The sequence below is a fragment of the Streptomyces sp. NPDC054834 genome (assembly GCF_053611185.1).
Genome location: NZ_JBSGZV010000039.1, coordinates 1 through 94,385 on the forward strand (window position 1 = coordinate 1; position 94,385 = coordinate 94,385).

A 94,385-nucleotide genomic window follows, 5' to 3' on the forward strand; every position below is an offset into this window, starting at 1 on the left:
GGACGACGTCCCGGCCCCAGGCGTTGACGACTACTGCTGCTAGTCGCGGTGGGTCAGTGCTGGCCGTGGCCGCCGTCACTACGACGGCGTTGGAGCATGAACTTCTCGAAGACCGACAGCTCACCTGTGGGCGTGATGATGTTGTAGTAGGTGACGTGGATGCGGGTCATGTCACCGGGGTGACGGCCCGGGTCGACGGCGAACTCGGCGAAGCCGTACGGATGCTCCGCGTCGCGGACGCCGATCCAGACCGCCGTCTCCTTCTCCTTGACCGAGTTGAACTTGCCGACGTGCTCCATCTGGACGTATGCCGAGTGATGCCCGTGACCGTCGGTGTCGTCGGTGGTGAAGCTGTTGTTGGTGATGCCGGACACGCCGCCACCGCCGAGGACCATGTGCGTCGTGCCGTGCGCACTGTCGATCACGTCGAGTGCGGTCTGACTCGGGTTGGGTGTGAGGGTGACGCTGCCGGGGACGACGCCACGCACCGCCAACGAGCGCTCGTAGTCGTGCTCGTGGCCACAGACCACCAGGTCGACGCCGTACTTGTCGAACAGCGGGCCGTACGCCGCGCGCAGCGCGACATCGGGGCCGTTCGCGGCGGTTGCCGAGCTGATCATCACCTGGTGCATGCAGACCACGATCCAGTCGATGGCCTTCGAAGCCCGTGCCGACTTGAGCTCCTGCTCCAGCCAGGCGAGCTGCCGACCGCCGGAGTAGCCGTTGATGTAGATGTCGCCGCCCTCCTGCAGGGCGATGTCGTCGTTCTGCAGGGAGATCACCTTCACCGAGCCGACCGTGAAGGAGTACCAGAGGTTGTCGAGCTCGGGCTGGGTCTCGGTCGAGGGGAGCTCGAAGTAGGTCTGGTACGCGTCGAGACCGAGCTTGCCGTTGCCCAGCTCGATCTCATGGTTGCCAGCGCACGGCATCCACGGACGGAATCGCGCTGAGCGGCTGTTGTTGGTGAGGAAGTCGTGCCAGACGCGAATGCGGTCGGGCCCGGTGTTGGCGTAGCAGAGGTCACCGTTGAGGAGGTGGAACAGCGGGCCGACCTTCTCAACGCCGGTGACGATGTCGGCAGAGGCGGGCGTGGCGTTGGGCTCGAAGTCCCGGCCCGAGGCGTCGGCCGGGTTCGCTCCGGTCTTCCACGTCACACTGGGCGCACCCTGGTCGCCGAAGCTGGTGAAGGTGAACGGAGCTCGGCCGGACGGCGCCGTGTGGAAGGTGCCGGCGTCGGGGGTGGCGCCGTCGTGCTGGGCCGCGTACAGGTAGTCGGTGTCGGCCTTGAGCTTGCTGATCAGCGCGTGATGGACCCAGACGGTCCGCCCGGAGGTGCCGTCCACGTAGGTCTTCGTCGTCGCGTGCACTGTTGAGCCGAAGCCGCCACTCAGCGTGCCGTAAACGACCCGGGGGTTCTTGACGGCCGCGTCGGTGACCCACGAGACGACCATCTGGCTGCGTGGGTCGGCGCCGAAGGTCAGGTGCAGGCCCTGGACGGGGGTGGTGGCCGAGCCGGTGGTGAGACCGGTGACCTCCGACTTCGCCGGGACAGCCTCGGCGGTTCCGGCGCCGAGGACCAGTGGCCCGGCGGCGGCGCCGGATACTGTCGCGCCGAACAGGCCGAGCGCGTTGCGACGAGAGATTCTGGTTTGCTTGGGTTCTTCGGACATTCCAGGGGCCTTTCGCGTCGTCGGGTGCAGTCGCACACCGACCGGACAGCAGCGCTCCGAACCTGACAGCGGGCTGCGGCAGGTCAGCGGTGCGCGCACTCACGGACGCTAGGAAGCACGGTCGACCGGAGCGGTGAGACAGGTATGAACGCCAGATGGCGGTCACCGCAACGGACGGCAATTCCCGGCGGCCTGGCCCTGTCTTGGCTAATACCTTGGAGCGGTTGGGGTGTTCGGGCGCGCTCCCGTCAATCGTGATGAAGTCGACGCCGCGAGGCCCGCGCGCCATCTCGTCGGCACAGGGTCTCCGCGACGGTTCGATGTCCCGGTGCGGGACGTCACGTCGGATGGCAGGTAAATCTCAACCCGCGATCGCTGCGGCGGCATCGGTACGAAAGATCATGCGAGGCCGGGCGCGAGTGCCAGCAACTGTTGCGCAACCACGACCTGCAGTCCCTCTCCAGGCGCAGCTGGCTGCGCAAGCGAGGCATCCCGCACCGCATCGCCCGCAAGGCTCGAGTCCTCCACCCGGCTCGGCCGGCACCGCTGGACGATCGAGCGCACGATGTCCCGGCTGGGCGGCTGCCGCCGTCTGCACCGCCGCTACGAACGCAAGGCCGAGCACTTCCTGGCCTTCATCGCTATCGCCTGCAGCCTCATCTGCTACCGCAGACTCACCAAATGAGACGACGTTTAAGCCTTGATTGGTGCGGCCGACCTGGCGGCCTGCTCGATCTTCGCGCAGTAGGCTGCACGGGCTTCCTCGTCGATCTGCTTCTCGTGTTCGGCCCGCAACCCGGTCCGGCCGTCGAGGCCCTCGCGCAGGATATCGGCGTGCCCGGCATGCCGGATGGACTCGCCGAGGACATGGACCATGATGGCGAACAGGTTCGTGTCGGCATAAGGCTCCGGCCACCACGGCACGTGGCCGGGGGCGTCGAGGGGAAGCTCGTTGATCGTCGCGTCCGAGTGTTCCCACGTGCGCCGGTAGAACCCGATGATCTGATCGCGGGTCTCGTCCTCGGTCGCCCACAGATCGCTGCCGTTGGAGTCCTGCCACCGGGGCAGCGGTTCCGGGGAAGGGCGGTCGAAGACCTCGCCGAAGTACCTGGCCTCGACGGTGGCCACGTGTTTGACCAGGCCGAGGAGGTTGGTCCCGGTCGCTGTCAAAGGTCGGCGGGCGTCGTATTCGGACAAGCCGTCGAGTTTCCAGAGCAGCGCCTTGCGGTCCCGCCGCAGTCTCCCGTGCAGGTTGTCTTTCGCGAATTCATCGATCATGCGGCATGAGCCTGCCATGGGCTGCTCGTGGTCTCAAGATCCCTTACGTGGTCCGCAACGACTGGCAGAGCCGAGACCTGGCCATGGCCGCCGCCCTGACCTGATACGAGAAGCTCGCGAAACTTGCCACGTGAGACCACCTCTGAGTGTGCTCCCCGCGCGTGCGGGGATGGCTCCCGCATCTGCAACGCCTACGACCGACACCTCTAGACTAGGACTTCGATATCGACGTGCTGGTGCCCAAAACGGTCCACCATGTTTAGAGTGATACGTGCCGTAATGCGTTTTCCGACCGGCTCCTGCTCGATGAAGAGGTTCTCGGTGACGGCCTTGACGATCTCTAGGCCGTGCTGGCCAATCCTGCCGGGATCAGTGGCAAGGGCCGCGGGCACCGTGGGATCGCTGTCCCACACGACGACGTCCACGCTGTCGGTGTTGATGCGCAGTTCCATCGGGATGGGGCCGGGGGCGTACTTGCGGGCGTTGGTGACCAGCTCGCTGACCACCAGCTGGGTGAGGTCCCTCGCGCGTGCGGGCATGGGCAGGTGATGGTGGGCGTGGGCCTGGTCGAGGAAGGCGATGGCGTGGTGGCGGGCTTCGGCGATGAAGCCGTCGTCTCCGCCCAGGGCGTAGCCGACGCGCATCAGGTACTCATCCGGCGCCGTACAGCCGCCGCCGTCGGTATGGGATCCCACTGCCTCGCCCTCACTCCCCCTTCATGCGCGCGCCACTACCCGCGATGGCGCCATGCATGCCACCAGCGGGTGCCGTTCGGCACAGCCACCTGGGTATATCCCGCCGTGGCGGTGGGGCAGAATCGTCCGCGAACGCCCTGACCGGGGCAATCCCAAGCGCAGCCGGGGAGACGGTGACCGACAACCAGCGAGAGGGCCGGCCAGACCGGCTCTGCGTCGAGCGCAAAGTGGTCGACGGCGTCCGTGTCGTGACCGTACAGGGCGAAATCGACCACGACGGCAAGGACGTCCTCAGCGAAGCCCTGCTGTCCGACGACGGCACGATGCCACCCCGGATCGTGGTGGACCTCAGCGGTGTGACCTTCATGGACTCCAGCGGCATCAACGTCTTCGTCACCGCCTACCAGCAGGTGAGTGCAGCGCAGGGATGGCTGCGCATTGCCGGCGCCCAGGAGTCCGTCCTGCGTGTCCTGCAACTGGTTGGCATCGACGCCTACATCCCTTGCCACCCCACCATCGAGCAGGCCCAGCACCCCTGACCGCTCTACTCAGGCTGGTCCGAGGTTTTCCACCGATGCGAGCACCGCTGCACCGCCGCGTCCAGCTCAAGGCCCACCGGCTGGGGCAGTGGCTGCCCCAGCGCCCAGCCGATCAGGGTTTCCGCGACCGCGTGCAGTTTGATGTTGGTGCGCTGGGAGATCTCGCGTAGCACCTCGAACCCGGCTGCCGGCGGGAGCCGGTGGGTCGCGATGAGGACACCGATGGCCTGGTCAATCGTCGCGTGGGAGCCGACGGCGTGGCGCAGCTGGGTGTTCTCCTGCTCAAGACGGGCCACCGTGGCGTCACGCGTGCCGTCGAGCACGGGCCGCTGTTCGCGGGAGGTCGTCATGACTGGTCTCCGTATAGGGGCAACGTTCCCAATACGCCTGCCCCGGACCGGACCAGCAAGACAACCTCAGTATGGCGCGAACATCACACAGAGGTACGGGGAGCTCTTCGCCGACCACGGTCGGCGAAGAGCGGCGAGAGGCTGTCTCCCCAACCCCTCCCCTGCCGAGTCGCCCTCACCTCCACGCTCACACTCGCTGCGTACGCCAACGGCCGCGTTCAAGACACCTTCCATCGGAATCCCGGCGCGAGCGCGTACCGCTTCAACAAGACGGTCACGTTGGGTGCGGCCGGAAGCAGGTTGCAGCTTGGCTCACGGCTGTGCGCTCCGTTGAGAGCGGACGCCTACAGGGGTGGCTGTCGTGTGCGACACCGATGACTGTCTTGCCGTCTACCTAGCGGTCGAGACGGGCAACGACGGTAATGCACACTCCGCGGAAGAGGTGTCCCAGATGGCGCGCAAGGCTGCCGAGGGTGACGGATGAGTGCTCAGTTTCAGAGACCGACCCCCGCGTACCGGCCATGCGCCGACCCGGGCATGATCGGGGCGCGCGCCACCATGGTCGGGGCAGTGGCCGGCCTACTCGGAGTGTGGTCAGGCTCGGCAGTTCAGGGCTGATGGCGATCGTACTGGGACAGGTAGAGGGGACTGATCTGGCGCCAGTAGCCGTGCACCAGGTCTTCGGCCTCCCGCACCGCCCGCTGAGCACACGGCGCGTCCGTCGGCCGGCCCTGCCCGGCTTGGGCCGCGGTGGAAACAGTGCGCCGGGCAACCCTCAATGCCGTCCGACGTGAGGCACGGCGAGACACGGCGGCAGTGCGTGGGCGGCTGCTTCGGCCCGCCAGGCACCATCGCGCGAGCAGGATCGCTGCCACCACCGACAATGCGCCGGCGGCGTAGACCTCATGACCGGCCACTGGTTCCTCCTGCCGGGCACCCGCATGGACCGTGCCAGGTTCCTGTGCCCCCATATCGCATCCTCAACGTCACCGCTGGGCTAAGAAAACCTCACATGCCGTCACCGGGTCGTGGTGAGCGGCACCCGGCGCAGGCGGGTTCATATCCACGCCGAACCGCTGCGGAGCCGACGCGCAGCACGGTGCGCATGTCCCCGATCCTCGGCCGCATCCGCGCCGCCCATCCCGCCCGTCCTCGGGATCAAGACGGCAGCGGTCGCATCTCTGTGACCAGCAGCCCCAGCATGCGGAAGCGGGCCAGCAGGCCGAACAGATGCGCCTCATCGATGACGGTGCCGTAGAAGACCGTCTGTCTGCCCAGCATCACGGCGTCAAGGTCGGGGAACGTCTGCGCAGCATTCTCCGGGACCGGGCCGCGGACACGGAACTCATAGCGGATGGGCTCGCCCGCTCCAGGCATGCCCCAGGGGAAGACCGGCTCTGGCATACGGGCATCGCCCGCAACGGGTGAAGACGGCTGCGCATGAGCTGCCTGGGCCGGCGCAGGAGATGTCGCCGCGAGGCGGTCCGGACCGTGGTTCGAACAGCAGCACCGTATGGCCGTGGCAGCTGTGGACGATCATGGAATTCCCCACGCCTACGGTCACCTAATTCCCCAGCCGCCCGACAGATCAGTCGGCCTGTGCCCGTAGTACGGGACGCCTCATAGCTGATTACAGCGACACTGCTGTCCGCCTGCGATCCGCCGCGGCCGGCCGTCGACCCCATGGCTTGAAGACGGACAGGATGACGTTGGCGAGATACAGCAGGAGCGCGACGGCCGGGACGATCACCATGTTGTAGCGGATGAATCCCAGGTCCATGGCTGAGATGGGGCCCACCGGATGCCGGGCCACCGCATCCACCGCCTCGTGCAGTCTGGCTGTCAGGGCGAAAATCGAGGCCACCGTCGCGGCCAGGGTCAGCGTGTCAGCATCGTTCGTTGCCAGTGCCGTTGTTGCGGGGCAGAATTTGTTGACGCCTCAGGCAAGGCAGACGCTTGAAGCCGCGGGGCCAATCCGGCACAGCGCACACGGCGCGGCTGTCCACGCTTGCCTCAGGCTGTGGGGTCCCAGAGTCCGCCGGCTTCGTCGCGGGCGAGGTGCTCGGCGTAGACGCCGACCTTCCAGGCGATGACGGACCGGCACTCCTCCAGCGCCTGGATCTGTGCGTCGACGCGCTGTCGATGGGCGTCGAGCAGTCGCAGGCGTTCTGCCTCGTTGCCTGGACCATGCCGTACCAGTTCGGCGAAGTGCTTGAGGTCGGCGAGCGGCATACCGGACTCGCGGAGCCTGACGCAAATCAGTAGCCAGTCGACATCCAAGGACGTGTAGCGCCGCCTGCCGCCCGACGTGCGCTGGACCGGTCCGACGAGCAGGCCCTCGCGCTCGTAGAAGCGCAGGGCGTGCACGCTCAGTCCGGTCCGCTCGGCCACCTCGCCGATGCTCAGCAACTGCACGGCAGCCTCGGTGGTCGTCATACCGCTCACTCCTGGACTTGATCTAGACCTCGCTCTAGATCGTAACGTCGGCGGCATGACCATTACTGATCAGCAGCCGCTCGGCTCGCCCTTCTCCGCTGCCACCCCCGCCGAGGACATCGTGGCCGACTGCGACCTCTCCGGCATGACCGCTGTAGTGACCGGGGGCTACTCCGGGCTCGGCCTGGAGACGGCCCGGGCTCTGACGGCCGCCGGGGCCCGGGTCATCGTTCCAGCCCGCCGCCCCCACGTCGCTCGTGCCGCTCTGCAGGGAGTGAAGGGCTGCGAGGTCATCCCCATGGACCTGGCCGACCTCGCCAGCGTCCGCTCAGCCGCCGCGCACATCTGCGACTCCGCCGACCGGCTCGACCTCCTGATGGCCATCGCCGGAGTCATGGCCACCCCGGAGCAGCGCGTCGGGCCCGGCTGGGAAGGCCAGTTCACCGCCAATCATTTCGGGCACTTCGCCCTCGCCTGTGAGCTCTACCCGCTCCTGGACGCCGCAGGTGGCGCGCGCGTCATCGTCAACAGCTCCGCTGGGCACACCCTGACCGGGATCCGCTGGCACGACCCGCACTTCCGTGCCGGCTACGACAAGTGGCTTGCCTACGGCCAGTCCAAGACCGCCAACGCCCTGTTCGCCGTGCACCTCGACGCCCTCGGACACAACGATGGCGTCCGCGCGTTCGCCCTCCACCCAGGCAAGATCATCACCGGTCTCCAGCGCGAGATGGCCCTCCAGGAACAGATCGACCGCGGCTGGGTGGACGAGCACGGCAGCGTGATCGGCGTCGACTTCAAGACCCCGTCCCAGGGCGCCGCCACCGGCCTGTGGGCCGCCACGTCCCCGCTCCTCGACGGCCGCGGCGGGCTCTACCTGGAGGACTGCGACATCGCCCGCGTCTCCACCCCCGACCAGCCCATGGACGACGGCGGCGTCCGCACGTACGCCATCGACCCCGACGAGGCCGCACGCCTCTGGGACCTCTCCGTCGCCGCGACCGGCGTCACCCCGATCCCCCGGTGAACCCACGCCCTGCATACGCTGCGCTGCCCGACGCTGCGGCGGGCAGCGCGGTACGAGCCGCCCCCCGGCTTCATCACGGCCCCCGGGCCACCTCGCTCGGCGATCCGCCGCCGGAGGCACCGGAAGCAGAGGGGTCTAGGTATGCCGCACCGTAACGCACCTCTTACGGTCGAGGGCCGACGGCGGCTCATCGAGCGCTGCCGCACCCGCCCGATCTCGCACGTCGCCGCCGAGATGAGCATCTCGCGGGCATGCGCATCCCAGTGGGTCAACCGATGGCGCCGTCACGGCGACCTCGGCCTGCTCGACCGCCCCTCGACCCCACACCACAGCCCACGCGCGACACCGGCATGGGTGATCGAGAAGATAGAATCCTGGCGGTGGCAGGAGAAGTGGTCCGCACAGCGGATCACTCACGAGCTGGCCGATCTCGGTCACGCCGTCAACCGACGCACCGTCACCCGTCACTTGATCAAGCTAGGATTGGGACACCGCTGGTTCCTCGACCCCTGCGGGGACAGCAACCGGGAGCCCGGGAAGATCACCGCTCACTGGCCAGGGCACATGGTGCACCTGGACGTCAAAAAGGTCGGACGGATTCCCGACGGGGGCGGCTGGCGTGTCCACGGTCGCGACTCAGAGCAGGCCAAAAGTGTGGGCCGAGCGAAATCGGCAGGGGCGAAGCGCGGCTACGTATACCTGCACTCCGCCGTCGACGGCTTCTCCCGACTGGCCTATACCGAGCCGCTCGCCGATGAGAAGGGCTCGACGGCTGCCGCATTCCTGGCACGGGCGAAGGTCTGGTTCGCCGCCCACGGCATCATCCACCTCCACCGCGTCGTCACCGGCAACGGCGCCTGCTACCGCTCAGGCGACTTCGCACGCACCATCGGAGGCCAAACTCGGCATCAGAAGACCAAGCCCTGCACACCTCGCCACAACGGGAAAGTAGAGCGGTACCAGCGGATCTTGGCCGAAGAGCTCCTGTACGCCCGCGAGTTCACCAATGAGGCCGGCCGTGCGGCCGCGACGGACGTCTGGAACATCCACTACAACTACCATCGGCCGCACAGTGGAGCGGGCGGTCTACCGCCGGCATCACGGCTCAAGAGCGGTGTCACCAACGTCCGGCCCTCCTACACGGGTGGCGGGCGGTGAGGTCCTTCGCGGAGAACCCGGCGTCGTGGATGCGCAGCGCCACCTGGTCGCGGTGGAGGACGTCGAGCACGTCGAGGGTGTGCCCGGTACCGCGTACGAGGCGGAACATCTCGGAAATGTGCACGGTATCGCCCGGCCGCGCGTAGGTGAGCAGTTCGCGGAACTTCTGGCGCTGGAGGGGGTGGAGGCGGCTGAGGTGCCCGGGTCCTCCTCGAAGATGACCGGGTCCTCGATCCCGGCCTCGTCCAGGACGAGGTTCTGCCGGGCGGTCGACTGCTGGTCGGTCGAGACCCGCTTGTAAACCAGGTTCGCCACCGAGGGGCCCCTTCCGTACGGAGGATCGGACCCTATCTGTCGCCAAACCCTGTCAGCGATCACCATCGGATCTGATTGGATTCGAGCCGCCGCGAACCCCCGGATTGCACGGGTTCATTGGACACGTCGGCCGTCTGTCGGCAAACGATGCCCACCCTCTCCCTGCTGGATGAAATCGGCCTTGGGGCATCGGTACAGCCGTTGGCACTGAGATACGTGATGGACCAGGACCAGGGCCAGGCTCGCCCAGATCTCCGAGGGCCACGCCGACGCCCTCAGATCCGCGATCCTGAGCCGCAGGCGTCGGTCTGGCCGCCCCCACGGCCAGCACCCGCACGGACAAGCCGCTGCTGACGTTCAAGCAGATCGCCGTGTTGGTCGCGTGGACGTATCGGTGAAGCGGCCGGACGGCGCCGACTACGACGCTCCGCACATGGCCAGCACGGTGCGCGCCAGCCCGCGCAGCCAGGCGTGGGCGTGGTCGGTGTCGTAGCGCTGATGCCACGACAGGTATATCGGTGCCGACGGCAGCTCGAGCGGGAGGGGGAGCACGACCAGGCCGAGGTCGGCGACCGCGGACCGCGTGGTGGCTTCGGGGACGCTGATCACGAGATCGGAGCCACGCGCGAACTCCAACGCGGCCGCTTCCGTGGGCGCGGTCGCCACCACGCGGCGGGTGAGGCCCAGCCGCGCGAGGGCGTCGTCGAGGGCATTGCTGAGGTTTCCACGTCGCGAGACGGTCACATGCTCAGCGGCGGCGTACCGCCTTGCGGTGACGGTCCTGACGCGGGTGAGGGGGTGCCCGTGCCTCACGACGATGACGAGGCGGCTCTCGCCCACGTTCTCGGCACGGATGTCCGGTGCGCTCGGGCGGTTGGCGTTCGCCTCCAGGTCGACCTCGCCGCGCCGCAACTCGGGGGTGTCGATGCTCGATTCCGCGACGAAGCGCAACCGCACGCCCGGCGCCTGTCCGCGCACGGCCGCGAGCAGTGCGGGGCCGCTCAAGGCGACCAGGGAATCGTGCCAGCGGAGTGTGAAAGTGCGCTCCAACGTTGCCAGATCGAGTTCACGGCTCGGTGCCAGCACCCCCTGGACCTGGTGCAGCAGCTCATGCACCTGTTCCCGGACGGCGATCGCATACGGCGTCGGGGTCATCGTGCGGCCGGTGCGCACCAGGATCTGATCCCCGGTCGTGCGCCGGATTCGGCCCAGACTCCGGCTCATCGCGGGGGCGGTGACGTGCAGGCGCGCGGCAGCCCCGGCCACACTCCCCTCCTCCAGCAGCGCGTCGAGCGCGGTGAGCAGGTTCAAATCCAATTGCATGTGAGTAAACCTAGCCGTGCTTGACATGCATTTGAAGTTAATGAAGGGGCTGTATACCTTCGAAACGAGAGCGCAAGACGGAACGCACAGCTCGGCCCGGCCTCATCACCCCTCCTCACACGGGAGTACCACCATGTCCGAAACGCTTCAGACCATTGACGTCGCCGCCTCCGACGCCGACCTGCTCGGCCAGACCGCGATCGCCGTGCGCGCGGCCGGTTCGGCGCTGCGCGAGCGCTTCGGCGAGGTGGTCCGCTACCAGACCCGCGAAGAGCTGATGCGCGCGCTCGCCGCCAACGACGACACGGCCCTCGACATCCTGCGCCCCCGCCTCACGAGCCTGCGCCCGGACGCCGGCTGGGTGGAGGACGAGCTGGACGGCGGGGCGCTGCCGTCCGGCGAATGGTGGGTCGTGGATCCGGCCGAAGGCAACGTCAACCACCTGCACGCCCTGCCGGAGTGGGCGGTGACCGCCACCCTCGTGCGTGAGAACCAGCCGGTGCTCACCGTGGTCCACCTGCCGTTGACCGGCGAGACCTACACCGCGCTCACCGGCGCGGGCGCCTACCTCGACGGCCGGCCGCTGCGCGTCTCCCAGACCGCGGACCTCGGCCTGAGTATCGTGGCCACCAGCCAGGCCCGGCCGGACGAGGACGAGAAGGTCGTGCGGCGCGTCGGCTCCTCGATCACCGCGATGCTTTTCGACGCGCTCGTCGTCCGCACCGCCGTGCCCGCGACCCTGCACCTGCTGAACGTGGCCGCCGGCCGGATCGACGCCTTCTGGCAGTTCGCCGGCGCCCGCGCGGACCTGCTGCCCGGGGCGCTGCTCGTCACCGAGGCCGGCGGACAGATCTCCGACGCCGAGGGCCGCCCCTGGACCCCGCAGAGCGAGAGCTTCCTGGCCGCCGCGCCCGGCGTCCACGCTGAGGCCGTCGCCACGCTCTCGCGCTGACCACGCACCACAACCTGCACGCACGGAAGGACCAGATCATCATGACCACGATCGCAGTTCTCGGAAACGGCCGCGTCGGCGGCAACCTGGCCACAGCCCTCATCCGGGCAGGACATGAGGTGACCGTGGCGGACCGCGCGCCGGGCGCCGCCGCAGACGCTGCCCGGACAGCCCAGATCGTCATCAACGCCACCCCGGGCGCCGGCTCGCTGGACCGGCTCGTCGCCCTGCGCGAGGAACTGCGCGACAAGATCCTCGTCGACGTCTCCAACGCCACCGTCGACGGACCGGACGGACTGCCCGCCGACCTGATCTACCCCGGCTCAAGCCTCGCCGAGCAACTCCAGGAAGCGCTCCCCGAAACGCGCGTCGTCAAGACACTCAACACCATGCTCTTCCCGGTGATGACCGCGCCGGCCACGCTCACCCAGGCGCCCGATGCCTTCCTCTCCGGCGAGGACCCGCAGGCCAAGCAGACCGTCCGTGAACTGCTCGTCGACCTCGGCTGGCGCAAGGAGTGGATCACTGATCTCGGCGGGATCCAGACCGCCCGCGCCACGGAGGCCGCGATACTGTTCGTACCGCACGTGATCCGGTCCAGCGGGTTCGCGCCCTTCGCGATCTCGATCGCCCGCTGATCCGCACATAGTGCACCGCCCCCGGGCGGGCCCACATCCACAACGGATACGGCGGCGCAGCCAGGGCCAGCGATTCAGCGCCGGACGGCGCCCCGTGGCCGCTTTGGATCACCTGGGGCTGTGGGCTGCTTGGGCTCTCTGGCTGATGACCTCTCAGAAGGCATGGCAAAGGGGTCCCGCCCCAAAGGTGTCGCCCTCAGTGTGGTGGTGTCCGGCGTCGCCGGAATCGCGAGCCTGGTTTATTCACAGATATCGACTATACGTAAGCGATGCCGCCTGAGCATGGACGAAACACTTCGGAATGCATCAAGAGAGCAAAGAGCTGCCAGTCCCTCGCTACAGCCCTATCCACATTCGGGCTACCTGGGACGGAACGCCGCGTGCTGCGCATCGGCCGAACGACACGTGTCGTCACCGCGTCCCTGCTCCGCGTGCTTGAGAGCGGGGTGCCTGAATACAACGGTACCCACGCCGGCCGCGACACGTCGTAGCACGATTCGAGCAGAAGCCCCGCTGGGGTGCTTCCCGAAACGGCTTCGTCGTATCACTGAAGCCCCTTTCAAGGGGGGCTCGCAGGAAGGCGGACCGCATCGTGCCACAAGAGTCGGAAACGCCCAGGTCACATCGCGTTTCAGGGCAGCCTTCGACGCCGGGCGGGCTGTAGCCCCAAGATCCGATCGGGTCAGAGACGCGGTGCGGGTTCCCCGACGAAGCGGGCAAGCTCCCCTGCGGCACCGCGTGGCAGGCCGGCGACCGCCGTCTTCGGCAATGACGTGATGACGGACCGGAGCCGCGCGCCAAGCTCCGGCAGCAGGGCCCACGCCGAGGCAGGGGCACTGACGGCGGCGAGCAGCAGGTCGCCCTCGTAGAAGTAGGCGTCGAGCAGCGGCTCCTCGATCAGCAATCGCACGGCAAGCGGAAGGACGTAGGGCAGTGCCACCCGCTGCGAAATAAGGGTGCGCAGATCCGCCGGACCGAGTTCGCCCAAGCGAACACACCGCAGCTCATGCACTGTGCGCACCAAATGGGTCGCGTCAGCGGCAGGAGGCATCCAGCGCGGTGGGTCCAGCTCGTCGAGGGTGCAGTCGAGGTGCAGCAGACGCTCCATGGGCTTCATTCTCGCCAGACGTGCCCTGCGAAGCAGCACACCGCGTCATTCCGAAGGAATGCGAAACTCGAATTCGGGACGGTCCCATGGCACGGCGGGCGGGTTCGCGAGCGCGGTCCCTGTCCGCACTGCACCGACGCGGTGGTAGAAGTCCTCGGCGGGAAGATGCGACACGACCTTGACACTGTCGAGCCCGGCGGCACGGGCCTCGGACTGCATGTGCGCGACGAGCAACCGTCCAATACCCCGTCCTTGCGCTTCGTCGGCGACGAACAGCAGGTCGAGCTCCGCTGGAGCGAGGACTAGCGAGTAGAACCCGAGGACCCGGCCTCCATGCTCGTCGGCGCCGACGGCTACGAAGACACGGTGGACCTCGATGTAATCAGGACCGACCCGGTAGCCCGCGACTGCGGCTGCGTACTTACCCTGGTAGGCGCCTGAGCCACGCACGAGCCGCGTGAGCCGCTTGGCGTCCCGCGCGACGGCCCTCCGTATCGTGATCGGCCGGCTGATCGGGGAAGTGTGTGAACTCATCGGGAGAGTATTTCGCACCGGAGAGTGCCTTCGGGCGGCGGGTCGGCTGCTCGGGCAGGCGTCCCTGCACCGCTCCCGGGAACCGCTCGCCCAAGCCCCCGATCAACCACGTTACAGCCACCGAACGGGCCGTCTGCCAACAGCGACTGGACGCCTGAACCGCTGCGGAGGAGTTGGAGAAAGGGTTGGTCGACGGCTGCTCTCCCTGGGCCGGTTCGGCCGCCGGACCGGCCGGGCGGTGCTGATGGGCGCGGGTGCCTTATACGGACGGATGAGGGGGTGCGATCGCAAACCAGTCGCCCGAGAAAGCGTCCCAGGACACGGACTGCATGAGGAGCCGATCGCATCGTGCGTGCCAGCGCAGCCGATCTCACGCCGAGGCCGCGCCGGAGCGCTCCGGTGCGGCCTCGGCGTCTCACGGCTCCGCGCGGAGGTCCCGTCGGAACGGTTTCCGACGGGACCTCGCCGTATCACCCGCTGTCACAGCCCCTATGAGCGGGGCCCCGGCTGTAGCCACTGTTCAGGCGGAGCCGCCCCGGTGCTCCCAGAACCTAACGGCCGACAGTGCTCCAGTCAGCGGGGGCTGGCGGCACCGAGCGGCCTGCGGCATGATCACGGAGGCGCCGGGTCAGTTCTGGCAGGTCGGAGGCTGGGAAGCGCACCTGGAGCAGTTGCAGGCGGAACTGCGACGGGAGGTCCTCATTGAACATCGCCGCGTCCATCGGCTTGATCGTCACGTCCCATGCGCCCGGGGCCGCCCAGTGCGTCATCCGCACGTAGAACGCGTCCCGCGGGCCGGCGTTCGCCACGGCGGAGAGGCAGGCGAGTCCGCTATCAACCGGGAAGTCGATGAGCATCCAGCCACGTCGGGATTCCACCCACTCCGCCATGTGCGGCAGCTTCTCTGGCCAGTCCGCGTTGCTCTCTGCGAGATCCTGACAGCAGGTGAAGGTGTCGAACCCGCACTCCCAGATCGCCTCGATCGTGGGTGCGAGCTGTTCGTCAATCTGGGCGTGGCGGCTACCTACCCGGACGAGAACGGTGGGGTGCGTGCCTTCGTAAGACGTCATCGCAGGAGCTTAGAAGCGGGGTACGACAGAGACGCAGGCGGCGTCTTTTAGGCCATTTGGGGCTGTCACCCCGCCCATTCAGACGGTCACCGGCCAACTAACGCGCTCAACGGGCGTATGCGCCGCTGGGCGACGAGGAACAAGGTTGAGCTTTGCTTTACCCCGACGAACGCGTCCTGGGCCAACCCGATCGAGGCCCACTTCAGGCCGCTGCGGCAGTTCACTCTCGCCAACTCCCACCACCCCAACCACACCGTCCAGACCCGCCAGTTGCACCGTTATCTGCGCTGGCGCAACCAGAACCCCCGCCACCCCGACGTCTTTGCCGCACAGCGCCGCGAACGCGTCCGCATCCGCAGCGAGAAGGGCATTCGCTGGGGCGGACGCCCCCTCACCGCCGCAGCCTGACCAAGTGAGGGATCCCGCCGTGCCCGGATGTGGAGATCAGACAGCGGCCAGGCTCTTCGCCATGACCCGCTCCCTGCCCACGCCATCGGGCAGAAGATCGCCGGGCTCACCCGTGTCCGTGAAACCGTGCCGCTCATAGAGCGCGGTCGCCTTGCGGTTGTCCGGCATGACGGACAACCGCAGGGTCGTGGCACCGCGCTCCACCGCCCACCGTTCGACCGCCTGGATCAGGTAGTCACCCACGCCCTTGCCTCGAGCCGTGGGGTGGACCCACATCGAGATCAACTCCACGTTTTCTGCTCCCTCGCCCGGCACTCCGCTGGCCATGCCCACCGGAAGGCCGTCGAGAAGCGCGACGAGATCGTGCGCGCCAGGAATCGACAGACGGGCACGCCAGCGTTCCTCTCGGTCGCCGGAGCCCTGCCACTGGGCCAGCGTCGATCCGAACGCGTAGGGCGCCTCAGCAAGCGCGGCCAGTCGCAACTCGCGCCAAAGGGGCCAGTCGTCTGCTTCCAAAGTGCGTAGTTCAAGCATGATCCAGACCCTGCCCGCCCGCCGGGGCGGGCAGCAAGTTGATTATCGCCATGCAAACGAGGTCGTTCAGCCCTACGACCAACCGAAATAGGGGAGCAACGGTGACTCACGCACCCGCAGACCATGAGACCTCGGTGAACCTATCCGGTCACGGCACTGGCTGACCCCTTCGAGGATGCGGGCGACCGGGGGCCAGCAGCGGGAGGTGGCCTGCCGGGTGACTACGGTCAGCTCGATCTCCTCACCGTGACGGTGGTGCAGGAGGTCGTGGACGGCGTCGAGGGTGTCGAAGTCGCGCAGCCACCAGCCGACGGTGAGCACCAGCGGCCGGCCGGGCTCCGGCAGGAGCGAAGGCAGTGGTGTCGATGCCGTGCGGTACCAGGCGCACGACGCTCGGCCAGCACCAGGTCGCAGAAGAGATCCCGCTTGGAGGCTGGCCCAAAAGAACCGGATCCTGCGGTATGGCCGATTGCGGCCGTTCGACCACAACTGCCGTTCGGCCAGTCGGGTTGACGGGTCCCGGCCCCTAGAGAGGTTCGACACGGCCCCGACCGGGGCCGGGGCCGTGGGCGGCCGGGGCAGAAGCGTGCGAACGCGCCACCGTCGGCGACACGGATCGCCGACTTGCGGGCACGCGCACGGAAGTTGCCCTCGTACGCAGCGCACGGCACGCCATCTCGCGGCGACACATGACCACCGCGTAGCGTGACGTGCGGTATCGACGTTCGAGTGCCCGGGAGGCTCCCGATGGGAAACCCAAGCCCCATAGTGATAGACGCGAGCGGCCGCGACATTCACGCGGAAGCCGCCCGGTTACGCGAGAGCGGGCCATTGGCCCGGGTGGCGCTGCCCGGCGGTGTGGAAGCCTGGGCGGTCAGCAGCCCCGCCCTGCTCAAGCGACTGCTCACCGATTCGCGGGTGTCCAAGGACCCCCGGCAGCACTGGGCCCGTTTCATGGCCGGCGAGATCACCCCGGAGTGGCCGCTGTTCACCTGGGTCGCCGTGCAGAACATGTTCACCGCGTACGGCGGAGACCACAAACGCCTTCGCGTCCTTGTCTCCAAGGCGTTCACCGCCCGCCGGACGGCGGCCCTCCAGCCGCGTATCGAGGAGATCACCAGGAAGCTCCTCGACAGGATCGAGGAGGCCGGCCGCGGCTCCCGGGCCGTCGACCTGCGCGAGGAACTCTGCTACCCGCTGCCGATCCAGGTGATCAGCGAACTGTTCGGCCTGCCCGAGGAGCGGGGGCCGGAGCTGCGACGGCTGGTGGATCGCATCTTCGACACCTCCGCCGACCCGGGCGAGATGACCGCCGCTTATGAGCGGTTGTACGTCGTGCTCGCCGAACTCGTCGCCGTTAAGCGGGAGTCGCCCGGCGATGATCTGACCTCCGGCCTCATCGCCGCCCGTGACGAGGAGGGCGGCACCCGGCTCAGTGAACAGGAACTGCTCGACACCCTGGTCCTCATGGTGAGCGCCGGTCACGAGACCACGGTCAACCTCATCGACAACGCCATCCACGCGCTGCTCACCCACCCGGAACAGCTCGCACAGCTGCGCGCCGGCCGCGCCACCTGGGACGATGTGGTCGAGGAGACACTGCGGTCGGACGCGCCGGTCGCCAGCCTGCCCCTGCGCTACGCTGTGGAGGACCTCGATCTTGGCGCACTGGGCGGCCCGGAGGGCACGGTGATCGGCAAGGGCGAAGCGATCCTCGCCGCGTACGCCGCCGCCGGCCGCGACCCCGAGCGATACGGGAAAGACGCCGACCGATTCGACATCACCCGCGCCGACAAGGAGCACCTCGCCTTCGGTTACGGCGTGCACCACTGCCTCGGCGCCCCGCTGGGCCGTTTGGAGGCCCGCATCGCGCTCCCGGCGCTCTTCGACCGTTTCCCGTCACTGCGACTCGCGGTGCCCGAAGAGCAGTTGGAGCCCGTCGGCTCCTTCATCTCCAACGGCCACCGCTCACTGCCCGCCCGAATCGTCTAGTAGTGCTTCGTTACGTTGGGTGATCTCGCCTGGTGGTGGGCATTGTCCTGGTATGAGGCTGGGGGAGGTGGAACGGCTCCGGGGTGAGTTATCGGAGTTCGTTGCCGATGTGTTCGGGTCGGTGCCGCGGCGGGATCAGCGACGGTGGGGCGAGTGTTATCTGCGGGGGCTGATGCTGGACGGCCGGCGCAAGTCGATCCAGCCGATGGCCGAACGGCTGCCGGATGGGAACATGCGGCCCCGCAGCAGTTCGTGAACCAGTCGCCGTGGGATCCACTGCCGGTGCGGCGGCGGATCGCCGAGCGGTTGTGCGAGGCGATCCGCCCTGAGGTGTGGGTGGTCGATGACATGTCGTTTCCCAAATGCGGCACTGCATCGGCCGGGTGGCCCGGCAGTACTGCGGAGCACTGGGCAAGCGTGCGAACTGCCAGGTCGCGGTCAGCGTGCACGCGGCCACCGACACCGCAGAACCGGCACCGGATCCCAGCTCGACTGGTTCACGAACTACTGCCGGTTCTGCTCGTTGCCATCCGGCAGCCGCTCCGCCATCGGCTGGATCGACTTACGCCGCCCGTCCAGCATCAGCCCCCGCAGGTAGCAGTCGCCGATCAGGGCCTGCTTGGAGTCGAAGCAGTAGTGGAAGACGCTCAGCGACACGCCCGCCTCGGCGGCGACGGCCCGGGTCGTCGCCTTGGCGACGCCGTCCCGGGCCATCGTCCTGATCGCCGCTTCCGTCAGCTGCCGGCGCCGCTCGGCCGACGGCATGCGTGCCATCCGTGAACGCCCGCCTCAGGCGCTGTGGACCCCGACCTCGTACAGCGAGTATCCCCAGTCGGTGCCACGGTCGAGACCGTGGACCCGGACGTAGCGGGCCGGGGTCCCGGTGAACCGGGCGGTGTCCAGGCCGCCGTCGCCGCTCGTGGTGGAACAGGCGGTCTGCCAGTTCGTGCCGTCGGTGGACAGTTCGATGCGGTACGACTTGCCGTACGCGCGCTCCCAGTCGAGCGTCACCCGGGAGACCAGGTGGGTGGAGCCCAGGTCGACCTGCCACCACTGGTCGTCGCTCCAGTCGCTGGCCCAGCGGGTGGAGTCGTCGCCGTCGACCGCCCGGCCCGGCTGGTAGCTGGTGAACGGGTTCGACTCGGATGAACTGGCCGTCGTCGGCTGCCCCTTGGCGAGGTTCACCGAGGCCTGGTGCCGTTCGGTGGCGCCCCAGGTGTCCAGGTAGGACTCGGCGCCCCGGAACAGGTCGTTCACCACGTCCTGGCCGCCGACCTGCCGGATGTCCTCGATCCAGTCGGGGATCATCCCGGCGTGGGCCGCGCCGTCGGTGTTGATGTCGAAGGTGCGCTCGCCGGAGGTCTGCCGGTCGATGACGGAGCCGCCGTCGACGCTCTTGAAGGGGTACGTCACCTTGTTCGCGGCGTCCGCGCCCCGCGGGGCGGGGTGGTCGCCGATGCCGTTGAAGTCGGTGCCGTAGCCGTAGCCCACGCCGTACTTGTCGCGCAGCGCCTTGGTCCGTGCGGCTTCCGCGACGAAACCCTCAGAGCCGTGCATGTACTGGGCGACGAAGCCGCCGAGGGAGTAGACCCGCTCGGTCCAGTTCAGGTCCATCCAGCTGTGTGAGGAGATCACGCCGGGGTAAGACGCCGACTCCAGGATGTCCAGCGCCTGACCGACGGCCTTCACGCCCATGTGGTCGATCTCCAGCATCATCTTGCGCTTCATCATGCCGCGCACGGCGTACTCGCCGAGTGCGGTGAGGCCGCGCTTGTTGCACTGGGCGCCCGAGTCGTACGAGGGGACGTCCACGCCCGCCGGTAGGTCCGACTCCGCGTCCGACGAGGCGTTCCCGATGGGGTTGTCGTGTTGCGGGCCGGTGCACTTCTCGGTCTGCCAGAAGGTGCCGGTCGACAGGAACTGGCCGACGTTGATGGCCGTTCCGAGACCGCCGGAGTCGAAGCGGACGCCGCACAGCGCGTTGTCGAACTTGTGGCACAGGAACATCGAGCGGACGCCGAGCGCGTAGAGCTCGTCGAGACCCTTGTCGATGTCCTCCTTGCTGCACTGCGGGATGTCGAGGATCTGCTTGCACCCGAAGGGTTCGGAGGTCTCGACCCCGAGGATGACGGCGAGTTTGCCCTGCTCGATGACCTCACGCGCCTGCGCGCTGTCGGTGACGACGCGGAACCAGCCCTTGCCTGTGCCGCCGTACATCTTGTCGATGTACGCCTGGAGGTCGTACGTCATCTTCGCCTGCAACCGGATCGACGTCATCTCGTCGCAACTGCGGTCCTTGAAGGGGTGGACGGAGCAGATCATGCCGTTGGTGACGAGGTCGTTGACGAGCACGCGCTGTCCGCCGCGCCAGGCCCGCTCCACCCACGCGTAGTAGTCGGCCTGGTGGGTCATCGAGTCGTACGCGGGCCAGTCCTTGAAGGTGGGCCAACCGACCGGGTCGTGCTTGCCGTCGCCGCCGTGGGTGATGTAGTCGAAGATCGCGAGGGTCCCGTCGGGGTAGTGCTCGGGGCAGTCCTTCAGGGCGTCGGCGACACCGGCCTCGGAGAAGACCTTGCCGCAGATCAGCCGACCGCCGAAGGCCTCGTTGCCGAAGAGGTGGTTGTGCGCGTCGACGAACCCCTGAACCTCTCCTGCCGAGTTGGTGCCGGTGAACGGCTCGCCGGTGACGTTGATCTGGACGTCCGGGGCAGGTCGCGCGGTGGGGATCCACCAGTCGTTGCCGGCCGCCGAACTCGGCGTGGGCCCGAGGGCCATGGTCAGTACCAGGAGCAGCAGCGACAGCACGGTGACGTTTCTGCGTCTGCGGTACGAGCGTCGAATCGGCGTCACGGCCCACGTCCCTCGGTCGGCGGGAGGGCGCGGTTGACGAAGCCTTGAGGTTGTCATGCACCGCGCAATACCTGGGACGAGGATCGGGCTGCGCGCCTACCGAGTCAAGTGTCCGGGACGCTTGACCTGATGACTCAGCGGCTCAACTCCCGGGCCCAGCCGCCGAGTACGGGCACACACCGCTCGGCGAAGTACTCGTAGTCGGCCGGGGTGTTGTAGACGTGGGCGGACACCCGCAGGTAACCGATGCCGTCGAAGCTGGTGAAGGCGGCCTCGACGGCGAGTTCGCGGGCCACCCGGTCGCGCAGCGCGTCGGCCTCGATCCGGCTGCGCCCAAGGCCTTCGGGCAACCGCACCAAGCGCATACCGGGGACCAGCATCCCGACGTCGGCCCGGCTGTCCTCACCGGTCAGTCCCTCGAAAGCGGCACCTATGACATGCCCGGCGTAGTCCGCGAGCCGGTCCATGTAACGGCGGGCGGCGGACCAGCCCCAGGCGCGCTCCACGAAGGCGAGGGACGTCGGCGCAGCCAGATAGGAGGTGGCGTCGAGCGTGCCCTGGTGGTCGAAGCGGTCGGGGTACGGCTCCCCGGCGCCCCACGAGTCGATCAGCGGGTGGAGCAGGTCCCGCAGGGGCCCGCGGGCGATCAGGGCAGCGGTGCCGCGCGGGGCGCAGCCCCATTTGTGGAGGTTGCCGGTCCAGAAGTCGTACGTCGCGTCGGCGAGCGGTGCGGCGAGCAGACCCGGGGCGTGCGCGCCGTCGACGAGCATCGGCACGCCCCGGCGGCGTGCCTCCGCTCCGATCCGCTCGACCGGCAGCCGGCGCGCGGTCGCCGAGGTGATCTGGTCGATCACGACGAGGTCGGTGGCCTCGCCGATCTCGGCGACGACGGCCTGGTAGGCCTCGTCCTCGTCGGCGCCGAGCGGCACCCGCGCCGTGCGCACCCGGCCACCCCAACGGCGTGCCAGCCGCTCGGCTCCCATGGTGACGGCCCCGTAGCCGTGGTCGGTGACGACGATCTCCCCGCCGCGGCGGCGTTCGAGCGCGTCGTAGACCACGCTGGCGCCCGCGCTGGCGTTCGGCACCAGGGCGAGCTCGCCCGCGTCGACGCGCAGGAAGCCGGCGAGGTCGGCCCGGGTGGCGGCGAGCCGCTCCGGCAGCTCCGGGAACCACACCACCGGCGCGCGCTCCATCTCGGCGCGCAACTCCGCCTGCCGCTCCTGTGCCACCAGCGGGACGGCACCGAACGATCCGTGGTTCAGGTGCCTCAGGGCCGGGTCCAACGACCACGCCTCGATGGCGAACCTGCCGTCGGACAGCAGCAGGGGGTGCGGCGCGACGGCCACCTCGGTCTCACTCACGTCAGCAGGCCTCCGGAAACACAGGTGATCACCCGGCATCCTGACACGACGGTGATCGCGGCCCGAGGGCCGGGGCGGCCTCGCGGCCCGGCCGCCCGCGTTTTGCTGATGAGCTGCTCCCCGCGCCCGCGAGGATGCACCCATGACGCCGCTGAGTCCGGCGAGTAGGGGCAATGCAAGCGTGACGCGAGCCGGCCCAGGGCATCGGCCCGCCTGCGTACGAGAGAATTCCTGTCATGCACATCTACGAAGACCCCGCGACCTGGACGCCTGAACCGACTCGGCCCCGTTGGCAGTTGGTCCTGCGTTTCGCTGCCACCCTGGTGTGTTTTCCGGTGCTTTGCGCGCTGTGGCTGGCGGTGGCGGCTGTGCTTTTCGTCGTTGGGCTGTTCGCTGACGGGATAGCGGTCGTGAGTGACGGCTTCGCACGCGGCTACATGCGGTTCATGGACGACATGCTGGGCGGCATCGTCCGGCTGGGCTCCTGGTTCGTGACCTGGCCGGAGCTGCGTCACGAGGGAGACACCGAGTACTACCGGGCCCGGGTCGACCGACGCGTCGGCCACTGGACCACTCTCGCCTCGGCTCCGCGCGAGCCCAAGAAGGCGCGGCCGCCCGTGGAGTGCGCCATCCCCCTTCGTGACTACCGTGGCGTAGGCGCCGGATACGTGGCCGAGGTTGCTCTGGGCCAGGGATGGGAACTGCGGCCGTCGGCCGTCCGTAAGGAGCTGCGTCTGTGGTGGTCGGCCGCCTCGCACGTTGACTGAAATTCACATGATGCCGCCACGACGTTCGTCAGGGCAGCCTGGGCGCGGTGCCCCAGCCAGTCATCCGGTTCGACACCGTGTTCCCCGCGCAGGCAGGGACGGTTCCGGTGCCGGGGACCGCACCCGCCGCCCTGCTCCCCCACTCGCCGCGGGGATGATTCCCAGCCTGAGCGTGTCGCGTACGACTCGTCCGGGTGCTCCCCGCGTATGCGGTGCCGGCACCCCCGACACCACTGCCGTTTTTTCACCCCCGAACCGCGTGAGGCGGTGTGGCACGACGAGGTCGTGTCGTGGACCTGGAGCCGCTGTAGGCGGCCGAGTGGAGCCAATTGAGGCGGTCAGCCACGAGGCAGGAGGAGGCGGGATAGGGCAGCGGTGGCGGTGAGGAGGGCGGCGACGGTGAGGAGACCGATGCGCATGCCCGGGAGGGAGAATCCTCCGCCGGGGCCGGAGAGCAGGCCGCCGAAGAGGGCGACGGCGAGCGCACCGCCGGTCTGGCGGAACGAGTTGAGCAGCCCCGACGCGGTCCCCGCTCGCTCTCCCGGGACGACGTCCATCAACAGCGCGGTCAGCGCGGGCACCACGAGCGCCCCGCCAACGCTCAGCGGCAGCAGCAGGACCAGTACCAGCCACACCGGGGTGTGAGCAGCCAGCGGCAGCATGGCCAGCATCGCTCCTGTGAAGATCAGCTGGCCGGCGACGATCACCGGCCGCCGCCCGATCCGCTCCGCCAGCCGCGGCGACACCAGGTTGGTCGCCGTCACCACCGCCGACATGGGGACGAACATCAGCCCGGCAGCAATCCCCGACATCCCGCGCAGCTGCTGGTAGTACAACCCGAGGAGGAAGATCCCGCCGTAGAAGGCCGCGTTGACGGCGAAACCGACCGCCAGTGGGACGCCCACCCGGCGGTCCATCAGCATGCCCAGCGGGACCATGGGCTGGCGGTGCCGGGCCTCCACCACGCGGAAGGCGCACCCGGAGGCGACGGCGAGCGCGGCTGCGGCCAGCACGGGGCCGCTGGTCCAGCCCAGGTGGCCGCCCTCGATCACCGCGAAGGCCAGCCCGGCCAGGGCCAATACGGCGGTGAGCTGGCCGCCGACGTCCACCGCGGCGGGCCGGCGCGCGGAGCGCGGCACGCGAACCAGCAGGCCCAGGATCACCGCGCCCACCGGGAGGTTGAGCAGGAAGACTGCCCGCCAGCCGGCCGACTCGGTGAGCAGCCCGCCCAGCACCGGACCCGCGGCCATCGCCACCGAACCACCGACCGTCCACAGCGCGATGGCGCGGGCACGCGCCCGGGCGTCCTCGTAGGCCTGCCGGATCAGAGCCAGCGAGGCCGGCATCACGACCGCGGCGGCGCCGCCCTGCGCCACACGCGCGCCGACCAGCACGCCGATGCCGGGCGCCAGTGCGCATCCGAGGGAGGCGAGGGTGAACAAGGCCACGCCCCAGGCGTAGGCGCGGCGGGCGCCCGCACGGTCGGCGAGGGCGCCGGCGGACAGCATCAGGGCCGCGAACATCAGGGTGTACGCGTCCACCACCCACTGCAGTCCGGTCATCCCGCCGCTGAGGGACTTCCCTATCGCGGGCAGGGCGATGTTCACGGCCGAGACGTCGATGGTGATGACCGTGAAGCCGAGCAGCGAAGCGACCAGCGCGACGCCGCCGCGCCGCGGCACGGTGGGGGCGTCGGCGGGCTGCGGGGCTGGTCGGAACCGGTGGGGCTTTCGTCGCCGGTGCGTGGACGCCGACGACTGCTGACCCTGCCCGTGGGCGGGCGCGGTGGACGCGGACGTGGAAAGGACAGGGTTGGACCGCATGATGAACTCCTCTGTGGACAAGGGAAATGGGCTGCCGAGTCGGAGGACGGGCGGGCGGGCGGCACCAGCCTGCCGGGGCCGCGGTCCTGTGCCTCGCACCCCCTGGGCCCCGGCGGCCGGGCCGCCCGCTGCGGGAACAACTCTCCGCCCTCACGCGGCCGCCTGGCAGACCGGGCTGTTCCCGGGGTGCGGCGTTCCAGGTCCTGACAGGGCCCCCCACGTTCCCGGTCCGCCTGCAACAATGGGCCGAATGGCAGTAGCAGACGCACGTGGCACCGAGCTCGGCAGATATCTGAAGGCCCGCAGGGCGCAGGTCCGCCCGGAGGACGTCGGCCTACCGGTCGGCGCCGGACTGCGCCGTACTCCCGGACTGCGCAGGGAAGAGTTGGCCGCGCTGGCCGGAGTGAGCGTCGACTACTACATCCGCCTGGAGCGCGGCCGGGAGACCAACCCTTCCCCCGCCGTCGTGGACGCCCTCGGCCGCGCCCTGCGACTGCGCGGCGACGCTTACGAACGCCTGCACGAGCTCGTGGAGTTGGCCTCCGGCCGGATCGGTGAACTGCCCGCCTCATCCGATCACACCGTCCGCGACTCGGTGCTGCGGATGCTGGAGTCGGTGCGTCCGCTGCCCGCCTACGTGGTGAGCCGCTACAACCGCGTACTGGCCGCGAACCCGCCCGGTCGGCGACTGTTGCCCGGGCTCTGGGACTGGCCGCAGGACCAGCGCAACCTGACCCGCTATCTCTTCCTCCACCCGGTCGGCCGGACGCTCTACCAGCCGTGGGAGGAGACGGTCGCGCTCTCGGTGGCGCACCTGCGGGCGGTCGCCGGAGCCGATCCTGACGACCCCGAGCTGACCGCACTCGTCGGGGAACTGGTGTTGAAGTCACCGGAGTTCGCGCGACTCTGGGAGCGCTACGACGTCTGCGAACGCGGCGGAGGGCAGAAGTCCTTCCGGCATCCGAAGGTCGGACCGATGACCCTGACCTACGAGGTCATGCAACTGGCCCGGACGGGCGGCCAGCGAATGGTGGTCTACCAGGCAACCCCCGGCACCCCGGACGAGACGGCCATGCTCCGCCTGGACTCCGCGGACACCCGACCGGAGTCGGCGCCCTCCGACCATCCGGAGCCAGCCGCCGAGCCATGCCCCGCCAGCATGCTTTCCCCGGCCCACGCCTCCGCCAGCTGAGCCTGGCCCCCCTGCCTCGTCGGACACATCGGCCTGGCCTCCGCGACGAGGCGGTCGGCAACAGCTAGCGCTCTGACCCGCATAGACACCTCACGTTGCTATGCCGTCAAGTCGGCCAGCCTTCGAAGACCGGGATCTTCGAACACTCCTGGCCAGGCAGAGAGAGAATCCAGGCATGGTGATGGCACGGCACTGGTACTCCTCCTCGCCCGTCGTGGACGGGCACCCGCTCCTGGATGAGCCGGGCTTCTGGCCCGCGCACTTGGCTGACCTGTCTGAGGGCTTGCCGCCGGAGGTCTTCGGCTCGGATGCGGGCGACGCGGACGCCATGCTGGACAAGCTCCAAGACCCATTGGCGTGGCCAGTGTTCACAGTGCCTTTGACCGGCGGCTTCACGATCGTCGTGCACTACAACAGCGGCGAGGAGTTCACCACCACGGACTACTTCCTCACGCACCCCGACTGGAGCCAGGATCTCGTCCTGGCCAGCGACGATCAGGACCGTATCGGACCTGGGCTGTGCTGGCCCGAGCTCGCCGCATTGCTGCAGGCACCGGCAGACGCCGTCGGGATCACTGACCCTCATGTCCAGCTGCTTCTCCTTCTTCCGGTCTTGGGCGACACCGCAGTCCCGGAAGAAGCTGTGGCAGCCGTGGCCCGCGCCCTAATCGCCCAGGGTGCTCCCGAGGCGAGCGAGCCGTTGGCCAGGCGCTTGCTCCAGGGGCACCCCATGTGGGGCGCCCAGGACTGGTGGTTCGACACAGATGAACGCAGCTGGATCTGCGAAGGGGATCACAGCCCACGCAAGACTCCCTTGGGCGACCACTTGCCCGAACAGCAGCGAGCCGCTCTCGAGGCGTGCCTGACTCCCGGATGACCGGCTCAGGCTGCGCGCGGGACAGCCGTATCCGGAGCGGTTCCGAAGGCGAGCGATTCGTCATAGCGCTTCCGGTGCTGGAGGCAGTGGTAGAGCTGGCCGATCATGCGGTTGAAGAGGTTGCGCTGGGCGGCGGCGTGCCAGTCGCCGATCTCGCGGCGGCGCCGGTATTGGGCGTCGGCTCCGCGTGAGTGGCGAAGTGCGGCGAAGGCCCAGAGTTAGCCGGCGTGGTTGAGCCGGTCGTTCTTCACCCAACGGCGGGTGATGGACGACTTCTTCCCGGAGGACCTGGTGATGGGCGAGGAGCCGGCGTACGCCTTCAGGCCGCGGGCGTCGGCGAAGCGGGTGCGGTCGTCCCCGATCTCAGGCAGGATCCGGGCGGCGAGCTGGATCCCGAGTCCGGGGAAGCTCAGCAAGATCTCGGCGTCCGGGTGCTGGGGGAATACCTCTTCCACCGCCTCAGCAAGCTGGTCTGCGGCCGAGCAAGCGGCTTCCAGCTGAATGAGGAGGGCGAGCATCTGCTTGCCGAGCGCGTCCTCGACCAGCGGCGGCTGGTGGACCCACTCGGCGCGAAAGACGTCGCGGAGACGGTCGGCCCACCTCGATATCGCGCTTGCGGCCGGCTCGCTTGAGCGCGGCCTGCAGCTGTGTCCGGGTCAGCCGTGCGGCTCGTGAAGGGGTCGGGGCGGACTTGAGGAGTTCACGGGCCTCGGGGCGGCACAGGCCGTTGGCCCAGACGGCAAAGGCTTCCAGGGCGGCCGGGTAGCACTCACGCAGCAGGGAGCGGAGCTGGTTGGCGATCTGCTGCCGGTTCCACAGAGCGTCCTGCTGGGCGCGGGCCAGGACAGCGATGGCACGACCGAGGTCGCTGTCGCCCGGCAGGGGCCGGTGGGCGTGCATGTCGGTGCGCAGGATGTTCGCCAGGACAAGGGCGTCGCCGGGGTCGGACTTCTTGCGCGAGACGGAGTGGCGGTCGCGGAAGCGGGCGGCCGCCATCGGGTTGATCGCGAACACCTTCCGCGTCCCGGTCCGCAGCACGGCAACGAGCAGGCCGCGGGAAAGTTCCGTGACCGCTTGGGCGATCTGTTCCTCGGTCGGGTCTCTCTCGCCCCGTTGGCGCAGGTCCGCCGCGGCGTGGTCCCAGGCCAGGTTTCCGAAAGGCTGTGGGATGGTGCCGAGGTGTTTCCAGGGAACCAGGATCCAGCCGCTCTCCAAGTGGTTGCGGACCCACATCCAGCTGGCGTCATAGGGGTCGCGGTGGACCTCCACAGATTTCGCTTGCGGGTGACGCCGGATGGCTGGCGCCGCAAGGGTCCCAGCTCGTGGCAGGCGTAGATGCGGTGGTTGATCTCCTGCAGGGGGCTGGGGCCTGTTTCGATCAGTCTTCGCCCGCGGCGAAGCGGCAAGTCCCATGGTTGGATCAGCGCTCGGTGGGACGGACCACACAGCGGCTCCACAGAAGTTGAGCCAGAACCGACTCACTGACCCGTGCCCGGACGCCCACGGACCGCCGCCGGGCAGCAGCTACCAGAGCGCCGCCACCCCCTCTTCCCGCGGCTGCTGTTCGTCCTGGACGGCACCGGCCCCACAGGCATCGAGAACCGCATCCGCGCCCTGCACGCAGTCGCCTTGGAACCGGCACTGTCCGGCTTCCCGCGCCACGTTCCCGTCCTGGCGGCGTCCCTGGTCGACGTGCTCCGCAACAGCCCCTCCGCACCCAGGTGGCCCCATCCACGCCCCCAACCAACGCGTCCCCTGGAGCCAGACCCGGTGCCCATAGACACTCTGCGCAATCGCTGCGCATCAACTACCGCACAGCGATTGCGCATCACCACACCGCCCGCACGCGATGCCCACCACCCGACCACGAGCTGCGGCGAGGACGCTCGGTCGGGTACGGGCTTCGCCGTGGCGGTACGGGTGCTGGGCGCGGCGGAGGACGTGGCCCGTGATCTTCAGGCGACCCGTGCCCCGTCCAACGCCACGATCGAGTCGCTGGACGGCGGCCCCGCCTGATCCGCCAGGGCGGGGTAGTCGTTGTAGCCGGCGGCTCCGCCCACGTACATGAAGTACCGGTCCCGGACCGGGTTGAGGGGTGCGCCCAGGCGCAGCCGGGTGACGAGGTCCGGGTTGGCGAGGAAGGGCCGGCCGAGGGCCACCAGGTCGGCGCCGGCCGCCAGCATCTCCCGCGTGGCCCGGGTGACGGCCTGCGTGGACAGGTCGGTCAGGTCCGGGTTGCCGATCAGGACGCCGGGCCAGTCGGCGCGGATCCGCCGGTACCAGCCGGTCGCCGGGTCGGAGCGCACCAGGTGCAGATAGGCGAGGTCCAGCCCCTTCAGGCGGTCCAGGAGCGCGGTGTAGAGGCCGTCGGTGTCCTCCTCCAGGACGCCGTTGACCGTGCTCGCGGGAGAGATGCGGATGCCCACCCGGTCCGCGCCGATCGCGTCGGCCACCGCCTCGGTCACCTCCGCCGCGAACCGCACCCGCCGCGCGGCGGAGCCGCCGTAGCTGTCGGTGCGGCGGTTGGTGTTGTCCGCGAGGAACTGGTGCAGCAGCATCCCGTTGGCCGAGTGCACCTCCACGCCCTCGAAGCCTGCGTCGACGGCCCGGCGTGCGGCGGCGGCGAAGTCGGCGATCGTGTCCCGGATGTCGTCCGTCGTCATCGCGCGCGGGACGGCGGCCTGCAGGTGGCCCTGCGGTGTGAAGATCCTCTCCGGCAGCGGGACGGGGGAGGGTGCGAGGGGCGTGAGGCCGGTGGTCGCCGGGTGGCTGACCCGGCCCCCGTGCTGGAGCTGTAGGAACATCCGCCCGCCGGCTGCCCCCACCGCGTCGGTGACCCGCCGCCAGCCGGCCGCGTGCCGGCCGGTGTGGATCGCGGTGATGTCCGGGTACGTCTGTCCGGCCGGGTTGGGCGTCGAGCCCTCAGCGATGACCAGTCCGGCCGAGGCGCGCTGTGCGTAGTGGGTGACCATCAGGTCCGTCGGGGTGCCGTCGGCCTCCGCGCGGTTCCGGGTCAGCGGGGCCATCACGAGGTGGTTGGGGAGGGCGAGTCGGCCGAGCCGGGCGGGGGCGAGGAAGTCCGTTGTCCGCGTCATGCCGGCACGGTAGAACTTGACACTGATGTGAGGTTCAAGCCCTCTTCCCGGCGGAGGCGGACATGCGGATCGGTGAACTGGCCCGGCGCACCGGCGTGAGCGAGCGGTCGCTGCGCTACTACGAGACCCAGGGGCTGCTCACCGCCGAGCGCACCCCCGGCGGCCACCGCGACTACCCGGAGTGGGCCGTCGACCGGGTCATCCGGATCCAGGAGCTGTACGCGGCCGGGCTGCACAGCGAGAAGATCCGGCAGCTGCTGCCCTGTATGCGCGACCGGGACGGCGGACCCTCCGCGATCGCCACCCCGCGGCTGGTGCAGGACCTGACCGCCGAGCGGGACCGCATCGACCGCATGATCGCCGATCTGCGCCGCTCCCGGGAGACCCTGGACGAGGTCATCCGCACGGCCCGGGACGCCTGACCGGCCGTACCCCCGAACGCCCCACTCACCAGGAAGCCGTCCTCCCCTCCGTGCGGGCCGTGAAACCGCCACCCAGCCGGGCCACTCCCCCTGGGGCTACTCCGCGGCAGGCGCCGGCACCGTGCAGAAGGCCCTGGTGGACCAGGGGTTCAAGAAGACCGTCGTGGACCACGGGAAGCAGGTGGGCATCGACGTCGAAGTCGTCGAGCGCAACCCGGCCGAGACGGGGTTCGCGCCCCAGCACAAGCGGTGGATTGTGGAGCAGACGAACGGGATCTTGATGCTCCACCGCAGGCTGGTGGGCGACTACGAGCACCGGCCCGCCTTGGCCGAGTCCCGGGTGTACTGGGCGATAAGCGACCGGATGTCGAAGATGCTGACCGGCACCTCCACGCCCGCCTGGCGCGGAGCATGACCGGCGGACAGCTGACGTTGGGGGCGCTGCTGGCGCGGCTGGAGGAGCGGGAGCCGGAGATCACCGCGCAGGCCGAAGGGGTCCGGGAGAGGATCGCGGAGCTGACCGCACTGCTGGACGGGTTCGACACCGCCGCCGAGGAGATCCGGATCACTCGCAAGACGCTGCTGGAGCTGCCCGATCCGCCACTGCCCGTGCCGCCGGCCGCGAAGCTGCCGGACCATCCGGCCTACCAGCAGATCATGGCGGTGTTCGTCGCGGCCGATCCCCCGCTGCGGGTGCGGGCGGTGTGTGAGGCGATGGACGTGGAGATCGCTCCCAGCAACATCAACAACATGCGTCTGAAGCTCAAGCGGCTCGCCGAGCGGGGGATCCTGGCCGAGATCGAGCAGGGGCTGTTCACCCTGCCACGGCCGTAGCTCCTCCGGCGGACCGCAACCAGCCTGCTCAGCCCAACCGAAAGGCCAAACCGGGCATCACCTAAGGTGCCGCTCTCTGGGGACGCTCGGTCGCGCCGATGAGCGGACACGTCTGCCAGCCCGCCGAGAAAACCCGTTGCGAGTGACCCGCATCGGATGTCTGATTGATCGGCCACCGATCAGGGGAGGGAACATGAGGACGTCGCTGCCCACCCCCTCGTTGCACACCGCTCGCCTTCGACTGCGTGCCTTCGAAGACTCGGATGCGAACAACCTCTTCGCACTGCACAGCAGCGCCTACGTGCTGCGCTACTGGGACGCGCCCCCGTGGAGCGAACGCGTGCGCGCCGAGAATTTCATCACCCGTTGCCGAGAGATGGCAGAGGAGGGCACCGGGGCGCGGCTGGCCGTAGATCGTGTCTCCGACGGGGCGTTCATCGGCTGGTGCAGCCTGAACAGGTGGAATCCGGACTACCGCAGCGCGTCGCTTGGGTACTGCTTCGACGATGCAGCGTGGGGCCACGGCTACGCGACCGAGGCCACGCGCGCTCTGCTGCGGTGGGCATTCGACACGCTGGACCTAAATCGCGTCCAAGCTGAGACCGATACGCGCAACGTGGCTTCCGCCCGCGTGCTGGAGAAGGTCGGCTTCGTGCGTGAAGGTACGTTGCGGGAAGACTGCGTCGTCAACGGCGAGGTCTCTGACTCGTGGATCTACGGGCTGATCAGGCGGGAGTGGCACGACGCCGCCATGATCGCGCTGCGCACTCCCCCTGCCGCCCCGGAGCAATGACGCGAACTGCTCACGCACGTATCGCGGACGAAGGGTGAACCGCCGTCGGCGGTCGCGCCGGTCGTCGTCCGGCGCAGCAGTACCTGGCGTCCAGGCGGAGGCCAGGCTGGTCGGTCGCGCTGATCGCCGAGTACGGAACAAGTGGCGCGCATCAGCGCGAGCGCGGTCAACGGTACGAGGGTGAGGGCGGCCGTCACCGTGCCGCCAGCTGTGGCCCGGCCTGCCGCAGTGGTGAGGCCAGGGCTATGACTGCCGCCCAGGAGCCGACAGCGATCCCCGCGTTGGACGAAGAACTGCTCAGCGCTGAGGCGCGCATGGGCGCGGAACCGGCGAAACGCACCATCAGCGCGCCGCACCGGGGACGCGGCGAAACCGGTCGCCCCATCACCGTCACCAGAACCACGGCCACCACGGGGCTCGTGGAGAAGAACACCAACAGGAGCAGGACCAACGTGCTCGCGGTGGCGGCCGTGGCGAGCGGTCGACGGTCACCCAGACGTTGGCGACCGTGGTGCCCAGCAGAGGGCCCAGACCGTAACCGGTCAAAGCCAGGGCACGGCCGCGGTGGGGATCCTGGCCGCTCGGCGAGCAGGGGCGAGGTGTAGGTGTAGGTCGCCAGGGCACCTCCCAGGAGCAACGCGATGGCGCTCAGCGCCAGCCAGACGCGGGCCTGGCACAGCGATCCGTCGGGTCGAATCGATCCCGGAGCGCCTGGAACGTCCCTCTCGGGTCTGGCGGCGGATCCGCGAGGGTCTCCGTTTTGTCGTCAGAAATACCTTGCTGCGGACCGTGTACCTGGCCTCGTCGCCTTCCAGTTCTCCTTCACAGCGACATGACCGGGTGCGCTCGTGGGTTCCGTGCTGGCCGCCCGCGGGCCGAACCGGTTCTGGTACGGCCCGGTAGGTGTGGCCGCGGCGGCAGTCGGCGACCGCATGTTCTTGTCTGTACCCGCGCTGCCCGGCTCCCTTGCGGTGACCATCCCCGCGCTCCTTGCGGTCGGCTTCGTGTTCGCGGCCAGCGGCCAGCCAAAGCGGCGCGGCCGCGACTATGACGATTGTCGGCATGGGGCTGACCCCCTCGGCTCCCTGCTCGGCGGATACCTCGCTGGGGACCGGGGGTTGCGCACCCTCTTGGCGACGGCCGCAGGCATGGTGCTGTCCCCGGCGATGGCTGTGTCCCCGCTGGCACGCGTTGGACGCACGCTTCTTCACGCAGAACGCGCCGCCGACGGCCGGCCGCTCCGAGATCCACGAGCCCAGCAGCCGCCCATCAGGTGACGTCGAGTGACCTCGAAACTCGGCGCTGATCACGGGTACGGCGTTTACGCGGCTGCCGAAGTCATCGTTGAACGAATATGCACACGTGGCACCACCGTGCGCCGCAGCGCGGTCTGGTCGGCGTCATGCTTGGTGGTGATGAACTCGGTCAGCGCCTCGGCGCTGTCGAAGCCGAGTTCGCGAGCAGATTCTCATGGCCGCATGTCCGCCCTGCGCCTTCTCCCGAATCAGCAGCCGTGACAGGTCCTCTTGCGTGACGAAACCGCAGGGGGCGTCGCCGTCGCTTCGGGCTTGTTGGAGTCGTCCTCCGAGGAAGGCGCCGAGAATCGGCGAGCTCCGCCATCGTTAGGCGGTGCCCGACCGGCCGAGCGGGTTGGGGAGCGAGGGGCGCGCGTCATACGTGAACCATCACAGGTCTCCAGTGCCCCCGCGCCGTTGATCGGTTCAGTAGCCGGCCGGACCGGGGCCGTACCTCAAGAGTCGGACGCGAAGGGTTGCATGCGTGCGATGAGCACGGCGACATCATCCGGGTCAGCGGGACGCCGGAGTTGGCGCAGGAGTCGCTCGCAGGTTTCCTCCAGGGTGGGGTCGGGTGCGTCAAGCAGGTGCAGGAGGGTGTCGAGGCGTTCGTCGATGGGGTGATGACGGACCTCGACGAGTCCGTCGGTGTACAGAACTAGCCGATCGCCGGAGCCGACGGGAAAGGTCGTGGTCACGAAGGGAACGCCGCCGACCCCGAGCGGGGTACCGGTCGGCAGGTCGAGCAGTTCCGGGTGCTGGCCGCTGCGCACCAGGACGGGGGGCAGATGACCGGCGATGGAGATGTGGCACTCCGCGCGGTGAGGGTCGTAAATGGCATAGACACAGGTGGCTATGTACTGCTCAAGTCCGGAGGTGATCTTGTCGAGGTGGTGGAGGACCTGGGCAGGATCGAGGTCGAGATCGGCGAAGTCGCTGGTGCCGGTGCGCAGGCGCCCCATGGTGACGGCGGCGTCGATGCCGCTGCCCATGACGTCGCCCACGACCAGTGCGGTCTTGTCGCCATCGAGTGGGAGGACGTCATACCAGTCGCCGCCGACCTCGTAGGCGGCCTGTGCGGGCCGGTAGCGAGAGGCGACCTCCAGGCCGGGGAGGTAGGGCGGGTGGTCCGGGAGCAGGCTGCGCTGAAGGGTCTCGGCGGCGTTGCGTACCGTCTGGTGTGAGCGGGCGTTGTCGATGCACACGGCGGCGCGGGAGGCCAGCTCACCGGCGAGGGCGAGGTCGTCCTCGTTGAAGGGCTGCGGGTTGCGGGCGCGGCTCAGCCCCAGGAAGCCGAGGATCTGGCCGCGGGCGGTGAGCGGGACCAGCATGTAGGAGTGCACGCCGGCGCGGGCCAGCAGCGTGGCGGCGCGGTCGTCGCGGGCGATGCGGGCCAGGGCGGCGTCATCCATGTGGGAGACCAGGACCGGCCGGCCGGTGCGTACGCATTCGGTGGGCAGGCGGTCGGCGTCGTAGACAGCGATCTCGCCGGGCGGGTCGGCGGCCTGGACGGCTTCGGTGGCATAGGCGGCCTGCACCGCGAGGGCGCGGAAGCGCGCGGGGCCCTCACCCAGGGGCGGGCGGTGCTCGTCGAGGACGGAGTCGAGGACGTCGACCGTCGCCATGTCGGCAAGCTCGGGAACGGTGACTCCCGCCAGCTCGCGGGCGGTCTGCTCCACTTCCAAGGTGGTGCCGATGCGCGCCGAGCCGTCGGCGATCAGCGTCAGTCGCCGGCGGGCCTCAGCGGCCTCCGTGGCCGCCTGATAACGATCCGTGACATCCACCACAAGGTCGGCCACCCCGAGAACACGCCCCTGGGGATCGTCCAGCCGGTACAGCGAGATCGACCAGGCGTGCATGTGCGGGTCGGCGGGGGTGTGGCCGACGATGGTGTACTCGTCGACCATGGGGGCCCCGGTCTTGAGGACCTGCCGCATCCCGGCCTCCGGCCCCTCGAACTTCGCCGAGGTCATGATCTCGCGGTAGTGCCGGCCCAGATGGTCTTCCGCGGGAATGCCGTGCATCCGCTCCAGAGCGGGGTTGACGGCCACGTACCGCAGATCGGTGTCGAGGATCGCCAGCCCAATGGGCGACTGAGAGATCAGCCGGGTGGACAGGGCGACGTCCCGTTCAACCTCCCGAAGCCGTGCCCCGTCGGTGGCCAGGCCCAGGGCGTAGAAGTCGCCGCCGTCGTCCAAGAGCCGCATGTTGCGGAACTCCACCAGGCGAGTGCTGCCGTCCTTGTGCCTGACGGGGAACGCCCCGGCCCACCGCTCCCCGGTACCCATGACCTCGGCGAACAGCTTGATCATCAGATCCCAGTGCTGCTCGTGAACCAGCAGCGGCGCAGCGTACTGCCCGAGCGCCTCCTGGGCCGTATGGCCGAACAGATCCTCAGCCTCAGGGCTCCACAAGACGATCCGCCCATCGGCATCCAGCAGCACCGCGGCGACACCGAGTAGGTCCATCAGCCCACTCGGCTGCGGCGACCGCTCCTCCGGCTGGCCGGTGTCGGCCGGCCGCCCATCGGCTGCGCTCACACGGCACTCCTTCCATGCGCCGGCCCCACAGCTCACGCCAGCCCCTGGTCTGCCCCTATCCGTGGCCTGCCCCGTACCTGCGGAGTGCATCGGCTTCCATGGTCCTCCTGGAACGGCCTTCCGTGCACGCACTGGATATGCAGGGCCGGGCAGTCGCCTGCTGGCCCGGCCACAGCGCGTCGCCACCGACCTGCGTACCGTGGTCACCTTCCTGCTGAAACAGGACGAGACCGCATGGACGCGCTACACCGCGTGATCTTCCGGCATCTGATGGACGACCGGCGGACGTACGGAGTGGAGATGGCCGTCGACGTCACACTGGTCGGCCGCTACTACGAACGCTTCGCCGACCACGCCGTGTCCGTCGCCCAACGTTTCGTCTGCCTGGTCACCGCGGGCACGCGGATGAGTGCGCCGCCGACACGCCCGTCGGCCTCCGGCCAGAAGGTCCGCGAGGGCGGCCGCATCATCAGCGTCCACGCGCTGATCACGGTCGGCGTCAACGCCGACGGCCACCGCGAGATCCTCGGCCTGGACGTCGCCACCGCCGAAGACGGCGCCGGATGGCTCGCCTTCCTGCGCTCACTGATCGCCCGCGGCCTGGGCGGAGTCCAGCTGGTCACTCCGACGCGCACGCCGGCCTCGTCGACGCCATCGGTGCGGTCCTGCCCGGCGCCTCCTGACAGCGCTGCCGCACGCACTACGCCCGCAACCTGCTCAGCCAGGTTCCGAAATCGGCCCAGCCGTGGGTGGCAACCCTGCTGCGGACCGTCTTCGAACAGTCCGACACCGACGCAGTCCAGGCCCAGATGACACATGTCCTGGACGGACTGGAGGCCAGGTTCCCCAAAGCCGCAGCCCACTTGGACGCCGCCCAGCATGACCTGCTGGCAACTCCTCGCCCGCCTCATGCCGGGCACCGGATCAGGCGGTTATCCCAGACACCGGGCGGGCCATGGCCCGTTTCCGTTCGTGTCCGCCGATCGCGGCCGCCGACATCCGGGGCGGCCGACGAGTTGCTGGACCTCAGAGCGACGTCATGACGTGCTTGATCCGGGTGTAGTCCTCGAAGCCGTATGCGGAGAGGTCTTTGCCATAGCCGGACTTCTTGAACCCGCCGTGCGGCATCTCGGCGACGAGGGCCATGTGGGTGTTGATCCACACACAGCCGAAGTCGAGGTTCTTCGACATCCGCATCGCCCGCGCGTGGTCCTTGGTCCACACCGAGGAGGCCAGCGCGTAGTCGACGCCGTTGGCGTACCGCACGGCCTGGGCCTCGTCCGTGAAGGACTGGACGGTGATGACCGGGCCGAAGACCTCGTTCTGGATGATCTCGTCGTCCTGCCGGAGGCCGGAAACCACGGTCGGGGCGTAGAAGTAGCCCTGCTCGCCGACCCGGTGGCCGCCCGCCTCGATCCTGGCATGCTCGGGGAGGCGCTCGATGAAGCCGCTGACCTGGGCGAGCTGGCCCGCGTTGTTCAGCGGTCCGTACAGCACGTCCTCGTCGTCCGGCAGCCCGGTCTTGGTGTCGGCCGCGGCCTTGGCGAGGGCGGCGACGAACTCGTCGTGGACCGACTCGTGCACCAGGACGCGGGTCGCGGCCGTGCAGTCCTGACCGGCGTTGAAGAAGCCGCCGATCACCAGACCCTCGGCCGCCTTCGCCAGGTCGGCGTCCTCGAAGATCACCGCCGGGGCCTTGCCTCCGAGCTCCAGGTGGACCCGCTTGACGTCCTTGGCCGCGCTCTGGGCGACCTGGATCCCGGCGCGTACCGAACCGGTGATGGAGGCCATCGCGGGCGTCGGGTGCTCCACCATCAGCCGGCCGGTCTCACGGTCACCGCAGACCACGTTGAAGATTCCGCGGGGCAGCGCCAGTTCCTCCAGGACACCACCGATGATCTCGGCGATCAGAACCGTGGAGGCCGGGGTGGTGTCCGAAGGCTTGAGGACCACGGCGTTGCCGGCCGCGAGGGCCGGGGCGAACTTCCACACCGCCATCAGCAGAGGGTAGTTCCACGGCGCAACCTGGGCGCACACACCGACCGGCTCGCGGCGGATGATGGAGGTCGTTCCCTCCATGTACTCGCCGGCCGAGCGGCCCTCCAGCATGCGCGCCGCGCCCGCGAAAAAGCGGATCTGGTCGATTGCGGGGGCGAGTTCTTCACTGCGAGTGAGGTGGAGCGGCTTGCCGGTGTCCCGGCTCTCCGCGGCGACGAGCTCGTCGGCCCGTGCCTCCATAACGTCGGCGATCTTCAACAGTGCGCGCTGCCGCACGGACGGTGTGGTGTCGCGCCAGACGGGGAACGCCGAGGCCGCGGCCGCCATCGCAGCGTCTACGTCCGCAGCCCCCGAGAGCGGGGAGGTCGCGTAGACGTCACCGGTGGTGGGATCCACCACATCGAGCGTGCGGCCGTCCGAGGCGTCGGCGAACACACCGTCGATGAAGTTGCGGAAGGTGGTGCTCATGGAACGTCTCTCCTGGTCAGGCGGCGGTACGAGCGGACAGGTGCTCATGGACGGCGACCCAGCGGCCGTCCTCGGCGCGGGTGAAGACGATGGTCTCCCGTTCGTGGACCGTCTCCTCGCCGGTGTTGGTGGCGATCCGGGTTTCGACGTCGTGACTGAAGACGGCCGTGTCGCCGAAGTGCTGGATCAGCTGTGCGGACGAAGTGCAGCCGAGGATCCGGAAGCCGTCCTGTTCCACCCACTGCTGCCACAGCGCCCGGTACTCGGCCGTGGAGCCGAGCCGGCGCGGGGTGGTGTGGAAGATGAAGGTCGCGTCGGGGGCGAAGGCTCCGAAGTAGTCGTCGAGGCGGCCCTCGGTGAAGGCGGCGACAAGCGCGTCCGCGGCGGTCCGGACCTCCTGGACGGTGGTGGTGCTCATGTATGGCTCCTGGTCACGGGCGTTCGGCGGTCGAGGCCTACGCCAGGCGTTCGGTTACGGTAGGTAACGGCAAGGCCTCAGTGGGACACGGCGGGCTCGGTGACGGTCTCCTCGGTGTCGCCGGTGATCGGCGGCACCGGGGCATCCGACGCCCGCACGAATCGGGGTCCGGCCGGTCCGTACACGGCGCGCGGTTCGGGGAACAGAGCGAGCAGGGTGAGGTAGAGCACGATCGCGAGGGTGAGGCCGACCAGCAGCGAGATGTCCGTGCCGCCCGCGATATCGCCGAGCGGGCCGACGAACTGGCCGGGCAGGTTGGTGAAGAGGAGCGCCACGACGGCGGAGACGAGCCAGGTGGACATGCCGCGCCAGTTCCAGCCGTGCGTGAACCAGTAGCGGCCGCCGCGTTGGCGGCGGTTGAAGACCTGCAGAGCCTCCGCGTCGTACCAGCCGCGCCGGGTGACATAGCCGAGCGTCATGACGATCATCCACGGTGCGGTGCAGGTGATGATCAGCGTGGCGAAGGTGGAGATGGACTGCGCGAGGTTGAGCGCGAAGCGGCCGATGAAGATGAACGCGATGGACAGGGCACCGATGAAGAAGGTGGCCTGGACGCGGCTGAAGCGCGTAAAGACGCTGGAGAAGTCGAGCCCCGTGCCGTAAAGGGACGTCGTGCCGGTGGAGAGGCCGCCGATCAGGGCGATCAGGCAGAGCGGCAGGAAGTACCAGCCCGGTGAGATCGCGAGCAGTCCGCCCACGTAGTTGGGGGCGGCAGGGTCGACGTACTTCTCGGCCTTCGACGCGATGATCGACGCGGTGGCCAGACCGAAGAGGAACGGCAGCAGGGTGGCGATCTGGGCGAGGAACGCGGCCCCCATCACCCGGCGGCGCGGAGCCCCGGCCGGGATGTAGCGGGACCAGTCACCGAGGAACGCGCCGAAGGAGACCGGGTTGGAGAGCACGATCAGCGCGGAGCCGATGAACGAAGGCCAGAACAGTGGGTCGGCCGTGGAGGCGAAGGCTCCTGCGTAACCGGGGTCGAAGTCGCCCGCGAAGGCGAAGGCGCCGAGCACGAAGAGGGCCGACGCCGCCAGCACCGCGATCTTGTTGACCAGCAGCATGAACCGGAATCCGTAGACGCAGACGACCAGGACGAGCCCGGCGAAGATCGCGTACGCGATGCCGTAGGTCACGTCCGACTCGGGGACGTGGACGAGCCGGTGCGCGCCGCCGACGAGCGCGTCCCCCGAGGACCACACCGAGATCGAGAAGAACGCGATGGCGGTGAGCAGGGAGAGGAACGAGCCGACGACCCGGCCGTGCACGCCCAGGTGCGCGGAGGAGGAGACAGCGTTGTTGGTGCCGTTGGCGGGGCCGAACAGCGCCATCGGGGCCAGTAGGAGCGCACCCGCCACGAGACCGAGGACGGTCGCCGCGAGACCCTGCCAGAAGGAGAGGCCGAAAAGGATCGGGAAGGCGCCCAGCACACAGGTCGCGAAAGTGTTGGCACCGCCGAAGGCGAGCCGGAACAGATCGATCGGGCGGGCTGTACGGTCCTTGTCCGGGATCCGCTCGACACCATAGGTCTCGATCTCGGTTATCGAGGTCGTCATGGGCGCTCCACCTTCCGGTCATGCAGGGGCGACGGTGCACAGTGTGGGGCCCGCGGATGACCAGCGACAATTGTGTCTGCCACAGAGCCGTACGCTGTTTTGTGTGGCAAGCAACAAACTCACCGTCGGTGATCTGCTCTCTTTCCCCGCACTCCAGCTCTCCGTGAAGGCCGGCAGCGCCGGTCTGGACCGGTCCGTGTCCTGGGCGCACGCCAGCGAGCTCGCCGATCCGACGCCCTGGCTCATGGGCGCCGAGGTGATCATGACGGCGGGTCTGGCGGTCCCCCGTACTGCGGCCGGACAGCGCGCCTACCTGGAGCGGCTGGACGACGCCGGGGTGTCCGCTCTCGCCCTTTCCGCGCAGTTGCACATGCCCCCGCTGCACGATGCGTTCTTCCAGGCGGCGGAGGAGCGGGCCTTCCCGGTCCTCGAAGTGCCGCTCGCCGTCCCGTTCATCGCTGTCGCCCAGGAAGTCGCGGCCGCGGCCCAGGAGGACGCCGGGCACCGGCTGGGTGCGCAGCTCCAGGTCTTCGGCGCGCTGCGCTGGCTGGTCGCCGAGGATCTCGACCCGCCGGCACTCCTGCGCCGTCTCGAGGGCCTGTCGGGTTACGACGTCTATCTCTGCACACCGCAGGGCCGCCCGCTCCTGCCCGGCGTCCCCGTGCCGGATCCCGCTGTCCTGCCCGCTTCCGTCGACGCCCCGCCGACGATCCCCGGCGGATTCGTCCTCCCGGTGCCCGCGCCCGGCGGCCCGGCGGGCTTTCTGGTCGCATACGAGCGTCGGGGCGCCCAGCCCGCGGGACTCGCCGTCGTCCAGCACATCGCCACGGTGGCGGCGCTGCGGCTGGCGATGGTGCGCAACGAGCGCGAGACGCTGCGCCGCGAGGGCGCGGAAACGCTGGCCGAACTACTGCAGGAGGTGCTCGACACGGAGGCGGCGCGCCGCCGGCTCGCCCGGCACGCGATCGAGGGCGCCACCGTACTCCTCGTGGTGCGCCACACCACCGACGAGGCCCTGCTGTGCTGTCTGCAGGACCAACCCCATCTGCTGCTCACCCGAGGTGAGGACCGCTACGTCCTAGGGCCGCCGGAGCTAGCGGTGGCCGTCGGTGAGCTGCCGGCCGTGGCAGCCGGGGTCAGCCGCCCCTTCCTGCCGGGCGCCCCGCTGAAGGTCGCCCAGCGGGAGGCGCTCTGGGCGGTCGCCAAGGCCGTGGAGTCGGGCCGCCCCGTCGTCCGATACGGCGACGACTCGACGGGCCGGTGGCTGCCCGACGACCCCGCTGCCCTGACCGCGCTGGTCGAGTACGTGCTTGGCGCGGTCCTGCGCTACGACAAAACCCATGACTCGCAGCTGCTGGTCTCCGCCCGCACCTGGATGGAGCGCGACCGCCGCACCGAGACGGCCGCGGCGGCGCTCCACATCCACCCCAACACCCTCGCCTACCGGCTGCGCCGTTTCAGTGCTCTCGCCGACCGTGATCTGACATCGACGGGGGCCCTGGCCGAGGTCTGGCTGGCGGTTCAGGCAGCGGGGGCGCTGGGCCTCACCGACTGAGCACGTGCGTGACAGGCCGGGAGGGAAGAACTGGGAGACTGAGGAAAGGCGCGGGAACAGTCTGAACCGTTCCGGGTTCGGTAGAGAGCAGGGATGTCACGCGCTGACGGGTTCGTTGGCGCGGGTGTGCTGGTGATGGTAGGCGGTTTCGTACTCGGCTGGTGATACGTGCCCGAGAGCCCCGTGGAACGAGATGGCCATCATCTAGCACGATGCTCAGTACGTTCTGTCCCGCGACGGCGTCCACGCCGGGAGCGGTGAATGCGAGTCGGCGGGTGACGCGTGTGCGGATCTCGCTTCTGACGTCCATGAAGAAAGGATCTCGACGCAGTCCGGCGAAGATCGATACTGCGGACCCGCGTACGGCGCCCTTCTCCCCCGGTACGGAAAGCGACCACACGATCAGCGCCGTAGCCGAGCGCGCCGCTCTGGTCACCCGTGTCCGCTTCGATGCCGGTGAAGGTGACGTCGAACGAGACGGCGTCCTCACCGCGGGCCCGGACCACCGCGTCAGGACCGATGTCCGCAGGTGCCAGCCGTATTCGGTAGAGACACACGGATCCGATCCCTGCTGCGGCGTGGTTCGGCGGCACGGTCTTCGCTGGTGGAACGATCGTCAGCGAGGCCGTCCGCATCCGCCGCTGACCCTGGTGGTCAGGCGCGGATAGCATGCGCAGTCGGCGTCCCGGGACTGGGTACCGGCGAGTTCCGTGAGGAGTCGTCGGCCGTCCTTGTCCCACACGGACACCCGTCCCACGTCATCTCCGACCGCCAACCGGCCGCCCACCGGGCTGAACTTCAGCACGGTGGGCGCCCCGCCCTGACTCAATGCGCGAATAACCGGATGGCCGGATGGCAGCGCAACGAGCGCGTCATAGCTGGTTGCCAGGAACCGACCATCGGGACGCAGAGCCATGGGTTGCGACGCGCCGCCCCCGGACGGTCCATCGGGCCTCCGGAATCCGTGGGCTGCCACCCCTTTCCGGTGCGCAGGTCCCACCGCTCCCATGCGTCCGTGTCGGCGTACCCGTCACGGCGGCCGTTCTGACCCTGCCATTGCCCGACCTTCATCGGCTCGTCGGCATCAGCGAGATATGGGTGAGGTGGACTATGCACGCTCGGCGGTGGAGTTCGGTGCAGTGGACGAGGTGCCGCAGTTCATCGGCGCGGGCCTCACGGCGTGAGGACGACCTTCTCGCAGCGGTCCTTCTTGTTCTTGAACAGGTCGTAGCCGGTCGCTGCCTCGGTCAGGGGGAGCCGGTGGGTGATGACCCTGGTGGGGTCGATCCTGCCCTGCTCGATCAGACCCAGCAGCGGCTTCATGTACTTCTGCACATGGCACTGCCCGGTGCGCAGGGTCAGGGACCTGTTCATCCACGCACCCGCCGGGAACTTGTCGATCAGCCCGCCGTAGACGCCGATGACTGACACCACGCCGCCGCTCCGGCAGGACAGGATGGCCTGGCGCAGGGCGTGCGGCCGGTCGGTTTCGGAGCGGACCGCCTGCTTGGCGCGGTCGTAGAGGTGCACGTGGGAGGCACCGTGTGTGGCCTCCATCCCGACCGCGTCGATGCACTTGTCAGGGCCCCGGCCGCCGGTGAGTTCCAGCAGGGCCGACCGTACGTCGACGTCCTCGAAGTCGACAGTCGAGTAGCCCTGGGCTGCGGCCATGTCGAGCCGGTAGGTCTCCTTGTCGATCGCGATGACCTTCTCCGCGCCCAGGACCCGGGCGCTGTCCATCGCGAACTGGCCGACCGGCCCGGCGCCCCAGACGGCGACGACGTCACCTTCCTGGATGTCGCACAGCTCGGCGCCCATGTACCCGGTCGGCAGGATGTCGGACAGGAACAGCACCTGCTCGTCGCTGAGGTCCGACTCGATCCTGAGGGCGTTGACGTCGGCGAACACCACCCGGGCGTACTCGGCCTGACCGCCGGCGAAGCCACCGGTGAGGTGCGAGTAACCGTAGATGCCGGCGGTGGGGTGACCGAAGAATTTCTCCGAGATGCCGGCGTTGGGGTTGCTGTTCTCGCAGCACGAGTACAGCTCCGCGCGGCAGGACGCGCAGGCGCCGCAGGCGATCGGGAAGGGCACGACGACCCGGTCGCCGACGCGCAGTTTGTCGTCGCTGATGCCGCGGCCGACCTCGACGACCTCTCCCATGAACTCGTGGCCCATGATGTCGCCCTTTTCCATGGTGGGGACGTAGCCGTCGAGCAGATGGAGGTCGGAGCCGCAGATCGCCGTCGAGGTGATTTTCACGATGGCGTCACGGCTGTTCAGGATCGAGGGTTCCGGGACGTCCTGCACCTCGACCGAGTTGCGTCCCGTCCAGCAGCTTGCCTTCATGCCAGAGCCTCCTTCAGTTCGCCTTCGGTCAGCGGTCGGGCCAGGTGCTGCGGGAACTCCCCACGGGCCCGCTTGCCGCCGGGTGCCCCCTCGGAGCGGACGACCTCGCCGGTCTCCACGATCTGCTTGAAGCGGCGCAGGTCGTCGTCCAGCTGCTGGTGCGGTTCCTCGCCGAAGTAGCGCGCCGCGGCCTTGCCCAGCGCCCCGCCGGGCAGGTCGTAGCGCAAGGTCACCCGGATCTCCGTGCCCCGGTCGCCGGGGGCGCGCGCGAAGCGGACCTCGCCGGAGTTGTCGATGTCGGCACCGTCCACCGACTGCCAGGCGATCAGCTGGCCGGGGACGTCCTGAGTGGTCTCGGCGTCCCACTCGACCGCCTTGCCGAACGGCGCGCTCGCCCGCCAGTGGGTGGTGCGCGGGCCGGTGACGCGCACCTCGTCCAGGTGCGCCATGAAGTCCGGCAGCCGCTCCAGGTCGCTCCAGAGGCCGTAGACCTCCTCCGGGGATTTGGTGACGGTGGTGGTCGCGGTCAGTTCCATGGGGGCGCTCCCACGAGTGCGCGTCGCGGCCGCGTAGACGTCCGTGGCCGTGATGGCGGTCACCGCGGCGGTCGCGGCGACGGTGCGGCCGAGGCCGCGGCCGTTGTGGTTCTTCAGGGCCCGGCTCAGCGCCGCCAGGTCCATGAGGTCGCCGCCGACGCGGCCCCAGAGCCAGGCGGGATGCGGCCGCCCCAGCAGTCCGGTCGCCGCCGCCAGCTCGCGCACTCCGACGGCGGTCGTGGCCAGGCGGTGCCGGGAGGTGTCGTCCACGCCCAGTGCCCGGGCGAAGCCCGCCGGGGCGACGACCTGGGGCACGCCCAGGAGCGCACTGGCCCAGCCGAGGCCGCGTACGAGCGGATCGCGCCGTAGGCGGGAGGTGGAACGGGTGTATGTCGTCATGGGTGCTCCCCACGTGCGGTGAGGTGAAGGTTGGCGGACCACTTGAGCGAGAAGGTGAAGCGCGCATATCGGACAACGTCGGAGTTTCCGCGTGGCCTGCTTTCAATCCTCAACCCGCGCCACCCGAACCGGCGCAGCCGTCCGGTATCGCGGCGTGGAAGTGACGCGCGCCGTGGGCTTGACAAGTGTCATCACCGGGGGCGGATCCATGGTTTCGACTTCGCGGGTTCACCTGTCTAGTAGTGCTTCGTTATCCGGTCGATGGGCAGGACGGTGCCGTCCAGGATCACGTACGCCTTCGTCCGGACGGGCGTCATTGCCTCGGCCAGGGTCTGCGCGTGGGCGGCCAGCACTTCGACGGCCTCGCGTATGTAGCGGTAGACGGTCGCGATGCCGGTCTCGAACCCTGCGGCGAGCTGGGCGTACGTGTCGCCGCATCGCAGGTGGGCCAGGGCGAGCAGGGCCTGACGGCCGACGGGCAGACGCCGCCGTCGCGTGCCGATCTCCCGCCGGTGAGCGGCCGGTTGCCTCGTCAGGTGTCGCAGCGTGCGGCTGGGCAGATCGGTCGACGACGGGTGGACAAGCACGCGAAGCTCCTGGCGGACACGGGTGATCTTGGTCGAGAACCCGTCTACCAGGAGCTTCGTCGTTCCGTACAACCCATGCCCACCAACCCCCCGACGCCACAGCCAGGTTGGCAAGGGCTCACTGACATGACACCCACGTACAGGAGCGACGCTACTTCTGTGCCCGCAGTCGCACAGCGCTGGACGAGGTCGTCGAGGAGGCGGGCGCCGAAAAGACCGCCCACGTGATTTCCGGTGACGTCACCGAGCCGTCCTTCTGCGAGGAACTGGCGGGCGAGGTGGACCGTCGGTTCTGCAGGATCGACGCGCCCGTCAACAATGCGCCCGGCCCGTCACCAGGATCCTTCGACGACATACGAGCCGACGACCGGGCCGTGGAGCGCCTGAGCCGGACCGCCGGAATCCCGCGGGCAGAGGCGGAGGACCGGATATGATGGACGATCCTCATGGACCCGCCCCGGCGAGGCACACGAGGTCGCCGCCGTCATCGGGTTCCTGGCCTCGGACGAGGCGTCCTGTCTGACCGGGCAGCAGATCGCGGTCGTCGCGCAGTACGGCGTCGTCTACACCGGCGGCACCAAGAAGGTCGCCGAGCACGACGGCGGCCACTCCGACGACCTCGCCGTTCCTCTCGTCGTGTCCGGCGCCTCCGTCCCGGACGGCGTGCGCGACTCCGCGAGCGTGCAGACCAAGCAGAAGGCGGAGCGCACCGGCCGCAGACACACCGTCCGGTGGGGCAATCACAGCCGAAGCCCTCGGCGCGCTCGGTGCGCTGCGTCGGGGGCCGGGGCCCTCGCACAACCTTCACGATCAATAGGGGCGGAAGGTAACACGGGTCCGTCGGCCGTCGGCAGGGAGGGCAGCCGGGTCGGTCGAGCCGGTCGAGCCGGTCGAGCCCAGAGTGGACCAGGACGGGAGGCGGCGCCCGGCCGCCGGGGAGTGATACCACGTCGACCTGGTGACCTGGCTGCTCGTCAGCCCCCCGACGCCGTCGCGGCCGAGGCACGCCGGCAATTCGGCGACCTGCTCGCCCGCGAGGATCACCGGACTCTACGGGACTCGGGGCGGCTCACATCGGCGCAGTTCCGTCTCGATGAAGTGGTTCAGATGGCGACGGGCGTCCTGCGTGGTCAGCGGCGGGGCCTGGCGCAGCCGTTGCAGGGCCAGGCCGTCGGCGAGGGCGGCGAAGCGGACCGTGAAGCCGTCCAGGTCGTCGCAGGTGAACTCGCCGTCGGCGCGGCCACGTTCGGCCAGCGTGCGGATCTGCTGGTGCCAGCTCTCGTAACGCAGGTCCTGACCGCGGGCGAACGCCGCATCGGGGTGGTGCTCACCCGCGTTCCAGTACTCGAACCACATCCGCCAGTGCCGGTCGGTGTCCTCGGTGAACAGTGCATCGATGAGCAGTCGCAGCCCCTCGGCACCGCTGGTCGCCCGGTTCGCGGCCTCGCTGAGGGCCGAGTAGTACCGCTCGATCTGCAGCACCATCGCCTCGGAGAGGATCTCCTGGACACTGCCGAAGTGGTAGGTGACCGTGCCGACGGACACCCCGGCCGCGGCCGCGACGTCCCGCACGCCGACCGCGGCGTAGCCCCGCTCGGCGATCAGCGGCACCGCGGCCTCGACGATGAGGCGGCGGCGCACCTCGGTGGGCTGACGGGTGCGGTCGGCAGCGGCGACGGCACGGCGCGGGCTCCGCTCGGCCTTCATCCCGACGTCCTCGGGGTGGTGCGGTGCCATGCGCGCTTGGCCACTGTCTCTCCGTTCGCACGTGCTTCGAGGTGACTGTCCATCACAAACTCCGCGGCCGTGGCTCGCAGTTCCGTCCGCGCGACGATCTCGGCGTCCCATCGCCGGCCTTCTTCCTGCTCGCCTGCTGCGCCGCGGGCCAGCCGGATCGTCCATGCGGAGACGGCCGAGGCGGACAGCGGGTCGTCGCTGCGGATACGGTACGTCTCCCGGGCGTTCTCCTCGTAGCGCAGCCCGTCCGGGTAGGTGCGGGATCCGCCGTAGCGGGGGTCGACCTCCAGGGTCCACTCCCCCGCCGCGACGTCGTGGGTGACGAGCCGCTCGGGACGCGGCTCGGCCGGGACGTCGTACGTCACCGGGAGCGGTGGCGCCTGTTCGGGTTCCTCGAAGCGGACCGGCGGCTCCTCCCCGGCCGCCCGGACGGGCAGCAGGAGGGTGCTGTCGGCGGGCAGCAGGGTCAGTTCCCCGCGTTCGCCGTGCGGCCACACCCACGGCCAGTAGGCGTCGGAGACGGCGAGGCGGATGCGGTGGCCGGGCGGGAAGGCGTACCCGATGGCGCTCAGCTCGAACTCGACGTCGTCGTACGTTCCCGGGCTCCACTCGACGGCCTTGTCCCGTCCGTGCCGGGCGAGCAGGTTCAGCACGCCCCGGGTGACGAGGGTGGACGAGCCGTCCGGGGCCACGTCGCACAGGCGGGCGATCACGTGGGCGCGCGGGGTGGCGCTGTCCAGGCGGAGCCGGACCTTCGGGCGGCCGAGGATCTCGACGCGCTCGGTCAGCGGTGCCGAGTCGAGGCACACCGACCGGCCGTCCTCCTCCCGCTGGTCGGGCGGCAGGTCGCTCGCGTTGCCGAAGGGGAAGAAGCGGCCGGCGTCGATGCCGGTCTGGTGCGGGGAGCGGACCAGGACGGGCGGCGTGCCGTCCGTGCCCAGCGGACGTTCCTGCCAGGTGACCCGCGGCGAGGGCCAGGCCGCGTCGCCGACCCAGCGGCCCGGCATGACGTCGTACGACGTGGCGGGCGGGACCGGGTCGTTGATCCACGCCCGCAGCAGCGGCTCCCGCATCACCCCGGTGTCGGCGCCCTTGAGGTGCTGGTCCCACCAGCGCAGGGTCTCCTGGAGGAAGCCGATGGCGGGACCGGGGGGCAGCCCGCGGTCCGGGTACTGGTGGGACCACGGGCCGATCAGTCCCCGGACGCGGTCCTGCGGCAGGTGCTCGATCAGCCGCAGCACCGTGTCGCGGTACGGGTCGTGCCAGCCGCCGACCGCGAGGACCGCCGCGTCGATCGCCCCGTAGTCCTCGCACACGCTGCCGTGCCGCCAGTAGTCGTCCCGCTGCTGATGGGCCAGCCAGGTGTGCAGGAACGGTTCGAGGGCGTCGAGGCGTTCGCGCCACATCGGCAGCCAGCGGTCCGCGCCGGCGCTCGCCGGGTCCGGCGGGCGGGCGGCGAAGGCGAGCATGGTGCCGGCCCAGGCGAGCATGTCGATGCCGAGGACGGCGCCGCCGGTGTAGTGGACGTCGTTGTCGTAGCGGTCGTCGGTGGAGCAGACCGTCACGACCGCCTTGAGGGGTTCGGGGGCGAGGGCGGCGATCTGGAGGGAGTTGAAGCCGCCCCAGGAGATCCCGAACATGCCGACCCTGCCCGTGCACCAGGGTTGCGCGGCCAGCCATTCGACGACGTCGACGCCGTCCGCCAGCTCCTGTGCGTCGTACTCGTCGCCCGGTACGCCCTCGCTGTCCCCGTGGCCACGGATGTCGACGCGGACGGAGGCGTAGCCGTGGCCCGCGTACCAGGGGTGGCGCTGGGCGTCGCGAGGCGCGGTCCAGTCGCTCTTGCGGTACGGGAGGTACTCGAGCAGCGCCGGCACCGGGTCGTGCTCGGCGTCGGCCGGGCGCCAGACGCGTGCGTGCAGCCGGGTCCGGCCGCCCTGGACGGGGATCCAGACGTCCTCGCGCACGACCTGGCGCTCGAACCGCTCGCGGTACTTCACGAGACTCCTTCGATGACGGCGGTGTCGGCGGTGTCGGTGGTGACGGCGGTGTCGGCGGGACGCCAGCGGCGTACGCGGTGACCGCCGCCGTGGTCGGTCCAGACGTCGCCCGGCTGCGCCGCGTCGGCCCAGTCGGTCACCTCCTCCACCAACGGGCGCGCGTCGGGGTCGGGTTCGAGGGCCGCCGCCATCAGCTCACGGGTGTAGGGGTGGGCGGGGTCGGCGAAGACGGCCTCGGTTGGGCCCTCCTCGACCACCACACCGTGGCGCAGGACGAGCACACGGTCGGCGATGCCCCGTACGACGGCCAGGTCGTGGCTGATGAACAGGCAGGCCAACTGCCGTTCCCTGCGCAGGTCGTCGAGGAGTCGCAGTACCTCGGCCTGTACCGAGACGTCCAGGGCGGTGGTGATCTCGTCGGCGATCAGCACGTCCGGCTCGCTGGCCAGCGCCCGTGCGATGCCGATGCGCTGGCGCTGGCCGCCGGAGAGCTGTGCGGGCAGCCGGTCGGCGAGCGCCGGGTCGAGCCGTACGTCCCGCACCAGGTCGAGGGCCCGTGCCTGGGCCGATCGGCGGTCGGGGGCGGTGCCGAAGAAACGCAAGGGGCGGCGGATCGCGTCGCCGACCGTGCGGCGCGGGTTGAGCGAGGTGTCGGCGTTCTGGAACACCAGTTGCACCAGGCGCCGCAGCGCCGCGGGACGGCGGCGGGCGGGCCGGGCCAGATCGCCGGAGCCGTGGGTCATCGTGCCGCCCGAGGGGGCGCGCAGCCCGGCGAGGGACCAGGCGAGGGTGGATTTCCCGCTGCCCGACTCCCCCACCAGGGCGACGATCTCGCCCCGGCGGACGTCGAAGGTAACGCCGTGCACGGCGCGGGCCGACCCGTAGTCGACGGTGACGTCCTGCGCGGAGACAGCCACGGGAGCGTCCGCGTCCACCACGGCACGCGCCCGCACCTCCCGCTCGCCGCTGTCCCCCACGAGCGCGAGCCCGCCGTCCGTCAGCCGTGGCACACTCGCCAACAGCCGCTTTGTGTAGGGCTGTTCGGCCCTGGCGAAGAGCGCCCGGGTGGGCGCGGACTCCACGACCCGGCCCGAGCGCAGCACGCTCACCTCGTCGGCCATGCGGGCGACGACCCCGAGATCGTGGCTCACCAGCACGGCGGCCAGTGCGAGTTCGTCGCGCAGGGCCGCGACGAGGTCGAGGATGCCGCGCTGGGTGACGACGTCGAGGCCGGTCGTGGGCTCGTCCAGGACGAGGACCTTGGGGCGGGCGGCGAGGGCCATGGCGATGGCGACGCGCTGCTGCTGGCCGCCGGAGAGTTCGTGCGGGTAGCGGCGCACGAGGTCGGCGGGGCGCGGCAGCCGGACCTGCTCCAGCAGGTCGAGCACCGGGACGTCGCCGCCGGCCTCGGCGATCTGCCGGCCGACGCGCATGGACGGGGTGAGCGCGTGGCCGGCGTTCTGCCCGACCATGGCCACGGTCCCGCCACGCAGTCGCCGCAACTCCCGGGCCGGCAGGGCGAAGACGTCGTGACCCGCCACCCGCACGACCCCGCCGTCCAGGCGCGAGCCGTGCCGCAGGTGACCGAGCAGGGTGGCGGCGACGGTCGACTTGCCGCTGCCGGACTCGCCGACGAGGGCGAGCGTGCGTCCCTCGGCGAGTTCGAAGGACACGTCGTGCACGACCGGTACGTCGCGCCCGCCCGAACGGTAGGAGACGGAAAGGGAGTCGACGCGGACGACGGGGGTCGTCGGGTTCCCTCCCGGTGTCGCGGCCATCGCGGGTCCTCCCTGGGGCGAGGTCATCAGGAGCCCTCCCTGATCCGGTCCACGCCCCAGGCCTTGGACAGGCCGTCGGCCGCGAGGTTGAGCCCGACCACGAGCGTGGCCAGGGCGATGATCGGCGCGAGGCTCGCCATCGGGACGACGGTGATGGCGGTGCGGTTCTCGGCGACCATGAGCCCCCAGTCGGGGGTCGGCGGGTCGGCGCCGAAGCCGAGGAAGGACAGCGAGGAGATCAGCAGCACGACCCAGGAGGCCCGCATCGCGAACTCCACGCACACCACGTCGACGATGTTGGGCAGGACCTCCCGCCACAGGACCGACCAGGTGCCCTCGCCGCGGGCGCGGGCCGCGGTGACGTAGTCGGCGGGCACGACGGCGAGCGCCGCGCCGCGCACCACGCGGACGACCTGGGGCACGAAGACGACGGCGACGGCGCAGACGATGACCGCCGATCCCGTGCCGAGCGCGGTCACGACCACGAGCAGCGCGAGGACGGCCGGTACCGAGAGCACCGCGTCGAACACCCGGCCCAGTACGTCATCGAACCAGCCTCCCCGCAGCGCCGCCGCGCAGCCGATCACCGTGCCGAGGGCGATCGTCAGGACGGTGGAGACGACGGACACGCCGAGCGCGTACCGGCCGCCGTACAGCACCCGGGTGAGGACGTCCCGGCCGTACTGGTCGGTGCCCGCCCAGTGCTCCCAGCTCGATCCGAGGAGCGCGTGCGAGGGGTCGTTGGCTATCGGGTCGTACGACGTGAGCAGCGGGGCGAGCAGGGCGAGCAGCACGTGGACGCCGACGACGGCGAGGCCGACGAGCGCGATGCGCGAGGAGCGCAGGGTGCGCCAGGCGCGGGCGGTTCGGGCCCGGACGGCCGCGGGTGCGGCGGGCGCGGGCGGGACGGTGTCGAGGGTGGTCATCGGGTCCTCCGGCGCGTACGGAGCTTGGGGTTGAGGGCCATGGCGCCGAGGTCGGCGGCAAGGTTGCAGACGACGTAGACGACGGCGCTGATCAGTGCGACGGCCTGGACCACGGGCAGGTCGCGGTTCTGCACGGAGGTGAGCATCAGCTTGCCGATGCCCGGGTAGTTGAAGACGTTCTCGACGACGGCGACGCCGCCGACGAGCCAGGCCACGTTCAGGGCGATCACGTGCAGGGTGGGCAGCAGGGCGCCGGGCAGTGCGTGGCGGGTGACGACGCGCCAGGTGGACAGGCCCTTGAGGCGGGCGGTGGTGACGTACTCGCTCGCCATCACGTCGATGACGGAGGTGCGGGCCATGCGAACGATGTAGGCGGCCATGACGATGGCGAGCGCGAGTGCGGGAAGCCAGACGGCGGGGAGCAGTTGGCCGACGCTCGCGTCGGGGCCGTAGAGCACGACGGCGGGGAACCACGGCAGCGCGACCGAGAAGCACAGCACCAGCACGGTGGCGACCACGAACTCGGGGACACTCATGCCGACGAGGCTGACGGTGGAGATCAGGTGGTCGGCCCAGCGGTCGCGGTACAGGCCGGCGAGGATGCCCAGCACCAGGGACCCGGTCACCGCGAGCAGGATGGTGACGCCGGCGATGAGCGCGGAGTTGGCGAGGTACTGCGCCACCTCACCGCCCACGGGCTTCCCGGAGACCAGCGAGGTGCCGAAGTCCCCGTGCAGGGCGCCCTTGATCCAGTCGGCGTAGCGTTCCCAGGCGGGCTCGTCGAGTCCCAGCTGCTTGCGGAGCGCGGCGACGGCGTCGGGCGTGGCGTCCTTGCCGAGGATCTGGGTGGCCACGTCCCCGGGCAGGGCCTGGAGGGCAAGGAAGACCAGCACGGAGGACAGCAACAGGGTGCCGAGGGCCGCCGCTATGCGGCGGGCGACGAACGCGAGCATGCTCAGGCCCCCTTCAGGCCGATGCCGAGGTAGTCGAACTCGAAGCCGTGCTCGGCGTATCCGCGTACCTTGCGGGAGATCCCCACGAGCCGGTCGGCGAACATCGGGGTCATCGCCCCGCCCTTCTCGATCACCATGGTCTGTGCCTCGCCGTAGAGTTCGCGGCGCCGGGTGGCGTCGGTCTCGGCCCGGGCGCGGTCGAGGACCGCGTCGAAGTCCTTGTCGGACCAGGCGGTCTCGTTGTATGAGGAGCCGCTGCGGAAGATCTGGGTGAAGAGCTGGTCGACGGGCCGACCCGTGTACCAGTAGGTCGCCATCAGCGGTTTCTTCATCCAGATCTGCGTGTAGTACGAGTCCGCCGCGGCCGTCTTGACCCGGATGCGGATGCCGGCCCGCCTGGCCGACTCCTGGTAGGCGAGCGCCATGGGCGTGAGCAGCGGGTCGTAGGCGGAGGTGTAGAGGTCGACGGCCAGCCCCTCCTGCCCCGCCTGCTTGAGCAGGTGCCGGGCCTTGTCGGGGTCGTGCGCGGGGTGCGCGGAGACGTGCAGCGGGTCGTCCGGCGGCACGGGGTTGTCCCAGCCGGCCGTGCCGGCGCCCTGGAGGGCGACCTTCACCACGTGCTCGGGGTCGTAGGCGAGCTTCATCGCCTGCCGTACGCGTACGTCGGTGAAGGGCTTGTCGATGGTGAGCATCGGGAGCACGTACCACTGGGCGTTCTTCACCCGGGCGACGGTGGCGCGGTCCGAGGCGGCGACCACCCGGGCCGTCGCGAAGTCGAGGTTGGTCTGCGACAGCAGGTCGACCTGGCCGGCCAGCAGGGCGTTGGCGCGGGCGGACATGTCGGCCACGGAGTAGAAGGAGATCGCGTCGAGCACGGGACGCCCGGCCCAGTGGTCGGCGTGGGCGGTGACGCGGCCGGGACCGGCGGGTGCGAACGACTCCAGCTTGAAGGGGCCGGTGCCGATGCCGGTACGGCCGACGGACTTCGCGCTGCCGTCCGGGATGACGTAGCAGTTGTAGTGCGTGAGGAGGCTGGGGAACTCGGCGTTCGGGGACTTGAGCGGGACGACGAGCGTGTGGGCGTCGGGGGTGCGCAGGGTCTTCGGGTCGACGAGCGGGGCGAGGACGGCCGCCTGGGGGGAGCCGGTCGCCTTGTCGAGGATGTGACGCAGGGTGTAGGCGGCGTCGGCCGAGGTGAACGCGCGGCCGTCGTGGAAGGTGACGCCCTTGCGCAGGCGGAATGTCCAGGTGCGGGCCTTGCTGTCCGTCTCCCAGGACTCCGCGAGATCTGGGGCGAGTTTGCCGTCGCTGCCGACGCGGACGAGGCGGTTGTAGAGGGCGCCGAGGTATTCGTACGCCGACAGGGAGCTCGCCGGGTCGAGGGTCTCGGCGTCCGACGCGGGCGGGCGGGCGATCCGGAGAGTGCCGCCGCGGTCGGGCGTGCCCTTCGGCGCCGCCGCGGGCAGCACCGTGCCGGACGCCGCGCCCGAGCATCCGGACAGCAGCCAGGACGCACCGAGACAGGCAGTGCCGGCGGCCAGGAACGACCGCCGTCCTGGATGGTGGGTGTCGGGCATGGGCCGACCGTCCTTCCCCTATTCGTTCAGCGGAACGATTGAGTGGAGTGCCTGAACGATAGCCAGGGGACGAATTCACGCCAACCCTCGGGCGCGGAAAATTAACCGCGGAAACGGACCCGTAACCGGGCCGGGTTGGGACGCGACGCCGGGATTGCGGAGCCGCCGGAACCGGGGGCGGAGCCGCCGGAACCCGGGAAGGCGGAGCCGCCGGAACCCGGGCGGCAGGGCGACGGGCAGAGCTCGGAGGGCGCGGCGGCCGGACGGGTAGCGAGTCCGCGCGGCCGGCTGTCCTTGCGCCATGACCAGCAGCGGGAGGGCCTGCGACTCCTCAGGGCAGTCCGTGGACCGTGCGTGTCGATCCTCCAGTCGCTGTCCCGGCAGAGCGACCTGTCGCTGCTGAGCCGGCCGGTCTACCGGGAGTTGGCCGCCGTGGTCGGCGAGACGGTGAACCTCGCGATGCACGACGGGCTCGAAGTGATCACCATCGACCAGGAACTGCCGAACTGGCAGCTCACGCCAGCCACCTCTCGGCTGGCGCAACGCTTCACCATCAGGTCGCCGAACGCCTCCTGGTAGCCCCGGGAGTTCGTCGGCAGACCCACACGAGCAGGCCTCCGGGCACCCAGTGGGCCGGTCCGATGGCCGAGAAGAGGAAGTCCCTGCGGGCCGAGGCTGAGGATTCAGGAAAGGAGATCCTCAGCCTTGGGCCGATCACCGCGACACAGATTCTGGTCGGCTGCCGCCGAAGGCGGTGCTCAGCCCGCCTGTCCCTGCTCCCTGCCGGTTGCCGCCGGAACTACCCGGCACTTCGTTCCGGTCTGCACCCAGGACAGGTCTGTGCCCTCGAGTTCGACGAGCACGCTCCAGCCGGAGGGCAGCTCGGTGAACTCTCCGTACGGCGGCCGGTACATCCGTACCACCCGGGCCGGGGAAGTCCGGTCACCCGGGGGGCTGTCGACCGGGAGCCCGTCGCAGTTCGGCGTTCTCGGCCCTCAGCCGCTTGACCTCCGCGGCCTCCGGCGTCGCCCACGCCGCGCTCGGCGGGGCGCTGAAGGTCTCAGCAACGCCGAAACCGCCGCCCGCCTCGTGATCTCCGAACACACCGTCGAAAGGCACGTCAGCCGACTGCCGGCCAAGACCAGTTGCCGCTACCGCGCGGTCCTGGCCCGCCACGTCACAAGCTGACACAAGCGGCAAGCACAGCTTCACCCGAGAAACGATCCTCGGCTCGAGCACGTAGGCGGGATCCGGTGGGCCGCAGCCAGCTCGGCAACCGGCCACGGCACCACCCACAGCCGGGACGCCAAGCCGAAGAAACTCGTCCCAGCACACATGATGTGATTGCCGGATCGCCATACCAGCACGCGGAGCCAAGCTGGTGATCACCCATGCAGCCGGTCCAGCGCCCCTCGGCTGGTCCACCCCGACCGCGTCAGTTTCACGAGATCAGCCGGCAGGCGTACTACACCTGGCACCGCGGCTACCAAGCCGAGGGCGTACGAGGCTGGGGCAGCGACCGTCCCCCGCGTACCGGAAGGCCGTTTCCTGGCACCGCTGGTGGGCGGTTCCGCGGTCCACAGCGGCCGAAGCTCGGCATCTCCCACCTGTGCGACCTGCGTCTTGGCCGAGATCAGCGTTGGCTGGCAGGCTTGCTCGGAAGTTCAGTGCGACTGCCCCGGCAGGAGTAGACGATCTCCACCGAACCGCCGGGGAGGGCACGCTCGCGCTGGAAGGTCAGCCCGGTGTCGGGACTGAGCATGGGTGTCAGTTGCATCCCACCGCCGAACAGCAGCGGCAGTACGACCAGTTCGAGGGTGTCGAGTGCGCCAAGGGCGTGGAACGCCCCGATCGTCTGCGGGCCCCCGATGAGGTGGACGTCGCCACCCCGGTTGGCCGAGCGGAGCTTCTCCAGCAGTCGCACCGGGTCACCGTCGGTGGTGACGTGGTCGGGGGTGCCGTCCGGACGGTGTGAGCCGAGTACGAACACGTCGAGGTCCGGCCATGGCCAGCGGTTGTTGGTCAGCGCGGGTTCGAATGTGGTGCGGCCCATCAGCGCCGCCTCGCAGCCTTCGAGGAACTCCCGGATACCGTGGCTTTCGCCGGAGACGAACGCGGGGTCGGCAGTCAGGGCGGGCCACCCGTTCGGTGTGGTCACGTAGCCATCGGCACTCATACTCATACGGGCGCGGATCTGCATGTTTTCTCCTTGGGGCGGCCGGCGGCCGGCGATGCAGTGGGCAACCCGAACCGCTCGTCGACGCATGGACAGCACTTGTCGATCAAAGAGCCGCGACCTCTCCGAATCCTGCTTCGCGGGTCGCGCCTCTACTCAAGCGTCGAACGGGAGGCCCACCGATCGACACGCCGCCGAGGAATCCTTTCCCATGACGAGGTCATGGACCCGCGGCCGCGGCGCCCGGCCGCATCTCCCGCTCGCGGATCCCGACCCCCGCCCGGCCAGGATCCGGTTGTGACCGCGCACCCCTGACGAGTACGGACGTTGACGAACCGGCACTACACAGTCCGGACGCTGCCGGGCACTGCCGGTGAAGAGGTGAGCGCTGCGCAGGTCAGATACGGGTACATCCCCGAAGGAAGCGAGGGCTTGCGCTGCCGGTGCGGGCGCTGGGAGCAGGCAGCGGGCGCTGCCTGCTCCCCTGCCGGTCAGGGCTGGATGTTCTCCAGGTCCTCCAGCAGGCTGGGGTGCTTCGGCTCCCAGCCGAGCGCCTGCCGGGTGTGGGTGCTGGACGAGGGCTGGTCGCTCGCGAAGATCGGGCCGAGAGGGCCGTAGGTCTCCGCCGGTACCGACTCGACCGGCAGGCCCAGGCGGCGGCCGATGACCGCGGCGATGTCGCGCACCGTGTCCCCCTCGTCGGCCACGGCGTGCCAGGAGGTACCGGCTTCCGCCTGCTCCAGGGCGAGCCGGAAGAGGACTGCCGCGTCGAGCGCGTGCACGGCCGGCCAGCGCTGTGCACCGTCGCCTGGGTAGCCGGACACTCCGGTCCGGCGTGCGATGTCGGTCAGCAGGCCGGCGAACCCGCCCCTGCCCTGGTTGTGAACCGTGCGCGGCAGGCGTACGGCCGTGCTCCGGACCCCGCGCGAGGCCAGGCCCAGGACCGCCGTGACCGTGCGACCGCGACCACCGACCGGCCCGTCGGTCGGTAGCGGGTCCACCTCGGTGGAGACGCGGCCGTCCACCCAGGGCGTACCCGAGGCAGTGACGAAGGGGCGGTCGCTGCCGACGAGTTCCTCGCCGACGGTCGCGAGTGCGGCACTCTCCTCGGCGACCGCCTTCGCGAGGGTGTCGGGGCTGCTGAAGGCGTGGTCGAACGCGAGGTGGATCACCCCGTCGGCCCGAGCGACGCCGGCGCGCAGGGCGTCCAGGTCGGCGAGAGCCCCCCGGAGCGGCTCGGCGCCGGTCGCCTCGACGGCCTGCGCGGAGGCGTCGGAGCGGGCGAGTGCGAGGACGGCGTGGCCGTTGCCGAGCAGTTCGGCGACGACGGCGGAACCGATCAGACCGGTGCCGCCTGTGACAAAGACGCGCATGGAAAACTCCCCCACATGTGATGGGACTCTTGTCCCATCACTTTAGCCCAGTGATGGGACAAGAGTCTCGTCACCTATGATGGTGCCCATGGGTAGATGGGAACCAGGCGCACGCGAACGCCTCGTCGTGGCTGCCGTCGACCTGTTCACCGAGCAGGGCTACGACGCCACGACGGTCGCACAGATCGCCGAGCGCGCCGGAGTCACGAAAAGCACCTTCTTCCGGCACTTCCCCGACAAGCGCGAGCTGCTGGTGGCCGGACAGGAGACGCTGAGCCGACTGCTGACCGAGGGGATCGCCGAGGCGCCCGGTGACGCCAGCCCGCTCGAGGCGGTCGCCGCCGGTCTCGAGCGCGCCTCGAGCGCGATGGGTCCCACGAATCGCGAGCTCGCCCCTCGCCTAAAGGCGGCCGTCGCCGCCAGCGCCGAACTTCAGGAGCGTGACACCCTCAAGAGTGTCAGCCTCGCAGCCGCGATGACGACCGCTCTGGTCGCCCGAGGCGTACCCGATCCGACCGCCGCTCTAGCGGGCGAGCTGGGCGTCCTCGCCTTCAAACGGGGGTTCGCCCAATGGTCCGAGGGCGACCGTGACGGCAAGGACGAGCTCGCCGGGTACACCCTGGCGGCCCTGGACGAGCTGCGTGCGGCGAGCGCCTCGCTGGGCTGACCGGCAACCTCACCCGCAGTTCCCGTGAAAGCGCAGGTCAGCAGCGGAAGACACCACCCGTCCTTCGGTGTCCGTACCCTCGCGATCAATGCGCTCGGGGACGTAGGGACATTGGTCGGCTGTCTTGCGATGATCGACGGTTCGGCCGATTCACGCCTGGAACTCAGTGAGATCGATGGCGTGAACGCACAGAGGGTAGCCGTACACCGGGTGTACCGTCTCCCGCTCGGGCACCATGCCGAGCTTGCGGATGACATTCTCGGAGGCGTTGTCCCCCACCCGGTTGATGCTGATGACGCGGTCCAGGCCGCGGTCCTGAAGCGCGAACTCCAGCGTGGCGTGCGCTGCTTCGGACGCGTATCCCTGGCCCCAGAACTGTGAGCCGAGCCGCCAGCTGATCGCCACGGCGGGCATCACCTCCGGCAGGAACTCGGGCACGGACAGTCCCGTGAAGCCGATCAGTTCGCCCGAGGCCAGCAACTCGACGGCGAAGAGCCCGAAGCCCTCCTCGTCCCACTCCTCCTCCCATCGCTCGATGGCCTCGGCCGTGTGGTCCAGGTCGCGCACCGAGCCGTCGTCGATCCAGCGCATAACCCGTGGGTCCGCGTTGATGTCCGCCATCGGCACGAGGTCGTCGTCGTGCCAGCTACGGAGGAGGAGACGGGGTGTGCGGATCTCGGTCATGCGCCCATCCTGCCGAAGGCAAACGCCTCATCGCTAATCCGGCGCTCGCCCGCGCCGCCGCTCCGGAACCACAAGGCGTCAAGCAGCCTGCACCGCACACCGTAACGCGGAAACACCGGGCCGATGGCTGGGCACACGACGTGCCACTTCGGCAGCGCGATCGAGGGGTAAGACCGATTCGGCGGCAGCCTGCCGCACGCCAACATCATTCACGGAACTGAGGACAGAGCCTTGAATCCGCCACTTCACGCTACGCCCGGCCCCGGAAAGATTCCCGACGGCGGACGATGCAGCGTGGCGCGACTTGATCGGGCCCCGGCGGGAGGTCAGCCGTTTGTAGCGAGCCTGCAGGAGGCTGCCCTGGTGCGCGCCGCCCCGAACAGCGCTCCCTTCAGATACGGATTGCCGGGCCGCACTCGGGTGCTCCGGACGTGTCCGGCCGACTCTTGGTGTCCTGGACACAGCCCGGCCCAGGACACCAGATGTCCCGCCGAGGGGAACCGGGCCATGTCGCCCCGGTCTCGGCCACGATCACCTCGGCCGCCGCCCGGTTGATCCCGGGGATGATGTCCAGCAAGCCCCAGACGACAGCCGAACGTCACCTTCACGAGGCCGGGCTGAACGGGTGACGGGACCAGGCCGCTCACACCTCCAAGATCATCCCATGGCCCGTCTGGAGCGTATCTGGGTCACACCCCTGGAGCTGGCCGACTGCGGGCGGAAGCGTCTCGGGCACCCGCTCACCGTAAGAGCGCCGAGCCCAGCGAAGCTGGAGGACTCACTCATCGACTCCGTGATCATCCCGTGGCAGGTTTCTGCCGTATCTGGGTCACGCCCTTCGAAGGCTCCGAGAAGGCTGGGCGACCCATCGGGAGAGATCTTCAGAAACGAAGCGAAGGTTTTTTGACCGCTCCCCGGATCGGCAGCGGTGTGCGGTGCCTTGACAGCAGGTCTCGCGCGCCGGACGGCAGATTCTGGGAGTCCGCGCGAAATCCCGTTGCTCAATGGTCAAGAATCGTTGACCATTGCTCGCATGCCTACCGATGATCTTCCCGAGACGTTTCACGTCACCACTGACGAGCAGCTGCGCGCCGTCTCCAATCTCACGCGCCACCGGATCATGGCCGTGCTCCGCTTCGAGCCCGCGACGATCACGCAGATCGCCGAGCGGGTGGGCCTTGCGAAGGGGAGTTCCAGCTATCACGTACGGCTGCTGGAGCGGGCCGGCCTGGTGAAGGTGGTACGGACGCGGAAGGTGCGGGGTGTCACCGAGCGGTACTACGCGATGGCCGCGCGGGCGATCGTGCTGCCGGATCCGGGCGAGGGAGGGCCGGATGTGCTGATGCGCCATGCGGTGGCGGACCTGGAGGCGTCGCCGGTGGATGAGCGGCACGTACGGATGGCGCATCTGCGGCTCACCGGGGAGCAGTTCGCGCAGCTGGGTGCGCGGTTGCAGGCTCTGGCGGACGAGTACCAGGAGCTGTCCGATCCGTCGCTGCCGGACGCGTCACTCGTCTTCGCACTGTTCCACCCGGCACCGCGCGAGCAGGCCGAGGGGGGCGCCAAGTGACCTCAGACGTTCGGAAGTTGCCGACCGGGTTCGGACGGCTGTGGACTGCGCAGACGGTGTCCTCGCTCGGTGACGGGGTGTCGCATGCCGCGCTGCCGCTGCTCGCGTTGACGTTGACGCGGGATCCGATGGCGCTCGCCGTCGTCACGGCCGCCGGGACGCTGCCGTGGCTGCTCTTCGGGGTGCTCGGCGGTGCGCTGGTGGACCGCTGGGACCGCCGGCGCACGATGTGGGTCATGGACGCGGCGCGTGCGGTGCTGCTCGCGATACCGACGGCAGCGGCCGCGCTCGACGTGCTGAGCATTCCGCTGCTCGCGGCCGTGGCCTTCCTGCTCGGCCTCGGCGGACTCTTCTTCGACACGGCCGCCACGGCCTATCTGCCGGATCTACTCGGCCGCGACGCCGCACTCTTGGAGCGCGCCAACTCTCGCTTGCGCGGCGCCCAGACCGCCATGTCCGGCTTCGCGGGGCCACCTGCGGGCAGTGCGCTGCTCGCGCTCGGGCGGGCGGTTCCGCTGCTCGCCGACGCGGTGTCGTTCATGCTCTCCGCACTGCTCGTACGGTTGCTGCCCGCCATGCCCCGGCCCGTGCCGGAGGTCCGCGAGTCGCTGCTTCGGCAGGCGCGGGCCGGGGCCTCGTACGTCTTCCGGGACCGGTTGCTGCTCGGGCTCGCGCTCCGCCCGGCGGTCGGGAACGTCGCCTTCCTCGCCGTGGAGACCGTCCTCGCCCTCTTCGCGCACGACCGCCTCGGCATCGACACCTACGGCTTCGGCCTGCTCCTCACGGCGGAGGCCACCGGCGGCCTGCTCGGTGCAGGCATCGCCTCCTACCTTGGCCGACGACTCGGCACCGGCACCGCACTGACCTGCACAGCCGCAGTCGAAGGGCTTGCCATCCTGGGCTTGGCCGCCGCCCCGAACCCGTACGTGGCCGGGCTGGCGCTCGCCGTCTGCGGGGCCGGCATGGGCGCCACAATGGTGCTCGGGCCCTCCCTCCGGCAGGCGATCGTCCCGGCCCGCCTCATGGGCCGGGTCGCCTCCACCTCCCGCATGCTGGCCATGTGCGCCGCCCCCATCGGGGCCTTCCTCGGCGGCTGGCTGGCCACCACCTACGACATCCGCACCCCGCTCTACGCCGCCGCCGTCCTCCTCCTGGCGATGACGGCCGTCACGACATCCATGACCAGCAACCGCCGGGTCGAAGCGGCGCTGCGTGCCGCCGCTCCGGCCGACGGTCCAGATCACCCGGCATCCACGGATCCCGCCCAGAAGGGTGCACCCGACCTGTTGTGACGCCTGCCGCGAAGGCGTCACAACACGTCGGGTGCCAGGCTCCCGCGGGGCGCAACGAGTGGCCAGGTCACTCGGGTGTGCTGGCCGTCAATCCTCGTCGTCCTCGGCGGCGTCCGGGTCCCGGAAGGGGCGCGGGCCCTGGCCGGGGCCGCTGGCTTTGATGTTGAACAGGTAGCGGCCCAGGAAGTTGATGTGCAGGTCCTTGAACGGGGAGATCCGGGCGACGTCTTCGTCCTTGATGTCGTGACCCTCGGCACGGAGCCGGGCAACGGCGGCGTCCAGGTAGCGGGTGTTCCACAGGACCACGGCGTTGAGGACCAGGCCGAGAGCGGCGAGCTGGTCTTCCTGGCCTTCGCGGTACGCCTGTCGGATCTGGCCGCGGCCGCCGTGGCAGATCGCGCGGACGCGTCGGTGGCGGGATTCCTGCACGGTGAGCTGCCGGTTCATCAGGCGCCGGCAGGTGTCATCGACCGGGTCGACCAGGGCGAGCAGGTGCATGGTCTTGTCGATGCGCCCGTACTCGGCGAACGCGGCCCCCAGCGGGGTCGGGTGCCCTTCGCGGCCGAACATCCGCAGCAGGTCGTAGGCCCCGACCTGGTTGGTGATGAGCGACCCGGCCACCCGGAGCATGTCCGGCCAGTGCGTGGCGATCTTCTTCAGGTTGACCTTGTTGCACGCCACGTCCTCCAGCCGCCCATATCCGTCGGCCGGCTCCTCGCCGTCGGGCAGGTCGGCCCGCGAGAACCGCTGGTCGGCCAGGTCGCGGAAGCGTGGGACGAAGCGGAAGCCGAGCATCTTGTACAGGCCGAAGGCCACGTCGGAGTACGAGGCGTTGTCGGTCGCCACCATCTCCGGGCGCACTCCGCCGTCGAGGTTCAGCAGGGTGTCCAGGCTCTGGCCAGGGGCGTCAAGGCGGCCGAGGCCGTGGCCCCGACCCGCCCCCACCCAGGAGTGGAGTCCCGGGCCGCGAACATGGCCCAGGGCCCCCTGGCCGCCGTCATGGACCGCACGAAAGACGCCGTGCGCAAAGCCATGAGCAAAGACTGACACCTCCGGCAGCGGGGCGGTGGCCACCGCCCCGCTGCCGGGAGCTGCTGGCCGACCACTGCGCCGAGCCGGCTGGGCGCGCGTTGGTCCGCCGCACTCGATGGGCGGCAGAAGCCGAAGGACGCGAGTCGTCCCTACGACAGCCGGTCCCGGGGCGGCTGTCTGCTGCGGGCCCTCCGCGGAGGGCTTTCACCCCAGCAGTGCACAGACGGTCTGCGCGCCGCTGCCGTGCGGACAGGTGGAGGCCTGGCCGCTCATCGCGCGGGCCGGTGGCCGGGCTCTGAGGTGTCCGCGCGCTGGAAGGTGCCGTAGAGCAGCCAGAGGGCCGGGACCAGCAGGACGGCCCCGCAGGCCAAGGAGATCAGGCAAGCGGAGAGCACAGCCGGCTGGGAGGCTGCCTGGGTGACCGTGAGGCTCCCTACGAGCATGGCCGGGTACTGGGCGGCGCCCCAGGACCACAGGATCGCGGCGACCGCCAGCGCGGCCGCCGCACGCGCCGCGAGGTAGTGGCGCGTCATCAGCAGTCCGAGGCCCGTCACACCGCTGACCGCGCTGAGCACCACCAAGGGCAGCGCCCGGTGCGTGAGGCCGTGGAACAGTTCCGGAGCGTCGGCATGCAGCACCGCCGTACCGGCCAGCGCGACGACTCCGCTCGCGACACCGGTGACGACGGCCCGCCGGGCAAAGCTTTGGGCCAGCTCCGCATCGTTCTCGCGGGCCGTGTCCGCGCACAGATAGACAGCGGCCAGATGTGCGCAGGTCAGGACCGCAAGGACGCCGCCCAGCACCGACGTCGGGTTGAGCCAGCTAGTCAGCACATTCCCCTCGGCCAACCCGGCCGGCACTCGCCCGGACGCCACCCCACCCGCGACGGCACCCAGGAAGAACGGCGTGACCAACGAGGAGACGGCGAAAAACGCGCCGAACAGCCGCTGCTGCCACAGCTCGGTGCTGGCCTTGCGGAAGGCGAAAGCGGCGCCACGGGCGATGATGCCCAACGCCGCGAGAGTCAGCGGCACGTAGAGCGTGGACATCACGGCCGCGAAGACTGGTGAGAAGCAGGCCCACAGCATCACGATTACGAAGATGAGCCAGACGTGGTTCGCCTCCCAGATCGGACCGATGACGTGCTCGATGACCCGCCGCTGCCGCGCGCCCCGGCTGGCGCTCCCAGCGAGCAGGTCCCAGACCCCAGCGCCGAAGTCGGCACCCGCGAACAGGGCATAACAGGTCAGTCCGACCCACAGGACAGCCAGGGCGGTATCGATGAGCACAAGACCTCCAAGCGCATCGCAGAAGGCGGGGGTGGGGACGGGGGCGGATCAGACCACGGGATAGTCCCGCACGTCCGCCTCCTGGGGCGCGACCGGGACGGCCGTCCCGCGGACGAGGCGGCGCAGTACGTACACCGTCGCCACGGTCATCGCCGCGTACACCACGAGGACCAGCCACAGGCCGGTCATCAGTCCGGGCGCCGGGTTCACCGCGTCCCGCACACTCATCACCCCGTACACGATCCACGGCTGCCGGCCCAGCTCGGTGACGCTCCAACCGCTCTCCAGTGCCACCACGGACGCCGGACCGGCGAGCGCGGCCAGGGCGAGCAGCAGCCGGATGCCGCGCCGGTCGAGCAGGCCGCCACCGCTGCGCCGGGTGCGCCACCAGGCGAGGAGCAGCCAGACGCCGAGCGCGAGGAGGAAGAAGCCGATGGCGACCATGAGGTCGAAGGCCCAGTGCACCCCGGTGACCGCCGGCCACTGGCTGCGGGGCACCTGATCCAGTCCCTTGACCACCGTGTCCGTCCGGTATCCGACCAGCAGAGAGAGCCCGTCGGGCACCCGCAGGCCGTACTTCAGGCCTTTCTCGCCCGCGACGCCGCCGATGGTCAGGGGAATGTGCGAGCCGGTGCGGTAGACGCCCTCGATGGCGGCGAGCTTGACCGGCTGGTAGTCGGACAGGAAGCGGGCGGCCCAGTCGCCCACCACGATCTGGAAGGGCGTCGCCACCGCGCCGACGGTGAAGGGGATGGCGAAGCCTGCCCGGTGGTAGGCGTCACGGCGCCCCCGCAGCAGGGCGACCGCGTACACGGACGCGGTCAGGAACGAGGCCACCATGAAGGCCGCGAGGATCATGTGCACGGTCTGCGGCGGACTCGCCGGATTGAGCATCGCCGCCCAGGGGTCGACGCGCACGACCTTGCCGCCGCGCAGGGTGAAGCCACGGGGCTGGTTCATCCAGGCGTTCGCGCACACGACGAAGAACGCTGAGGCGGTGCCAGCGACCACGATGGGAATACCGGTGAGCAGATGCCTGCGCGGCGAAAGCCGGTCCCAGGCGTAGAGGTAGATGCCGAGGAAGATCGCCTCGATGAAGAAGGCGATGCCTTCCAGTGCGAAGGGCAGCCCGATGACCTGCCCGAACCTGCCCATCAAGCCGGGCCAGAGCAATCCCATCTCGAAGCTGAGAATGGTGCCGGACACCGCACCCACAGCGAACAGCAGACCCATCGCGCGTGCCCAGCGCCGCGCGAGCAACTTCAGTGCGGGGTCGTTACGGCGGACACCCAGCCACTCCGCGAGAAGGGTGAGGGCCGGCAGCCCGACACCCAGGCAGGCGACGACGATGTGCCACGCCAGAGAGAAACCCATCTGAGCGCGGGCGGCGGGCAGGTCCCCCTGGGTGGCGGCCCCTGCGGAAACCAGAACGGGCCAGGACCCGAGGGCTGCGGTGACTGCAGGCACAGGCATGCTCCCGCATCTTCTGGAACAGTGTCGCGCCACGTGGGAGCGGCGCGCGGTCACTGCCGAGGTAACCCCCCGGCGGCACTGGCAAACCAGGCGGAGCGGGGCGCGCTGGAACCTGATCAATCCGACGGGTCGCCGTTGGCTCGCCGCCGCAGACCTACGGCGCGGTCGGCACACTCACGTCGACGCCTCCGCGCTGCCACCACCACGAGGCGCCGCTGCCCGGACTGTCACCGGGCCCCTGGTGAACGGCCCAGAGAGCGAAGGCCGCGGTGGCAGCGGCGAAGAGCGGCAGAAAGACGGCGGACAGCGCCAGCCGCAAGCCGAGGACGCTGCGTGCGGTCGCGGGCTCGGTACCGCTGCGCACCCAGCGGCGGCCGGTCGCCCGGAACGGGAATGGGGATAGAAGGGACGCGTCCTGCATCGTCCGCCATTTGATCCGTTGTCGACGAGGTAGCGAACAGCGTCGATCATCTGCCGGTGGCAGTACCCCTCCGGCCGACCGCCCCGACCCGCCAGCCATCCCGGAACCGGCAGCAGATCCCGCACCGACGCCCACTCGGCATCGCTCATGTCCGAGCCGTACCGGGACCGGCGCTCCGGCCGGTCCGCCGCGTTCCCGAACCTGTGGGCGAGACAGTGACAGCCAGGAGTGTCCGCGATCCCTTGTTAAGGGCGGGGCGTTCCGAAGGAGCGGTTGTTCCTGGAGGCGTTCGAGCGCCGGGACCGCGACACCTCGTGGCTGCCGGGTGGGCGCCTTGCTTCAAGAACTCCTATCGGAATGGGCAAACGCGCGCTCCACGACCCACCGTTGGGGGCCCAGGCCGGAGCCGTGCTCGGTGCCGCGGCGGGCTATCAACGGCTTCACACCGAGGTCCCAGACCAGGCGGCGGTACTTGTCGTGGTCGTAGCCGCGGCCGGCCAGCACCACGTCCGGGCGGCGCCGGGGCCGGCCGCGCTTGCCCCGCACCGGCGGCACGGCTTGAAGCAGTGGGATCAGCTGAGTGACGTCGTTGCGGTTGCCGCCGGTCAGAGTGGCGGCGAGCGGGATGCCGGTGGCGTCGGTGATCAGGTGGTGCTTGCTGCCCGTCCTGCCCCGGTCAATGGGGCTTCGTCCGGCCCTGGAGCCCCTTTATCGCGCGGACATGGGAGCCGTCGACGGCCGCCCGGGAGAAGTCCAGGACGTTCACGCTGCGAAGCTCGGCGAGGAGGACCTCGTGCAGCCGGGGCCAGACGCCAGCCTCGGTCCACTCGGCGAGGCGGCGCCAGCAGGCCATGCCAGAGCCGAAGCCGAGCTCCTGTGGCAGGTGTTCCCAGGCAATCCCGGTGTTCGCCATCGTGGCGAGTTCCGTGATCGGCACCTTCTTCATGGCCTTCCACTCGGCCCAGGGGCTCGCAGCCGGGGCTGCCCCAGATGATCCCAGTCGCGGCCCCCAGTTCGGCTACGTCGGCGCCCTCATGGTGTGGCTCTTCGCCTATGTGTAATACGCCGGATTCAACGTCTTCAACACCATCCTGGCCGGCGAGGCCCCGCACACCACGGTGCACGGAGTCGTCAAGCTGTGGGTGGTCGTGGTCACCGCCGTCCGTGCGCGGGCCGGGTCGGCGTGGCAGGCTTGCAGGGGGGCCGCGCCGTTCGTCGCAACACAGCAGCGAAGGGGTACGACGCATGGATGAGAAGGAGTTCCTCCGTACCGTCGCCGAGCGCACCGGACTGAGCCAGCAGGAGGCGGCGGACCTGACCTGGGCCACGCTCGAGACGCTGGCCCACCGGCTGAGCCCGGGGGAGGCCAGGGACCTGATCACCGAACTCCCCGAGGGCCTCGCGGAGGCGGTGCGCCGGGGAACCACGGACCGCATCGAGCGCTTCGGCCACTACGACAGCGTGCGGCGCGTGGCCGAACGCACCATGCTCAAGGAGGAGGAAGCCGACCGGGGTGTGCGGACCGTACTGGCCGTGCTCCGGGAGGCGATCAGCGAGAAGGAGTTCAACGACCTGATGTCGCAGCTCGGAACGGACTTCTCCCAGGCCCTCGAATCCGCCGGGTGACCCCGGATCCTTCGGCACGCCGACCGCGCCACGGCGGCAGCGGCGCGGACGCTGCGTGTGCGCCGGGGACGGACGGCACGGTGGGTGGCACCCGCGGACCGCTGGTCCCTCGCGGCCGCCATGGCGTGAGGCGCACACGAAGGTGTGGTCATGACGGCTGACGTGCCCGAGACGTCCTCCGGCAGAACCGTGCGCGTCGTGCTGGTGGCCGACCCCGGCCTGCCGTCGGAGATCGCCCGGGCTCTCGCCCCCCGGTTGCCCGACCATCTCCGCCGGGCAGTCCGTGCTCGGGTCAGATGGCAGGTCGACACGATGACCGCTCCGCTCAGCGCGAGCGAGCAGGCCGACGTCTCCGACATCGCCGAGGCCGTCAGCAGCCACCTGGACGGTGCCGAATGGGACGTGGCGATCTTTCTCACCGACCTTCCGCGGCGGGCCCGGCTCTACCCGATCAGCGTCGAGGTCGACACCGCGCTCCGGGCCGCGCTCATCTCCCTTCCCGCCCTTGGGGTCCGCCGCCTTCGGCGCCGGGTGCGGCAGGCCGTCGTGGATGTCGTCCGAGAACTGGTCGCGCACGAGGAGACGCCCAGGCACCCGGAGGTGATCGGCCGCCCGCCGCGCGAACCGGTACCGGACACCCGTCCCGGCTCCGAACAGCCCCAGCGTTACGTCGTGCCCGGCCTGCGCGGCCACACCCGACTCGTCGCCGGCATGGTGTACGCCAACCGCCCCTGGCGGCTGTTCGGCTCCCTCTCCCGGGCCCTGGCGGGCGTGTTCGCCACGGCTACGGTCCTGTTCATCAACAGCGCCGCCTGGAACCTCGCCACCGAACTCGGCGCCGTGCAGCATGCCGTCATCACCGCTGTGTCCGCCGTCGCGCTCACCCTGTGGATCATCGTCGACCACCAGCTCTGGGAACGCGGCGCCCACCTCCCCGCACGGCACCACCCCCTGTACCCCTACAACCTGGTCACCCTGGTCACCATCGCGCTCGCGGTGGCGGTGCTGGGCACGGCCCTGTTCGCGACTCTGGTCGCCGTCTCCTTCCTGCTGCTGGACGCGTCCGTCCTCGGCAAGTTCATCGGACGGCAGGTCGGCGTCGGCGACTACCTCTTCCTGGCCTGGTTCATCACCGCCATCGCGATGATCGGCGGGGCCTTCGGCACCGGCCTCGAAGGGGACGAGAAGGTGTCCGACGCCGCCTATGGACGACGGCAGCGTGAGCGTCAGCGGATGCTGCGGCAGATGTCGCGGCCGGAGCGAGGCGGACGCGGGGGGCCGGACACCACCGACGAGTGACGCCCGGGCCGCGGCCCGGGCGTCACAGGGCGATGACGTGGAGGTCGACCAGGTCGAGCAGCGCCCGCAGGGCCGAGCTGGGCCGCCGGGTCGACGACGTGCCGAGATGCATGCTCCAGCGGAGCATGGTGCCGTGGACGTCCAGGACGTGCAGGCCGGGGGTGCGGGCAACGGCGAACGCGGGCAGGAAGGCGATGCCCAGACCGTGCCGGACCAGTGCCGCCCCCATGTCGATGTCGGGCACTTCCAGTGCCACCCGGCGTACGACGCCCGCCGCCGCGAACGCCCGGTCGACCACCTCGCGGTTGCCGTAGCCCGGCGGGAAGTCCACGAAGGGCTCCCCCGCGAGGTCCGCAAGTGCCACCTCCCCCCGCTGCGCCAGCGGATGCGCGCCGCTCACCACCAGGACGAGCGGCACGGTGGCCAGCTCCCGTGCGTCGATCCCGGCGGGCTTGTGCTCGGGCAGCGACAGGAAGGCCACGTCCAGGTCCCCGCTGAGCAGCGCGTGCGCCAGTCCCGCCGAGCCGGTCGTCGCCAGCCGCAGCCGGACGTCGATCGCCGGATGCCGCGCGTGCAGCTGCCCGAGGAGCGCAGGCAGATCCACCACCTCGACCGAGGCCATGGCGCCCACGTTCACCGTGCCGCGCAGCGTGTCCTGTGCGGCTCGCACGGCGTCCTGCGCCGCCTGGGCGGCGTGCAGGGTGGCCCGAGCCTCCGGCAGCAGCGCCGCGCCCGCCCCGGTGAGCCGGACGTGCTGCGACGTGCGCTCGAACAGCTCGCAGCCGAGCTCGCGCTCCAGGGAGCGGATCGCGGCGGACACCCCGGACTGGACCACGTGCAGCCGACGGGCGGCACGCGTGAAACTCAGCTCCTCGGCGACCGCGATGAACTGCTCCAGCTGACGTAGCTCCACACGAGAAGTATCACTCGCATTGCTCGAGCCCAGCAAAAACATTCGTTGGCATTGATCCTGGCTGGTGAGGAGGATGGAAAGCGTCATCCATTTCCGCCCGAGGAGGGGTACCCCTGCCTGCCGTTCCGACGCCGCTGAGCCGTCCCACAGCCGACGCTCCCGGCGACCCGACCCACCGGATCCCAGCACCCGCTCCCGCCGACCTGCCGCCCCGCGCCCCCGCCCGGCGCCGTGCCTCGCACGCGACCGGCTTCTGGTTCGTGGCGGTGGCCTTCACCGTGCTGATGGCCTTCGGCACCGCGCCGACCCCGCTGTGGCCGCTGTACGAGGCCCGGGACCACTTCGGCGCGACCACGGTCACGGTGGCGTACGCCTCGATGGTCGTGGGCGCAGCGGCCGCCTTCCTCGGACTGGGACACCTGTCGGACCGGCTCGGCCGGCGGCGCGTCATCGTCCCGGCGCTGCTGGTCGGCATCGTCGCCTCGGTCGTACTGATGGTGTGGCGGGACCTGCCGGGGCTGATCGCGGGCAGGATCCTGAACGGTGTCGCACTGGGGCTGATGGCCTCGACCGCGACGACGTACCTGCACGACCTCCACCACGAGGCCCGTCCGGAACGGACGGGTTCGATGCTGCCCGGCATCGTGGCGACCGCCGCCAACCTCGGCGGCCTGGCCTCAGGGCCCCTGGTCGCCGGAGCCGCCGCCGAGTGGCTTCCCACGCCCCTGATCACCACCCAGGCGATCTTCACGCTCGCCATGGCACTGTGCCTGGTGCTGGTGCTGTGCACCCCGGAGACCGTGGACCTGGAGCTGCCCGCGGCCGAACCACCCAGCAGGTTCGTCCTGCGCCCCGGCGGCCGGCGGACGTTCGGCGCGGCCGGCGCGCTGGGCGCCTTCGCCTTCGCGATCCTCGGCCTGATCTCCTCCCTCGGGGCGAGCGTGCTCCACGGCACCCTGCACACCGACTCGCACCTCGTGGTCGGCCTGGCGGCCTTCCTCATGTTCGGTTCCGCGGCGGCCGCCCAGCTGGTGCTGGGACGCCTCCCACTGCCCCGGGTCCTGACCGTGGGGGCAGTGGTCTTCCCGGTCGGTCTGGTCCTGTGCGCCGTCGCCCTGTACCACCCGGCGCTCTGGCTCTACCTGGTCGCCGTGTCCCTGTCGGGAGCCGGCTCCGGGCTGCTGTTCAAGGGAGGCGTCGAACGTGCCGGTTCAGTGGCCGAGCCCGCCTCACGCGCGGGGGTCCTCGCCGTGTTCTTCGTCGTCGCGTACCTCGGAATGGGCCTGCCCTCCGTCCTGTTCAGCATCGCCCTGCGGCACTTCGCCGTGCAGACCGCGATGATCGGCTTCGCGGCGGTCCTCTCCTGCGGCGCCGTTGTGTCGGTCGCCGTCGCGTTGCGCGACCGCGCACCCGGTCCCGGCGCGCTCTCGGCGCAGTCCGCTCGTCCCTCCTGACCCCCCGGCGGCGCATGCGACACCGGTTGCCTGGGAGGCGCGGACCCGGGCACTCGGTGCGGGTGCGCGTGACACGGATCCGCGGCAGACGGGAGGTACGAGATGTCTGTGGAATCGGCCAGAACGATCGCACTCCCCTCCGGTGAGGAGATCGCGGCACTCGGGCAGGGCACCTGGTACCTGGGCGAGGACCCGGCCCGGCGGGAACAGGAGATCGCCGCGCTGCGGCTGGGCGTGGACCTGGGCATGACCGTCGTCGACACGGCGGAGATGTACGGCGACGGCGCAGCCGAGGAGCTCGTCGGGGAGGCCCTCCAGGGACGCCGGGAGGAGGTCTTCCTTGTCAGCAAGGTGCTGCCCGGCCACGCCGACCGGAAAGGCACCGTCGCCGCCTGCGAGGGCAGCCTGCGGCGGCTCCGTGCGGAACGGCTGGACCTCTACCTGCTGCACTGGCGGGGACGGTGGCCGCTCGAGGAGACCCTTGCGGGATTCACCGACCTGATGGAGGCGGAGAAGATCCGTTACTGGGGCGTGAGCAATCTGGACGTCGCCGACATGGTCCAACTGACCACCCTCCCCGGCGGCGACGCCGTGGCCGTCGACCAGGTTCTGTACAACCTCTCCCGGCGCGGCATCGAGTGGGATCTGCTCCCCTGGTGCCGCGAGGCCGGGGTGACGGTCATGGCCTACTCCCCGATCGAGCAGGGGCGACTGCTGAAGGTCGAGGCTCTGGGCGCCGTGGCCCGGGCCCTCGGAGCCACGCCGACCCAGGTGGCACTCGCCTGGGTGCTGGAACAGGGGGTGGCCGCGATCCCGCGTTCCGGATCACCCCACCACGTTGGGGAGAACCGCGACGCGGCGGACCTCCACCTTCCTACCGAGGCGCTCGACGCCCTCGACGAGGCCTTCCCGCCGCCCAGCGGGCCCACGCCCCTGGAGATGCTCTGAAGGAGTTGACAGGATGGCACGCCCCCCCGCTCGTCGTCGGAATGGAGTGTTCGCTGCGCACCCTGTTGACCAGCCTCACCGCACTGAGCCTTTACCGGTAAGCGTCCCTCGCTCGCTGTGATGGCGAGGACGGTCACTGGGAGGGCCTGCCCGACGGCCACACCCGCGCGGTGACCACCGGCGGCGACGCCGGGGGCGATAGCAACGTCTTCCCGCTCTGCCGCCGCACAGGTCGAGGTCGAACTCATTCCTCTGATCGCGGCCTCGACCGTCGAAGTGTCCTTCGCGGAGCGCGAGTCGATCACCCCCGGCGTTGACTCCGCATCCCGGCCCTCTGCTTCACGGATCGCGCGGAGCCGGTCGGGCAACTCGTGGGTCAGCCCTTGCTTCCGCCAGCGGGTGAAGAACAGGTGCACCGCTTTCCACGTCCAGTAATCCCAGGCAGCGCAGGTTACTTCACGCCTGATCCCAGTGCCGTCACCTCACCCTGAGTCGCAGCTGCCGAATCATGAGGACGACCAGGGCGATCGCCAGCGAAAGGCCCATGGCGTCGAAGACTCCGAGCGCCACGTAAGGCGCGCCGAGAAGTCGCGGAAGCTGACCGAACAGTAGACAGAGCCCACTGAACAGTGGGTACATCCACCGGATGGGACCGCCGAAACGGTGTTTGGAAGCCGTTTTTGCCAGCTCCGCCTTGCCGCGGGACGTCAAGCGGAGGGCAAGGCCGAAGATCACGAAAACCCCGCCGAGTCCAACAAGTAACCAGTCCTGGACCTGCAGCATGGTGCCCCCTTGTGCGTAGAGACGTCTCGGCGTAGGCCGCAGCTGGGTGGGGAGCATACAGCGGCGGGCGGGGGTAACCGCCGTCGGCGATGACCGGGGCTCACGGCAGGCCTGGTCGACGCCGGACTGCGTGAAGGCCAGGCAGTCGTTGCGGCTGCCGGGCAGTGGGATGCCGATCGCCACGATCAGGCGGCTGTTGGCGTCGATGGCGACCTGAGGGTCGGTCGGATACCAGTAGTTCTTGCTGGACGCGGCGACGCTGTGGTGCCGCGTGGGCACCAGGGTGCCGTCGACGATGTAGACGGTGTCCTGGCGCGGCCGACGGGCCGGCGTGATGGTCGTCAGCTGGCCGTACGCCGCGGGCAGCCCTGGACTCATGGGCACTCCGCGTAGGCGGCCGGGCGGCTGTTCAGGCCGTGGCGTCCTGGTACTGGCCGAGACAGCGGAAGCGGCCACCGGACGCCCGGAAGAGATACAGCCCGTCCGTGTTGTAGCGGGTGCTCGACTCGGTGTAATGCAGCCGCTTGGTGATCCCCCGGTAGTCGGTGTCGCGCAGCCGGTTCACGAGCGCACCACGTTCCGCGCGGGACGCGCCCAGCGTCGTCGCGGCGCGGGCCACGAAGAGCGTCGCGTCATAGGCCTCGGCGGAGTACCAGGGCGGGACGGCGCCGTCGAAGAGTGTGCGGTAGGCGGTGACGAAGGACTTCGCGGCCGTCACACGGGTCGGATCGAGGAAGGTGGCGGAGAAGACCCATCCCTCGGCGGCGTCGCCCGCCGATGCGAGGAAGCGGGGGTCGAGGGCGCGCTGGGTGGCCAGCCGGGTACCGGAGTAGTCGGCGGATCGCAGCGCACGGGCCAGCTTCGCGGCACGCGCATATCCTCCGGCGAACACCACCGCGTCCGCTCGGGATTCGGTTAGCTGCTCGGCGAGGGTGCGGAAGTCGCCGGGGGTGTCGTCCTCGGCGGCGAGTACGCGTCGTGTCGTGGTGCCCTGCCCGGGTCGCACGGCCTCGCTGATGCTCGTGCAGATCTCCCAGCTGAAGTCGCCCTCGGCCGCGTCGTCGATCAGCACCGTCCTGCGTGCCCGGGCGGTGCGCACGAGGTACGCGACGATCGGTGCCGACAGGGTGCCGTCGGTGGGGCGGGTGGCCGCGTAGACCCGGTAGGTGGCGGCGGGGACGTCGTCCAGTCCGACCGATACGGAGACCATGGGGAGCAGTGCCTTCTGGTACCGGTCGAGGGCGGCCCGCGCGCAGGCGTCGGTGGTCGGCCCGATCACCGCGCGCACCCGGTCGTCGGCCGCGAGTTGCCGCGCGACCCGCTCCGCCCGGGTCGGACTGCCAGCGTCGTCGTGGACCTGGAGTGCCAGATCGAAGCCGCGGCCGACGAGAGAGTTCAGGTGTTCGACGGCGAGCCGGACGCCGTTCTGCTGGGCGAGGCCCGTCGTCCGATGGCTTCCGGTCAGATCGGCGTGCAGGGCGATGACCAGGTGCGGAAGCCGTGTACGGGTCGCCTGTGCCGCTGCGCGCCCAGGGCCATCCGCGGTCCACCAGGCCGCCGTACCGCCTGCCGCGAGGACCCCGGCGGCCGAGCCCAGCACCAGGAAGCGGCGTCGTGTGGAGCCCTTCGGCGGCCCCTCCGCACCGGGTGCCTCGGTGACTCCGGCGACCGCTGTCCCTCCGGCCACCTCGGTCGCCTCGACGGCCGGCAGCGCGAGGACGGCGGTCGAACGGCGCGCGATCAGACGGGTGAGGGACTCCGGCAACCAGCCCCCGCCCTCACCGCCGGGGTCCCGGCCGTGCGGCTGCACCTCGGCCAGGGTACGGAGCACCTCGGCCACGGTGGGGCGGGATCCGGGGTCCTTCGCCAGACAGTCCCGCAGCAGCGGGCGCAACCCGACCGGAACGCCGGCCAAGTCGGGCTCCTCGTGGACCGTACGCACCAGCACCTGGGCCGCGGAACCACGGCCGAAGGGGCGTTCGCCCGTCACGGCGAACGCCAGCAGACAGCCCAGTGAGAAGACGTCACTGGCCGGCCCGATCTCCCTGCCCCTTCCCTGGGCCTGTTCGGGGGAGAGGAACCCGGGGGAGCCGACCACCATCCCGCTGGCCGTGAGCGCGGTGTCCTCCGGGGCTCGGGCGATACCGAAGTCGATCATCCGCGGACCGTCGACCGCGAGCAGCACATTGCCGGGCTTGACGTCCCGATGTACCAGGCCCGTTTCGTGCACGGCGTCCAGCGCCTCGGCGAGGCGGGCTCCCAGCAACCGGAGCGAGCCGTGCGGCAGCGGCCCGCACTCCTCCACCGCCTCCGCCAACGAGGGGCCCGGCACGAACGCCGTGGCGAGCCATGGCGACTCCGCGTCCGGATCCGCCGCGAGCAGCGGTACCACCCAGGGACTGGCCACCCGGCCCGCTGTCTCCACCTCACGGCGAAAACGGGCACGGAAGCCCGCGTCGTCCGCGTACGCGGCGCGGATGACCTTCACCGCGGCGAGCGAGCCTGAGGTGGAGCGTGCCAGATACACCACGCCCATGCCGCCCGCGCCCAGTCGGCGCAGCAGCCGGTAGCCCCCGATGCGGGTCGGGTCGGCGCCGCGCAACGACTCCATCAGCGCCCCATCAGGTGGACACCCGGTACGGCGCCACGCCCTCGTACATGAACCGGCCGCCGGTGACCTTCCACAGGTAGACGCCGGTGCCGTCGATGACCAGGGCCCCGGTGTCCTTGTGGAAGGCGAAGTTCTTCGTGATCCCCTTGTACGTGGCCGAGCGGAGCGCCGTCGTCAGGTTCCCGCGGGTGGCGCCCCTGGCGGGCAGACTGCCCAACGTCTGCGCGGCCAGGCGCGCCACGTCGTACGCCTCGACGGCGTACCGCTCCGGTGCGGCACCGAAACGGTGGTGGTACGCGGCCGCGAACGCCTTGGCCTGGGGAGCCACGGAGGCGTCCATCACGGGAGCGACGATCACCCAGCCCTCGGCCGCATCCCCGGCAGCGGACAGGAACCGGGTGTCCAGCACCCCCTGGGCGGCGGTCCGCGCCCCCGGGAAGTCACGGTTCTTCAGCTCGCGGGCCAGCAGGGCGGCCCGGTCGTGGTAGCCGGTGAAGACCAGGGAGTCCGCGCCGCCGTCGCGGAGGGCGTCGAGGGCCGGCTCGAAGTCGGTCCGCAACGCGCTCACTACCTTCGGCACGGACGGCTGTCTCTCCTTGAGCAGGATCCGGCTGAGCGTGCTGCTGATCTCCCAGGCGTACGCGTCAGCCGCCCGGTCGTCGATGATCCCGATCGTGCGCGACTTCGCGGTGCCGCGCAGATACGCGTCGAGATAGAACGGCAGAACCGTGTCCGTCGGGCGGGCGTGGAGCAATGACCGGCTGCCCATCACCGTCAGCACGGTGGCTCCGGGCGACACCGCGATGACGGGCAGCAACGCGGCGTCGTACGTGGCGAGTGCGGCCTGGGCGGTGGCATCGGTGGTGGGACCGATCACGGCCAGGACGGAACGGTCGGCGACCAGTCGCTTGGCCGCGACGGGCGCCCCGGCCGGATCGCCGCCGTCGTCCACGGTCTTCACGGCGAGCGTGAAAGACCTGTCCCGACGGGCGTTGAACTCCTCGACCGCGAGCCGCAGTCCCCTCTCCTGAGCCTGGCCGACCGCCTTCTGGTCACCCGTCAGATCGGCGTGCAGCCCGATGGTGTGCACGGGCCGGGCGGTCGTCGGGGCAGGGCCGGAACCAAGGCCCTTGTCCTCGCCGTCACCGGACAGCGCCAGCCAGGCGGCCAGGCCGCCCCCGGCCGTGACGGCCGTCGCGCCACCGGCCAGCAGGAGGAGACGGCGTCTGCCGACGGCGCGACTCTGCGGCGGGGCCGGAGCCGGCGCGTCGGGGCCGCTTGCCGCGGGGTCGATCTCGGTGTCGTCGATGCCGGGCAACGCGAGGCCGGCCGCCGATCGTTCGGCGATCAGCCGGATCAACGGCTCCGGCAACCAGGCGGCTTCGTCGCTGGAGACTTGGTCCTGTGGCGCCTGGTCGGCTTCGCCGTCAGGTATCGGACGGTTCGCCTGTGGCTCGTCCGGGGATTGCGGACGCACCCATAGGGCCTCCCGGGGGTCGGGAGGCGTGGTGGCGGAGGCGGCCGAGTCAGGCTCGGCGGCGGTCGCCGTGAGGGCCTCCGACAGCTCCTTCGCCGTGGGCCGTAGGCGCGGGTCCTTCTCCAGGCAGCCGCCCACCACCTCGGCGACCTCCCGCGGAACACCTTCCAGATCCGGCGCGTCGTGCACCGCCCGGAACAGCAGTGCGTCGAGTGTGCCGGTACCGAACGGAGGGCGGCCGGTGGCCGCGTAGGCCAGTACACAGCCCAGCGAGAAGATGTCGCCTGCCGGTGCCAAATCCCGCCCGCCCTGCGCCTGTTCCGGGGACAGGAAGCCGGGTGTGCCGACCACGACGCCGGTCGACGTGAGCGCGGTGTCCTCCGGATCGCGGGCCACGCCGAAGTCGATCAGCCGTGGTCCGTCGAGCGCCAGCAGCACATTCCCCGGCTTGACGTCCCGGTGCACAAGGCCGACGGCGTGCAGGTCCCGCAGCGCCTGAGCGAGCCGGGCCCCCAGTACCCTCAGGCTCTGCGCGGGCAACGGCCCATGCGCGGCGACGGCCTCACCGAGCGAGGGCCCCGGCACGAAGACGGTCGCGAGCCAGGGGGTCGCCGCCTCGGGGTCCGCGTCCACGAGGGATGCCACCCACGGGCTCGTCATCCGGCGGGCCGTTTCCGCCTCGCGCCTGAACCGTTCCCGGAAGTCGGCGTCCTCGGCGTACTCGGCCTGGATCACCTTCAGCGCGACCAGGGATCCGCCGGCCGAGCGGGCCAGGTAGACCACACCCATGCCGCCCGCGCCGAGCCGCCCGAGCAGCCGGTAGTCCGCCAGCTTGGCCGGGTCGGACGTACGGAGCGGTTCCATCACTTCCCTTTCGACCGCTGCTGGATACGCACCAGCATCTGTGCCAGGGCGTCGGTGCCCAGTTGATTGAGTTCCGCCTGGGTGTACCCCTGCGCGCCCGTCACGGAGACGGCCACGACGACAGTGCCGAGGCGGGCGACCATCCACCGGTACGGCTGGGTGCCGCCGCCCTTCTCCACGTACTCACCGGCTTCGAACACCGAGTCGTCGGCGTACTGCTGCTCGCGGGCGCCGAAGGGAGTGCCGAGGGACATCAGGCCTGTGATCCGGTCGTCGGTCCGTGGCTGCTGCTCCGGGCAGCGCAGAACTTCCTCGAGGGTGGTGCTCAGCTGTTCGTCGGCGCCGAGGACGGAGGTGTGCGCGGTGGCCACGGCCGTCACCTTGACGGTGCCCTTGCCTCCCTCGCCGGGCCGTCGGCCGTACCGGGAGACGCTGGCCAGTACCCCATGGGGGAGTCTCTGCCGCTGCCAGCGGCAGCCGCCGTCCAGCACGGCCCAGGTGCCCGGAGTGCTCTTGGCCGGGCTCTGGGCGACGAAGCCCCGACCCCAGTCGCCGGGGCCGAGTACGACGGAGTCGACCAGTGTGCGCGCGTCCTTCGACGTTCTGGGCACGAGCGCGGTGTCGGGTGGGGAGACGGAGACGGCGCTGGAGCCGCCCGAAGGCGTGGCTTCGGCGGTGGGCGAGGCGCTGTGTACGGTCGACCCGGTCTTCCGGGAACGCCCGTCGTCAGCCTCCTTGGCCGAGCCGCCGGAACCGCCCGCACAGCCGGCCAGCAGACTCCCCGCCACCAGCAGGGTCACCCAACTCCCCCGCACGCCTCTGGTGTTGTCCTTCACTCAGTCCCCTCGTCACGGCTCGCGTCGTACGACTCCCCGAACGTAGACGGCCGTGCCGGACGTGGCCTCAGGGAAAACACGTAACTGGGCACGTATTCCGCTACGAGGCGGCACTTGACGAACTGCGGCCTTCGATGGCCGGATCACCGTCCCGCTCACGATCCGGCCCCCAGCCCGACGCGCGTCATGAGGCTCGCCAGGGCCGAGCGGGACGGCACGGACACCTTGCGGTAGATCGAGGACAGATGGGTCTCGACCGTGCGTCGGCTGAGGTGGAGCCGGGAGGCGATGTCCTGGTTGCTCAGGCCCTCCGCCACCATCCCCGCCACCTCCAGTTCACGTGTCGTCAGGGCAGCCAGTTCCTCCGGCATCGCCGGCGCGTCCGCCATGACCTGTGGGCGGATCAGCTCGGCCAGGTCCACCAGCAGGCGAGCGTCACCGCGGACGGCGATCCGGTGGGCGCGGTGCCACATCGCGGCCGCGCGCGGTCCTTGCCCGGTGCGCTGGACCAACGGAGCGGCACGCAGCAAGGAGTACGCCTCCCACAGGGCCAGGCCGCAGTGGGCGTATTCCTCCGTGGCCGCGTCCAGGAGACGTACGGCCTTGTCGATCTCCCCGCGGTGCTCGGCCAGCGCGGCCTCGGCGCGGAATGCGGCCGCGCGTTGCCCGCCGAGGCCCAGCCGGTGCGCCTCGCGGGCGGCCTGTGCGGCCCAGCGCGTGGCCCGGTCGAGGTCGCCTGAAGCAAGCGCGGCGCCTACGAGGGTGTCGAGCTGCCCCGGGCGGATCGACGGTTGCAGCAGGGGCAGTTCACGGCCGCCGCCCGCGGTCGTGATCGCCTCCTGGGCGCGATACGGATCGCCGTTCACGTAGGTGGCGTGGCCGAGCATGCACCACGCCAGGGCGGACCACCAGCCCCTGCTGCCACCGGCTGCCGCGACGGCTTCCTCGCCGGTGGCCAGGGCACTGCCGTCTCCCAGAGGACGGGACAGGAGGAGCACCAGCGTCTTGATGGCGAGGGTGAACGCCAGCAGGTCACTGCTGCCCACGGCCCGGGCGATGGACTCCGCTTCCTCGGCCGACTCCAGCGCGGACGGCAGCCGGCAGGTGTGGAGGCAGACGAAGGCCCTGCTGGTCAGCAGGTGCGGCAGGACGTGGAGTTGTCCGCTGCGGCGGGCGATGTCCAGGCCTCGGTCGATATGCCGTTCGGCGTCGGCGCAGCGGTCCAGCAGCGCTTCCGCCCAGGCCAGCCAGACCAGCGACTCGCACACATCCGTGAGGTCGGGGTCGGTCAGCGCGTCCGCGAGTTCGCCGGCCGCGTCGGCGAACTGGGCGGCCGCTTCCGTCTCGCCCTCGTATGCCTCTCCCAGGGCCGCCAGCGCCAGGGCCGCCGCTTCGCCCGTCGGGTCGTCGTGGGCGCGTGCGACGGCGACGGCCTGCACGACATCGACGCGCACCTCGGGGTAGGACGCGGTCAGCAGGGCGGACATGCCCAGGGCCAGCCGCAGGGAGACCGCCTGGCCGGCGGGCGGGCCCGGAGTGCGGGACAGCTCCCGGCGCAGCAGTGCGGTGGCCTCGGGGGAGTGTCCGAGGTGCCGTTCCATCACGGCGCACTGGGCGATGGCCTCGGTCCGCAGCTCGGGGTGGTCCTTGCCGGAGGTGTCGATCAGGGTGTGCAGCAGGTCCCGGCTCTCCCGGAGGTTCCCGCTGACGCCGAGGGCACGGGCGCGCGCCAGAACGAGTTCGCCGCGCCGCCGAGCGTTGCCGGGTGTGTCGGGCATTCTGTTCAGGACGACGTCAAGCAGGTGGGCCGCGGTGGCCGGCGCGGTGGAGGCGAACTGTGCGGCGGCCTCGCTCAGCACGGCCGCGGCCTGCGGATCCCAGCCGGTGAGCGACCGTTCCACGTGGTGGGCCCGCTCAGTGGCCGGGGCTCCGCTTTGGGCCAGTTCCCGCGCGGCGCGGCGATGGACCTCGGCGCGCCAGGCGGGCGAGGCGTTCTCGTAGACCAGTGCCCGCACCATCGGGTGGCGCAGCGCCCAGCGCCCGCCCGGGCCCAGGCGCAGCACGTCCCGTATCGACAGGGCGCGGGTCTGCTCCTCCACCTCCTGGACCGGGGAATCGGTCACCACGGTCAGCATGGCGGTCGTGGCATGGTCGCCGAGGGCCGCCACCGCTTCGACGACTCGGCGCTGTGCCGCGGTCAGTGAGGTCAGCTCGTCGAGCAGGAGCGCCGCGAGTCCGCCCGGCACGCCCAGAGCATCGGTGCTGTGGTGATGGGCGGTGATACCGCGCAGCGGCGCTCCGTTGCGGTACGCGTGCACCAGCGAGAGGAGATAGAGGGGGTTGCCCTCGCTCGCGGCGTACAACTCCCTGGCGTACTCGGGAGGCAGGTCGTGGGCCAGCGTGCGGATGGACTCCTGCTCGGGGAGCGGCCCCAGACCGACGTGGAGCACGGCGCCGCTGTCGGCCCCGCGCGCCAGAGCCGCGGTCAGGGACGTCGGTGTCTGCCGTGTCCGGCGTGTGAGGACCAGCAGGACCCTGCCGTGCGCAGGATGCCGGATGAGATGGTCCACGAGTTCCCGGGACGCCGGATCCGCCCAGTGCAGGTCGTCGATGGCCAGGACGAGACCGGGCTGTGCCAGTCGGCTGAGCAGCGCGGAGATCGTACGGTGCAGCGCGAACCGGGCGGTGGCGCCTGAGTCGGGAGCGCCCTCGGGCGCGTGCCGGACTCCATGCAGCACCGCTGCCGGAGCAGGGCCTGTGACCGGAGTGCCGGGAGCGGCGTCGGCGAACGCATCGGTGAACGCCTGGTAGGGAACGTGTTGTTCGTACTCTGTGCCCCTGCCGCGCAGCACCGTGTATCCGGCCTGCCGGGCCCGGGCGCAGACTTCTGCGAGGAACCGGCTCTTCCCGATGCCGGGTTCACCGGAGACATCGACGACCCGGGCGACGCCGGTCTGCCCGAGATCGGCGAGCACGGCGTCGATCCGCGCGAGCTCCGAGATTCTGCAGACCAGTTGTGCCACGCCCCGCGCCCCCCACCGGGAACCTGCCCGCCCCGGTCCGTAGATCTCTGTCCTCACTGCCAACCTTAAGGTCAGGCACTGACACACAGGTGCCGCAGACGAGCCAAAAGACCGTCAGCCCCGTACGAGCCCGGGCGTGAGCACGCGTCGGTCGCGTGAAGAACTTACGTAGTTTCCCCGATGTCGCAGGTCCCGACCTCGGGGAACATCGTCCTTCGCCACTTCGACCGTTCTCGGTCGCCTGTCGCACAGGGGCGTACGGCGAGACGTAGAAGGAGAACAGGCGTATGACGACTCGGCCGCCGGGCGACGCACCGCTCCCCGACACGGCTAAGGACGCGGACCTGCCCTGGGTCTCGGTCAGGCCCGACAACGGGACACTCAAGTCCCTGCTGGTCAAGGGCTCGCCGCTCATCGCCATCGGGGCGTTGCGCATGGGCCTGATGATGGACAGGGGGCGCGGCACGTCGGCCGGGTCGGGGACGACAGGTCTGGTCATCGGGATCCTGGCGGTCGTCTTCCCGCTGCTCTGGCTCGGGGCCCTGTGCGCCCTGCGCTGGGCCAATGCCGGGATCCTCCTGGAGGATGGCGTCCTGACGGTACGGAACCGCTGGAACCACAAGGTCCTGCAGGTCCCGGTGTCCTCTCTCACTGGGCTGCACACGGTCAGGACACCGATGGGCGGCGCGCCCGACAGCCGGATCGTCGTCACGTCGAAGACCGGTCGGCCTCTGCTGCTCGACCCGCGGCTTTGGGACGCTCATGGACTCAGGGAGCTGTGGCAGCATCTGCGTCTGCCCTTTCAAGACCACGGATCCCTGAAGTGGCCACTGCTGAGGAAGCATTTTCCCGGGATACGCCCGCCGTGGCGGCACACCCATATCGGTCTGTTCACCACGCTCGGCGTGATCGTATGCATTGCCTACATCGCACTGATCGTGAACCTGCCCTTCCTCCTCTGACTTGGGCAGTACGACTCGGGCCTTGACGGAGACTGTGGCCACAGTTGTCGACCGACGAGCGAGGGAGAGAGCACGATGGCGGGGATCACCGGGAAGACGGTCCTGATCGTCGGGGCGTCGTCGGGGATCGGTGCGGAAGTGGCGCGCCGATCGGCCGTCGGCGGCAACCGTCTCGTCATCGTGGCGAGCCCGGTTGCGGTGCCTTCCGGGCGAACTTCGGTGTGATGCCGCGGGCCCGGAAGAAGCCGACGGTACTTGTCGTAGTCGTAGCCGCGGTCGGCGAACAGCCGGCCTGGTCGATGACGTGGCCTGCCGCGAACCCCACGGATGCGGGGTAACGCGTCCAGCAGGGGCATCAGCTGCGCGACATCGTGACGATTCCCGCTGGTCAGCGAGACGACCAGCGGAGTGCCATGCCGGTCGACGATCAAGTGGTGCTTACTGCCGCGCCGAGCCCGGTCGACCGGCGAAGGTCCGGCGTGAGCCTTTGAGCGCCCGGACGTGCACGCCGTCGTCCATGTCCAGCAGACCCGCGGCCCGCAGCTCCGCCAGCAGGACCTCATGCAGCTGCGGCCAGACGGCGGGATGTGCCCTCGCCCATGAAGTGGGGCCCGGCCGTTCCCAGCCGGGCCCACGTCAACCTCCGTCAGCAGCAGCGCTCCTCACATCGAGGGCCCGGGTCTACCAGCGATACCAGCGACCCTTGCGGCCCGTACCGTCCGCGGAGCGGACGACGAAACCGAGTAGCCACACAACCAGCACGATCACCGCGATCCACCACAGTGCCTTCAGCGCGAAGCCCGCGCCGAAGAGGATCAGAGCCAGCAGAAGAACCAGAAGCAGGGGAACCATCGTTATCAACCTCCTGGCCACCGGATGCCCTTACTTCACCCCTACAAGCGCACAAAATGTGTGTTATTTCCACGGGATGAAGGGCAGGCGCGCCCGTGCCCGATTCCCCCTCTCTGTCTTCTCATGCACCGCAGTCACGCATGGCCGATCACTCAATGCGTTGCTCTGGCCGTGGGTTTACCAGCGTCGTGAGGGGCCATGCGCACAGCCAGCACCTGATACAGCCAACCGAGGAGGCTGAGCAGCATGGCCGCCAGCGAGAAGGCCCGGGCCGAGGCCGAGCAGGCCGTCGGCAAGGCCGCCCAGGCAGTCGGACGCGCCACGGGCAACGAGAAGCTGATCGCCAAGGGGCACGCGGCCGAGGCCGCGGGCAACGCCCGCGACACCAAGGAGTCACTCAAGAACACCGGTCGGCACTGACCGCCCCGAAGCACCCTCGCGTGAGGGCTGGCCCCAATACCGGGGCCGGCCCTCATGTAGCGTCCGCGACGGGCAGGTGCACACCTCGCCCTGACCGACCGACGGCCCAGACCCTCGCGCACCACTCGGGATTCCCGGTAGGCCGGGCCGAGGTGACGGACCTGACGGAACGGCCGCTGCACCAAAAGTGGCTTGGGCTTCGAGCTGCGGCCGTTCCAGATCCTCACGGTGTGGCTGCGGCCGGCGTAGGGGCCGCTGCCTCCCTTACTTCCCGCCGATGCCCTTCTCTCCGATGTGGAAGATCTTGCGGCTGTCGCGGGTCATGTCGACAACGAGCCTGGTGGTGCTGTTCTTGCTCCAGGTGAGGGTGACGACGGCCTCCGTGTAGCCGGCGGTGCCGCTGTCGGTGACCTTCCAGGCCAGCGGGACGTTCTGGGCACGCAGGACGCCGTCGGCGTGCTCCTTCTTCTCCCAGGCGTTCAGTTCCTTCTGGAAGCCGGCGGTGAGGTAGTGGCTGCGCAGTGCGGCCCCCAGGTTGCCGCTGTCCTCGTCGGTCACCGCGTCGATGTAGGCGCCGTAGAAGTCGGCGATGCGGGTGATGTTGTCGGACGGCTTGCCGCTGACGCTGCGCGGGGTGCCGGCGGAGGCCGCCTGGGCGGTGGCGCCGAGGCCGAGGGCGACGGCGAGGACGCCGGCGGTCAGGGCCGTGCGGGTCTTGCTGTTCATGTGTGTTCTCCGTTTTCCGAAGTGTGTGGTGATCGTCGGTGGGCCGCCCTCCCGACCCCCGTGGCGAGAGGGCGGCCCGGGTCATGCGGTCAGTGGAGCTTGTTCACCGCCGTGGTGGCCGTCTTGTTGAAGGCCTTCACCGGCGCGTCCTGGAAGCCGCCCATCTGGCCCCAGTCGACGACCGTCACGGTCTTGCCGTCCCGTCCGACCGCGAGGAGGCGGATGTCGCTCGCTCCCCAGGAGGTCTCGGTGTGCAGGCCGTAGAGACGGGCGCCCTCCTCGACGGGCAGCGTGCCGTAGTCCTTGAACGTGACCTCGAGGTCCGGGTCGGCTTTCTCGGTCCGTGCCGCGCAGGACTTGATGTCCTGGTTCAGCCGCGAGAACCGGCCCTTCGCCACGCTGACGCTCGACGACTCGACGCTGACCTGACGGGCGCTCGTGTCGAGGTCCGTCCGGAAGTCGCGGTACCAGGAGTCCCGGTCGTCGCCGAGCACCATGCCCAGGCAGCGGTCCAGTTCCACCGCCTCCGGCACGCCGGCGGTGACCTTGCCGGCCGTCCAGGACGAGGAGGGGTGCGGCGGAAGGTCCGTGGCCGCGAGGAAGCCGGGTGTCTTCGTGGCGGCGTTCGCCGGTGCGGCGAGCGCGGTGCCGAAGGCGAGACCTGCGGCGGTGAGTGCGATGAGCGCGCCTGCTCGGGTGCGCTTGGGCATGGATGTCCCCCGTGAACGAGTGCGTGGGTGTCGGATGTCGCGGCGACGCCGGTGGGTCGGTCCGGCCCTGGTCGGTGCGACACCAAGAGCATCGGCCGTCACGGGAGCCCGACGCAACGCTCGACGCCCGTTCGGCGACGGTGGAACCATCCCAGCCCTTCTGACGTGCAGGTATATGGAGTGCCTGGGATGGGGGATTCGGTGGACGACGGGGGAACGGTGTCGGCTCGGGACGACGTCGAGCAGTTCGCGGAGCTGCTGCGGCGGTTGAAGGACCGTACGGACCGGAGCTACGGCTCCCTGGCCCGGCGCGTGAACATGAACACCTCCACGCTGCACCGCTACTGCGCGGGGGAAGCCGTGCCCCAGGACTTCGCACCCGTGGAACGGCTGGCGGCCTTCTGCGAGGCGACGCCGGAGGAACGACTCGAACTGCACCGGCTGTGGCTGCTCGCGGTGGCGGCGCGGCAGCGGGTGCGTACGCCGGCTGCGGCGGGTGAGGACCCGGTGGACGAAGCGCCCGCTACCGTCGATGAGGCCGCCGCGCCGCAGGTCGCGGAAGAACCCGAGCCCTCCCCCGCCCCGGCTCCCCGCCCCTGGTACCGCCGCCGGCAGGTCCTGGTGTCCACCGCTGTCGCCTGCGCGCTGCTGGCGACTCTGGGCAGCCTGGCGGCCCTGCCGACGGACCGCTCCTCGGACGCGTCCGGCCCGCACGCCTCCTCCGGCCCGCGGACGACCGCTCCCACGACGCCCCATCGCTCGTCGCAGCCGAAACCGTCCGCGAGCTCCTCCCCCACCGACGACCGGAGCTCGTCCTCACCCGGCGCGAAGAACAAGGCCCCCGGCTCGTCCACCGCGGGCACGGATCCCACCGGCGCCGGTAAACCGGCCACCGGCCTGCCCGTCACCTGGAGCGCCGACTCCCAGGTCTGGGACCTGGGCTGCGGCCACGACTACGTCATCGACAAGCCGCCCGCACAGGTCCCCCCGCCCCCGGTGCAGCAGGACGCCGCAGCGTGGGCGGCAACGCAGGGGGCAGTGCACGGGCGGCAGACGATGGTGCAGATCTCGGTGCAGGGTCGGTCCTCCACGGCCGTCGTCCTCGAGGCGCTCCGCGTCCGCATCGTCAGCCGCGGCAACCCGGCCGCCGGCAACGCGTACGCCATGGACCAGGGCTGCGGCGGTGAACTCACACCCCGCAGCTTCACCGTGAACCTCGATGCCGACCGCCCCATCGCCCACCCGAAGGACGGCGCCGACAGCGAACACACCATCCCGGCCGTGCACTTCCCGTACCGCGTCTCCGCCGAGGACCCCGAAGTACTGCTGGTCGACGCGACGACCCAGACCTACGACGCCCGCTGGTACCTCGAGCTCGACTGGTCCTCCCAGGGCCGCACCGGCACGATCCGCATCGACGACCACGGCCGTCCGTTCCACACCAGCAGCATCAAGGGAATGCCACGCTACTGGTACGGCACGAGCGACTCCGGCGGGCGCCAGTGGGTCCCCTACGGCAACTGAGCGCGAGTTCGCCGGCAAGGGCGCCCTCGCCAAGGCGATCGTGCTGCGCGCGCTCGCCTCGCCGCTGCCGGTCGCCTGGGTGACAGCGGATGCCGCCTACGGGCAGGAATGCCGGTTCCGGCGGGTGCTGGAGAACGCCGGTGTCCCCTACGTGCTGGCGGTGCCGAAGTCCCAGTTCACCGTCGGCTGCCCACGCATCGATCGCCTCTTCGCCCAGGTCCCGCTACGCCCCCGCGGACGTCGTCGGCGTGGACGACCTGGTGCGCGTCGCAGTAGCCGGTGGGCGATCGAGAAGTGCTCCCAGGCGGCGAAGAGCGAGTGTGGCCTGGACCAGTACGTGGTGCGTCGCTGCATCGGCTGGTACCGGCACATCACCCTCGCGGTCTCGCGCATGACTTCCTCGCGGTGATGACCGCCTGCTCTGCCCGATCACCGGATGGCTGCGGCGGTACCAATGGGGCTGTGACGACGCCTTGCGACGATCCCGCCGACCCCGAGTTGGTGCCGGTGCCGGTCGGGGTCGTGCTGCCTGCCGATCCGATACTGGGGCATGCGGAGCAGTAGGTCGTCGCGCGGCTGCGGAAGCGGCGGCTGGCGGCCTCGGGCTGTTCTGTCTCGGCCGCGGTCCGGCCCCGCCGGAAGACACTTTCCGCGGCGGTCCAGCCAGCGGGAGGTGTACCCGGGGACGTCGACGATGGCGGGCACCCGGGCCGGTCCGGTCTTCGGGGCGAGGTGGGATTCGAACCCTCGGCCTCTGGGGCATGAGCCCAGCGCGGTCTGCCTCATCGGCGCCCCGCAAGAAAGCCGGGAACAACACCAACACTTGATCGCGCCGGGGACGAGCCCGCTCCCTGTGAGCTGCCTCACCCACCGCTATCGGGTCCGGCGCACAAACCGCCTGGTCAGTAACCCTCTCCCCCAGTCGACGCCTGCCTGTTGGCCGGATACGTCAGTAATCTGTCATTGCAGCCAGTACGACACTCGATACAGGCTGTGACCGTGTTAGAGCGACGTGTTGTGGTGGTGGTGTACGCGGGCGCGATGGCGCTGGACATCACCGGACCGATTGAAGTTTTCGATACCGCCAACCGGCTCCTTGCCCCGCCGAGCACCCCCTACCGGATCGAGGTGGTCTCCGCCGACGCACCACTGGTGCGCACGAGTTCAGGAGTGAGCGTGGAAGCCGCGCCACTCGAGGCGGGACAGGGACCGATCGACACACTCCTTGTGCCGGGCGGATGGAGTCTCAGCAACGCGCTCCGGGACCAGCCCTTGGTTTCCTGGATCGGCCGGGCAGCGGCCAGGTCGCGCAGGGTCGCCTCCGTATGCGGCGGATCCTTTCTGCTGGCCGAGGCGGGCCTTCTGGACGGCAGACGCGCCACCACGCACTGGGCCTACAGCGAGGCGATGGCCTGCCGCTATCCGGACGTGACGGTGGACGCCGAGCCGATCTTCGTCTGGGACGGGCCCTTCGTGACCTCAGCGGGCGTGTCGACCGGCATCGACATGGCACTCGCCCTGGTGGAGGCCGATCACGGTGCCGCGCTCGCGCTGGAGACGGCACGGTTTCTGGTGCTCTTCCTCAAGCGGCACGGAGGGCAGTCCCAGTACAGCGCCGTCCTTGACGCCCAGTTGGCCGACCATCCGCCGATCCGGGCCGCGCAGGAGTGGATTCTGGACAACCTGCACAACCCGTTGCCCGTGGCCGAGATCGCGCGGCGGGCCAACATGAGCCTGCGCAACTTCGCCCGGGTCTTCAGGCGCGAGGTGGGCGCGACCCCCGGCCAGTACGTCGAGCGGACGCGTATCGCCCGCGCGCGCGAGCTGCTGGAAACCACCGATCTGACGATCAGCCAGATAGCGGGCCGCTGCGGATTCGCCGCCCCCGAGACATTCTTCCGCTCCTTCGGACGAACCCTGGGACTCACCCCGAAGGAGTACCGGCACCGCTTCCAGGTCATATCGCCATCCGGCCTCATCGACCGGCACCACGAGACGGACAGGAGCCCCGCATGACCATCACGACCTCGGACGCGCCCGAGGCAGGAGCGTTACGCCTGGTCGACCACCTGGCCGTGGAACTCGCCAGGGCCGGCATCACTCATGTCTTCGGCGTCGGCGGCGCGAACATCGAGGATCTGTATGACGCCGTTCACCGCGGAAGCGCCATCCGCAGCGTCGTCGCCAAGCACGAGTTCTCCGCGGTCACGATGGCTGACGGATACGCCCGAACCACCGGACGCCTCGGCGTTGTTGCCGCCACCTCCGGCGGCGGTGCGATGAACCTGATACCGGGCCTGGCGGAGGCGTACGCCTCCCGGGTGCCCGTGCTGGCCCTGGTGGGCCAGCCGCCCACCGGCCAGGAGGGCCACGGAGCGTTCCAGGACTCCAGCGGCAAGGGGGGCTCCTTCGACGCCGGGGCGGTCTTCGCACCGGTCTCCCGGTTCTGCGCCCGGGTCGAGGACGCGGACCAGCTCATGGAGGTGCTGCCCCGGGCGGTGTCGGCGGCGCAGGCCGATCCGCGAGGGCCTGCGGTGCTGCTGCTGCCCAAGGACGTACAGCAGGCACAGGTCCGGTTACCCGGCCGCAGCGCTGCGCCGACGGCATCGGTGGCACGGCTCGACGGCGCGGCCCTCACCGCCGTGACGGACACCCTTCTCGGGGCCGACAACGTCCTCGTCATCGCCGGTGAAGGCGTCGCCGCCACGGATGCCCGTGCGGAGCTGGCCGAACTGGCCCGCAGACTCGGGGCGTGGGTGGCCGTCACCCCCGACGCCAAGGATGTCTTCGACAACCGTGATCCCCGGTTCGCCGGCGTAGCCGGGGTGATGGGCCATGCCAACGTCGAGGACTGTCTGCGGCGGGCCGACGTGTGCCTGCTGGTCGGTACCCGGCTTCCGCTTCTGGCACGCGGCGGTCTTGACCGGGCCCTCGCCACCACCGCAGTCGTGTCCCTCGGTCCTGAACCACCGTTCGTGGCGGCCACCGCATTGGGCGGGGACCTGCGGGACGCGCTGCGCGCGGTGACCTGCCGGCTCCCGCGGCGCCCCCATGCCTGCCCCCAGCACGCCGGTCCCCGCCCCGCACCGATGCCGGGCCCGGTTTCCCCGGCCCGCGGGCGAACCGTCCCCTACACCCAGGCGGTCGCCGCGGTGGAGGCGGCACTTCCCCAGGACGCACACGTGTTCGTGGACGCCGGCAACGCAGGTGCCAGCGCGATCCATCTCCTCCCGGCACCACGCCACGGCCGCTTCGTGGTGGCGGTCGGCATGGGCGGCATGGGCTACACCTTCGGCGCCGGCATCGGCGCCGCGCTCGCCACCGGGCGACGCACCTACGTACTCGCCGGCGATGGGGCCTTCTTCATGCACGGGATGGAAGTGCACACCGCCGTTGAGTATGCCGCACCCGTGACCTTCGTCATCTTCAACAACAACGCTCACGCCATGTGCGCGTTGCGTGAGGAGCTCCTCCACGGCGGCGTCCGCAGCGACGACCTGTTCGGCTGGACCGACCTCGCCGCCGGGGTGGCCGCTGCCTTCCCGTCCCTCGACGTCACCGGAGCCGACGACGCGGCGCAGTTGCGCAAGGCGCTGCTGCGCAGCAACACGAGCGGCACCCCGGCCTTCGTCGCGCTGGACTGCGACCCGGGGGAGATCCCACCTTTCCTGCCCTTCCAGCCCTTCGCAGAAGCGACCGACAGTACCGAACGCCCCTAGCAAGGAGAATGCAGATGAGCGAGGAGTCGTCCACATTGGCTGACATCCCCGGACTGATGCGGATCGAGAACCCCGGCAAGGAGGAGCTGACGGCCCACTGCATGGAGCTCACCCATGCCGTCTACCCCCACCATCAGGTCTACGGGCAGTACTGCACCATCCACGAGTACGTCGACTGCCCCCCTGAGCAGGCATACGACTACCTGCGCCAGGGACACCACCTGGAGGAGTGGACGTGCAGCCTGCGGGACTTCGCGCCCGCCGGCACGCCGGGGGTGTGGGTCGGGTACGACCGGCTCGAGGAGGACACCAAGATCTACTGCAAGGTTGTCGCCAACCCCGAATCCATGACCGTGGACTACCACTGCTCCTGGGACCAGGGCGAGAAGCTGTGGATGATCTACCTGATGCGCGTCGTACCGGCCCGCGTGGTGCTCGACAAGCCAGGATCGGTGATCACGTGGACCAACTGCCGACACCCCTACTACGACGCCAACCCGCACCCCGACATGACTCCCCGCCCGGACCGGCCCTGGGTGGGCGACTATTGGGACCTCTTTTACGCGGGCCACACGGTCGAGATGAACAACCTCAAGGCGATCCTGGAGTACCGCCACCGCAATGGCCGGCCGGTCAGCGTGGCCCCGGCGAAGGCGGTGGCGCGGTGACCACGGTCAGCCTCACCGACGTCGCGAGCTACCTCCCCGGCGAGCCGGTCCCCGCCGAGTTCTACACCGAGTACCCCGGCGCCGAGGACAAGCTCCGCAACCACCCCATGTTCAAGGTCCCCCAGTCACGGCACCACGTGGCCCCGGACGAGACCAACGCGGACATGGTCGAACGCGCCGTGCAGCCCCTGATCGAGCGGCACGGCAGGGACGAGATACGAGGCGTCGACGTGCTGTTGGTGCACAGTCAGCTGCCGGACCTGCCGTTCACGGGCGCCGGCACCGAGGTGGCTCGCCGGCTGGGTCTGAACCCGGAGTGGCTCGTGGACGTGGCCAATACGGGCTGCGCGTCCTTCGTGTACATGCTCAAGCTGGCCCGGCAGATCCTCACCACCACCGACGCGAAGACGGCGCTGATCTGCAACGCGCAGAGTGCCGCGGGTCAGTGCTTCACCCAGTCCGAGGTGCGCAGGCTCGCCCAGGCGGCGATCCCGGGCGACGGCTGCGGCGTGGGATATGTGACGACGTCGGCCGGCACGCCGGTCCTTGACGTGGAGACCCGGCACATCGGCGAGTACGCCGGGGACATGACCGTGGCGGTCGACGACGGACGCAAGTACTGGGAGCCGGGAGAGTCCCAGCTGCGGATCGGGTTCACCGATTCCAGCGTCGCCAAGGTTCTGGCACGCGGGAACCGCCTCGTCCCCGAAGTGGTCACGGACCTGTGCCGACGACTCGGCGTGGCAACCACCGCCATCGACGTCCTCATCACCAATCAGCCCAACCGCACCTTCCTGCGAAACTGGCGAGAGGCGCTGCAACTGCCGGCCGAACGGCACCTGAACACCTTCGAAGAGTACGGGAATCTGTTCGGAGCGGCGATCCCGATCACCCTGGACCGCGCCATCCGCTCACGGCAGGTCGAGGACGGCGACCTGGTGGTCCTCGGAGGGTTCGCGCACGCCGGCGACTTCGCCGGTGCCGTCGCCGTCCGCTGGCAGAGCGGGCGGGGCTGACCGATGAGCGTTCCCGTGCTGCACCGACTGGCCCTGAACGAAAGCCCGTACCCGCCACTGCCCTCGGTGCGCAAGGCGATGCAACAGGCCGTCGCCGAGGCTCACCGGTACCCGCAGTTCTACCCCGACGACCTCGCCGAACGGATCGCCGCATGGTGCCGAGTGCCTCCCGACCACGTCGTGGTGGGCAACGGATCGGTGGGCGTGGCACTGCAGTTGCTTCGGGCAGTCGTCGAGCGTGGCGATGCGATGGCCTACGCCTGGCGCACCTTCGACGCGTATCCGCTGCTGGCCGACATGGTCGGCGCTCGCCCCGTTCCCGTACCCCTGTCGCCGGACGGACACCAGGACCTGGGCGCCCTGCTGGCCGTGCTCGACCACCGCACGCGCGTCGTGGTGCTGTGCAGCCCGCACAACCCCACCGGAAGCCTGGTCACCGCCGACGCCCTGTCGGCGTTCCTGCACCGGGTCCCCCGACACGTCACCGTGCTCCTCGACGAGGCGTACGTGGAGTTCGCCCGCGACACCAGCCTGCCGGACACGTCCGCGCTCCTGAGCGCACACCCCAACCTGCTTGTCCTGCGCACCTTCTCCAAAGCGTACGGCCTCGCCGCCCTGCGGGTCGGCTACGGACTGGGCGGCTCCGGCCTGGTGGCGCGGATCCGCCGGAACCAGCTGCCTTTCGGGATCAACGCGGTGGCAGCGGCGGCCGTGAAGGCCTCACTGCGAGCCGACAGCGAGCTGCGCTTACGCGTGGACACCGTCGTCGCCGAACGCGAACGGCTCCGGCATGAACTCCTCGGGCTCGGCTGGCACATACGTCCGGGCCACGCCAATTCCGTCTGGCTCGCCGCGCCCGATCCGATCGATGAGGGCGCCGCGGCACTCGCCGACGCCGGTGTCCAGGCGCGCCACTACCCCGGCGAGGGACTCCGGCTCACCGTCGGCAGCCGGGAAGCCAATGACGCCGTGCTCGCCGCGCTGGCGGGAGTGGGCCGACACGGAGGCCTCCGGCTGTCGTGCGTCGACAGCACCCCGGCGGGGATGCTCGCCCCGTACCGCCGGCGCCCGGTGAGCGGATAGCGGCCAGGCGGGTGCCCCTTCGCCGGCGCAGCAGCTGCCTGGCCGGCTCGGCGCCCTTGCGGCTGTCAGCCTGGGCTGTGCGTCAGGTGGAGCGTCGGATATGGGCGGTCGCCCTGGCCAGGGC

At 70.1% G+C, this 94,385-nt stretch carries 81 protein-coding genes and 16 pseudogenes; 42 read left to right on the top strand and 55 right to left on the bottom strand.

What is annotated here, in order from left to right:
• Positions 1 to 53: 53 nt before the first annotated feature.
• The gene (locus ACWGJM_RS36115; protein WP_453415996.1) at positions 54 to 1,670 is read right to left on the bottom strand and encodes a purple acid phosphatase family protein; all 1,617 of its coding nucleotides are present in this window, start codon (positions 1,668 to 1,670) and stop codon (positions 54 to 56) included.
• 465 nt (positions 1,671 to 2,135) lie between these two features.
• On the opposite strand from ACWGJM_RS36115, the pseudogene ACWGJM_RS36120 reads away from it, so the two are divergent.
• A pseudogene (locus ACWGJM_RS36120) lies at positions 2,136 to 2,355 on the top strand (transposase); the annotation flags it as partial.
• A gap of 8 nt (positions 2,356 to 2,363) precedes the next feature.
• On the opposite strand, the gene ACWGJM_RS36125 reads toward ACWGJM_RS36120, so the two are convergent.
• Together ACWGJM_RS36125 and ACWGJM_RS36130 are read right to left on the bottom strand one after the other, a co-directional pair.
• Positions 2,364 to 2,948 carry a DinB family protein gene (locus tag ACWGJM_RS36125; RefSeq protein WP_089014494.1) on the bottom strand — a complete coding sequence of 195 codons (585 nt, stop codon included), beginning with the start codon at positions 2,946 to 2,948 and terminating at the stop codon, positions 2,364 to 2,366.
• Positions 2,949 to 3,154: 206 nt separating this feature from the next.
• Entirely contained in the window at positions 3,155 to 3,643 is a 489-nt protein-coding gene (locus tag ACWGJM_RS36130; RefSeq protein ID WP_453415997.1) for an ATP-binding protein, read from the bottom strand.
• Positions 3,644 to 3,816: 173 nt separating this feature from the next.
• On the opposite strand from ACWGJM_RS36130, the gene ACWGJM_RS36135 reads away from it, so the two are divergent.
• Positions 3,817 to 4,182, top strand: coding sequence for an STAS domain-containing protein (locus ACWGJM_RS36135; RefSeq protein ID WP_453415998.1), 366 nt, complete (start codon positions 3,817 to 3,819; stop codon positions 4,180 to 4,182).
• A gap of 5 nt (positions 4,183 to 4,187) precedes the next feature.
• Here the strand turns inward: ACWGJM_RS36135 and ACWGJM_RS36140 are convergent, their stop codons facing one another.
• The 4 genes from ACWGJM_RS36140 to ACWGJM_RS36155 all read right to left on the bottom strand — a co-directional run bounded on the left by ACWGJM_RS36140 (position 4,188) and on the right by ACWGJM_RS36155 (position 6,968).
• Positions 4,188 to 4,532 carry an ANTAR domain-containing protein gene (locus tag ACWGJM_RS36140; RefSeq protein ID WP_453415999.1) on the bottom strand — a complete coding sequence of 115 codons (345 nt, stop codon included), beginning with the start codon at positions 4,530 to 4,532 and terminating at the stop codon, positions 4,188 to 4,190.
• 1,158 nt (positions 4,533 to 5,690) lie between these two features.
• Positions 5,691 to 5,888: a hypothetical protein gene (locus ACWGJM_RS36145; RefSeq protein ID WP_453416068.1), complete on the bottom strand. Its 198-nt coding sequence runs from the start codon at positions 5,886 to 5,888 to the stop codon at positions 5,691 to 5,693.
• Positions 5,889 to 6,162: 274 nt separating this feature from the next.
• On the bottom strand, positions 6,163 to 6,312 hold the full coding sequence (locus ACWGJM_RS36150) for a hypothetical protein (RefSeq protein ID WP_453416000.1): 150 nt from the start codon (positions 6,310 to 6,312) through the stop codon (positions 6,163 to 6,165).
• Between the two features lie 233 nt (positions 6,313 to 6,545).
• Positions 6,546 to 6,968: a MerR family transcriptional regulator gene (locus ACWGJM_RS36155; protein ID WP_119100237.1), complete on the bottom strand. Its 423-nt coding sequence runs from the start codon at positions 6,966 to 6,968 to the stop codon at positions 6,546 to 6,548.
• Between the two features lie 55 nt (positions 6,969 to 7,023).
• Here ACWGJM_RS36155 and ACWGJM_RS36160 point away from each other — a divergent pair, with 55 nt between their 5' ends.
• Both ACWGJM_RS36160 and ACWGJM_RS36165 read left to right on the top strand, forming a co-directional pair.
• Positions 7,024 to 7,995 carry an SDR family NAD(P)-dependent oxidoreductase gene (locus ACWGJM_RS36160; protein WP_453416001.1) on the top strand — a complete coding sequence of 324 codons (972 nt, stop codon included), beginning with the start codon at positions 7,024 to 7,026 and terminating at the stop codon, positions 7,993 to 7,995.
• 141 nt (positions 7,996 to 8,136) lie between these two features.
• Positions 8,137 to 9,153 carry an IS481 family transposase gene (locus ACWGJM_RS36165; RefSeq protein WP_453416002.1) on the top strand — a complete coding sequence of 339 codons (1,017 nt, stop codon included), beginning with the start codon at positions 8,137 to 8,139 and terminating at the stop codon, positions 9,151 to 9,153.
• Here the strand turns inward: ACWGJM_RS36165 and ACWGJM_RS36170 are convergent.
• Both ACWGJM_RS36170 and ACWGJM_RS36175 read right to left on the bottom strand, forming a co-directional pair.
• Entirely contained in the window at positions 9,113 to 9,277 is a 165-nt protein-coding gene (locus ACWGJM_RS36170; protein ID WP_453416003.1) for a hypothetical protein, read from the bottom strand. The genes ACWGJM_RS36165 and ACWGJM_RS36170 overlap by 41 nt on opposite strands.
• A 608-nt stretch (positions 9,278 to 9,885) precedes the next feature.
• A complete protein-coding gene (locus ACWGJM_RS36175) occupies positions 9,886 to 10,791 on the bottom strand; it encodes a LysR family transcriptional regulator (protein ID WP_453416004.1) in 906 nt (301 codons plus the stop codon).
• 133 nt (positions 10,792 to 10,924) lie between these two features.
• Between ACWGJM_RS36175 and ACWGJM_RS36180 the strand changes: the two genes are divergently transcribed.
• Positions 10,925 to 11,743, top strand: coding sequence for a 3'(2'),5'-bisphosphate nucleotidase CysQ (locus tag ACWGJM_RS36180; RefSeq protein ID WP_453416005.1), 819 nt, complete (start codon positions 10,925 to 10,927; stop codon positions 11,741 to 11,743).
• Positions 11,744 to 11,784: 41 nt separating this feature from the next.
• Positions 11,785 to 12,381 (top strand): NADPH-dependent F420 reductase, encoded by a 597-nt coding sequence (locus ACWGJM_RS36185; RefSeq protein ID WP_453416006.1) that lies wholly within the window; start codon positions 11,785 to 11,787, stop codon positions 12,379 to 12,381.
• Positions 12,382 to 13,063: 682 nt separating this feature from the next.
• Here ACWGJM_RS36185 and ACWGJM_RS36190 read toward each other — a convergent pair.
• The 3 genes from ACWGJM_RS36190 to ACWGJM_RS36200 all read right to left on the bottom strand — a co-directional run bounded on the left by ACWGJM_RS36190 (position 13,064) and on the right by ACWGJM_RS36200 (position 15,093).
• Complete coding sequence (locus ACWGJM_RS36190) at positions 13,064 to 13,489, bottom strand: contact-dependent growth inhibition system immunity protein (RefSeq protein ID WP_453416007.1); 426 nt, start codon at positions 13,487 to 13,489, stop codon at positions 13,064 to 13,066.
• 45 nt (positions 13,490 to 13,534) lie between these two features.
• Complete coding sequence (locus ACWGJM_RS36195) at positions 13,535 to 14,023, bottom strand: GNAT family N-acetyltransferase (protein ID WP_453416008.1); 489 nt, start codon at positions 14,021 to 14,023, stop codon at positions 13,535 to 13,537.
• Positions 14,024 to 14,574: 551 nt separating this feature from the next.
• Complete coding sequence (locus tag ACWGJM_RS36200) at positions 14,575 to 15,093, bottom strand: hypothetical protein (protein ID WP_453416009.1); 519 nt, start codon at positions 15,091 to 15,093, stop codon at positions 14,575 to 14,577.
• Between the two features lie 105 nt (positions 15,094 to 15,198).
• Between ACWGJM_RS36200 and ACWGJM_RS36205 the strand changes: the two are divergent.
• Positions 15,199 to 15,501 (top strand): annotated as a pseudogene (locus ACWGJM_RS36205) (IS630 family transposase); the annotation flags it as partial.
• Positions 15,502 to 15,537: 36 nt separating this feature from the next.
• Here ACWGJM_RS36205 and ACWGJM_RS36210 read toward each other — a convergent pair.
• Positions 15,538 to 16,035, bottom strand: a complete 498-nt coding sequence (locus tag ACWGJM_RS36210) for an N-acetyltransferase family protein (RefSeq protein WP_453416010.1) — start codon at positions 16,033 to 16,035, stop codon at positions 15,538 to 15,540.
• A 72-nt stretch (positions 16,036 to 16,107) separates the two neighbouring features.
• Positions 16,108 to 16,356, bottom strand: a complete 249-nt coding sequence (locus ACWGJM_RS36215) for a hypothetical protein (RefSeq protein ID WP_453416011.1) — start codon at positions 16,354 to 16,356, stop codon at positions 16,108 to 16,110.
• A gap of 426 nt (positions 16,357 to 16,782) precedes the next feature.
• Between ACWGJM_RS36215 and ACWGJM_RS36220 the strand changes: the two genes are divergently transcribed.
• Entirely contained in the window at positions 16,783 to 18,027 is a 1,245-nt protein-coding gene (locus ACWGJM_RS36220; protein ID WP_453416012.1) for a cytochrome P450 family protein, read from the top strand.
• A gap of 52 nt (positions 18,028 to 18,079) precedes the next feature.
• Positions 18,080 to 18,521 (top strand): annotated as a pseudogene (locus ACWGJM_RS36225) (IS701 family transposase); the annotation flags it as partial.
• Positions 18,522 to 18,534: 13 nt separating this feature from the next.
• Here ACWGJM_RS36225 and ACWGJM_RS36230 read toward each other — a convergent pair.
• From ACWGJM_RS36230 to ACWGJM_RS36245, 4 genes and pseudogenes are all read right to left on the bottom strand, one after another.
• Positions 18,535 to 18,639: pseudogene (locus ACWGJM_RS36230) on the bottom strand (transposase); the annotation flags it as partial.
• Between the two features lie 6 nt (positions 18,640 to 18,645).
• Positions 18,646 to 18,801, bottom strand: a pseudogene (locus ACWGJM_RS36235) (TetR family transcriptional regulator); the annotation flags it as partial.
• Between the two features lie 15 nt (positions 18,802 to 18,816).
• Positions 18,817 to 20,802, bottom strand: coding sequence for a discoidin domain-containing protein (locus ACWGJM_RS36240; RefSeq protein WP_453416069.1), 1,986 nt, complete (start codon positions 20,800 to 20,802; stop codon positions 18,817 to 18,819).
• A gap of 209 nt (positions 20,803 to 21,011) precedes the next feature.
• Positions 21,012 to 22,238, bottom strand: coding sequence for an aminotransferase class V-fold PLP-dependent enzyme (locus tag ACWGJM_RS36245; RefSeq protein ID WP_453416013.1), 1,227 nt, complete (start codon positions 22,236 to 22,238; stop codon positions 21,012 to 21,014).
• A 410-nt stretch (positions 22,239 to 22,648) separates the two neighbouring features.
• Here ACWGJM_RS36245 and ACWGJM_RS36250 point away from each other — a divergent pair, with 410 nt between their 5' ends.
• Positions 22,649 to 23,005 (top strand): hypothetical protein, encoded by a 357-nt coding sequence (locus tag ACWGJM_RS36250; RefSeq protein WP_453416014.1) that lies wholly within the window; start codon positions 22,649 to 22,651, stop codon positions 23,003 to 23,005.
• Between the two features lie 338 nt (positions 23,006 to 23,343).
• On the opposite strand, the gene ACWGJM_RS36255 is transcribed toward ACWGJM_RS36250, so the two are convergent.
• Positions 23,344 to 24,828 (bottom strand): MFS transporter, encoded by a 1,485-nt coding sequence (locus ACWGJM_RS36255; protein ID WP_453416015.1) that lies wholly within the window; start codon positions 24,826 to 24,828, stop codon positions 23,344 to 23,346.
• A 250-nt stretch (positions 24,829 to 25,078) separates the two neighbouring features.
• On the opposite strand from ACWGJM_RS36255, the gene ACWGJM_RS36260 reads away from it, so the two are divergent.
• A complete protein-coding gene (locus ACWGJM_RS36260; protein WP_453416016.1) occupies positions 25,079 to 26,020 on the top strand; it encodes a helix-turn-helix domain-containing protein in 942 nt (313 codons plus the stop codon).
• A gap of 175 nt (positions 26,021 to 26,195) precedes the next feature.
• Positions 26,196 to 26,897 (top strand): hypothetical protein, encoded by a 702-nt coding sequence (locus ACWGJM_RS36265; protein ID WP_453416017.1) that lies wholly within the window; start codon positions 26,196 to 26,198, stop codon positions 26,895 to 26,897.
• Between the two features lie 5 nt (positions 26,898 to 26,902).
• On the opposite strand, the pseudogene ACWGJM_RS36270 reads toward ACWGJM_RS36265, so the two are convergent.
• Positions 26,903 to 28,019, bottom strand: a pseudogene (locus ACWGJM_RS36270) (IS110 family transposase); the annotation flags it as partial.
• 366 nt (positions 28,020 to 28,385) lie between these two features.
• Here ACWGJM_RS36270 and ACWGJM_RS36275 point away from each other — a divergent pair.
• Positions 28,386 to 28,913 carry a hypothetical protein gene (locus tag ACWGJM_RS36275; RefSeq protein WP_453416018.1) on the top strand — a complete coding sequence of 176 codons (528 nt, stop codon included), beginning with the start codon at positions 28,386 to 28,388 and terminating at the stop codon, positions 28,911 to 28,913.
• Here the strand turns inward: ACWGJM_RS36275 and ACWGJM_RS36280 are convergent.
• A complete protein-coding gene (locus ACWGJM_RS36280) occupies positions 28,853 to 29,992 on the bottom strand; it encodes an alkene reductase (protein ID WP_453416019.1) in 1,140 nt (379 codons plus the stop codon). The two genes, ACWGJM_RS36275 and ACWGJM_RS36280, sit on opposite strands and share 61 nt — an antisense overlap.
• 62 nt (positions 29,993 to 30,054) lie before the next feature.
• Between ACWGJM_RS36280 and ACWGJM_RS36285 the strand changes: the two genes are divergently transcribed.
• From ACWGJM_RS36285 to ACWGJM_RS36310, 6 genes and pseudogenes are all read left to right on the top strand, one after another.
• Positions 30,055 to 30,414 (top strand): MerR family transcriptional regulator, encoded by a 360-nt coding sequence (locus tag ACWGJM_RS36285; protein WP_453176442.1) that lies wholly within the window; start codon positions 30,055 to 30,057, stop codon positions 30,412 to 30,414.
• Positions 30,415 to 30,535: 121 nt separating this feature from the next.
• Complete coding sequence (locus ACWGJM_RS36290; protein ID WP_453416020.1) at positions 30,536 to 30,829, top strand: hypothetical protein; 294 nt, start codon at positions 30,536 to 30,538, stop codon at positions 30,827 to 30,829.
• Positions 30,826 to 31,248, top strand: coding sequence for a hypothetical protein (locus tag ACWGJM_RS36295; RefSeq protein ID WP_453416021.1), 423 nt, complete (start codon positions 30,826 to 30,828; stop codon positions 31,246 to 31,248). Before ACWGJM_RS36290 ends, ACWGJM_RS36295 begins: the two co-directional genes overlap by 4 nt.
• A 193-nt stretch (positions 31,249 to 31,441) precedes the next feature.
• Positions 31,442 to 32,041: a GNAT family N-acetyltransferase gene (locus ACWGJM_RS36300; RefSeq protein WP_453416022.1), complete on the top strand. Its 600-nt coding sequence runs from the start codon at positions 31,442 to 31,444 to the stop codon at positions 32,039 to 32,041.
• 681 nt (positions 32,042 to 32,722) lie between these two features.
• A pseudogene (locus ACWGJM_RS36305) lies at positions 32,723 to 33,318 on the top strand (MFS transporter); the annotation flags it as partial.
• A 6-nt stretch (positions 33,319 to 33,324) separates the two neighbouring features.
• A complete protein-coding gene (locus tag ACWGJM_RS36310) occupies positions 33,325 to 33,558 on the top strand; it encodes a hypothetical protein (protein WP_453416023.1) in 234 nt (77 codons plus the stop codon).
• Positions 33,559 to 33,791: 233 nt separating this feature from the next.
• On the opposite strand, the gene ACWGJM_RS36315 is transcribed toward ACWGJM_RS36310, so the two are convergent.
• Positions 33,792 to 35,876: a SpoIIE family protein phosphatase gene (locus ACWGJM_RS36315; protein WP_453416024.1), complete on the bottom strand. Its 2,085-nt coding sequence runs from the start codon at positions 35,874 to 35,876 to the stop codon at positions 33,792 to 33,794.
• 207 nt (positions 35,877 to 36,083) lie between these two features.
• On the opposite strand from ACWGJM_RS36315, the pseudogene ACWGJM_RS36320 reads away from it, so the two are divergent.
• Positions 36,084 to 36,325: pseudogene (locus ACWGJM_RS36320) on the top strand (PhoU domain-containing protein); the annotation flags it as partial.
• Positions 36,321 to 36,919 (top strand): annotated as a pseudogene (locus tag ACWGJM_RS36325) (transposase); the annotation flags it as partial. The pseudogenes ACWGJM_RS36320 and ACWGJM_RS36325, both read left to right, overlap by 5 nt.
• Here ACWGJM_RS36325 and ACWGJM_RS36330 read toward each other — a convergent pair.
• The 3 genes from ACWGJM_RS36330 to ACWGJM_RS36340 form a co-directional block, all read right to left on the bottom strand.
• Entirely contained in the window at positions 36,903 to 38,342 is a 1,440-nt protein-coding gene (locus tag ACWGJM_RS36330; protein WP_453416025.1) for a gamma-aminobutyraldehyde dehydrogenase, read from the bottom strand. The pseudogene ACWGJM_RS36325 and the gene ACWGJM_RS36330 overlap by 17 nt on opposite strands.
• A 16-nt stretch (positions 38,343 to 38,358) precedes the next feature.
• Positions 38,359 to 38,760 (bottom strand): YybH family protein, encoded by a 402-nt coding sequence (locus ACWGJM_RS36335; protein WP_453416026.1) that lies wholly within the window; start codon positions 38,758 to 38,760, stop codon positions 38,359 to 38,361.
• Positions 38,761 to 38,837: 77 nt separating this feature from the next.
• Positions 38,838 to 40,373: a purine-cytosine permease family protein gene (locus ACWGJM_RS36340; protein WP_453416027.1), complete on the bottom strand. Its 1,536-nt coding sequence runs from the start codon at positions 40,371 to 40,373 to the stop codon at positions 38,838 to 38,840.
• A gap of 103 nt (positions 40,374 to 40,476) precedes the next feature.
• Here ACWGJM_RS36340 and ACWGJM_RS36345 point away from each other — a divergent pair, with 103 nt between their 5' ends.
• A complete protein-coding gene (locus tag ACWGJM_RS36345) occupies positions 40,477 to 41,928 on the top strand; it encodes a PucR family transcriptional regulator (protein ID WP_453416028.1) in 1,452 nt (483 codons plus the stop codon).
• A 1,173-nt stretch (positions 41,929 to 43,101) separates the two neighbouring features.
• On the opposite strand, the gene ACWGJM_RS36350 is transcribed toward ACWGJM_RS36345, so the two are convergent.
• The 3 genes and pseudogenes from ACWGJM_RS36350 to ACWGJM_RS36360 all read right to left on the bottom strand — a co-directional run.
• Entirely contained in the window at positions 43,102 to 44,277 is a 1,176-nt protein-coding gene (locus tag ACWGJM_RS36350) for a zinc-dependent alcohol dehydrogenase (protein WP_453416029.1), read from the bottom strand.
• Entirely contained in the window at positions 44,274 to 45,212 is a 939-nt protein-coding gene (locus ACWGJM_RS36355) for an SRPBCC family protein (protein ID WP_453416030.1), read from the bottom strand. The genes ACWGJM_RS36350 and ACWGJM_RS36355 overlap by 4 nt, the downstream gene beginning before the upstream one ends.
• A gap of 251 nt (positions 45,213 to 45,463) precedes the next feature.
• Positions 45,464 to 45,799: pseudogene (locus ACWGJM_RS36360) on the bottom strand (helix-turn-helix domain-containing protein); the annotation flags it as partial.
• A 164-nt stretch (positions 45,800 to 45,963) separates the two neighbouring features.
• On the opposite strand from ACWGJM_RS36360, the pseudogene ACWGJM_RS36365 reads away from it, so the two are divergent.
• Positions 45,964 to 46,233 (top strand): annotated as a pseudogene (locus tag ACWGJM_RS36365) (SDR family NAD(P)-dependent oxidoreductase); the annotation flags it as partial.
• A gap of 10 nt (positions 46,234 to 46,243) precedes the next feature.
• Here ACWGJM_RS36365 and ACWGJM_RS36370 read toward each other — a convergent pair.
• The 7 genes from ACWGJM_RS36370 to ACWGJM_RS36400 all read right to left on the bottom strand — a co-directional run bounded on the left by ACWGJM_RS36370 (position 46,244) and on the right by ACWGJM_RS36400 (position 54,770).
• A complete protein-coding gene (locus tag ACWGJM_RS36370) occupies positions 46,244 to 46,408 on the bottom strand; it encodes a hypothetical protein (RefSeq protein ID WP_453416031.1) in 165 nt (54 codons plus the stop codon).
• A 441-nt stretch (positions 46,409 to 46,849) separates the two neighbouring features.
• A complete protein-coding gene (locus tag ACWGJM_RS36375; protein ID WP_453416032.1) occupies positions 46,850 to 47,536 on the bottom strand; it encodes a TetR/AcrR family transcriptional regulator in 687 nt (228 codons plus the stop codon).
• Positions 47,503 to 49,536, bottom strand: a complete 2,034-nt coding sequence (locus ACWGJM_RS36380) for a CocE/NonD family hydrolase (RefSeq protein WP_453416033.1) — start codon at positions 49,534 to 49,536, stop codon at positions 47,503 to 47,505. Before ACWGJM_RS36380 ends, ACWGJM_RS36375 begins: the two co-directional genes overlap by 34 nt.
• Positions 49,533 to 51,341 (bottom strand): dipeptide ABC transporter ATP-binding protein, encoded by a 1,809-nt coding sequence (locus ACWGJM_RS36385; protein WP_453416034.1) that lies wholly within the window; start codon positions 51,339 to 51,341, stop codon positions 49,533 to 49,535. The genes ACWGJM_RS36380 and ACWGJM_RS36385 overlap by 4 nt, the downstream gene beginning before the upstream one ends.
• The gene (locus ACWGJM_RS36390) at positions 51,341 to 52,240 is read right to left on the bottom strand and encodes an ABC transporter permease (protein ID WP_453416035.1); all 900 of its coding nucleotides are present in this window, start codon (positions 52,238 to 52,240) and stop codon (positions 51,341 to 51,343) included. The genes ACWGJM_RS36385 and ACWGJM_RS36390 overlap by 1 nt, the downstream gene beginning before the upstream one ends.
• Positions 52,237 to 53,193 carry an ABC transporter permease gene (locus ACWGJM_RS36395; protein WP_453416036.1) on the bottom strand — a complete coding sequence of 319 codons (957 nt, stop codon included), beginning with the start codon at positions 53,191 to 53,193 and terminating at the stop codon, positions 52,237 to 52,239. The genes ACWGJM_RS36390 and ACWGJM_RS36395 overlap by 4 nt, the downstream gene beginning before the upstream one ends.
• Before the next feature lie 2 nt (positions 53,194 to 53,195).
• The gene (locus ACWGJM_RS36400) at positions 53,196 to 54,770 is read right to left on the bottom strand and encodes an ABC transporter substrate-binding protein (protein WP_453416037.1); all 1,575 of its coding nucleotides are present in this window, start codon (positions 54,768 to 54,770) and stop codon (positions 53,196 to 53,198) included.
• A 354-nt stretch (positions 54,771 to 55,124) separates the two neighbouring features.
• Here ACWGJM_RS36400 and ACWGJM_RS36405 point away from each other — a divergent pair, with 354 nt between their 5' ends.
• On the top strand, positions 55,125 to 55,349 hold the full coding sequence (locus ACWGJM_RS36405; RefSeq protein ID WP_453416038.1) for a hypothetical protein: 225 nt from the start codon (positions 55,125 to 55,127) through the stop codon (positions 55,347 to 55,349).
• A gap of 179 nt (positions 55,350 to 55,528) precedes the next feature.
• Here ACWGJM_RS36405 and ACWGJM_RS36410 read toward each other — a convergent pair whose 3' ends face one another.
• Positions 55,529 to 55,684, bottom strand: coding sequence for a hypothetical protein (locus ACWGJM_RS36410; RefSeq protein WP_453416072.1), 156 nt, complete (start codon positions 55,682 to 55,684; stop codon positions 55,529 to 55,531).
• Between ACWGJM_RS36410 and ACWGJM_RS36415 the strand changes: the two genes are divergently transcribed.
• The gene (locus tag ACWGJM_RS36415) at positions 55,656 to 55,958 is read left to right on the top strand and encodes a helix-turn-helix domain-containing protein (protein WP_453416070.1); all 303 of its coding nucleotides are present in this window, start codon (positions 55,656 to 55,658) and stop codon (positions 55,956 to 55,958) included. The genes ACWGJM_RS36410 and ACWGJM_RS36415 overlap by 29 nt on opposite strands.
• Positions 55,959 to 56,403: 445 nt before the next feature.
• Here the strand turns inward: ACWGJM_RS36415 and ACWGJM_RS36420 are convergent, their stop codons facing one another.
• Positions 56,404 to 56,970 (bottom strand): dihydrofolate reductase family protein, encoded by a 567-nt coding sequence (locus ACWGJM_RS36420; RefSeq protein ID WP_453416039.1) that lies wholly within the window; start codon positions 56,968 to 56,970, stop codon positions 56,404 to 56,406.
• Positions 56,971 to 57,437: 467 nt separating this feature from the next.
• Complete coding sequence (locus ACWGJM_RS36425; protein WP_453416040.1) at positions 57,438 to 58,319, bottom strand: SDR family oxidoreductase; 882 nt, start codon at positions 58,317 to 58,319, stop codon at positions 57,438 to 57,440.
• An 88-nt stretch (positions 58,320 to 58,407) separates the two neighbouring features.
• Here ACWGJM_RS36425 and ACWGJM_RS36430 point away from each other — a divergent pair, with 88 nt between their 5' ends.
• Entirely contained in the window at positions 58,408 to 58,986 is a 579-nt protein-coding gene (locus ACWGJM_RS36430; protein ID WP_453416041.1) for a TetR/AcrR family transcriptional regulator, read from the top strand.
• A gap of 150 nt (positions 58,987 to 59,136) precedes the next feature.
• Here the strand turns inward: ACWGJM_RS36430 and ACWGJM_RS36435 are convergent, their stop codons facing one another.
• Positions 59,137 to 59,670 carry a GNAT family N-acetyltransferase gene (locus tag ACWGJM_RS36435; RefSeq protein WP_453416042.1) on the bottom strand — a complete coding sequence of 178 codons (534 nt, stop codon included), beginning with the start codon at positions 59,668 to 59,670 and terminating at the stop codon, positions 59,137 to 59,139.
• A 326-nt stretch (positions 59,671 to 59,996) separates the two neighbouring features.
• Positions 59,997 to 60,179: a transposase gene (locus ACWGJM_RS36440; protein WP_453416043.1), complete on the bottom strand. Its 183-nt coding sequence runs from the start codon at positions 60,177 to 60,179 to the stop codon at positions 59,997 to 59,999.
• A 524-nt stretch (positions 60,180 to 60,703) separates the two neighbouring features.
• Between ACWGJM_RS36440 and ACWGJM_RS36445 the strand changes: the two genes are divergently transcribed.
• Both ACWGJM_RS36445 and ACWGJM_RS36450 read left to right on the top strand, forming a co-directional pair.
• A complete protein-coding gene (locus tag ACWGJM_RS36445) occupies positions 60,704 to 61,240 on the top strand; it encodes an ArsR/SmtB family transcription factor (RefSeq protein WP_453416044.1) in 537 nt (178 codons plus the stop codon).
• Positions 61,237 to 62,532 carry an MFS transporter gene (locus ACWGJM_RS36450; protein ID WP_453416045.1) on the top strand — a complete coding sequence of 432 codons (1,296 nt, stop codon included), beginning with the start codon at positions 61,237 to 61,239 and terminating at the stop codon, positions 62,530 to 62,532. Before ACWGJM_RS36445 ends, ACWGJM_RS36450 begins: the two co-directional genes overlap by 4 nt.
• Before the next feature lie 87 nt (positions 62,533 to 62,619).
• On the opposite strand, the pseudogene ACWGJM_RS36455 reads toward ACWGJM_RS36450, so the two are convergent.
• From ACWGJM_RS36455 to ACWGJM_RS36475, 5 genes and pseudogenes are all read right to left on the bottom strand, one after another.
• Positions 62,620 to 63,501 (bottom strand): annotated as a pseudogene (locus ACWGJM_RS36455) (Tn3 family transposase); the annotation flags it as partial.
• A gap of 332 nt (positions 63,502 to 63,833) precedes the next feature.
• Positions 63,834 to 64,853 (bottom strand): cytochrome d ubiquinol oxidase subunit II, encoded by a 1,020-nt coding sequence (locus ACWGJM_RS36460; RefSeq protein WP_453416046.1) that lies wholly within the window; start codon positions 64,851 to 64,853, stop codon positions 63,834 to 63,836.
• A 48-nt stretch (positions 64,854 to 64,901) separates the two neighbouring features.
• Entirely contained in the window at positions 64,902 to 66,326 is a 1,425-nt protein-coding gene (locus ACWGJM_RS36465; protein ID WP_453416047.1) for a cytochrome ubiquinol oxidase subunit I, read from the bottom strand.
• 154 nt (positions 66,327 to 66,480) lie between these two features.
• Entirely contained in the window at positions 66,481 to 66,690 is a 210-nt protein-coding gene (locus tag ACWGJM_RS36470) for a DUF6343 family protein (protein WP_453416048.1), read from the bottom strand.
• A gap of 417 nt (positions 66,691 to 67,107) precedes the next feature.
• Positions 67,108 to 67,651: pseudogene (locus tag ACWGJM_RS36475) on the bottom strand (IS5 family transposase); the annotation flags it as partial.
• A 341-nt stretch (positions 67,652 to 67,992) separates the two neighbouring features.
• Between ACWGJM_RS36475 and ACWGJM_RS36480 the strand changes: the two are divergent.
• Positions 67,993 to 68,373 (top strand): DUF2267 domain-containing protein, encoded by a 381-nt coding sequence (locus ACWGJM_RS36480; protein WP_453416049.1) that lies wholly within the window; start codon positions 67,993 to 67,995, stop codon positions 68,371 to 68,373.
• Between the two features lie 150 nt (positions 68,374 to 68,523).
• Positions 68,524 to 69,672 carry a hypothetical protein gene (locus ACWGJM_RS36485; RefSeq protein WP_453416050.1) on the top strand — a complete coding sequence of 383 codons (1,149 nt, stop codon included), beginning with the start codon at positions 68,524 to 68,526 and terminating at the stop codon, positions 69,670 to 69,672.
• Positions 69,673 to 69,694: 22 nt separating this feature from the next.
• On the opposite strand, the gene ACWGJM_RS36490 is transcribed toward ACWGJM_RS36485, so the two are convergent.
• The gene (locus ACWGJM_RS36490) at positions 69,695 to 70,585 is read right to left on the bottom strand and encodes a LysR family transcriptional regulator (protein WP_453416051.1); all 891 of its coding nucleotides are present in this window, start codon (positions 70,583 to 70,585) and stop codon (positions 69,695 to 69,697) included.
• A gap of 266 nt (positions 70,586 to 70,851) precedes the next feature.
• Here ACWGJM_RS36490 and ACWGJM_RS36495 point away from each other — a divergent pair, with 266 nt between their 5' ends.
• Together ACWGJM_RS36495 and ACWGJM_RS36500 are read left to right on the top strand one after the other, a co-directional pair.
• Positions 70,852 to 72,039: an MFS transporter gene (locus ACWGJM_RS36495; protein ID WP_453416052.1), complete on the top strand. Its 1,188-nt coding sequence runs from the start codon at positions 70,852 to 70,854 to the stop codon at positions 72,037 to 72,039.
• 102 nt (positions 72,040 to 72,141) lie between these two features.
• Complete coding sequence (locus ACWGJM_RS36500; RefSeq protein ID WP_453416053.1) at positions 72,142 to 72,987, top strand: aldo/keto reductase; 846 nt, start codon at positions 72,142 to 72,144, stop codon at positions 72,985 to 72,987.
• Positions 72,988 to 73,816: 829 nt separating this feature from the next.
• On the opposite strand, the pseudogene ACWGJM_RS36505 reads toward ACWGJM_RS36500, so the two are convergent.
• The 5 genes and pseudogenes from ACWGJM_RS36505 to ACWGJM_RS36525 all read right to left on the bottom strand — a co-directional run.
• Positions 73,817 to 74,115 (bottom strand): annotated as a pseudogene (locus ACWGJM_RS36505) (transposase); the annotation flags it as partial.
• Between the two features lie 64 nt (positions 74,116 to 74,179).
• The gene (locus ACWGJM_RS36510; protein WP_453416054.1) at positions 74,180 to 76,381 is read right to left on the bottom strand and encodes a bifunctional serine/threonine-protein kinase/ABC transporter substrate-binding protein; all 2,202 of its coding nucleotides are present in this window, start codon (positions 76,379 to 76,381) and stop codon (positions 74,180 to 74,182) included.
• A gap of 10 nt (positions 76,382 to 76,391) precedes the next feature.
• Positions 76,392 to 78,722: a bifunctional serine/threonine-protein kinase/ABC transporter substrate-binding protein gene (locus tag ACWGJM_RS36515; RefSeq protein WP_453416055.1), complete on the bottom strand. Its 2,331-nt coding sequence runs from the start codon at positions 78,720 to 78,722 to the stop codon at positions 76,392 to 76,394.
• Positions 78,722 to 79,558 carry a hypothetical protein gene (locus tag ACWGJM_RS36520; protein ID WP_453416056.1) on the bottom strand — a complete coding sequence of 279 codons (837 nt, stop codon included), beginning with the start codon at positions 79,556 to 79,558 and terminating at the stop codon, positions 78,722 to 78,724. The genes ACWGJM_RS36515 and ACWGJM_RS36520 overlap by 1 nt, the downstream gene beginning before the upstream one ends.
• Positions 79,559 to 79,713: 155 nt before the next feature.
• A complete protein-coding gene (locus tag ACWGJM_RS36525) occupies positions 79,714 to 82,581 on the bottom strand; it encodes an ATP-binding protein (protein WP_453416057.1) in 2,868 nt (955 codons plus the stop codon).
• A 287-nt stretch (positions 82,582 to 82,868) separates the two neighbouring features.
• Here ACWGJM_RS36525 and ACWGJM_RS36530 point away from each other — a divergent pair, with 287 nt between their 5' ends.
• A complete protein-coding gene (locus tag ACWGJM_RS36530) occupies positions 82,869 to 83,543 on the top strand; it encodes a hypothetical protein (protein WP_453416058.1) in 675 nt (224 codons plus the stop codon).
• A 75-nt stretch (positions 83,544 to 83,618) separates the two neighbouring features.
• Positions 83,619 to 83,768, top strand: coding sequence for a hypothetical protein (locus ACWGJM_RS36535; RefSeq protein WP_453416059.1), 150 nt, complete (start codon positions 83,619 to 83,621; stop codon positions 83,766 to 83,768).
• Here the strand turns inward: ACWGJM_RS36535 and ACWGJM_RS36540 are convergent.
• Together ACWGJM_RS36540 and ACWGJM_RS36545 are read right to left on the bottom strand one after the other, a co-directional pair.
• A pseudogene (locus ACWGJM_RS36540) lies at positions 83,728 to 84,155 on the bottom strand (transposase); the annotation flags it as partial. The gene ACWGJM_RS36535 and the pseudogene ACWGJM_RS36540 overlap by 41 nt on opposite strands.
• Before the next feature lie 69 nt (positions 84,156 to 84,224).
• Positions 84,225 to 84,395: a hydrophobic protein gene (locus tag ACWGJM_RS36545; protein WP_070029835.1), complete on the bottom strand. Its 171-nt coding sequence runs from the start codon at positions 84,393 to 84,395 to the stop codon at positions 84,225 to 84,227.
• Between the two features lie 246 nt (positions 84,396 to 84,641).
• Here ACWGJM_RS36545 and ACWGJM_RS36550 point away from each other — a divergent pair, with 246 nt between their 5' ends.
• Positions 84,642 to 84,815 carry a CsbD family protein gene (locus tag ACWGJM_RS36550; RefSeq protein WP_453416060.1) on the top strand — a complete coding sequence of 58 codons (174 nt, stop codon included), beginning with the start codon at positions 84,642 to 84,644 and terminating at the stop codon, positions 84,813 to 84,815.
• A gap of 264 nt (positions 84,816 to 85,079) precedes the next feature.
• Here the strand turns inward: ACWGJM_RS36550 and ACWGJM_RS36555 are convergent, their stop codons facing one another.
• Entirely contained in the window at positions 85,080 to 85,541 is a 462-nt protein-coding gene (locus ACWGJM_RS36555) for a hypothetical protein (protein ID WP_453416061.1), read from the bottom strand.
• A gap of 89 nt (positions 85,542 to 85,630) precedes the next feature.
• The gene (locus ACWGJM_RS36560; RefSeq protein WP_453416062.1) at positions 85,631 to 86,251 is read right to left on the bottom strand and encodes a hypothetical protein; all 621 of its coding nucleotides are present in this window, start codon (positions 86,249 to 86,251) and stop codon (positions 85,631 to 85,633) included.
• Positions 86,252 to 86,440: 189 nt separating this feature from the next.
• On the opposite strand from ACWGJM_RS36560, the gene ACWGJM_RS36565 reads away from it, so the two are divergent.
• The 7 genes and pseudogenes from ACWGJM_RS36565 to ACWGJM_RS36595 all read left to right on the top strand — a co-directional run bounded on the left by ACWGJM_RS36565 (position 86,441) and on the right by ACWGJM_RS36595 (position 94,261).
• Positions 86,441 to 87,775 (top strand): helix-turn-helix domain-containing protein, encoded by a 1,335-nt coding sequence (locus tag ACWGJM_RS36565; protein ID WP_453416063.1) that lies wholly within the window; start codon positions 86,441 to 86,443, stop codon positions 87,773 to 87,775.
• Between the two features lie 7 nt (positions 87,776 to 87,782).
• A pseudogene (locus tag ACWGJM_RS36570) lies at positions 87,783 to 88,339 on the top strand (transposase); the annotation flags it as partial.
• Positions 88,340 to 88,774: 435 nt separating this feature from the next.
• Positions 88,775 to 89,791: a GlxA family transcriptional regulator gene (locus tag ACWGJM_RS36575; protein ID WP_453416071.1), complete on the top strand. Its 1,017-nt coding sequence runs from the start codon at positions 88,775 to 88,777 to the stop codon at positions 89,789 to 89,791.
• The gene (locus ACWGJM_RS36580) at positions 89,788 to 91,494 is read left to right on the top strand and encodes a thiamine pyrophosphate-binding protein (protein ID WP_453416064.1); all 1,707 of its coding nucleotides are present in this window, start codon (positions 89,788 to 89,790) and stop codon (positions 91,492 to 91,494) included. The genes ACWGJM_RS36575 and ACWGJM_RS36580 overlap by 4 nt, the downstream gene beginning before the upstream one ends.
• Before the next feature lie 14 nt (positions 91,495 to 91,508).
• On the top strand, positions 91,509 to 92,162 hold the full coding sequence (locus ACWGJM_RS36585) for an SRPBCC family protein (RefSeq protein WP_453416065.1): 654 nt from the start codon (positions 91,509 to 91,511) through the stop codon (positions 92,160 to 92,162).
• Positions 92,159 to 93,178, top strand: coding sequence for a 3-oxoacyl-ACP synthase III family protein (locus ACWGJM_RS36590; RefSeq protein ID WP_453416066.1), 1,020 nt, complete (start codon positions 92,159 to 92,161; stop codon positions 93,176 to 93,178). Before ACWGJM_RS36585 ends, ACWGJM_RS36590 begins: the two co-directional genes overlap by 4 nt.
• 3 nt (positions 93,179 to 93,181) lie before the next feature.
• Positions 93,182 to 94,261 (top strand): histidinol-phosphate transaminase, encoded by a 1,080-nt coding sequence (locus tag ACWGJM_RS36595; RefSeq protein WP_453416067.1) that lies wholly within the window; start codon positions 93,182 to 93,184, stop codon positions 94,259 to 94,261.
• The last annotated feature ends 124 nt before the right edge of the window (positions 94,262 to 94,385 follow it).

Excerpts from the sequence above, each read along its gene's own strand:
- ACWGJM_RS36280 (WP_453416019.1), bottom strand. The coding sequence starts at position 29,992 with ATGACGCGGACAACGGACTTCCTCGCCCCCGCCCGGCTCGGCCGACTC.
- ACWGJM_RS36400 (WP_453416037.1), bottom strand. The coding sequence starts at position 54,770 with ATGCCCGACACCCACCATCCAGGACGGCGGTCGTTCCTGGCCGCCGGC.
- ACWGJM_RS36445 (WP_453416044.1), top strand. The coding sequence starts at position 60,704 with ATGCCTACCGATGATCTTCCCGAGACGTTTCACGTCACCACTGACGAG.
- ACWGJM_RS36330 (WP_453416025.1), bottom strand. The coding sequence starts at position 38,342 with ATGAGCACCACCTTCCGCAACTTCATCGACGGTGTGTTCGCCGACGCC.
- ACWGJM_RS36535 (WP_453416059.1), top strand. The coding sequence starts at position 83,619 with ATGGCGGGGATCACCGGGAAGACGGTCCTGATCGTCGGGGCGTCGTCG.
- ACWGJM_RS36195 (WP_453416008.1), bottom strand. The coding sequence starts at position 14,023 with ATGAGTTCACACACTTCCCCGATCAGCCGGCCGATCACGATACGGAGG.
- ACWGJM_RS36285 (WP_453176442.1), top strand. The coding sequence starts at position 30,055 with ATGCGGATCGGTGAACTGGCCCGGCGCACCGGCGTGAGCGAGCGGTCG.
- ACWGJM_RS36200 (WP_453416009.1), bottom strand. The coding sequence starts at position 15,093 with ATGACGTCTTACGAAGGCACGCACCCCACCGTTCTCGTCCGGGTAGGT.
- ACWGJM_RS36440 (WP_453416043.1), bottom strand. The coding sequence starts at position 60,179 with ATGGCCCGGTTCCCCTCGGCGGGACATCTGGTGTCCTGGGCCGGGCTG.
- ACWGJM_RS36295 (WP_453416021.1), top strand. The coding sequence starts at position 30,826 with ATGACCGGCGGACAGCTGACGTTGGGGGCGCTGCTGGCGCGGCTGGAG.
- ACWGJM_RS36125 (WP_089014494.1), bottom strand. The coding sequence starts at position 2,948 with ATGATCGATGAATTCGCGAAAGACAACCTGCACGGGAGACTGCGGCGG.
- ACWGJM_RS36185 (WP_453416006.1), top strand. The coding sequence starts at position 11,785 with ATGACCACGATCGCAGTTCTCGGAAACGGCCGCGTCGGCGGCAACCTG.
- ACWGJM_RS36300 (WP_453416022.1), top strand. The coding sequence starts at position 31,442 with ATGAGGACGTCGCTGCCCACCCCCTCGTTGCACACCGCTCGCCTTCGA.
- ACWGJM_RS36335 (WP_453416026.1), bottom strand. The coding sequence starts at position 38,760 with ATGAGCACCACCACCGTCCAGGAGGTCCGGACCGCCGCGGACGCGCTT.
- ACWGJM_RS36480 (WP_453416049.1), top strand. The coding sequence starts at position 67,993 with ATGGATGAGAAGGAGTTCCTCCGTACCGTCGCCGAGCGCACCGGACTG.
- ACWGJM_RS36425 (WP_453416040.1), bottom strand. The coding sequence starts at position 58,319 with ATGCGCGTCTTTGTCACAGGCGGCACCGGTCTGATCGGTTCCGCCGTC.
- ACWGJM_RS36545 (WP_070029835.1), bottom strand. The coding sequence starts at position 84,395 with ATGGTTCCCCTGCTTCTGGTTCTTCTGCTGGCTCTGATCCTCTTCGGC.
- ACWGJM_RS36355 (WP_453416030.1), bottom strand. The coding sequence starts at position 45,212 with ATGACGACATACACCCGTTCCACCTCCCGCCTACGGCGCGATCCGCTC.
- ACWGJM_RS36190 (WP_453416007.1), bottom strand. The coding sequence starts at position 13,489 with ATGGAGCGTCTGCTGCACCTCGACTGCACCCTCGACGAGCTGGACCCA.
- ACWGJM_RS36150 (WP_453416000.1), bottom strand. The coding sequence starts at position 6,312 with ATGGACCTGGGATTCATCCGCTACAACATGGTGATCGTCCCGGCCGTC.
- ACWGJM_RS36485 (WP_453416050.1), top strand. The coding sequence starts at position 68,524 with ATGACGGCTGACGTGCCCGAGACGTCCTCCGGCAGAACCGTGCGCGTC.
- ACWGJM_RS36140 (WP_453415999.1), bottom strand. The coding sequence starts at position 4,532 with ATGACGACCTCCCGCGAACAGCGGCCCGTGCTCGACGGCACGCGTGAC.
- ACWGJM_RS36560 (WP_453416062.1), bottom strand. The coding sequence starts at position 86,251 with ATGCCCAAGCGCACCCGAGCAGGCGCGCTCATCGCACTCACCGCCGCA.
- ACWGJM_RS36430 (WP_453416041.1), top strand. The coding sequence starts at position 58,408 with ATGGGTAGATGGGAACCAGGCGCACGCGAACGCCTCGTCGTGGCTGCC.
- ACWGJM_RS36515 (WP_453416055.1), bottom strand. The coding sequence starts at position 78,722 with ATGGAACCGCTCCGTACGTCCGACCCGGCCAAGCTGGCGGACTACCGG.
- ACWGJM_RS36260 (WP_453416016.1), top strand. The coding sequence starts at position 25,079 with ATGGCAGTAGCAGACGCACGTGGCACCGAGCTCGGCAGATATCTGAAG.
- ACWGJM_RS36550 (WP_453416060.1), top strand. The coding sequence starts at position 84,642 with ATGGCCGCCAGCGAGAAGGCCCGGGCCGAGGCCGAGCAGGCCGTCGGC.
- ACWGJM_RS36580 (WP_453416064.1), top strand. The coding sequence starts at position 89,788 with ATGACCATCACGACCTCGGACGCGCCCGAGGCAGGAGCGTTACGCCTG.
- ACWGJM_RS36340 (WP_453416027.1), bottom strand. The coding sequence starts at position 40,373 with ATGACGACCTCGATAACCGAGATCGAGACCTATGGTGTCGAGCGGATC.
- ACWGJM_RS36410 (WP_453416072.1), bottom strand. The coding sequence starts at position 55,684 with ATGTACCGGCCGCCGTACGGAGAGTTCACCGAGCTGCCCTCCGGCTGG.
- ACWGJM_RS36390 (WP_453416035.1), bottom strand. The coding sequence starts at position 52,240 with ATGACCACCCTCGACACCGTCCCGCCCGCGCCCGCCGCACCCGCGGCC.
- ACWGJM_RS36435 (WP_453416042.1), bottom strand. The coding sequence starts at position 59,670 with ATGACCGAGATCCGCACACCCCGTCTCCTCCTCCGTAGCTGGCACGAC.
- ACWGJM_RS36175 (WP_453416004.1), bottom strand. The coding sequence starts at position 10,791 with ATGCAATTGGATTTGAACCTGCTCACCGCGCTCGACGCGCTGCTGGAG.
- ACWGJM_RS36530 (WP_453416058.1), top strand. The coding sequence starts at position 82,869 with ATGACGACTCGGCCGCCGGGCGACGCACCGCTCCCCGACACGGCTAAG.
- ACWGJM_RS36420 (WP_453416039.1), bottom strand. The coding sequence starts at position 56,970 with ATGCAGATCCGCGCCCGTATGAGTATGAGTGCCGATGGCTACGTGACC.
- ACWGJM_RS36115 (WP_453415996.1), bottom strand. The coding sequence starts at position 1,670 with ATGTCCGAAGAACCCAAGCAAACCAGAATCTCTCGTCGCAACGCGCTC.
- ACWGJM_RS36240 (WP_453416069.1), bottom strand. The coding sequence starts at position 20,802 with ATGGCCCTCGGGCCCACGCCGAGTTCGGCGGCCGGCAACGACTGGTGG.
- ACWGJM_RS36595 (WP_453416067.1), top strand. The coding sequence starts at position 93,182 with ATGAGCGTTCCCGTGCTGCACCGACTGGCCCTGAACGAAAGCCCGTAC.
- ACWGJM_RS36395 (WP_453416036.1), bottom strand. The coding sequence starts at position 53,193 with ATGCTCGCGTTCGTCGCCCGCCGCATAGCGGCGGCCCTCGGCACCCTG.
- ACWGJM_RS36500 (WP_453416053.1), top strand. The coding sequence starts at position 72,142 with ATGTCTGTGGAATCGGCCAGAACGATCGCACTCCCCTCCGGTGAGGAG.
- ACWGJM_RS36165 (WP_453416002.1), top strand. The coding sequence starts at position 8,137 with ATGCCGCACCGTAACGCACCTCTTACGGTCGAGGGCCGACGGCGGCTC.
- ACWGJM_RS36160 (WP_453416001.1), top strand. The coding sequence starts at position 7,024 with ATGACCATTACTGATCAGCAGCCGCTCGGCTCGCCCTTCTCCGCTGCC.
- ACWGJM_RS36510 (WP_453416054.1), bottom strand. The coding sequence starts at position 76,381 with ATGGAGTCGTTGCGCGGCGCCGACCCGACCCGCATCGGGGGCTACCGG.
- ACWGJM_RS36255 (WP_453416015.1), bottom strand. The coding sequence starts at position 24,828 with ATGCGGTCCAACCCTGTCCTTTCCACGTCCGCGTCCACCGCGCCCGCC.
- ACWGJM_RS36385 (WP_453416034.1), bottom strand. The coding sequence starts at position 51,341 with ATGACCTCGCCCCAGGGAGGACCCGCGATGGCCGCGACACCGGGAGGG.
- ACWGJM_RS36210 (WP_453416010.1), bottom strand. The coding sequence starts at position 16,035 with ATGCTTGAACTACGCACTTTGGAAGCAGACGACTGGCCCCTTTGGCGC.
- ACWGJM_RS36180 (WP_453416005.1), top strand. The coding sequence starts at position 10,925 with ATGTCCGAAACGCTTCAGACCATTGACGTCGCCGCCTCCGACGCCGAC.
- ACWGJM_RS36350 (WP_453416029.1), bottom strand. The coding sequence starts at position 44,277 with ATGAAGGCAAGCTGCTGGACGGGACGCAACTCGGTCGAGGTGCAGGAC.
- ACWGJM_RS36565 (WP_453416063.1), top strand. The coding sequence starts at position 86,441 with ATGGGGGATTCGGTGGACGACGGGGGAACGGTGTCGGCTCGGGACGAC.
- ACWGJM_RS36585 (WP_453416065.1), top strand. The coding sequence starts at position 91,509 with ATGAGCGAGGAGTCGTCCACATTGGCTGACATCCCCGGACTGATGCGG.
- ACWGJM_RS36375 (WP_453416032.1), bottom strand. The coding sequence starts at position 47,536 with ATGGCACCGCACCACCCCGAGGACGTCGGGATGAAGGCCGAGCGGAGC.
- ACWGJM_RS36220 (WP_453416012.1), top strand. The coding sequence starts at position 16,783 with ATGGGAAACCCAAGCCCCATAGTGATAGACGCGAGCGGCCGCGACATT.
- ACWGJM_RS36155 (WP_119100237.1), bottom strand. The coding sequence starts at position 6,968 with ATGACGACCACCGAGGCTGCCGTGCAGTTGCTGAGCATCGGCGAGGTG.
- ACWGJM_RS36265 (WP_453416017.1), top strand. The coding sequence starts at position 26,196 with ATGGTGATGGCACGGCACTGGTACTCCTCCTCGCCCGTCGTGGACGGG.
- ACWGJM_RS36465 (WP_453416047.1), bottom strand. The coding sequence starts at position 66,326 with ATGCCTGTGCCTGCAGTCACCGCAGCCCTCGGGTCCTGGCCCGTTCTG.
- ACWGJM_RS36555 (WP_453416061.1), bottom strand. The coding sequence starts at position 85,541 with ATGAACAGCAAGACCCGCACGGCCCTGACCGCCGGCGTCCTCGCCGTC.